Origin of the sequence: Micromonospora sp. CPCC 205539, from assembly GCF_036906815.1 — a bacterium.
Taxonomy (GTDB): domain Bacteria; phylum Actinomycetota; class Actinomycetes; order Mycobacteriales; family Micromonosporaceae; genus Micromonospora.
Window position 1 is genome coordinate 1 of record NZ_JBAKHW010000010.1, and the last position, 112,972, is coordinate 112,972.

Here is a 112,972-nt window from a genome sequence, read left to right on the forward strand (position 1 = left end):
CGGGCCGGCCCCCCACCCGCCGGGGGCGGCGGGCGAAGAACCCCCCACCCCCCCCGCCGGCTGCCGTCCACCCGTCTGCCGTTCAGCCCCAGGCGCTGTCGTCGTGGTTGTCGCGCCAGCGTCCACCCACCGGCGGGGTGTCCAGCCGCATCCCGTCGTCAGCGTTGCCGGCGAGGTCGTTCGACTCGACCCGGCAGTCCACGCAGCTGCCCCGCTCGGTGATCCACAGCCCGTGGGTCTGGGTCGGGGTGTCGTGGTTGTCCCAGATCCGGTTGCCCCGGATGGTGGCCGAGTCGAACGCCGCGGCGATGGCGATCCCGGCCCGTCGTTCAGGGGCGGCCGACAGCTCGTACCGGTAGCCCGGCGGCGGGACATGCCCGCTCCACGCGGTCAGCGCGTCGGGACGGACGGGGGCGAGGGTGAGTTCGTCGCCGCTGTTCGAGGCGACCATGGCGACCGCCTTGCCCACCCGCAGGACCTTGCCCCGGTGCCCGTCGTGTGCCCAGTTCGCCCCCCGGTCCACCAGGGACCGCTCGTTGTAGCGGACGGTCTCGCCGACACCGCCGGCGGCCTGCGCGTACTGCCGGCCGTTGTTGCGGATCCGGTTGTTCAGCACCACGGCGTCGATCATCGGATGGTCGATGCGGATGGCGTCCAGCCCGTTGCCCCAGAACTCGTTGCTCTCGATCACGATGTCCCGGATCGGGCCCTGGTAGCCGCGCCCGAGGTCGTGCGAGTGGTAGCCGTGCTGACCGTTCCCGCTGATCCGGTTGCCTCGGACGGTGTACGGGCCCGCGGTGTTGCCCAGGCTGACGCCGTCGCGGATGTTGTCGTCGATCACGCAGTCGGTGAGCAGCCCACCGGTGCCGGCCACGCCGGAGGTGCCGCGCGCGGAGACGTCGAAGCCGGTCTCCAGGTTGCCGGTCATGGTGCAGGCGGAGACGATCAACCCGTCCGCGCCCCAGTCCGAGATGCCGAACCGGTTCCCCTGGCTGTGGCAGCCGATGATCCGGTAGCCGCGCGGCGGAGCCCAGTAGTCCTTCTGCAGCTCGAGGAAGATCCCGTTGGTGCCGTTGGCCAGGGTGGTGCAGTTGGCGATGGTCAACCGCTCCACCGCGCCCCAGCCGCCGATACCCACGCCGATCCCGGCGCCGCCGATCTGCTCGCCGTTGTCCAGGCGACCGCAGCCGACCACCACCACGCCGTCGATCAGGCTGTCCTGGAGGAAGTCGCAGCCCAGCCCGGTGGCCGCGGTGTGGTGGATGTAGAGGTTGCGGAACACGCCCCGGACCACGTACTGGAGGCCGAGGCCCTTGGCCAGGTAGTTGTACTCGGCCATCGCCACACCGGAGCCGTCGATCTCGAAGTCGGCGAAGGTGCAGTCGGCGATGTGCCGGGCGCGGTCGGCGCCGTGCTGGAGCGTGGTCCAGAACGCCAGCGGGGTCGGAGCGGAGCGGTCGCCCTCGTTGCTGAGCAGGAAGCGGGTCGCGGCCGACCCGGCCCCGATCAGTGAGACGCCGCTGCGCCACACCGTGCCGGCGTCGCGGATCGAGTAGATGCCCGGTGGGCAGTAGATGACCCGGGCCCGGCCGTCCGCGAGGTAGGCGGCACCGAGCCGGTCCACCAGGGCGGCCAGCGCCGGCTGGTCGTTGGTCGCGCCGTCGCCGGTCAGGCCGTACTCCAGCGCGTTGCAGTAGAACGGCGCGCCGGCCAGGGCTGGTCGTCGCTCGCGGACGTGGTTGGGAAGCACCTCGTACAACACGGGGGCGACTTCCCGCGTACCGGTCCGGGAAACCCCGGGTGCGCGCGCCGGCCCCGGCGCCGCACGGGGCAGCGCCGGGGCCGGGGGTACGCCGCGTCAGACGGCGGCGATCAGCAGCGCCGGCCGTTCCACGCAGTCGGCGACGTGCCGCAGGAAGCCACCGGCCACCCCGCCGTCGCAGACCCGGTGGTCGAAGGTGAGGCTGAGCTGGGTCACCTTGCGGACGGCGAGCTGGCCGTCGACCACCCACGGCTTGTCCACGATCCGGCCCACCCCGAGCAGCGCCGCCTCCGGGTGGTTGATGATCGGCGTGGAGCCGTCCACGCCGAACACCCCGTAGTTGTTCAGGGTGAAGGTGCCCCCGGTCAGCCGGGCCGGTGGCAGGGTGCCCGCCCGTGCCGCAGCGGTGGTGGTCGCCAGTTCGGCGGCCAGCTCGGCGGTGGTGAGCCGCTGGGCGTCGCGCAGCACCGGCACCAGCAGGCCCCGGTCGGTCTGCGCGGCGATGCCCAGGTGCACCCCGGCGGACTGGACGATCCGCTGCCCCTCGGTGTCGACCCGGGCGTTGAGCTGGGGGAACCTGCGCAACCCGGAGAGGCAGATCCGGGCCAGCAGGGCCAGGATGCTCACCGGCGCGTCCGGCGTCGCCGCGTTGATCGCCGCACGGGTGTCCAGCAGACCGGTGGCGTCCACGTCGACCCAGATGGTCACCTCGGGGATCTCCCGCCGGCTGCGGGAGAGCTTGTCCGCGATCGCCTTGCGGACACCGGTGAGCGGGATGATCGTGTCGCCGTCTTCGTCGGGACCCGACGCGACCTGCGGGACCGGCACGGCGGCGAGCCGAGTGGCGGGTACCGCCAGGGCCGCCTCCACGTCGGCGCGGCGGATGACGCCGCCGGGGCCGGTGCCGCGTAGCGAGGTCAGGTCCAGCCCACGCTCCCGGGCCAGCCGCCGAACGATCGGCGAGATGACCAGGGCGGCCGCCGCCGACGTCGGACGAGCCGACGCGGCGACCGGAGCACCGCCGCCGGCCGGGCCGGAGACGCCGACCGGGGTGGTCCCGCCGGTCGGGGTGGAGACGCCGGTCGGGGTGACGTCGGTCGGCTCGGGGGCCAGCGCGAGACGGGGGCGGCGCCGACGGCGGGTGGCGCCGCCGTGCCCGGTGCCGTACCCGATCAGCACGTTGCCGGAGCCGGCCCGCTCCTCCTCGCGGTAGGTGGCGTGCCCGGCCGGCTCGTCGCCGCCGTCCAACGGCGCGATGGTGATCAACGGCTGGCCGACCGGGCGGACCTCGCCGGCCGCGCCGTGCAGGGTGACCACCCGGCCGGCGTACGGGCAGGGCACGTCGACGACGGCCTTGGCGGTCTCCACCTCGACCACGCTCTGGTCGACCGTCACCACATCGCCCACGGCGACCCGCCACTCGACGATCTCGGCCTCGCTCAGCCCCTCGCCCAGGTCCGGCAGGAGGAAGACCTGCGTCCGCTCGACGGTGGTCATGCCGCGCTGCCCTGCGCCAGCCAGCGCTGGTCCGGCTGGTCGTCCCACTGGAGCCGGGCCACCGCGTCGAGCACCCGGTCAACCCCGGGCAGATGGGTGTGCTCCAGCATCGGCGCCGGGTACGGGATGTCCAGCCCGGCCACCCGCAGCACCGGGGCGTGCAGGGCGTGGAAGCAGCGCTCCTGCACGCGGGCGGCGATCTCCGCGCCGACACCCGCGAAACCGGGCGCCTCCTGGATCACCACGCACCGGCCGGTACGACGGACCGAGGCGGTGATGGTGGCATCGTCGAACGGCACGATGGTGCGGACGTCCACCACCTCCAGGTCCCAGCCCTCCTCGCGGGCGGCCTCGGCGGCCTCGAGCGCGACCGGCACCGCGGGCCCGTACGCCACCAGCGTGGCGTCGGTGCCGGGCCGACGCACGACGGCCCGGCCGAACGGCTCGGTACGCGTCGGCAGCTCCGCGTCGGCGCTGCCGAAGTAGAGCTTCTTGGGCTCCATGAAGACCACCGGGTCGGGGTCGTCGATCGCCTCCCGCAGCAGCGAGTACGCGTCCTCGACGGTCGCCGGGGTGACCACCTTCAGGCCGGGGGTGTGCGCGTAGTACGCCTCGGAGGAGTCGCAGTGGTGCTCCACCCCGCCGATCCCACCGGCGTACGGCACCCGGATGACGATCGGCACGCTCAGCGCGCCCCGGGTCCGGTTGCGCAGCTTGGCGACGTGTGAGGCGATCTGCTCGAACGCCGGGTACGCGAACGCGTCGAACTGCATCTCGACCACCGGCCGCAGCCCGGACATGGCCAGACCCACGGCGAACCCGACGATGCCGGCCTCGGCGAGCGGGGTGTCGAAGCACCGCTTGTCACCGAAGCGGGCCTGCAGGCCGTCGGTGATCCGGAAGACGCCGCCGAGCTGACCGACGTCCTCACCGAAGACGACCACCCGGTCGTCGGCGGCCAGGGCGTCGGCGAGCGCGGCGTTGAGCGCCTTCGCCATGGTGGTGGCCATCAGTGCCCACCTTCCTCGTCGGCGGCGGCCAGCTCGGCGCGGACCTGCTCGCGCTGCTCGACCAACTGCGGGGTGGGTTCGGCGTACACGTGCTCGAAGAGGCTCAGCGGATCGACCGTCGGCTGGTCGTTCATCCGGGTCCGCAGCTCCGCCGCGGACGCCTCGGCCTCGGCGGCGATCGCGGCGATCTTGGCATCGTCGAGCACGCCCCGGGCCCGCAAATAGGTCTCCAGCCGGGCGACCGGGTCCCGGTCACGCCACGCGTCGACCTCGGCGCCGTCGCGGTAGCGGCTGGCGTCGTCGGCGTTGGTGTGCGGCTCCATCCGGTAGGTGTGCGCCTCGACCAGGTACGGCCCCTTGCCGGCCCGGGCGTGCGCGACCGCGCGGGTCAGCACGGCGAGCACCGCCACCGGGTCGTTGCCGTCGACCTGCTCGCTGGGCACCCCGTAGCCGACGCCCTTGTACGCGAGCGACGGCGCGGCGGTCTGCCGGGACAGCGGGACGCTGATCGCGTACTTGTTGTTCTGCACGAAGTAGACCACCGGCGCCTTGAACACGGCGGCGAAGTTGATCCCCTCGTGGAAGTCACCCTCGCTGGTCGCGCCGTCGCCGATGAAGGCCAGCGCCACGGTGTCGCGACCCTGGTACGCCTCGCCGTAAGCCAGCCCGGCGGCGTGCACGCACTGGGTGGCGAGCGGGGTGCACTGGGGTGCGGTGTGCACGGCGGTCGGGTCGTAGCCACAGTGCCAGTCGCCGCGCAGCAGGGTGAGCACCTCGACCGGGTCGATGCCTCGGGCAACCAGCGCCATCGATTCGCGGTAGGTGGGGAAGACCCAGTCGGTGTCCCGGACCGCGAGCACCGCGCCGACCTGGCACGCCTCCTGGCCTCGGGAGGACGGATAGACGGCCAGTCGACCCTGCTTGGTCAGTGCCGTCGCCTGGGTGTCGAACCGGCGGCCGAGCACCATCCGGCGGTACATCTCGTGCAACGCCTCGAGGGGCGGCTCCGGATAGTCGGTACGGGCGGCCAGCAGCGTGCCGCTCTCATCGAGCAGGCGGACCGGCGCGGAGTCCGGCAGCAGCGGGCGCGCCGGGTCGGGCGGGGTGGCCGCCCGGCGGGTGCGCGGGGATGCCCTGCGGACCGCCTGGGGTGTCGTGGTCACGGCGGAACCTCCTGGGACGTGTGGTGGGCCTATGCTTCTCCTGTCGGATGATTGACTCAAGATTCACGCGCAAGGCGGGACGGTTGGCATGCGGAGGACGCGTCGGTGAGCCAGGAGGCCGCAGACGGGCCAGGTCGGGCGACCGGGACGGGACGATCGGCCCGCGCCCTGGACGAGGTGGACCGACGGATCCTCGACGAGCTGGTCCGCGACGGGCGGACGTCGGTACGCACCCTGGCGGAGCGGATCCACATCTCCCGCACCAACGCGTACGCCCGGGTGGAGCGGTTGCTGCGCGACGGCGTGGTCACCGGCTTCCGGGCCCAGGTGGCGCCGGAGGCGGCCGGGCTGGGCACCTCGGCGTACGTCGCCCTGACCATCGAGCAGAACACCTGGCGGGAGGTCTCCGCCGAGCTGGCCCGGGTGCGCTACATCGAGCACGCCGCGCTGCTGGGCGGTGACCACGACGTGCTCGCGCTGGTCCGGGCACCGGACAACGCCGCGCTGCGGGATGTGGTGCTGGGCCGGGTGCAGAGCATTCCGGGGGTGCTGTCCACCCGCACCTGGCTGGTCTTCGAGGAGTTCGACGGGGCTGGCAGCCCCTGGGCGTGACGGGCGGGGCCGCTCAGCGCTCGGGCGGAGCCTCCAGCGCCTCCCGATCGGCCAGCTCCAACAGCGGCTCCAGCGAGTGCCGGTCGCCGTCCAGGCCGGCGTGCGGGTCGCCCCGCTCGGCGAACCGGGCCGGCAGGGACAGCACGTCGAAGTCCTCCGGCCGGGCGTCGTCCAGCTCGGCCCAGTCGAGCGGCGCCGACACCAGTGCCCGCGGCGTCGGGCGGATCGAGTACGCCGAGGCCATCGTGTGGTCGCGGGACATCTGGTTGTAGTCGACGAAGACCGGCCGGTCCCGCTGCTCGCGCCACCAGGTGGTGGTGACCAGCTCCGGCAGACGGCGCTGCATCTCCCGGCCCAGCGCGAGCACCGCCCGGCGGCAGTCGCCGAAGCTCCACCGCGGCTCGATCGACACGTACACGTGCAGGCCCCGACCGCCGGTCGTCTTCGGATAGCCGGTCATGCCCAGCTCGGCGAGGAACGCCCGCACCTCCCGGGCCACCGGCACCACCTGCTCGAAACCGACGCCCGGCATCGGGTCGAGGTCGATGCGCAGCTGGTCGGGGCGCTCCACGTCGGCGGAGCTGACCGGCCACGGGTGGAAGCGCAGGGTGCCCAGGTTGGCCGCCCAGATCACCACGGCCAGCTCGCTCGGCGCGACCTCGTCGGCGGTACGACCGCTCGGGAAGGTGATGTGCGCGGTGCGCACCCAGTCGGGCGCGCCCGCCGGCAGTCGCTTCTGGTAGAAGGCATCGCCCCGGTTGGTCTGCCGGGTGGCGATCGTCGCGCCCTCGAACACACCGCGCGGCCAGCGCTCCAGCATCGTCGGCCGATCCCGCAGCGCGCGCAGGATCCCGTCACCGACCGACAGGAAGTAGTTGACCACGTCGAGCTTGGTCAGCCCGCGCTCCGGAAAGTAGGGCTTGTCGGGGCTGGAGACGCGGACCAGCCGCTCCCCCACCTGGATCTCCTCCGCCGCCGTGGCCACGCCCCGAGGGTACGCGGCGGTCAGGTGATCAGCAGGGCACCGACCACGATCAGTGGCAGCCCGACGAAGAGGAAGATCCCGACACCGGTGAGCACCCGTCCGCCGCCGGCCTCCTCGCGTTCCGGAGCGACCCCGAAGGTGGCGCGGGGGCCCATCATGCCGATCCGGCTCAGCGTCAGGTCGCCGGTCACCCCGAGCAGCGCGCCCACCACCATCAGCGCCATCCCCAGTCGGACGACGTAGTCGCCGCCGGCCACCGCGACCCAGACCCCGGCCGCGACCGCGACCACCACCGCGGCGATCACGAACAACATCAGCGCTTCCCGCAGACCTCGGACGACCGTCACCCTCGACCACACCCCTTGTCTCGGGGGCCCGGCCGCCCCGGACGGACATTGTTCCCCATCGAGGTGTCCTGGCGCTGTCCCGAAACCGACGACGTTCACCACGTCGGCGGGGGCCCGATTACCGGATGCTCGGGCCCGGTAAGGGTGGCGCCAGGCCCAACTGGCAACCTTGTGGATCATTCGACACGGCGAGAGCACGGCGAACGTGGCGGCGACGCAGGCCGAGTCGTCGGGCGTGGACCTGATCGGAGTCACCCACCGGGACGCGGACGTACCACTCTCCCCGACCGGCGAGGAGCAGGCCCGGGCCACCGGCCGCTGGCTGGCCGAACTGCCCGCGGGCCGGCGCCCGGACGTGGCGGTGGTCTCGCCGTACCTGCGGGCGGTGCGCACCGCCGAGCTGGCGCTGCACGGCAACGGAGTTCCGGTGAGCCGGGACGAGCGCCTGCGCGACCGGGAGCTGGGCATCCTCGACGGCCTGACCGGCCACGGCGTCCGTCGGCGGTTCCCGGACGAGGCCGAACGCCGGGCCCGGCTGGGCAAGTTCTACTACCGGCCACCGGGCGGGGAGTCCTGGACCGACGTGGCGCTGCGGCTGCGGACGCTCCTCGGCGACCTGCGCCGCGACCACGCCGGTGAGCGGGTACTGCTGTTCGGCCACGACGCGCTGGTCTTCCTGCTGCGCTATCTCGTGGAGGGGCTGACAGAGCAGGAGCTGATGGCACTCACCCAGGAGCACGTGATCGCCAACTGCTCGGTCACCGACTGGTCCGCCGACGCGCGGGGCCGGCTGACACTGGGTGGGTTCAACGAGGTCGGCCACCTGCACCGGCAGGGCGCCCAGCCGACGAAGGAGGACGAGATTCATGCCGAACCGGTCTGAGGTGCGAGTGATCACGCCGGGGCTGTTGCGCGACTGGGCGCTGCCCGTGCCGGTCGGCGGCAAGGAGAGCCGGGGCACCGTACTCGTGGTCGGCGGTTCCCGTTTCACACCCGGCGCGGTGCTGCTCGCCGGGGTGGCCGCGCTGCGCGCCGGCGCGGGGGTGCTCCAGCTCGCTGCCGCCGAGTCCACCGCGGCCGCACTGAGCATCCAGGTGCCCGAGGCGCTGGTGATCGGGTTGCCGGAGACGTCGGCCGGCACGGTCGCCGCCGACCGGGCTGGCCAGCTCGGCGAGTTGGCTGGGCAGGCCGACGTGGTGACCCTCGGTCCCGGGTTGACCGGTATCGACGAGACCCGCGATCTGCTGCACCTCGTGCTGGACGCGGCGGGGCCACGCACCCCGGTGGTGCTCGACGCGTACGCCCTCGGCGCGCTCAGCCACGAGCCGGGGCTGCTGGCCGGCACGGGTCGGCCGGTGGTGCTGACCCCCAACATCACCGAGGCCGGTCACCTGCTCGGCCGGGACCCGGGCGACGACCTGGACGCCGAGGCCGCCGAGCTGGCTGGCCGGTACGAGGCGGTCGTCTCGCTCTACGGCCACGTGGCCGCACCGGACGGGCGGGGGTGGCGGGAGGAGAGCGGTGATGCCGGGCTGGGCACCTCCGGCAGCGGGGACGTGCTCGCCGGCTTGCTGGCCGGGCTGCTCTCCCGGGGCGCGGAGCCGGTGCAGGCCGCCTGCTGGGCGGCGTTCGCCCATGCGGTGAGCGGCCAGCGGCTGATCCCCCGCTACGGCCGGATCGGTTTCCTGGCCCGGGAACTGCTCGACGAGATCCCCCGCACCCTGGCCACCGTCTAAATTCATCCCGTTTGCGCAGTTCGGAGCCGGGGTACCGGATCGACACCAGACGAGATCCAGGGAGGTCATGCCGGTGTCCACCGATGCCATCGTCCTGCTCAAAGAGGACCACAAAGAGATGCGCCGCCTGTTCAAGGCCTTCCAGGACGCCGAGGAGGGGCCGGCGAGCCAGCGCCAGAAGCTGGTGGGACAGATCCTGGAGGCCCTGACCGTGCACACCTACCTCGAGAACGAGGTGATGTACCCGGAGGTCCGCCGGCTACTGCCCGACCTGGAGGACGACATCCTCGAGTCGTACGAGGAGCACCACGTGGCTGACATGCTCTGTTTCGAGCTGGCCAGCATGGACGCCCACGACGAGCGCTTCACCGCCAAGACCACGGTGCTGATCGAGAACGTCACGCACCACGTCGAGGAGGAGGAGCAGGAGTGGTTCCCCAAGGTGCGCGAGGCGCTGGGCCGCAAGCAGCTCCAGGAGATCGGGGAGAAGATGATCGCGCTGCGCCCGGACGCGCCGCGTACCCCCACCGAACCCAAAGCGATCAAGAAAGCGGTCGATGCGGTGACCGCCTGAACGCGCGTACAACGAGGGGCCCGGCACCACGCCGGGCCCCTTCGGCATGCCCGGTCACGGACCGCCAGACCACCTCGGCGGGTCGTGTCCCGAGGTCGGGCCGGGCACGGCCGGGTCGGCCCGGTAGGATCAGCGCGGGCCGTTACTGGCGCATGGAGATGGAGAACCATCGGGGAGCGGTCCCGTCACGAGGACGTTGTTGCCGAGCGCCTGGGCCTTCCGCACGTCTGTAGGAGGTCGCATGTCGCGAAACGCCGAGTCCACCGCCTTCCGGAGCGCCCTTGAGGTGATCCGAGCCGTCGAGCCGCGGGTGGCCGACGCCATCGGCGCCGAGCTGACCGACCAGCGTGAGTCGCTCAAGCTCATCGCCAGCGAGAACTACGCCTCCCCGGCGACCCTGCTGGCCATGGGCAACTGGTTCAGCGACAAGTACGCCGAAGGCACGGTCGGGCGCCGCTTCTACGCCGGCTGCCAGAACGTCGACACCGTCGAGGCGCTCGCCGCCGAGCACGCCCGGGAGCTGTTCGGCGCCGCGCACGCGTACGTGCAGCCGCACTCCGGCATCGACGCCAACCTGGTCGCGTTCTGGGCGGTCCTGGCCGACCGGGTGGAATCCCCCGCGCTGAAGAAGGCGCAGGTCCGTCAGGTCAACGATCTCACCGAGGCGGACTGGTTCGCGCTGCGCCGCGAGCTGGGCAACCAGCGGATGCTCGGCATGTCGTTGGACGCCGGCGGTCACCTGACCCACGGCTTCCGGCCGAACATCTCCGGCAAGATGTTCGACCAGCGCAGCTACGGCACCGACCCGGCGACCGGCCTGATCGACTACGACCGGCTGGCCGAGGCCGCCCGCGAGTTCAAGCCGCTGATCCTGGTGGGCGGCTACTCGGCGTACCCCCGGAAGGTGAACTTCCGGATCCTGCGCGAGATCGCCGACTCGGTCGGCGCCACCTTCATGGTCGACATGGCGCACTTCGCCGGCCTGGTGGCCGGCAAGGTGTTCACCGGCGACTTCGACCCGGTGCCGCACGCGCACATCGTCACCACCACGACCCACAAGTCGCTGCGCGGGCCACGTGGTGGCATGGTGCTCTGCCAGCCGGAGCTCGCCGACCAGGTCGACCGGGGTTGCCCGATGGTGCTCGGCGGCCCGCTGCCGCACGTGATGGCCGCCAAGGCGGTCGCGCTCGCCGAGGCCCGCAGACCCGACTTCGCCGACTACGCGCAGCGGATCGTGACCAACGCGCAGGCCCTCGCGGAGGGGCTGCTGCGCCGGGGCGCGAAGCTGGTCACCGGCGGCACCGACAACCACCTGGTGCTGATCGACGTGTCCGGCTACGGGCTCACCGGGCGGCAGGCCGAGCAGGCTCTGCTCGACTCGGGCATCGTCACCAACCGCAACTCGGTCCCGCAGGACCCGAACGGGGCCTGGTACACGTCCGGCATCCGGATCGGCACCCCGGCGCTGACCACCCGGGGGCTGGGCACCGCCGAGATGGACCAGACCGCCGAGCTGATCCACGCCGTGCTCACGCAGACCACCGCCGGCGCCAACGCCGACGGCACTCCCTCCAAGGCCAAGTACGTCCTGGACCCGGCCCAGGCCGACAAGATCTCCCGCCAGGCCGCCGACATCCTGGCCCCGCACCCCCTCTACCCCACGGTAGACCTGACCTGACCTGACCTGACCTGACCTGACCTGACCTGACCTGACCTGACCTGACCTGACCTGACCTGACCTGACCTGACCTGACCTGCCCCAACCCGCCCTGCCCCGCCCGTCGCCCCCGCCGCCCGCCCATCGCCCCCGCCCGTCGCCCTCCGCCCGTCGCCCCCGCCCGTCGATCTAGGGCGGATCGCTGTCGTTGAAGATCGATCAGCGAGGATTTCCCCTAGATCGACGGGGTGGGGGGCGGGCCGGGACGGGGGCGGGCCGGGACGGGGACGGGCGGGGGCGGGGGCGGGGCGGGGCGGGGCGGGGGCGGGGCGGGGGTTAGACCAGGGGGCGCTTCAGGTGGTAGCGGTGGACTTCGGTGCTGCCCTGGACGTTGTTCACGTCTTCGGCGGCGGACACCAACTCCCAGCCTTCCCGGCCGGCGCGGTTCAGGTGCGCGATGGCCGTATCGCCGAAGGCGGTGATGTCCGTGCGCGACCCGTCCGGGGCGTACCAGTGGAACGAGACGTGAAAATTGCGGCCCTGTCCCTGATAGCGGCGGACGAGCAAGGCGTACTCCCAGGCAACCATGCGGACATTATGACCGTCCACGCAGGACGACGTAACGCAGCTGTCGCGCTTTGCCATCCGGTGAATGCGGTGTGTCAGGCCAGCGAGCTGATCAGCTCGTCGCTGATCAGGTGCGCCAGCCGGTCCAGCCCGAGGTCGATCTGCTCCGGCGTCACCGCACTGACCGACAGGCGCAGCGCGCACACCGGGGCGTTGTCGTCGTAGAAGTGCGCCATCGGCGTCCAGAGCACCCCGTAGTCGCGCGCCGACCGGTCCAGCAGCGCGTCGTCGACTCCGAACGGCACGGTCACCACCACGAAGAAGCCACCGGCCGGCACCGTCCATCGAACCGCCGACGGCCGGTCCGGTCGGTCGGGGAACCGCCGGGCCAGCCCGGCCACCAGGTGGCGGAGATTCCGGGCGTACGTGGCCCGCTCCCGAGTGTTGGCCGGCACAAGGCTGCACCCGTGCTCCAGCAGCCGGCCGCCGATCACCGCCTGCGCGATGGGTGAGGTGTTCAACGTGACCATGCTCTTGATCATGGCGAGCTGGTCCGCGAGCGGGCCGACCCGACCGTCCGAGCCGGCCACCCGCTGGTCGGCGATCACGTAGCCGACCCGTGCTCCGGGCAGGACGGTCTTGGCGAACGAGCCCAGGTAGACCACCCGCCGCTCGGTGTCCAGGGCCTTCAGGGTGGGCGGGCGCGGCCCCTCCTCGACGTGGAACAGCCCGTACGGGTTGTCCTCCAGCAGCAGCAGGTCCTCCTCGGCGGCCAGCGCCAGCAGCCTCCGACGGTCGGCCGGCGCGATGCTGACCCCGGAGGGGTTGGCGAAGTCCGGCATCAGGTAGCAGGCGCGGGGCCGCAGCCCCGCGGCCCGGGCCCGGCGGGCCTGCGTGCGCAGGTCGGCGAGGTCCACTCCGGACGCACTGCCGGCCACCGGCCACACCGGCAGATCGACCAGCCGGGCCGCGCCGGTCAGCCCGACATACGTCGGCGCGACCGCGAGCAGCACATCCGCCGGCCCGGCGCGCAGCGCCCGCAGCACCAGGAACATCGCCTCCTGGCACCCGACGGTCACCACGACGGACTCCGGGTCGACGGTGATCCCCTCGTCGACCGCGAGGTTGCGGGCGATCAGGTGGTGCACGATGCCCTTGGTCCGGCCGTATTGCAGCAGCAGCCGCCGGGCCTGCTCGGGCGAGTGGCCCAGCTCGTCGACCAGGTGCCGGTGGAACGTCTCCAGGTGCCGGTGCACCGCCGCCAGGTCGAAGAACTCCTCGTTCGGCCGGCCGGCGGCCAGGGACACCGCCGCGGGGTAGCGCTCGGACACCTCGTTGAGAAAGTTCATCGAGGTCAGCGCCGGATCGCCCAGCGCGGGGTGCAGGTCGGTGACGTTCAGGTCGACCGGTTCGAGGGCGCTCACCGATCAGCCCGCCCCGACCGTACGCAGCTCGCGGGCGGCCGCCGGGTCGGCGCAGCCGGCGAGGGTGAGCGCGTCGCGCAGCTCCGCGGCGAGCAGCCCCAGCGCGTCCTGCGCGGCGGGTCGACCGCCAGCGGCCAGCGCCCAGAGCAGCGGCCGACCGACCAGCACGCCGGCCGCGCCCAGGGCGAGCGCGCGCAGCACGTCGGTGCCGCCGCGGATGCCGCTGTCCAGCAGCACCTGGCAGCGGTCGCCGACCGCGTTCACCACCTCCGGCACCATGGTGACGCTGGCCGGAGCCCCGTCCAACTGTCGGCCACCATGGTTGGAGACGACCACCGCGTCCGCGCCGACGCGCGCCGCCTCGACCGCGTCCCGCGGGTCCAGCACCCCCTTCACCACGAGCGGCAGGTCGACGTACTCGCGCAGCCAGGCCAGGTCCGCCCAGCGCAGCGCCGGCGCGAACGCCTCCTCGGTGTGCGCGGCGATCGCGGACACCCCGGGAGCGCCGGCGTGCGCCAGGGCGTCCCGGCCGTCGGGCAGGTTCGCGGCGACCACGTCGGCGGGCAGCCGGAACGCGTTGCGCAGGTCCCGGGGACGCCGGCCGAGCACCGGGACGTCCACGGTGACCACCAGGGCTCGGCACCCCGCCGCCACGACCCGGTCCAGCAGGTCGCGCACGAGGGCCCGCTCGCGCAGCCAGTAGAGCTGGAACCACACCTCGGCGCCCGCGCCGGTGACCTGCTCGATGGGCGTACTGCCCAGCGTGCTGGCCAGGTAGGGCACCCCGGCCGCGCCGGCCGCCGCCGCGAGGCCCAGTTCGCCGTCGGGATGCACCAGGCGCTGGTACGCCATCGGCGCCACCCCGACCGGCATCGCGTACGGGCGGCCGACCAGCCGTGCGCTCAGGTCGACCCGGTCCACCCCGCGCAGCACGCGGGGCAGCACCGCGACCCGGTCCAGCGCCGCCCGGTTGGCGGCCAGCGTCACCTCCGCCGCGCTGCCTCCGTCGACGTAGTCCCACACGTCCGGCGCCAGCACCGCCCGGGCCCGCTCGGCGTAGTCGTCGAGCGACACCGCCGGCACGTCCGTCAGCAGATGCTCAGTCACCGCGCACCCCCGTACCCGGCGACCCGAACCGCTCCCGCAGGAACGCCGCCGCCCGGTCCTGCGCCCGTCGGCCGTCGGCGAACGCGCCGGGCATCGCGAAGAAGCCGTGGATCATCCCCGGGTAGTGCGCGAGTTCGGTGGGCACACCAGCGGCACCCAACCGCTCGGCGTAGCGCTGCCCCTCGGCGCACAACGGGTCCAACTCGGCGGTGACCACCAGCGCCGGCGGCAGGCCGGACAGGTCGTCGGCGAGCAGCGGCGAGGCCAGCGGATCGCGGGCCTGCGCCGGGTCGGCCAGGTAGTGCTTGCGGTACCAGGCCACCGAGTGACGGTTGAACAGCGTCGGGTCGTCGCCGTCGGTCGGAGTGGCCGGCTCCCCGCTCTGGTCGGTGTTGGGGTAGACCAGCACCTGCCCGGCGAGCCGAGGCGACTCGTCGCGGCAGAGCAGGGCGACCGCGGCGGCCAGGTTACCGCCGGCGCTGTCGCCGCCCACCGCGAGCCGATCCGGGTCCACGTCCAGTCGGTCGGGGTGCTCGGCGATCCACCTCGTGGCCGCATGGCAGTCCTGCACCGCGGCCGGAAAGGGGTGCTCCGGGGCGAGCCGGTAGCCGACGGTGACCACCTGGCAGGGCACCGCGTTGGCCAGCCTCCGGCAGATGCCGTCGGCGGTGTCCACGCTGCCGAGCGTCCACCCGCCGCCAAAGAAGTACACCAGGGTGGGCAGCGGTCCCGGGCCGGCCGGGCGGTACACCCGCACCGGCAGTTCACCGGCGGGACCGGGGATCCGCTCGTCGCGTACCCCGAAGACCGGCTCGACCGCGCCGCCGCCGGCGCGGATCGCGGCCAGGTCCGCGGCGCGCGCCTCGGCCAGGGTCTGCGCGTACAGCGGCGGGGTGCCGGCCGCGGCGCGGGCCGCCCGGTACGCCGCCACCTCCGGGTGCAGGGCCATGCGGGTCTCCTATCCGCCGGTGCTGATCAGCAGCTTGTCGATGCCGCGCAGGAAGAGGCTGCCGCTGTACGTCGGGGACTCGGTGACCGCCAACCGGGGGAACCGCGCGAACAGCCGGGGCAGGGCGAGGCAGCCCTCCAGCCGGGACACGGCCGCGCCGAGGCAGAAGTGCAGGCCCACTCCGAAGGCCAACGACGGCGGGCCGGGCCGGGTGGGGTCGAAGGTGTCCGGGGCCGGGAAACGCGCCGGATCCCGGTTGGCCGCCCCGATGATGATCAGGACGTTGTCGTCGCGAGCCACCGGTACGCCCTCCAGCACGGTGTCCACCGGCGCCGCCCGGGCCAGGAAGTGCACCGGGCTCTCGAGTCGCAGCACCTCGTCGACACAACCCCGGGTCAGCTCCTCGTCACCGGGCAGCGCGGCGACCGTCTCCGGGTGGGCCAGCAGCAGCGGCAGACCGTTGCTGAACATGTAGACGGTGGTGACGAAGCTGGCGTTGAACAGCACGATCAGGTTGCTGATCAGCTCCTCCTCGGTCAGCTCCACCCCACCCGCGTCGAGCGCCTCGACCAGGCCGGTGATCAGGTCCTCCCCGGGCGACCGGCGGCGGTGTGCCAACAGCCCTCGATAGAAGACCCGCAGCTCCTCGGCCGCGGTGTTGGCCGCGGCCAGCCGCTGCGGAGTCTTTCCGGCCACGTCCAGGAACTCGTCGATCCGCTCCACCTGCTCGCGGTACCAGGCCAGGTCCGCCGACGGGATGCCGATGAACTCGGCCATCACCAGGGCCGGAATCGGGTACGCGAAGTCGGCCACGAAGTCGACGACGCCGCCGCCGGCGTCGGCCATCCGGTCCAGCAGCTCGTCGACCACCCGCAGGATCACCGGTTTCAGCGCGCCCAGTCGGCGCGGGGTGAAGGCGTGGGAGAAGACGTGCCGCATCCGGGTGTGATCGGGTGGATTGATGAACATCATCGAGGTCTGGAAGGTGCGCAGGATCTCGTGGTCCTGCCAGCCCGGCGGCGGCTGCTTGGTCCACTCCGGATCGCGCAGCAGCCGGTCGATCAGGTCGTAGCCGACCGCCACGGCGGCCACCGTACGGTGCTCGGCGCGGGGCGGCACCGCGCTGGCCGGACCGAGCCGGTGCAGGCCGGCATACCACGGGTACGGATCCTGTCGGCCCTCCTCGCTGTACAGGGCGGTGAGTAACTCCTGAACCTCCACGACGATCTCCTCCCCAGGATGTCGGTGACCGGGGGCGGCGAGGATCACCCGCCGCCCCCGGCCGGTGTCACAGGTCGAGCAACCGCAGCGACACGGCGTCGGCCAGCGCCTGGTTGCCGGCGTCGTTCGGGTGGATGTGGTCCCCCGAGTCGTACGCGGGCAGCAGCTGACTGGGTCGTGCCGGATCGCGCAGCACCTTGTCGAAGTCGAGCAGCCCGTCGAACTCGCGGCTACCCCGCAGGTAGGCGTTCACCGCCTGCCGGGTGGCCTCCTTCTCCGGCGTCCACACGCCCGGCGCGCCGTGCCCCTCGTACGGGGTCAGCGTGGCCACCAGGCTGGTCAGCCCGCGCTGCTGAAGCTGCTGGTTGATCTGCCGCAGGGTGGCGATGATCGCGTCAGCTGAGTCGTTGGACATCCAGATGTCGTTGATGCCGAGGTGCGTGACGACGGTACGCACCCCGGTCTGGGCGAAGACGTCCTCGTTGAGCCGGGCCGCCGCGTTCGGGCCGAGCTGGTAGTAGCCGGGGTAGGCGCCGTCACCCGGCTCGGTGCCCTCGTGGTTGAGCCGGTTTCCGGCCAGGCTCAGGTTGAGCACACCCGGGGTGCGCGCGTCCGGCCGGTCCGCCCGCAGCCGGTCGGCCAGCAGGTCGGGCCAGCGGCGGTTGGCGTTGACCGTGCTGCCGTTGCCGTCGCCGATGGAGTCGCTGAGCACGACCAGCGCGCCCGGGGTTGCGCGGCGCTGCACGTCGATGCCGGACAGGAAGAACCAGCAGCAGGTGGGGCGGATGGTGAACCCGGCGCCGTCGGCAGCCCCGGTCAGGTCGCCCGCACCGATGAAGTTGGCCTGCTGCGACTGCCCGTGGAAGGTCGTCGGCCCGGTCGGGGTCGGGAAGTGCAGGGTGACCACCAGGTCGCTGTCGTCCGCGACGGGGAAGGTCAGCGGGTCGCTGAGCAGCTCGGCGCCCCGGTTCATGGTCGCCGAGGCGGCACCCGTGAAGGTCAACGCGCGCAGCGAGAACGGGTCGATGTCGGAGACGTCCTCGACGGTGGCGGTGTTCGGGCGGGCGACGGTGGCCCGGCCCACCCGGACCGCCTGCTCGCCGAACAGGTTGCTCAACCGCACCCGCAACGCCGGGCCCCCGACCGAGACGTGGACGACCATCCGGACGCTCTGGTCGTTCAGGCCGGTGTTGGTGAGCCCGACCGAGTTGCCGCGGGTGACCGCGGTGGCCCAACTGCCCGCCCAAACGGAGCGGTCGTGCCGGTTGGTGGTGGACCCGGTCGGGCCGGCGCTGGCGACGACGGCGGGTGTGCCCGTGACCAGCAGCGTGGCCGCGGCGGCGATGACATGCCATCTCTTCGGGGTCGACATGGAACCTCCATCGTGTGGCAGCCCAGGGCCGTCCGCTGACGGCGCCCGCCTGGACGATGGTTGAGAAACCTAGCCGCAGCCGTTCACGGGCGTCAATCAACCTGATCGACGTGATCAAATGTCCGGCGGGCCGCTCGGATCGCCCTTCGGCCGGGTTCCGACCAGCACCTTCCGGCCTAGGCTCGCAAGCGGCGGCGGTGCGGTCGCCGATCGGATGGGGGCTGTCACATGACTGTCGGACCCGGGCACACGACGACCTACGTGCACAGGGCGCTGGACCTCTTCGCCGAGTTCGGCGACCGGGAGGCGTTGGTCGGCGGGGGCCGCCGGCTCACGTACACGGAGGCCGCCGCGCAGGTACGCGCGATGGCCGCGACGCTGACCCGACAGGGCGTACGGCCCGGGGCGGCGGTCCTGGTGACCGTGGCCAACGCGGTCGAGGGTCCCCTGCTCCAGCTCGCCCTGCACCTGATCGGTTGCCGGACGATGTGGGTCGCCCCGGTCACCGCCCGCCGCGAGGTCGACGAGTTCATCCGGCTGGCCCGTCCCGACGCCCTGGTCTACGACGCTCGGGACCCGGCGAGCCTCGGCCCGGCCCTGGCCGCCGCGCTGCCCGGCACGCCGGTGTGCTGCCTGGGCGCGGGCGGCGCCGGCCCGGACCTCACCGCCGCCGACACCGACCTCGCCGAACTGCCGGCGGTCGTGCCGCCGCCGGAGTCGTTCCTGCAGACCAGCGGCACGACCGGCAGCCCCAAGCTGGTGCACCACCGGGAGAGCTTCTACGCCCAGATCCTCACCCTGGCCGCGGAGTTCCGGGCCGCCGGGTTCCCGCTGCTGCGGCACCTGTCGCACTCGCCGATGTGGCTGGCCAGTGGCCAGATCACCACGCTGTTCAACCTGTTCACCGGTGGGGTGCTGTTCCTGCGCGACGCCTGGGACCCGGTGGCGTTCGTGGACACCGTCCAGCGGGAGCGGATCAACTCGACGTTCGTCACTCCACCGATGCTCTACGAGGTGCTCGACCACCCGGCGCTGGAGGGTGCGGACTTCTCCGCCATGTTCATGTTCAACGTGGGGGCCGGGCCCGCCGCGCCGGCCCGGCTGCGCCAGGCCATCGCGCGCTTCGGCCCGGTGCTCCGCATCGTGTACGGCCTCAGCGAAGCCGTGATCATCACGGCGCTGCCGGGGTTGACCGACGATCCGGCGTACCCGCAGCGGTTGCGCTCCTGCGGTCGGCCCTACGGCGACGTCCGGATCGAGATCCGCGACGAGGACGGGACGGTGCTGGCGCCGGGCCGCGACGGCGAGGTGTGGGTGCGGACCCGGCTGAGCTTCGCCGGCTACCACGGCCAGCCGGAGCTGACCGCGCAGACGCTGGCCGACGGCTGGGTCCGTACCCGCGACATCGGTCACCTGGACGACGACGGCTACCTCTACCTGGTCGACCGGGCGGACGACAAGATTCTCACGCAGTTGCGGAGCTGGCCGATCTACTGCCGCCCGATCGAGGACGTGCTGGCCGGGCACCCGCAGGTACGGGCCGCCGCCGTGATCGGTGTGCCGGACGGGACGGCCGGTGAGGTCCCGTACGCGTACGTGGTGCCAGCGCCGGGCGCGACGGTGACCGCACGGGAACTGATCGACCTGGTCGCCGCCGAGCTCAACGAGATGTGGGCGCCGACCGAGGTGGAGTTCACCGACCGACTGCCGGTGAACCGGTCGATGAAGGTGGACAAGCGGGCACTGCGCGAGGAGTACGCGGCCCGCCGAGCGGCGGCGGTCGGGGCGTGACCCCCCGCCGGCAACTGATCGTCCTGGTCACCGCGGATCTGATCTCCAACCTGGGCAGCCGCATCTCGGTGGTGACCATTCCGTGGTTGGTGCTGGTCACCACCGGCAGCCCGACCAAGATGGGGTTGGTCGCGTTCGCCGAGACGTTGCCGTACCTGCTGTCCAGCGCGTTGGGCACGCCGTGGGCGGACCGGATCGGCCTGCGCCGCACCTCGATCCTGGCCGACGTGGGCAGCGCCGCCGTGATGCTGGTCGTCGCGCTGACCCCGTGGTTGGGCTTCACCACGCTGGTGGCGCTGGTGGCGGTGGCCGGCGCGCTGCGCGGCATCGGTGACCGGGTGAAGCACGTGATGTTCCGGCCGGTCGCCGAGGCGGCCGGGGTGCCGCTGATCCGGCTGACCTCGGCGTACGACGGCCTGAGCCGGGTGGTGACCCTGTTCGGGGCGGCCGTGGGTGGCCTGCTGATCGCCGGGTTCGGGGTGACCCAGGCGATCCTCATCGACGCGGCGAGCTTCGGGATCTGCGCGCTGCTGATCGGCGTCCTGGTCCGCGCACCGGCCGCACCGGCCCAGCCCGCGCAGCCCGAGAGCTACCTGCGTGCGCTGCGCGCGGGGTTCAGTTACCTGGGCCGTGACCGGCCACTGCTGACCATGCTGGTGGTCGTGTCGGCACTCAACATGGTGGCCAACGCCAGTGTCGCGGTCTACATCCCGGTCTGGGTGGCCCGGGAGTTGCACGGCCCGAGTGGGCTCGGCCTGGTGCTGGCGGCGTTCTCCGGGGGCGCGCTGCTGGGCAACGTGCTGTTCACCATGCTCGGCCCCCGGCTGCCCGGCCGGCTGACCTTCCTCGTCGGGGCGACGATCGCCGGCACGCCCCGACTGATCGCGCTGGCGATCAGCGACGAGCTACCGGTGGTGCTGGTGGTGACATTCCTGTCCGGGATCGGCATCGCGGCGGTCAATCCGCTGCTCGGTGTGGCGCTCTACGAGCGGGTGCCGCCGGAGTTGCAGACCCGGGTGATCGGCATCTCCGGTTCGCTGGCCTTCATCGGTCTGCCGGTGGGTGCGCTGCTCGGTGGCTGGTCGGTGGACGCGCTGGGCCTCACCCCGGCACTGCTGGCCATGGCGGTGGCCTGTCTGCTGGTCACCGCGTCGCCGCTGCTGGCCCGCACCGCCCGCCCGACCACTCCTGCACAACCGACACCCGCCTGACGCGGTCGCAGACCGGCTACGGCCCGCTGCCATCGTGACCGTCGGATGTGGGTGCCTCAACCTGCCGCACCGCGGGGACGATGTCAATCCGACAGTGCCGGGGCGCCGGCGGGCTGCGGGCCGACGAGGTGGTCGCCGAGCGAGCTGCGTCGGTACAACACATGCCGTCCATCCCGGACCCGGGTGATCAGGGCCGCCCCGTGGAGGACCCGAAGGTGCTGGGACACGGCACTGGGCGTCACCGTGAGCCGACGAGCGATCTCCACCGTCGCCAGCGGCTCCTCGAGCATGCCGAGCAGGCGCGCTCGTGGCACGCCGATGAGCGCCGAGAGTGCCCTCGCGTCGGGGATCGGAGCCGGGGCCCAGAGTGTCGCCACACCACGGCAGGGGTAGCTCAGCATCGGTGCGTCCGTCGCGCTGACCGGCGGAGCGGGTTTGTGGGCGAACACCGACGGCACCAACAACAGCCCTCGACCGGACGCCACGACGCGGTGCCGGCCGATCATCTTGTCGATGTGCAGCACTCCGTCGTGCCAGCGCAGGTTCGGATGCATGTCGGCGAAGAGCAGTCGCGCGCCGCCCACCGCCAGTTGCCGGGCACGGTAGGTCATGTCCGCCTCCAGCACGAGGCGGATGGGTGCCCAGGTCGGCTTGATGGCAACCTCCCAGTACCGCCGCAGAACGTCACAGATCGCATCGCGGAGCGCGAGGACGGGCGCGTCGTCGTCCGCGACGATCTCCCGGAGAATCTCCGGAGGCCGGCCACGCGGGTACACCGCCAGCACGTCGCGGCGTACCAGATCCGCCGGCGTCCGGCGTACGGCCGCCAGTTCCTCCTCGAAGGTCGGGGCCAGCTTCGTCGGTCGGGGCGTCAGAAAATCCGGGATGCTGCGGGCCGGCCCGACCAGGGACCTCAACAGGTCGACGTCGAGCGTGTCGAGTCTGCCGAGAACGGCCCGGCGCCATGGCAGGTGCAGCGCGTACAGGCCGGGCTCGCGCAACACCCGCAGGCTGAGCACGGTCTCGTGGATGGGCGAGATGGCGAACCGGGTGTCCGCGAGATCCTCGACGCCAAGCTCGATGCTGATCATTAAGCTGGAGGCTACATCGTTTGGCGGCCACCGACCCGTGCGGTGGACTTCCAGTCATGACACAAAAGATCAACATGACCGACGCGACCAATCGGCTGGGCACGGCGATCGTCACGGGTGCGGCCCGCGGCATCGGCGCCGGGGTGGCCAGGCGTCTGGCGCGCGACGGCCTCGCGGTCGCCGTGGTCGACCTCGTCGAGGAAGACTGCGCGGGCACCGTGGAGGCCATCACCCGCGACGGCGGTACAGCGCGGGCGTACGCCGCCGACGTCAACGACGAGACCGCCGTGGCCACTGTCGTCGCTCGGATCGCCGCCGACTTGGGAGCACCGACGGTGCTCGTCAACAACGCCGGCATCGGCGGCCCCAACGCCGGCGTCGAAGAGACCAGCACCCAGCAGTGGGACGCGGTCACCGGGGTCAGCCTGCGCGGAGCGTTCTTCCTGACCCGGGCCGTGACCCCATACATGATGGCGGCCGGCTGGGGACGGATCGTCAACATGTCGAGCATCTCCGCACTCGGCGATTCCGGCCGCGTTGACTACGCCGCCGCGAAGGCCGGTCTGATCGGCTTCACCAAATCGCTCGCGCTGCGGCTCGGGAAGCACGGCGTGACGGCGAACGCCATCGGGCCAGGCTTCGTGGTCAGTGACATGACCAGGGTCGGGGCCCAGCGGCGGGGCCGCAGCTTCGAGGAGCACCAGCGGATCGTGGCGCAGACCATCCCGGTGCGCCGGGTCGGCCAGCCCGAGGACATCGCGCACACCGCGTCGTACCTGGTCAGCCCCGAAGCCGGATTCGTCTCCGGCCAGGTTATCTACGTCGCTGGCGGGCCGGTGGACTGACATGGCCAACGATCTCGAAGGCGGAGGTGCGGCATGAGCCGCCGACTCATTCTGCTGCTGGCCGTCACGTGCGGCGTCGCCGTCGGCAGCATCTACTTTCCACAGACGATCAGCCCGTTGGTCGCCTCCGGCCTGGGGGTCAGCCCCGACTCGGCCGCGCTGGTGGTGACGGCGACGCAGTTCGGCTACGCGGCCGGGATCTTCCTCCTCGTGCCGCTCGGCGACCGGCTCCCGCACCGGCCGCTGATCGTCACCCTGCTCGGCCTCACCGGGGCGGGGCTGCTCGCCGCGAGCCTCGCACCCGCGCTGCCGCCACTCGTCGGTGCGGGCGCCCTCGTGGGGGTCACCGCCGTGGTCGCGCCGATCATCGGTCCGATGGCCGCCGGCCTGGTGGCTGACGACCAGGGAGGTCGGGTCAGCGGCACGCTGCTGAGCGGCTCGATCGGCGGCATGCTGCTGTCCCGGACCGCCGCCGGGACCATCGGCGACTGGCTGGGCTGGCGGGCCCCCTACCTGGTGGCCGCGACGATCGTGCTGCTCATCGCCGTGGTCATGGCCCGCGTACTACCCACGACACGCCCGCCGTCCGGGCACCGGTCCCGGTACCCGGCGCTGGTGACCGAGTCGTTGCGACTGCTGCGTACGGAACCGGAGCTGCGTCGCTCCTGCTTCTACCAGGCGACCGTGTTCGCCGGCTTCTCCGCGGTCTGGACCGGCGTCGCGCTGCTGCTGACCGGCCCGACGTACGGCCTCGGCGCACCCGCGGTAGGGGTGCTCGCGCTGGTCAACGCGGCGACGATGCTCTGCACGCCACTCGCGGGACGGCAGGTGGACCGCCGGGGGCCGGACGCGGTCAATCTGATCTGCCTGGTCACGGTCGTCGCGTCGAGCGTCGTGCTCGCGTTCGGCGGCCTCGGCGGGGCGCTGGGCCTCGCGGCCCTGGTGCTGGGCACGTTGCTCCTCGATGTCGGGATGCAGTCCAGCATGGTCGCCAACCAGGTGCGGATCTACGCCCTGCGCCCCGGGGCGCGCAGCAGACTCAACACCGCTTACATGACGTGTGGTTACCTTGGCGGCAGCATGGGCTCCTGGCTCGGCGCCACCGCCTACACCCACCTTGGCTGGCTGGGCGTGTGCACCGTGCTGGCACTGCTCGCCGTGGCCGCCCTGGCCCGCCACCTGACGCACCCGCTCGCACGCGGCCGCGAGCAGGTGTCCCCACTCCTGGCCCGCACTCTCCAACCCGAAGCCGGCACCCGTGTTCACCTGGTCGGGGAACTGCGTTGCGGGGTGCGACGGGGTCGCGGGGTGCGACGGGGTTGCGCGGGCTCGGTCGGATGAGCGCAGACCCCCCGGCGCCGGTGCCAGCCGGGCTGCCTTCCGTGACGCCATCGACGTCGACGCGGCCACGGCGTCGCCCAGCCGGACCTGACCGTCATGATCACCGAGCATGGCGGCAACCCGGTCGACTTCGTCCTGCCCCGGGCCGACACGGTGAAGATCGGCTGGCAGCTCTACCAGGGCGGCCCGACACCGGACCACTTCGACCTGTGGCTGGACGACATCGCCCTCGCCACGAACCGGGTCGGCTGCGGACGCTGACCGCTACGCCCGCCCCTCCTGTGCGCGGAGCCGCGCTCCGGGGCATGCCCGTATCACCGCGGGGTACTGCCCCAAAGTGATACGGGCATGCGACGTTCTAGCCGGCCTGGTACGTGATGGTGGGCGCCCAGATGACGGTGTCGAAGGCCGTGTCGCCGTTGGAGTTGACGTGGAAGGCCAGCACGTCCCCCTTGGCGACGGTGATGTCGACTGGCTGGAAGGCGTGCACGGTGTCCGGGGCGAGAGCCTGGTAACCGGCGGTGGGCCAGAGTGGGGTGCCTCCTCTCGCGATACGTACACCGACGCCGTTGCCGCCGGGCCCCAGCCGGATGCCGCCCATCGCGGCGTCGACGCGTACGGTTCCGTCGCGGGGAGCGGTCCAGGTCCGTACGGAGTCCCGGCCACCGTCGGCGGGGTGCTGGGTGTAGGAAGTAGCCATCAGGAACGTGGCCGATCCGTTCCACCGGTACCTATCGGCGTCCCAGCGCAGGTCGGTGTACCCGCCGGACGACGTGTACTCGGCGTAGCGCCAGCCGTTCTCGCCCTGCTTGTTGGTGAAGCCGGTACTGGCGTCGAAGGTGTTCCCGTCGAAGCCGGCGCTGTTGAGCGTCACCTTCTGCCGGTACAGCCACCGCCAGTTCGCCGGCAACTCGGCCTCGGGTAGTCCGATCGTCCTCGCCCGGTAGCTGTAGTAGACGTAGAAGGACTGGCCGACCACACCATTGTCGGTGCCGTCGACGTTGACGATCGTTTGGTAGGGCGAGAGGGTCTCCTCCCGCTCCCACCTGCCCGTCTGGATCCAGGACGGTACGTCGTAGCTGACGGCGTCGTCCGACGTCGCCAGATACACCCCCTTGCCCGCCCCGTGGTTGTACGAGCTGAGCAGATACTTCCCGAGGTACGTGCTGTACGCGGCGTCGCCGTGCGTCATGTAGAAGTGGTTCGGACTGAACGGCAGCACGGGCGTGGCTCTGCCGTGCATTCCCGGCTCGTTCCATGCCCCGTTGTGGTACTTCCACCACGGGCTGACCTCGCCGCGTTTCGCCGCCGCGAGCACCTCAGCGACGGGTGCGCGGGCCACGTGCTCCGCCCCCTCTTCGAAGTAGGCGTAGAAGTAGCCGTCCCGGACCACGTACGGCACGCCGCCGATGTTGATGTTGTGTCCGGTGTCCTTGACCTCGTGGCCAATGGTGTAGCCGAGCTTCTGGAAGGTGTTTCCGCCGTCGGTGGAGTAGGCGAGACCGAGCACCCACCAGCCGGTGGCCGCGACGTCGGCGGACTCGATGTGACAGAACGCCAGGATGTGCCCCTCCGGCGTCTCGTAGGTGTTGGCGATCCACCACTTGCCGGCCAACCCGCGCGGGTTGGTGTACCGGTTGCCGTTGTACACGGGCGTCTGCGCCGGCTGCTGGAGCGTGCCCCGGAACTTCTGGATCACGTCGCCGCTCGAGTGGTAGAAGTCAAGGTTCGTCCCGTTGGGTACGACCGACAGGCTCGCGTCTTGCGCCAGGGTTATGCCCACCCGCTGGTAGTCGGCCGGCGCCATCACCACCTCGGCCTGGTCGAGGGTGAACTTGGGCTCGAAGTCGTAGCTGATCCGGGGATCCCAGGACAGGGTGTCGTATCCCGAGTTGGCACCCTGGTTGACATGGAAGTAGAGGCGGTCGCCGGCTGCCACGTTCGTGGTGAGCACATGCTGGGTGGTGAATCCTGGCCGGATGACCTGGGCGTCGGCCGACGGCCAGATCTTGCTCAATCCCCCCGCGCTGCTCATCCGGATGAAGGTGCGTACGCCGTCGCTGTCCCGGGTGTCGAGGCCGTGGTCCATGACGCCGCGCACGGCGATCCGACCGCTGCGGGGTGCCTGCCAGACGATGACCGAGTCGTTGCTGTCCGGGTGCACCCAGTCGCGGGTGATGATGCAGAACGTGCAGTTCCCGCGCCAGCCGTCGCGTGACGCGTCCCACGTCATGTTGGAGTATGTGGATCCGTTCCACTGCTGGTAGGACCACTGGCTGTCGCCCTGCACGGAGGAAAAACCGGCCGAGAACCTGTAGTCGTTGATGATGATGGGCTCCTGGGTTGCCGGCACCGGACGGTGCACCGCGCCCGACGCCGATGGCGCACCCAAAACGGGTAGTAGAGCCAGGAGCAGGATGCTGACGGACAGCCTCGCTGCCACGGCAACCCAGTGACGGTCTCTCGTTCGACGCACGGTGGTTCCTCTTCTCGGTTCCGACATCGATCACGACGATAGGGCGCGCACACCGATTGCGTGGCCCCCACCGCTCGTATCCGTTGTGGAGCCCGATATCCATCGAACACGCCAGGGGCAAGTGAGCCGCTGCCTGTCTAGTGTGCTGCGCCGGAAATTCGCCTACACAATCGGGCGAGTGATTCCAGGACTTCTTCGGCGGTCTTGGTCCAGATGAACGGCCGCGGATGGCTGTTCCAGTCAGCGATCCAGGACCGGATATCGGCTTCCAACGCCTGCACGCTTTTGTGGGTGCCGCGGCGGATCTTCTGATCGGTGAGGAAGCCGAACCAGCGTTCGACCTGGTTGATCCAGGACGAGCCGGTTGGGGTGAAGTGCATGTGGAAGCGGGGGTGTTTCGCGAGCCAGGCTCGGACGGCGGGGGTTTTGTGGGTGCCGTAGTTGTCGCAGACCAGGTGGATGTCGAGCTCAGCCGGCACAGTCTTGTCGATCGTGATCAGGAATTTCTTGAACTCGACCGCCCGGTGCTGGCGGTGCGACTGGCTGATGACCGTGCCGTCGGCGATGTCAAACGCGGCAAACAAGCTGGTGATGCCGTTGCGGTGGTAGTCGTGAGTCCGGCGTTCGGGCATGCCGGGCGTCATCGGCAGGACCGGCTGCGAGCGGTTGAGGGCCTGGATCTGGGATTTCTCGTCCACGCAGAGCACCACGGCTCGCTCGGGTGGATGGTGATACAAGCCGACGACGTCGACGAGTTTTTCGATGAACTGCGGTTCGGTGGACAGCTTGAACGTATCGGCCCGGTGGGGTTTGAGGCCGAAGTCGCGCCAGATCCGGCCGATCGTTGACGTCGACAGCCCTGATCGTTCTGCCATCGAGGTGCGCGACCAGTGCGTGGCGTTACGCGGGGCCTGCTCGAGAGTGGCGACCACGACCTCCTCGACCTCGTCCAAGGCGATCGACGGCGGCCGACCGGGACGCTGTTCATCGATGAACCCGTCGAGACGTTCGGCCAGGAACCGCCGCCGCCATTTACCCACGGTGGACAGATGAACATCCAGAGCCGTTGCTACATCAGTGTTCGAGGCGCCTTCCGCGCACGCCAGGATGATCCGAGACCGCATAGCGAGGATCTGCGAGGACTTCGCCCGGCGCGACCACCGGGTCAACGTCACGCGTTCCTCATCGGTCAACACCAGCGGTGCGGTAGGGCGCCCGGTTCGTGCCATCAACCCACCCCGCACCGAATTATCAGGCGAATTTCCGGCGCAGCCCGCTACGTGCTCGGCGAGCTGCTCGCGGTCAGTTCGGCGCCGAGCTGACGGTGGGCTGCCCCGCGCTCGGGTCGCACACCGTCCAGCGCTTCTCGTGCTTGCGGAAGTGCAGCGTCACCGGCTCCTGGCCGACCACGGTGACCAGCGCGGTGGCGGTGTCGCCCGTGACGCTGACCCCGGTGGTGGTGACCCGCATCCGGTGCTCCGCGGGCATCTCGATCGGGTCGTTCGCCTCCGGGTGGATGTCGACCTCGTCGTCGTCGAGCGTGGCGGCTTCCTCCGGGCACAGCAGCTCGGCGAGCTTCGGTTGGTCCGCGGTGTCGATGGCGGCGGCGAACTCGCTGACCAGGCTGGTGATCGCGCGTTCGTCGCTGTTCGCGTCGCCGCGGTGGCGCAGCGCGGTGACGACGAGCACGGCGACCACGCCGAGAACCACCACCACGGCAGCAGCACCCGCGATGAGAATGACGCGGCGCCGCTGACCGCGCGGCGGCTCGGTCGCCGCCGGCGGCGCCGGCTCGGTCGGTGGCGGCGGTGGCGGCTCGGTCGGTGGCGGCTCGGTCGGCGGCACCGTCGGTGGCGGCGGCACCGTCGGTGGCGGCGGCTCGGGTGGCGTTCGCGGCTCGGGCACCGGATCGGCGGGAGTGTCCGGGTGGTCGGTCATCTCACCCCTTCGCCTATATCGGACCTTCTTCCGGGTCTGATCAGCATAGGCCGTGACTGATATCTGGCGTGAACCCGCTTATGCTCCGATGTAGATGAACGGGGATCTACGGAAGTAAGGGCGGTACGGGGGTTGCCGACCACCAGCAGATTCAAGCCGATCGCTCGCGTCGTCACCGCGCTGACGTTGTTGTTCGCCCTGGTGACGGCCGGGGCGGTGCCAGCGTCGGCAGCACCCTGGGACAAGGACGCCTGCGCCGCGCAACAAGGCGCCGTGGAACGCGTCCTGGCCCAGATCAAGGTGCACAACGCGAAGCCGCACGTGTTCACCCTGCCGCGGCAGGCCGCCGCCTACAACGCGTACAACGCCGAGGCCGCCAGCCTCGGCGCGGCGCGTACCCAAGCCACGAGTGCGCTCACCGCCTGCATCAGCGCGATCGCCGCCATGGCGGACCAGCGGCCCGGATCGCCCACCTTCACCCAGCCGACGGCGCGCGAGTTGAGCGACCTGACGGCGGCACTGAGGAAGATCCCGCCGAACTTCCCACCGCGCACCACGCCGATCGGGGGTGGAAATACGTGGAGCGTCCCGAAGACCAACCCCGAACGCGCGGTCTTCGATGTCCTTCGGAACTATTCGCCGGGAGACCCTCGCAACTGGCGTCCCTACACGCTGCAGGGTCAGCGGATGCCCACTGCCGGCGCCGCAGACCCATCCGCCCTCGGCCGGGTCGTCGGCGTCTGGCCGAGGTCGGGGGCTCCGGGCGTGTCGCCCGATCACATCGTCCCGCTCGCCCGCATGATCTACATGCAGAACTTCATGAAGCTGACCCCCCAGAACATGTTCCGGGTGGCGTCCGCGCCGGTGAATCTGCAGTGGATGTCGGGATGGGCCAACACGAGTAAGGGATCGCGGAGCGTGGGAGCGCTGACCAAGTTCGACCCTGCCTGGCAGGCCGCTCAGGTCCGGTTGGAGGCCCGGGTCTACCGGCAACTCCAGGACATCATCAACAAGCTGCTCAAGAGTCAACAGTGAGTGGCCTGCCCATCGTCACCGACGAGGCGATCCTGGACGCCGCCTTCGCCCCCGCGCTGAGCCTCGTCGCCGGCGTACCGGACGACCTGCACCCGGAGTGGCTGCCGGTGGTCACGGCGGCCACCGCCGAGGAGCGGATCGCGGCGGCCCTGGCCCGGTGGACCCTGGACTTCACCGGCCTGGTGCCGCAGTTCTTCGGTGAGTTCTGCAGCCGGCTGCTGGACGTCCGGCTCGGCCGGGCAGCCGGCGATCTGGCGCTGATCTACGTCGTCCGCGGTCGCGCTGACGAGGTGGTCGTCTGGCTGGGCTGGGACCCCCGGCAGTTCCGCGAACCACGGTTCTGGGACCGTTTCCCCGCCGCCGTGCAGACGTTCCTCCAGACCGTGCACGCCGGCTTCAGTTACCCCGATGGCGTCTCCGGAGGGCTGGCACACGTCGCCGAGATGAACACGTACGCGGAGTGGGCCGAGGAACCCGACGGCCTGGTGGGCTGGGACGAGGAGCAGGACATCGCCTCGACCCGCCTACTGGTCATCACCAGCAACGGCACCAACCTGTTGTACTGCGTCTCGCCCGACCTGCCCACCGGCACCCTGGCTCTCGTCTACGAGGGCGACATCGACCCGCAGCCGTTCGACGCGAGCATCGACGCCCTCATGCTGCGCCCCCTGGAGGAGTGAGCTCGGGTCCCCGACGGGCGCACGATGAAGCCCCGTCGACCGGGGACCGGTCGCTAGTTCGTCGCGCGTTCGCCTGTTGGCCGCGCGGGCGTCGGCGTGGGCGGCTACCGTCGGCGACCGCCACGCCCCCGCTCTGCCCGCGCCCCAGGAGGCCGCCGCGCATGACGTCGTCACCCACCCGTCGCACCACCGCCGAGGTCACCGCCGTGCACCGGATCGGCGACAGCGCGCCGCACAACGCGTTCACCGACCTGATCCGGTACGCCGGGAGGTGGTTCTGCGCCTTCCGCGAGGCGCGGACGCACCTCTCCGACGACGGGGTGATCCGGGTGTTGACCTCGACCGACGGGCGGTCGTGGGCGTCGGCGGCGACGGTGCGGCAGGACGGCGTCGACCTGCGGGACCCGCACTTCGTCCTGCGGCCCGACGGGCGGCTGCAACTGCTGGCCGCCGCCGCCACCGGCGAGACCACCAAGACGTTCCACACGGTGACCGCACTCTCCGTCAACGGGCACGCCTGGGGTGACCCGGTCCCCGTCGGCGAACCGGGCGTCTGGGTGTGGCAGGCCGCCTGGCACGACGACGTCATGTACGGCGTCGGATACGCCACCCGGGACCCGCGGTACGCCCGGCTCTACCGCAGCGATGACGGCATCAACCTGCAACCGTGGGTGTCGACGATGTTCGAGGGTGGTTACCCCAACGAGTCGGGGCTGGTCTTCGACCCGGACGGCACGGCGCACTGCCTGCTGCGCCGCGACGGGGACGACGCCACCGCGCAGCTCGGCCGGGCACTGCCGCCGTACCGGGACTGGACCTGGACCGACCTGGGCGTGCAGGTAGGCGGGCCAACCCTGCTGCGGCTGCCTGACGGGCGGCTGCTGGCCGGGGTACGCCTGCTCGACGACGCGGTGCGCACCGCGATCTGCGCCGTCGACCCCGAGCACGGCGAGCTGACCGAACTGGTCGCGCTGCCCTCCGGCGGCGACACCAGCTATCCCGGCCTGGTCTGGCACGACGAGGCGCTGTGGGTCAGCTACTACTCCTCGCACGAGGACCGGACCTGCGTCTACCTGGCCGAGGTCAGGCTGCCGAGCTGACCGGCCGCACCGGCCGGCAGGCCGGGCTCTGGTCGGCGCACCTCGGGTCGGCTAGCGTTCCGGCATGCCATCGACGCTCACCGAATCGACGGACCCGTACTGCCTTCGTCGCGGGGAGGCCGCCGAGCTGCTGCGCAGGCACCCCTGGCGGCGGTTCGTGGCGCTCGGCGACAGCGTCGTGGAGGGCATGTGCGAGCCGACGCCGGGCTATCCGGACGTGCAGTGGGCCGACCGGATCGCCGCCGAGCTGGCCGCCGTCCGCCCCGAGCTGGCGTACCGGAATCTGGGCCGGCGTGGCCTGCGGGCACACCAGGTCCGAGCCGAGCAGCTCACGCCGGCGCTGGCCTTCGAGCCGGACCTCGCGCTGGTGGTGTGCGGCGGCAACGACGCCTTCCATCCGGCGTACGACGCGGACGCGGTGGACGCCGAGCTCACCGTGATGATCGGCGCGTTGCGGGACGTCGGCGCGGACGTGGTCACGATCGGCATGTTCGACGTGTCGTACAGCCCAGCGGTGCCCGAGCCGCTGCGTGCCGGCCTTCAGGAGCGGATGCGACGGCTCTCGGCGCACACGGCGCAGCTGGCCGAGCGACTGGGCACCCTGCACGTGCACCTGACCGACCATCCCCTGACGGTCGACCCGAGCATGTACAGCACCGACGGCCGCCACGGCAGCGCCCGCAGCGACGCCGTAGCGACCGCCGAAACCCTCCGCCGCCTGTCCGCCCACCTCCCCCGCGAGCCTCGCTGATCATGAGGTTGGCGGGGCCGAAAGCGGCCCGAGGTGCCGCTAACCTCATGATCAACAGAGGAGGGCGGAGCTAGTCGTGCAGGAGGATGCCGGTCAGGAGGACGCCGTGGGCCAGGTTGAGGATGCCGTCGCAGCCTGGGTAGCCGACTCTTGCCAGGCCGCCGGAGCCGCGCCGGCCGAACAGGTACGGGGCCAGGCTGTACGGGACGTCGGCCGTCACCGTCTCCCCCGTCTCGATCTGCACGAAGTCCATCGGCACCACGTCCGCCGGCAGGTACTGCTGGAGGATCGCGCCGCCCCGGTCCACGGCGGCCCGTACCCCCTCGGCCCAGGCCGCCGGGCTCAGCTCCGGGCCGATCAGCACGCCGATCCCGGCCGAGCCGTCGGCCGGTTTCGCCACCAGCTCGCTCTGCTCGGCGATCGCCCGGTCCAGCACCGCCTCGGTCAGCGGCACCGTGTACGGCACGTGGCGGCGGATCAGGGCCTGGTCGTCGGCGGGCAGCCCGTCCACGTCCTCCCAGAGCCACGCGAACGTGACCTTGTTGCCGAGCAGCCAGGCCGCCGCCGAGACGAACATCGGTAGTGTGCCGGCGGCGAGGGCCCCGGCCACCGCGTCCAGGCCGGCGGTCGGGGTGACCCGGTTGGGCACGAACAGCCGGAACAGCGCGTCCACCGGGGCGCCGTCGACCACCAGCCGCTGGTCGGCGTCCAGGGTGGCGGTGGACACCGGGGCGATGACCAGGTCGATGCCGAAGTCCCGGGCCCGTACGGCGAGGGGGTCGAGGATCCGGATGAACGTCTCCGGGTCGTCGAGGCCCGGATAGTCCGCGTCGAAGTCCATGAGCAGCGCCACCCGGGCACCCTCGGGCAGCCGCAACTCCTCGCGGATCGCCACGAACCGCTGGTCCAGCAGGGACGGCGCGGCCCGCACCGGCAGCCCGTCCAGGATGCCCTGCTCCCGGTAGAGCTGCGCGAACCGCTGGATGACGGTGTCGGCGTCGAAGCCGCCGCCGAGGCTGCTGTCGATGTTGTACTCGACGAACCGGGGCACTCCCCCGGAGAAGAGCACATCCGGGCGGTACGCGGCGAGCAGCGCCTCGCTCAGCGGCTCGGCCTCGTCCAGCAGCCGGGTCTCCCCCTGCGGTACGCCGAGCAGCCGGCGCAGCTCACCGGCGGTGCCCACCCGACGTCGGCAGGCGTCCAGGATGAGCTGGGCCAGCCGGTCGCAGACCTCGTTGAGCTCCCGCCAGGCGTCGGCGGTGAGCACCGGGGGGCGGGCCAGCCGCCACTGCTTGTTGTAGGTGGCCCGGCCGTGGAAGACCCGCTCCCAGGCTGCCGCGCCGCTGGCCACCATGGCTCGACGGGCCGGCTCCGGCAGGTCCGTCCAGGCCTGGTCGGCCGACGGCCACGGGTAGTTCGGGTCGGTCATGTCTCGTCCTTCATCGTCAGGTGGATGGCGGTGGCGAGCTGGTCCCGGCCGGGTTGGACGGCCCGGTCCAGCGCCGGGGCGAACGGCAGCACCGCCCCGTCCGGGCGGGTGACCCGACGCGGTGGCGCGAGCAGCCGCACCCGCTCCACCACCGTCGCGATGATCTCGGCGGCCATCCCACAGGTGCGGTTGCCGTCGTCGACCACCACCAGCCGCCGGGTGCGGGCCACCGACTCGGTCAACCCGTCCCAGTCGAACGGGTAGAGCGTGCGCGGGTCGAACACCTCCACCGAGACCTGGTCGGCCAGTTCCTCGGCCACCGCGAGCGCGTCGTGCACCAGGTGCCCGATCGCGACCACCGTGACGTCGTCCCCGAAACGGTGGATCCGGCCCCGGCCCAGCGGCACCGGCTCCAGATCGGAGACGTCCTCCCGGAGGTCCATGGCGCCGGCCGGGGCGAACAGCACCACCGGGTCGTCGTGCCGGATCGCGGTGACCAGCAGCCCGTACGCGTCGGCCGGCGTGGCCGGCACGACGGTGACCACGCCGACGTGGGCGAAGAGGCTGTACGGGTGGTCGGAGTGCTGCCCGGCCCAACCGGTACGCGAGCCGGAGCCGGGCACCAGGTAGGTGACGGGGACACTGCACTGCCCGCCGGTCATCAGCGGGAACTTGTGCGCGTGGTTGACGATCTGCTCGAAGACGAGGAACAGCAGCGAGGGGATCTGGAACTCGATCACCGGCCGCAGCCCGGCCAGCGCCGCGCCGGTGGCGAAGCTGGTGAACGCCTGCTCGGACAGCGGGGTGTCGCGTACCCGCTCGTTCCCGAACCGTTTGGCCAGCCCGGTTGTCACCAGCGACGCGCCGACCTGGATGTCCTCGCCGAGCAGGAACACCGCCTCGTCGCGGGCCAACTCGTCGGCGAGCGCCCTGGTCAACGCCCGCCGGTACGACAGCCGCGGCATCAGCCACCTCCGGCGCGGGCGGTCAGGCCGCTGGCGTAGAGGTACGCCAACGCGTCGGCCGGGTCCGGCTCCGGGCTGGCCAGAGCGAACCGCACCGCCGCGTCGAGGGTCGCCTCGACCTCGGCGTCCACGGTGGTCCGCTCGTCGTCGGCGAGCCGTTCGCCCTGGATGCGCACCGGGTCCCGGGCCCGGCCGCGCGCCACCTCGTCGGGCGGGCGGTAGTCGAGGCGTACCGCGTGTTCGAAAGTGTGGTGGGCGTCGAAGCGGTAGGTCCGGGCCTCGACCAGTTCGGGGCCGCCACCGGCGCGCATCCGGTCGACGGCGGCGGCCGCGGCGACGCGGACCGCCTCGGGGTCCTGGCCGTCGACCTCGACGGCCGGGATACCGAACGCGGCGGCCCGGCCGGCAATGGTGCCGGCCACCGCGCCGACGACCGGCATGGTGGTGGCGTAGCCGTTGTTCTCGCAGACGAACAGCACCGGCACCCGCCAGAGCGCGGCCAGGTTGAACGCCTCCAGCAGCATCCCCTCGTTGACCGCGCCGTCGCCGAAGAAGCTCACCCCGACGGTGTCCTGGCCCTGGCGCCGTCGGGCCCACACCGCGCCGGTGATGATCGCCCCGGACGCGCCGACGATGGCGTTGGCGCCGAGCACACCGAGGCTGAAGTCGGCGGCGTGCATCGAGCCGCCCCGCCCGGCGTTGAGGCCGGTGACCCGGCCACACAGCTCGGCCATCATCCGCGCCGGGTCGGCGCCCCGGGCCAGGACGTGCCCGTGCCCACGGTGGGTGCCGGCGACCACGTCGTCGACACCCAGCGCGGCGCAGACGCCGGCGGCGATCCCCTCCTGACCGAGGTAGGGGTGGATGCCGCCGACGATCTGCCCGCCGTGGACCAGCTCCACCGCCCGCTGTTCGAACCGGCGGATCAGCCGGACCGCGCGGTAGAGCCGGACCGGGTCGGCGTCGGTCACGCGGGCCCCTTGACGGCGGCCAGGATGTCGTCCCAGAGGCGGGACCGGGCTGCCAGCGCGGTGTTGACGGTGTCGGCGCACTCCTGCCACTTGGTGTCGTCGTCGCCGCACAGGTCGGCGAGCATCTGCATGGCCATCGGGGTGTGCTGCTCGCCGTCGACCTCGATGTGCCGCTCCAGGTAGTCGACGAACTTGTGCAGCTTGTTGCTGCGCTCGTTGACCGCCACCACCTGCGTGAACATGTCCGGGATCAGGTCCTCCCGGCCGAACGCGAAGGCCGCCGCCTGACAGTGCACCGGGGTCGACTCGATGATCTGCCAGGTGGTGGCGGCGAACGCCGCCGACGCGGCCGGCGCCCCGGCCTCGGTGAGCGCGTCGGTGACCGGACGACCGGCACGCAGCAGATCGATCAGTGAGTTCACCGCGCTGGTGTCCGCACCGGCCTCCTGCATGCCCTGCACGTACAGCTCGAAGTGGCTGATGTAGCCCTCACCCAACTCGTCGCTCTCCTCCACCATCACGATGTCGTTGATGAGGCGGCGGCTGCCGGTCGGGCCGGTCGGGATCCACGGCACGGTCACGCAGGTGAGCTGACGCTGCAACGACTTCAGCAGCGACATGAAGTCCCAGACCGCGAAGACGTGGTGCTCCATGAAGGTGACCAGCGCCTCGTGGGTGTCCAGGTTGGCGTACAGCGGGTGCTTGACCACGGCGTCGCGCCGCTCGGTCACCGCCCGCTCCAGCCGCTCGATCCCCGGGTGGGTCCTACCCCAGTCGTACCGTGACATGTCTCAGCCTCCCTGCTGGGCGCGGTGGCGCCAGATGACCGGGCAGTAGTCGGGGTCCGCGTAATCCGGCCGCCCGTCGTGGGTGCGGCGGACCAGCACGTCGTGGTTGTACGCGGCGAGCGTGCCGTCCGAGAGCGGATACTCCCGCCAGGCGTTGTCGCCGTCCTGCAGGTGCAGCGAGATCGCCTGGCGGGGCCGACCGCTGACGTTGGGTCCGCTGCCGTGGTAGGTACGGCAGTGGTGGAAGCTCATGTGCCCCTTGGGGATCACCATCGGGATCTTGCGGATCTCGGCGCCGTTGTGTGCCGCGTTCTCGGCCAGCATCTCCTCCAGCTGGCTGCGATCCCGGTCGGCGAAGTGCCGCACGACGGTGTCGTCGGCGCCAATCTCCCGCCAGCGGTGCGAGCCGTCGACCATCGTGATGGTGCCCATCTCCTCCCCGCAGTCGTGGAAGGGGATGAACGCGGTGAGCATCTTCTCCGACGACAGGGCCGCCCAGTAGTGCTTGTCGAAGTGCCAGGGCACGATGTTGCTCGGCTCGCCGGAGATCGGCGGCTTGTAGATGAGCGTGGACTGGAACACCCGGATCTCGTCGGCCTGGGCGAGCCGGGCGGCGACCGCGCCGATCAGCGGCTTGCGCAGGATCGCGCCGAGCCCGTCGTGTTCGTGGTGGACGTAGTCGTTGTGCCGCTGCACCGGGCCCAAGGACTGCTCCCAGTAGGCCAGCTTCGGCGGCCGGACCGGCAGTCGACGGTCCCGCTCACCGTCGTAGTAGCGCTGCGTGGCGGCGGCGAGGGCATCGACCTCGTCGTCGGTGAGCAGCTTTCCCGACAGGTACCAGCCGTGCTCGGCGTAGTGCCGTACGTCGTCGTCGGAGGGCAGCAGCGCCTCCTCCTCGGCGGTCAGCACCGGTTCGAACTCTGTCGCGGTCACGCCCCCACCCCCTGTGGTGCGGCCGCCACGGCCGCCAACTCCCGCTCCTTGGCCTCGTAGAGCGCCTTGATGTTGCCGCTGCCGAAGCCCCGCGCGCCGCGCCGCTCGATCAGCTCCAGGAAGAGCGTTCGGCGGACGTGCATCGACTCGGCGAAGATCTGCAACAGTTGGCCGCCGTGGTCGGAGTCGACCAGGACGCCCAGGTCACGCAGCCGGTTCAGCGGCGCGTCCACCCGACCGACCCGAGCTTCGAGCGAGTCGTAGTAGCTGCCGGGGGTGCCGGCGAAGCGCACCCCGCGCCGCCCCAGCGTCTCGACCGCGGTGACGATGTCGTCGGTCCGCAGCCCCAGGTGCTGCACCCCGGCCCCGGCGTGCTGGTCGAGGAAGGCGTCGATCTGGCCCGGCCGGCGGGTGTGGTCCGGCTCGAGCAGCACCACGGTGACCTGCCCGGACGGGCTCTGCACCACCTTGGAGTTCATGCCCTGCCCGTCGACCTCGATGTGCTCCTCGAAGATCTCTCCGAAGTCGAACAGCCGCTGGTAGTGCCGGACCGTCGCGTCGAGCTGCCCGGGTGGCACGCAGACGGCCAGGTGGTCGATCTCGGCGAGGAGCGCCTTGTCACCGTCCGCCTGGAACGGAGTGGGCGCGATGCCGCCGGGTAGGAACTCGCTCCGGTCGCCGCGGCGCTGCACCAGGCGGTGCCGCACGTCGCCGAAGCCGTCCACCTCGGCGGTCACCACCTCGGCGTCCGCGCCGGTGCGGCTGGTCGGCGGCGTCACCCCTGTCGCGCCCCGACCGAGCAGCTCGGCGTACGCGGAGGCGACGTCGTCGACCTCGACGGCGACCACGGCGATGCCGTCGCCGTGCCGCTGCACGTACCGGGATGCCGGATGCTCGGCGCTCAGCCCGGAGGTGAGCAGCAGCCGGATGTCGCCGTGGCACAGCAGCAGCGAGCGCTGCCCGTCCAGGCCGGTCTCCGGGCCGCCCTGGCCGCAGACCTGGAAGCCGACGGCGGTACTGAAGTAGAAGGCCGCCTGCCGGGCGTCCCCCACGTAGAGTTCGATGTGGTCAATCCCACGGATGTCCATGTCCCCTGAAGCCCTTCCCACGGTTCCCCCCGTTGTGCCGTCCGGGCGCTGCGCGCCCGGGGTGCCGCGTCGATCACCTCCTCGGCTCGGGGACCCGCGCGAGCAGCAGGCTCACGTTCTGGCCACCGAACCCGAACGAGTTGGTCAGCGCGTACTCCGGATCGGCCTTGCGCGGCGTGCCACGGATGTGGTCCGCCGGGCAGGCCGGGTCCGGGTCGTCCAGGTGGTACGTCGGGGGCAGCAGCCCCCGACCGAGCGCCAGCGCGGTGGCCGCGGCCTCCAGCACCCCGGAGGCGCCCAGCAGGTGGCCGGTGAGCGCCTTGGTGGAGCTGACCGGCACGCCACCGACGCCGAAGACCTCTGCGAGGGCGGTGGTCTCGGCGATGTCGCCGAGCTTGGTGCCCGTGCCGTGCGCGTTGACGTAGCCGACCACCGCCGCGGGCACCCCGGCGCTGTCCAGCGCGCGTCGGATGCACGCCGCCGCGCCAGCGCCGTCCGGGCGGGGCGCGGTCGGGTGGTACGCGTCGGTGGTCGCGCCGTAGCCGGCCACCTCGGCGTACCCGGTGGCACCGCGCGCGGCGGCGTGCTCGGCGCTCTCCAGCACCAGCAGCGCGGCCCCCTCGGCCAACACGAAACCGCTGCGGGTCCGGTCGAACGGCCGGCTCGCCCGGCTCGGGTCGGCACCGGCACGGGCCAGCGCCCGGGCGTTGCCGAAGGTGTCGGCGAACGTGGGGAACAGCGGCGCCTCGCTGGCCCCGCAGAGCACCACGTCGGCCTCCCCGGTGCGGATCAGCCGGACACCGTCGGCGACCGCCTGCGCGCCGGACGCGCAGGCGGTGCCGACCGACGAGCTGTAGCCGCGGATGCCGTGCGCGATGGCGATCCGCGCCGCCGGCATGTTGGGCAGGATCCCGGTGAGCAGGTACGGGCTGACCGCGGCCCGACCCCGGGCGGCCCGGGCCAGCACCTGGGACTCCAGGGTGGCCATTCCACCGACGCCGCCGACGATCACCGCGACGCGGTCCGGCTCGACGTCCCGGCCGACCTCGATGCCGGCGTCGGCGAGCGCGTCCGCGGCGGCGAGCAGTGCGAGCACCACGATCCGGTCCAGCACCCGGGTCTCCGGCCCGGACGCGACCGTACGCGGGTCGATGTCGGGCAGCAGGCCGGCGACCTCCAACGACTCCCGGACGGGGTGCCCGTCGGGCGGCCGGGTCAGCCCGGACCGCCCGCTGGTCAACGCGTCGAAGGTCTCCTCGACGCCCCGGCCGGCGGGCGTGAACAGGCCCATCCCGGTGATCAGGGCGGTCATGAGGACGCCTCGGTGAGGTACTGCTCGCGCAGGGCGACCTTGCGGACCTTGCCGGTCACGGTGACCGGGATGTCGGCCGAGCGCACCGGCACGACCCGGCGCAGCGTGGCGCCGACGTCCTCGCCGAGCGCCGCCCGTACCCGCTCGGTGCGGTCCTCGGCCTCGTCGGCGCCGGCGGCCACCTCGAGCAGCACGTCGGTGACCACCCCGCCGGCCTCGGCGACGATCACCACGGTGCAGTCGGTGACGTCCGGGCAGGCCGCGAGGATCCGCTCCTCGGACAGCGCGGTGAAGAACCGCCGCCCGTCACCGGCGTCGACCGAGTCCACCGCGCGGTCCAGGTGGTAGTAGCGGCCGTCGGCGTCGGCGTAGACCAGGTCGCCGGTCAGGTACCAGCCGCGTTGCCGGAACCGGTAGGTGGTGACCGCGTCGTTCCAGTAGCCCCGGAACAGCGACGGCGAGTCGATGCCCAGGAAACCCACCTCACCGGTCGGCACCGGCTCGCCGTCGGCGTCCAGCACCGCGACCTTGGTGAACTGGTACGGCCGGCCGATGCAGCGCCCGTACCGGTCGGTGTCGGCGCGGTGGGTGATGTGGAACATCGAGTGCCCCATCTCGCTGGAGCCCAGCCCGTCGATGAAGACCGAGCCGGGCACCCGGGCCACCCCGTCGCGGGTGATGGTGTCCCGCCAGCCCACCGCGACCAGCTTGCGGATGTGCGGCTCGTGTGACGCGTCGCCGGTGTTGAACCACAGCCGCACCGAGTCCAGGTCGTACCCGGACAGGTCGAAGCGGGCCAGCTCGGCCCAGGTGACGGAGAACCCGAACACGCCGTCCGGGCGCCAGCGCTGGATCGCGTCGAGCATCTGCTCACCGCCCTGCTCGGACAGGAGGAACATCTCCGCCCGGTTGCCCAGCGCCTGGTTGACCATCAACACGGTGGCGGTGTGCGGGGCCGGCAACGCGTTGAGGATCCGCTTGGTGCCCTGCGCCTGCGGCATGGCGAGCAGGTGCCGGGTGGCGGCGAACAGGCTGGCGTGTGAGTGCAGCACCGCCTTGGGCACGCCGGTCGTCCCGGAGGTGTGGGTGATCACGATCGGGTCGTCGGGGTGGTGCCGGTAGTGCGCCGGGGCGGCGGCCGGGTCGCCCGTACCGGCCTGCGCGGGCGTGCCGAGCAGCGGTACGCCGAGGTCGTGCCCGGCCAGCAACGCGGTGTGCGCGTCGTCGGCGAGCACACCGACGCCCCGCAGCCGGCGGATGTACTCGGCGGCGATCTCCGGGCGGAGCTTGCCGTTCATCAGCGCGGGAATCGCGCCGAGCCGGGCCAGCGCCAGGAAACTGAGCACCATGTCGGCGGCGGTGGTGGCCCACACGGCGACCGGGTCGCGTGGGCGTACCCCGCGTTCGTGCAGCCAGGCGGCCCGGGAGGCGACCCGCTCGTCGAGCCGTCCCAGGGTGAACGGCGCCTCGGCCGGGTGCCCGTCGACAGCCGTGTCGAAGGTCAGCCCGGGCCCGTCCGGGTCCGCGCCGTGCGCCAGCACCCGGGCCAGCACGTTGCCCGCACCCACCTCGGTGTCGGCGGCCAACGCGCCCCGCAGTCCCCTTGTCCTCATGACCGTGCTCCTCCCCCCAGCAGCACCGCGACCGCCTCGGCGGGTGTGTCGGGTGCCTGTTCGATCAGGATCAGCAACACCTCGTCGGCGTCGCCGTCGTACAGCAGCAGGTCCGCCTCGGCGATGCCGTCGGCGCGCGGGTCCCCGGTCGGGCTCAGGCAGACCACCGGACCGCGCAGCCCCCAGCGGGCCGCGACGTGCCCGGCGACGCTGTTCGGCACGGACTGGAAGAAGAACAACGGGCCGATCCGCCCGCCGGCTTCGACGGTGGCCCGGACGTGCTCGGCGCTGACCCGGTCCCCGCTGGCACTGACCAGCACGACCCCGGTCCGCACCGCCGCAGGCACCGGTCCGACGCCGTACCGCTGCCGCAGACACCGCTCGGCGACAGCCACGACGGTGGGCGCGAACCCCGAGTGGACAAACCCGGCAACCCCCGGCGCAGCACCGTCCCCGACCTCGGACCACCGCGCCTCCGCGCGCACCCGCTCCCCCTCCTTCGGCGATCTTGCAGTTTCGGTCGCTGATTCGCGTACTTCGCCTGATTCGTCCGGGCCGAAAGTGCAAGATCGCGGGGCTGGGGTGGGGGTGGTCATGGGAGGCCGATCAGGAGAGCGGTGTTGGCACCACCGAAGGCGGCGTTCAGGGTCAGTGCGTGGGGCGTGGTGGCCGGGTGGGGAGCGGTGGTGATGACGTTGAGGGGGCAGTGCTCGTCCCGGCCCAGCCAGCCGGCGTTGACCGGCAGCTTGCCGTCGCGCAGCGCCAGCACGGTGACCACCAGTTCGAGCAGTCCGGACGCTTCCAGCGCGTGCCCGTGCAGCGCCTTGGTGGAGCTGACCGGGACCCGTGAGGCGTGCTCGCCGAGGGCCTGGCGCAGTGCCGTCGCCTCGGAGGCGTCGCTCTGCGCGGTGCCGGTGGCGTTGGCGTTGACGTACCCGACCGCCTCCGGCGGCAGCCCGGCCCGGCGCAGCGCCCCGCCGACCGCCCGCGCCAGCCCGGCTCCGGTCGGGTCCGGCTGACACGGGTGGAATGCGTCTCCGGTCCGCGCCCACCCCGCCACGCTGGCCACCGGCTCGGCGCCGCGCCGGCGGATCGCCGCGTGGGACTCCAGCACCACGGCGGCCACGCCGTCGCCGAGCAGCAGCCCTCGACGGCCGGTGCTGAACGGGCGTACCGCCCCGTCGACGGCGAGGGCCCGCCCGGCGTCGAAGAGCGCGAACTGGTCCGGCTCCACCAGATAGCCGGCCGCCACCACGGCCCGGTCGAGGTCGCCCCGGGCGATCAGCGCGGCGGCGTCGGCCACCGCCGTGCTCGCCGAGACGCACGCGCTGGTGTAGACCCGGGTGCCACCGCCCAGTCCATTGCGGGTGGCGAGCTGGCGGGCGAGCGCGGGCGCGTCCGGTGCGCCGTGCACGGCGAGCAGCAGCGCGCAGTCGCTCCGGTGGGAGCGGCCCAGGTCGGCCGCTTGGCAGGCCGCGTCGACGGCGGCGGCCAGCTCGTCGAGGAGCGGACCGACGTCGGGCAGCGTGGCCGCCACGGTGACTCGACGGGCGGCGGTGTCGAAGCGGCGCACCGGGCCGAACGCCGGCACGCCGGCCAGCACGCCGGCGAGCTGCGCGTCGGCGCCCCGACCAAGGGCACTGACCGCGTGTACGCCGGTGAGCTGGGCGGTACGCGACTCAACCATCTGCGGGAGCGGTCAACGACGCCCGGAACACCGCCAGGGCGTCGTCGACGGTACGGATACCGGCCAGCTCGTCGTCGGTGAGGTCGATCCGCCGCTCGTAGCGCTGCTCGACGAGGTGCACCAGCCAGGCGAGTTCCATCGAGCCGATCCGGTCGGGCACCTCGGCGGCCGGTTTCGCGGTGAGTTCGGCGAGCATGGTCAGCAGGTCAGCTCGCCCCAGGTCGGGCTGACCGGTCATCAGGCTTTGTCGCTCGTCGCCTCGGCGACGCGGTCGGCGACCATGGTGGTGAACTCGCCGACCGTCATCAGGGCGAGCTTCTCCGACTCGTCGTCGGCGAAGGTCAGGCCGTACCGGTCCTCGACCCGGACGGACAGGTCGGCCAGGGCGAGCGACTCCAGGTCGACGCCGGACGGGCCCAGCGTGGTGTCGTCGTCGAGCCCCTCGACGTCGTAGTTCATGTCGGCGAGCTGCTCGACGACGAAGGCACGGACCTCGGCGTTCATGGTTACCCTCTCTGGGTGGGCCAGCTGACGGTGTCCGGTCGGGACACCGTGTACGTGTGGGTCGGCCGGGACACCGGCGGTCGGCCGGATCCGGCCGGGCGGCTGCTGCGGCGGGCGGGTGCCGCGCTGCTCGGCCGCTCGGAGGTGGAGCTGGTGCTGACGCACCGGCCCGGTGGTGGCCCGGTCGTCCTGGTGGGCGGGCCCGTGGAGCAGGGCCGGCAGAGCGGGCCCGTGGAGTTGCCGGTCAGCGTCAGCCGCACCGACGGGGTCGTGGTGGTCGCCGCCCGTCCCGCCGGCCCGGTCGGGGTGGACGTGGAGCGGGTCCGCCCCCTGCCCGCGCTCGCGTTGGCCCGCCGCTGGTTCCCGCCCGCCGAGCTGTCCTGGCTGGCCGGCCGGCCCGAGGCCGGGCACGCGGTGGACTTCCTGCGGTTGTGGACCGCGAAGGAGGCGGTCGGCAAGGCGCTCGGGCTGGGGCTGCGCGATGAGGGCCTGCGTCGAAAGATGCCGCTGCCGGTCGGGCCCGCGCTGCGGGCGGTGCCCGGTCTCGCGGCCCTGCGGGTCGGCCACCCGGAGGTGGACGCGGATCTCGTCCTGGCGATCGGGGTGGTCGCGGGTGGCGAGGTCGACGTCGAGGTGGTGCAGCGGGCCGGTCATGGCGTGGCCGCCGAACGCAGCACGTCGACCGAGCGGACCAGCTTGCCGGTGGTGGTGCGAGGTAGCTGATCGAGCAGGTGCAGCACCCGGGGGCGCTTGTAGCCGGCCAACCGTTCGGCGAGCAGCTTGTCCAGCATCTCCTCGGACAGCGGCCCGTCCGGTTGGACGTACGCGGTGATGCCGTCGTCCCAGACCACCACCGCGGTGGCCACCCCGGGCAGTTCGGCGACGGTGGTCTCCACCTCGGTCAGGTCGACCTTCATCCCGCCGACGGAGACCTGCGAGTCGAGCCGGCCGCGGACGGTGACCAGGCCGGTGTCCTCGTCGACGGTGCCGGCGTCGCGGGTGTGCAGCCAGCCGTCGGACCAACGGGTCGGGTCGCTCAACCCGACGTACGGCGATGCCGGGCAGGAGACCCACAGCTCGCCGCCGGTCTCACGGACCTCGATGCCGGGCGCCGGGGCGATGGACGGCCGGTGCTGCCCGTGCAGGTCGGTGCCGATCACCCCGACCTCGGTCATCCCGTACATGTTGCCCAGCGGCACGCCGTACCGGTCGGTGAACGCCCGGGCCACCGCGGCCGGCACCAGCTCACCACCGGTGGTCATTCGCCGGAGCTGCGGCAGCGGGCCGGTCGGCCGGGTGGAGGCGAGTAGTCCGATGTGGAACGGCACGCCCAGCACGGTGGCCGGTGTCGGGCCGGCGGCGATCGCGGCCAGCACGGCGTCTCCGCTGAGGCGTTCCGGCGGGACCAGCTCGACTCCGGCGTGTAGGCCGTAGAGCAGGCCGCCGACGAGGCCGAGCACGTGCACCATCGAGGGCAGCAGGATGATCCGCTCGCCGGGCAGCGCCACCCCGTCGATCCGGGTGTAGCGGTGCACCTCGGCGACCAGGTCGGCCGCGGTCCGGCCGATCACCTTGGACGGGCCGGTGGAGCCCGAGCTGAGCTGGATCACGGCGTGGCCGCTCACCGCCGGGCGGTCGGCGTACCGGGTTACGCCCTCGACGACGTCGACGAAGATGCGCAGCGCGCCACCGCCGCTGCGCACCGGCGCGACCACCACCTGCGGGGTGAGCCGGGCCAGCGCGCGGTCCACCTCGTGGTCGGTCAGCCGGTGGTCGAGCAGGATCGCCTGTCCCCCGGCACGCCAGGTGGCGAGCAGGTTCACCACGTACGCCAGGGACGGCGGCAACCGCAGCGCAGCGGCACCGCCGGGGCGCAGTCCGGCGGCGGTCAGCCGGTCCTGCGCGGCGGTGACGAGCCGGTGCAGGGTGGACCGGTCGATCGGCTCGGGCAGTCGGAGACAAACGTCGGTTGGGCCTCCCGCGAACAGGACTTCGTCCACCCATCCGGGGTCTGTCGCCGTAGGATTTCCTGCCACCACTGCCGTTCACCGCCCAGCATCAAAGAGGGCAAATCTGCCCATCACGTACGCCTCTTGGGGTGCTGCGGGGAACCTTACGACGACCACAGGGGCATCGCTAGATGCAAATGGCTAGATCAGAAAGGGCGGCTGGCCGGATTGCCGACAGTCCGTTCGGCAGGCAGTATCGGGCGGGCAAGCCGGCATAGCGTCACCGTCGGATGACTCATCGTGCGTCCGGCGTGCGACCCCAGCCGGACGGCCGATGGCGGCGGCTGGGTCACCGGGTGAGCCCGATGAGGGTGGCCAGTCGGGCGACGCCGGCGGCCGCGGGGCCGTTGTGGGCCAATTCGGCGATGAGAGTACGGGCGGCAGGGTTGCCCAACGGCGATTATGCCGACGGGCGCCGTTTGGGTGGTCGATCGTCGCCGGCTTGGGGTTCTTCCAGCCTCCGGGCGATCTGTTCGATGGCGATGAGGTCTTCTGGGCCGAGCCGGTCGATGAAGTGGCGTCGTACCGACTCGAGGTGGGCCGGCGCGGCGTTTTCGAGCGCGTCCAGACCTTGCGCGGTGAGGACGAGGAAGCAGCCTCTGCCATCGGTCGGGTCGGGTGTGCGCCTCAAGAGACCGCGCGCCTCCATCCGGGTGGCGTGCCGGGACAGCCGACTGCGTGACCAGCCCATCTTGTCGGCCTGTTCCCCCAGGGTGCTGGTGTGGCCGGGCCGTTCCGACAGGGTACTCAGCACCTCGTAGTCGGGTTCGGAGAGCCCGATCGCGGCCAGATCGCGCGCCGTGCCGGTCTGGACGGCGACCACTACGCGCAGGAACGCCCGCCACGCCCGCTCCTCGTCAGGGTTCAACCAGCGTACGGTCCCGGTCGGCGGTTTCGTTGACATGTAATCAATCTAGCACTACGGTTCGTTTCCATGTTAACGAAACCGGTCCGTGTCCTTGCTCTGATGTGCAGCACCCGTCCAGGCGCCCTCGGCCCCCTGTTCGGAGACTGGCTGATCGAAACGATCACCCCTCGTGCCGCGGAACTCGGCGTCGAGCTTGTACCGGTGGCCCTAGGCGATCTGAACCTGCCGTTTTTGGACGAAGAGGAACATCCGTCGTCGGGTGTCTACCAGCAGGAGCACACACGTCGGTGGAGCGCGATCGTCGACGCGGCGGACGGGTTCATTGTGGTCACGCCGGAGTACAACTACGGAATGCCAGCGACCCTGAAGAACGCGCTGGACTACCTCAGCCGCGAATGGGCATGGAAGCCGATCGGCTTCGTCAGCTACGGCAACACGTCGGCGGGCACCCGCTCGGTCCAACACGCCAAGCAGGTGGTGACCACGCTGCGCCTGATCCCGTTGGGTGCCACGGTCGCGATCCGCATCGGTGACGCAATGGAGAACGGGCGACTGCGGCCCGACGCCACCCGCGACATGGCGGGCCTCGGCCTGCTGGACGAGCTGGTCCGGGTCGCCAACGCCCTACGACCATTGCGCGAACGCGCACAATCCGGGGCCCTGCCCGGCCCGCTGCCCGGGTCCTACACGAGACGGCTGACCCCCGACGACGCGCCCCAGGTCACGGTCCTGCAGCGATGCTGCTGGGTGGACGAGGCCGTCGTCAACGACACCATGGCCATACCGGCCCTGCACGAGTCGCCGGAAGAGGTACGCGAGTGGCTGGCGACCTGGCACACCACGGGCATCTGGCTGGACGGCCGACTACTGGGCATGGTGCGGACCCGTCGCACCGACACCGACTGGCACGTAGGCCGGCTCGCCGTCGTGCCCGACCTACGAGGCCAAGGGCTGGGCCGGTGGCTGCTGCGCACCGCCGAAACCGCCGCCGAACCCGATTGCCGTCGCATCCTGCTGGTCACCGGCGCCAAGAGCCTGCGGAACATCGACCTTTATCACAGCGAGGGATACCAGTCGGTGCCACTCGCCGGCCCGGACGGAACCAACTGCCTAACCAAGGACCTGTCCGTTATGCAGCGCTGACGCTGCCGGCCCATTGAGCCGACATGGTCCGGTGTGCGCTCATCATCGTGATCCGCGCGGCACGCAGCATGACGGCAGGAGCTGCCGAGATGAGGGAGGTGCTCGTATGGTGCGTCACCGCAGTGCTGCTGAAAGTTCGGTGGCGTTGTCGAACGCGGATGCCGCCCTTTCGGATTCGTCTTCCGTGAGCGTGACCGACTGGGCGCGGGTCAGCATCTCGGCCGCAGTCCTTGAATCATGTAGCACCATCGCGAGTTCGGCGCGGTAGACCAGGACCTCCACCTGCTCGACCGGGTCGTCGTCGGCTTGCGGACGGGCCAACGCGCTGTCGAGGATCCGAACGGCCTGTCCGGCGCTTCCCCTGGAATCGGCCTGGACGACAGCATTCGCTAGGGCCTTGGCCAGCCGCCCGGCAGGCGTGGCGGCCGGCATGGGCGTGGTGACGGCGTTCCGAAAGACGCGGATCCAGTTGCCGCCCGGGTCGATGACGCTGAATCCGCCCAACCCGTCGGCGTTCTTCCGCGCTCTGGGCCGGGTCATCCGCGGCGTTCCAGACACCAGTACCTTGCCGTACGCGGCGCGCATGCCGGCTGCGAACGCCCGATGTAGTCCCTCGATGTCCGCGGTGAGTACGAGTCAGGAGCCATAGGACCGCTCCGGGTCGAATCCGGCGATCTCGAAGAACTGCAGATTCAGGTCTTCCCGCTGCACCCCGACACACGCGTTGGGCTTGCGTTGCTTGTACGTGGTGCGGAAGCCGAGAACTCCGTAGAAGGTTTCGATGTCGTCAATGGATGCGCACGGCAGCAGGGGAACGGTTACCTCGTTGGCCATGCCTCCTTCCTAGACGTCGCGAGGTGTCCGTCGCACATGGATATAGCCGATCATCGCCTTACGTCGTCCGATCGGCTGATGACCCAGAACGCAACGCTGAGTGCGCCGCTCCCTGTGATCCTTCGTCAGGGATCCATGCAGAGTGACCACGCTGTCACAGGGTGACTTGCCGGCGGGCGGCCATTCTGCTGACCGTGACGTTGATGGCGATAATTCCGACCACGGCTCCGAGGAGCACGTTTCGCGGGCTCAGGTTCCAACCGTAGAGAGTCCAATTGGTTGGCTCATAGGCCAGCATAGGCAGGATCAGCGCCAGAAGGACCGCACTGGCCGCGATCGACACCCGTACATCAAACGCCGCGCCCACGAGAGCCGCCACCAGCCCGGCGGCCACGATGACCGGCAGGGTAAGCCGGTCGGCCCAGTCGTTGAGCGGATTGGGCGTCACCACCGCCATGGTCACTGTCGCGCCGAGAAGCCAGGTCCATGGTCGCGGGGCCCGTGGTTGGCGCGCTCGAAGTAGCGGCACCATCGTCAGCACGGCCAACAAGCATACCCACGTAGACAGTTGCATGATCAGATCGAGGCCTGTCCGGAGCCCCGACACAGCCTCGTACCTCGCCCATGGCCCTACCGCGTGCCCCAGGTCATTCGCTGCGGAGTACCAGATTTCCGCGCCGAAGGCACCAATGATTATGGGAAGCGCGAGGCGGTAGCGAGCCCACACCGCGGCGACCAACGCGAAAAGCAGCAATGCGGGCGTGACCGGGCTTCGCCCGTACAGAAAGCTGGCGGAATTGCCCGGCACCAGCAGCCATAAGCGCCACACGAGGGGCAGGGCCGTAAGGGCAACGCCGCACACGAGCAGGGACAGCACGGTCGATCGCAGCGCGGAGTATCGCAAGGTGTCCCGGGAGCGAAGCTGGTCTACACCGGCGCGGGCCCGCAGGCCCCCCTTCACGAGCGCCAGGGACTCCCGAAGGCTCGGGTGCCTCTGGTCCGTCTCATCCGCGGCCATCAGAGTTTCCAGCATCTCGTCGGCACGGTACTGCCGATAGGCCCGAGGGTACGCGCGCAGCAGCCACCGGTAGCGGCGCTCCAGGCCGGTCATGCCGGCACCGTCCGAACCGTCGCGGCCGTCGACCGCACGGAACGGTCTCGAACGACTCGAGCCGCAGCGGCCATCCGCGCCGCCTCCTCACGCAGCGCGGACAACCCGCGCTCGGTCAGCTCGTAGGTGCGACGGGCGCGGCCATTGACCACCGCCTCCTCGGCCACTCGCACCATCTCCTCGCCGGTGAGCCGGTCCAACGCGGCGTACAGCGTGCCGGTCGTCAACCGCACCCGCCCGCCGGACAGGTCCTGCGCGCGCTTGACGATGGCGTAGCCGTGCAACGGCTCGTCCTGCAGCGCAGCGAGGATGAAGTATGTGGGTTCACGCATCGACGCCGAGGGCTTAGTCATGCCATCAACATAAGCAGATGGCCGACGTATCCGTCAAGCACCAATCCTGCGCTCGGTACACGGGGTGTCACTGCTCGTCGGGGTCACCGTCCTGAGCCTGCGGACCTCTGAAGGAGGGGACCCGAATTACGATCAGTCCGGGATTGGTCCCTCACCCTGGGAATCTGCCGCTACGCGCGCGAATCGGGAGGTGCCTTTGAAGCTCTTGCTGACATCAGGTGGTGTCACGAACCCCAGCATCCACTCAGCGCTCGTGCAGATGCTCGGCAAGCCGATCGGCGAGTGCAACGCTCTCTGCGTTCCGACTGCACAGTGGGGTCACCCGATGTGCGGTCCGACATCGGTGCGGGACTTCGTCGCCGCCGTGCCCAAGCCCGACCGGCGGTACATGTCCGGCCTGGGGTGGGCGTCGCTCGGTGTCCTCGAGCTCACCGCGCTGCCCACCATCGGCGCGGAGCGATGGGTCCCCTGGGTCCGGGAGGCCGATGTGCTCCTTGCCGACGGCGGCGACGCGACGTACCTGTGCCACTGGATGCGCGAGTCCGGGTTGGCCGACCTGCTGCCTTCGCTGCCGGACAAGGTGTGGGTGGGCGTGAGCGCCGGAAGCATGGTGATGACACCCCGGATCGGGGACTACTTCGTCGAGTGGCCGTCCGCGCCGGACGACCGCACCCTGGGGCTCGTCGACTTCTCGATCTTCCCGCACCTCGACCTCTTCCCCACGAACACCATGGCTGACGCGGAGCGGTGGGCCGCTGGAATCGGCGTTCCGGCCTATGCCATCGACGAACAGACGGCCATCAAGGTCGTTGACGGCTCCGTCGAGGTTGTCTCCGAAGGGCAATGGAAGAAGTTCGGGTGATTGCCGCCCAGAGTGGTCATCCGGATCTGCCGCGAACTGGGCGGCGGCCCGCTGGTGGCACGACCGCAGCACGGGGCGCACGAGCCAGCCATCGTCGCGGGTCAGCGCGCGAGCAGCACGGCGCGGCAGAATGCCGGGATGCATCGAAGCGCCAGGGGCCGGGACCGCGCAGACGGAGGCAGTGTCGGCGGCGCCCCGGTGCCAGGCCCGGCGATAGGAGGGCGGAGCCTGGCCCGTCGCCTCGGCCAGGCTTCGACCGCAGTCGCTGTGGTCCTCGTCGTGGTGGGGCTGGTGATCCTGTCGCCCGTCGCACTGGGAGCTATGAGCTTGGTGGAGACGGAAGACTGGGGCCGGTTGAGCGATATCGGCCAGACCTACGGAGCCACGTCGGCGGTCCTGTCGGCACTTGCGCTCGGAGGTGTAGCGGCGTCACTGCTGCTCCAGGCCCGCCAGACCAGAGCGGAACGGATCCAGGCCATCCGCGGTTTCCACGCCGACTTGATCAAGATGCAACTCGATGATCTACCTGTCTACCTACCCTGCTGGGGTCCGCTGGACCTGCCCGACGACACCGCCAAGCGGCAGCACATCTATACGAACCTCCTGTTGCAGTACGCCTGGATGGGCTACGAGATCGGCACCATCCCGGAACCGCTACTTCGGGACATGCTGGCCGGCATGTTCCGTGGCGACGTCGCTCGGCGCTTCTGGCCGATGGCTCGGGCATCCTGGGCGGCGAGTACGGCGGGGACGAGACGAGGGCGGCGCTTTCTCCTCGTCATCGATGAGGAGCATTCCAGATGGGTGTTGACCGAACCGAGGGTGCGCGCAGCGGTGCCTGAACAAGGCCTCGGTACCGTCCGACGTTCCGTCCCATCGGCCGCCCGTCTACTCAATGGCGTCGTCATCGGCGTTGCGGCGAGTATCTCGGCAGGCCTGTTGTGGCGCCGGCTGCGATCAGCTCGTACCCCTGCACCATGACGCGGCGGTGACATGATTGCGCAGGTCAACGCCGCCGGTCAGCTCCTACCGGACCCCACCCCCGTCCAATACCTGCGCCGACGTCTCCGCCTGGATGTGGAAGCGCAGCGAGCGGGCGTCGGTGAAGCACTCCCGCATCGGGCGCACCAGGTCCCGGTGCTCGGGGCTGCGCTCCCAGGTCTCGAAGTCGGCCAGGCTCGCCCACTCGCTGGTGATCAGCCACTGCTCCGGGTCGGTCGACGAACGGCAGACCTGGTCGACCAGGTGCCCCGGCACCCCACCGGCCACCAGGTGCCGCACCTCCTCGTACGCGGCGAGGAACGCCTCGGTGCGCGCCTCAGGCACCCGTACCAGGAAGACCACCCGCGCCCGCTGGTCGGTCGGCTCGGTCATGGCGTCGCTCCCCTCATCGGCGCGGCCCCGCGCAGGACCAGCGCACTGTTGAAACCGTCGAAGCCCCGCGCGCAGACCAGCGCGAGCCGGCTGCGCGGCTGGCGGTGCTCGCGCAGGAAGTCCAGCTCACATCCGTCGGCCACCTCGTCCGGGGCGGCGGACGCGGGCAGCGTGTCGTGCGCGAAGGCGAGCAGCGCGGTGGCGACGTCCAGCGCCGACCCGCCCTGGTACGCCCGCCCGGTCAGCGGCTTCTGCGTGGTCACCGGGGGCGACCGGTCGGCGAACACGGCGCGCAGCGCCTCGGCCTCGCTGCGGTCGTAGCGGGGCACACCGAGCGCATCGGGCAGGACCACGTCGATCCCCGCCGCCGCGACGCTGGCCCGGTCCAGGGCCAGCCGCATCGCGCGGGCGTACTGGATCGGATCACCGGCACTCTCCTCGGTGGTGTGCGCGGCGTCGTGGGTGGAGCCCCACCCGGTGACCTCGCCGTAGATCCGGGCGCCCCGGGCGAGCGCGTGCGCCAGATCCTCCACCACGAACACCGCGCCACCCTCGGCCGGCAGGTAGCCGCTGGCCGCCACGTCGAACGGCCGGTAGGCCCGCTCCGGGTCGGCGACGTCGCTGAGCAGCCCGGAGCGCAGTTGGCAGGCCAACGCGTACGGGCTCAACGGGCACTCGGTGCCCCCGGCGATCACCACCGGGGTGCCTCGGCGTACCGCGCGGGCGGCGTGCGCCAGGCTGTCCAGCCCGCCGGCCGCCTCCGCGACCAACACCCCGCTCGGGCCCTTGAACTGGTGGTGGATGGAGAGCTGTCCGACGCTGGCCGCGTAGAACCAGGCGATCGACTGGTACGCCCCCACGGTGCGCGACGGACCGCCCCAGAGGCGTTGCAGCTCCCGCTGGCCGAACAGGTTGCCGCCGGACGAACTGGCCAGGGTCACCGCGTAGCCGTACGGGTCGGGTGCCCGCTCGGGCAGCCCGGCGTCGGCCAGCGCCAGCCGGGTGGCCGCGAAGCCGAGGTGCGTCCACCGGTCGGTCTGCACCAACTGTCGACTGTCGGCGTACCCGGAGGCGGTGAAGTTGGGCACCTCCCCGCCGTGCCGGGTCGGGTAGTCGGCCGGGTCGAACAGCGTGATCGGCCCGGTGCGTCGGGTGCCGGCCAGCACGGTACGCCAGTGCGCGTCGACGCCGATGCCGCTGGGCGCCACGACGCCGATGCCGGTCACCACTGCCCGGGCGGTCACGCCGCCACCGTCCCGGGCAGGCGGCGGAACACCATCGCCGACTGGAAGCCGCCGAAGCCGCTGCCCACCGACAGGGCCACGTCCACCGGGACCTCCCGCGCCTCGTTCGGCACGTAGTCCAGGTCGCACTCCGGGTCCCGGGTGGTCCAGTTGGCCGTCGGCGGCACCACGCCGAACTCGATCGCGAGAGCGCAGGCGGCCATCTCGATCGAGCCGATCGCGCCGAGCGAGTGCCCGACCATCGACTTGATCGAGCTGATCGGCACCCCGTACGCGGCCTGGCCCAACGCCCGCTTGAACGCGGCGGTCTCGTGCCGGTCGTTCTGGCGCGTGCCCGAACCGTGCGCGCTGATGTAGGAGACCTCATCAGGGTTGGTCCGCCCCTGCTTGAGCGCGTCGGTGACGGCCAGCCCCATCTCCAACCCGTCCGGGCGCAGCCCGGTCATGTGGTAGCCGTTGCTGCGGCTGGCGTAGCCGGCCACCTCGCAGTAGACGTGCGCGCCGCGCCGCCGGGCGTGCCCGGCCTCCTCCAGCACCAGCACCGCCGCGCCCTCGGCCAGCACGAAACCGTGCCGGTCGGCGTCGAACGGGCGGGAGGCGTGCGCCGGGTCGTCGTTGTCCGGGCTGGTCGCCTTGATGGCGTCGAACGAGGCGACGGTGACCGGTGAGATCGGCGAGTCCGCGGCGCCGGCCAGCACGATGTCGGCCTCGCCGTCCACGATCAACTGGTGGGCGTAGCCGATGGCGTCGATGCCAGAGGTGCAGCCGGTGGAGACCACCTGCGCCGGGCCGTGCAGCCCGTGCCGGCAGGCCACGTCGGCCGCCAGGCTGCTGGGCACCAGCGCCTGGTACAGGTAGGGGCCGCCGCGCGCGGCGTCGACCAGCCAGCGCCGGCCGTGCTCGCTGAGCGTCACGTACTCCTGCTCCAGGGCCATGGTGCCGCCCACGGCCGTGCCGAGCACCACCCCGGCCCTGTTCCGTTCGGCGTCGGTGAGCACCAGCCCGGCGTCGGCCATCGCTTCGGTCGAGCAGGCCAGCGCGAACTGCACGTACCGATCGGCCCGACGTCGCTCGGCGTCGGTGAGGCCCGCGGCGACCGGATCGAAGTCACACTCGGCGGCGATCTGCGAGCGGAACGCCGACGGGTCGAAGAAGCTGATCCGCCGAGTCGCCGTACGCCCCTCGGTGATGGCCTTCCAGAAGCGGTCCCGGCTGGCGCCGCCGGGGGCGACCACCCCAATTCCGGTCACCACCGTGCGGCGCCCGCTCATGACGCCATCTCGGTGTCGACGTGCCCCAGCTCGGGCCGGGGCGCCAGTGGACCCAGGTGGAAGACCACCTCGGCGGGTTCGACGCCGGTGTTGCGCAGCCGGTGCCGCACGTTGACCGGCACGAACAGCGCCTCACCGGCGGCCAGCAGCGTCGGCTGGTCGTCCAGGTCGACGGTGATCGCGCCGCGCATCACGTACAGGAACTCCTCGCTGTACGGGTGGTAGTGCTCGGCGATCCGCTCCCCCGGCGCGAGCGCGGCCACCCCGAGGAAGCCGGAGGTGCTGCCGACGGTGCGGGGGCCGAGCAGCACCCGCAGCTCACCACCACGCCGCCGATCGACGGGTACGTCTCCCGCGGCGATCGGTCGGGTGCTCAGGTCACTCATCGCCGACCTCCGTCGTCTCGTCCTTGGTGGCCGGACGGCTCTGCTCGTCGGCGCGCTGCCGGGCGATCCGCTCCACCCGGTCCTTGATCACCGTGAGCTGGATGCCGCTGTTGGCGTTGATCCGGTCGGTCATCGCGGCGTTGTCCACCGGCGCGGTGGGTTTCATCGAGAAGTCCTGCACCCAGTTCATCCGGGTGCCGCCACCCTCCTCGGTGTAGCTCCAGTGGATCCGCATGTACTCGAACGGCCCGGTCTCCACCCGGTGCGCCCGGACCTGCCGGCTCACCGGGTCGGCGGTGCGTTCGCTGACCCAGCTCCAGGCCACCCCGTTCTCGTCGGGGTGCATGGTGAGCCGGAACCGCACCGTGTCCCCCTCGCGGTGCAGGATCTCCACCACGGCGTACTCGGTGAACAGTTCGGTCCAGTTCGCCACGTCGTTGGTGACCTCCCAGACCAGATCCAGCGGCGCGTCGATGAGCACGCCGTTCTCGGTGTGCCCGGGTGGATCGACGCGGCGGGCGACCAGGTCGGCCACGGCCGGGATGCTCAACTGCCCGGACTGCTCGGGGATGCGGACCTGCCACCGGTCGGCGACGACGGCGGAGAGTTCCAGCAGGGCGAGCGAGTCCATGCCCAGCTCCTCCAGAGACGCTGCGGGTGCCCGGGCCGCGGCGTCGGCGTCCAGCCCGCAGTGCGCCACCAGGATGTCGGTGATCTCAGCGGTCATCGGGCGACCATGGGTGACGGTCATCGGGTCCTCCTGTGGGATACGTCGGGCTCCGCGGCGGGCGCGGGGCGTGGTGCGGGGGCGGTCGTCGGCCGCTGCGCGGGCGCCGGGTCGGGCGCGGCGAGCAGCCGGTCGACGAGGCCGGTGGTGTAGCGGCCCTTGCGGAAGGCGGCGTCGTCGAGCACCCGCCGGACGAACGGAATCGTGGTACGCACGCCCGGCCCGGCGATGTCGAACTCCTCCAGGGCGCGTTCCAGCCGGTTGAGCGCCAACTCCCGGTCGGGCGCCCAGACCACCACCTTGGCCAGCAGCGAGTCGTACCAGGGGCCGACCACGTAGCCGGTGCTGGCGTGGGTGTCCACCCGGGTGAACGGCCCGCCGGGCGGCACGAACCGGTCCAGCCGGCCGGGGGTCGGGGCGAAGCCGCGCTCGGGGTCCTCGGTGTTGACCCGGCACTCCACGGCGACGCCGTGCAGGCGGATCTCCTCCTGCCGCCAGCGCAGCGGCACGCCGGCGGCGATGTGCAGTTGCTCGTGCACCAGGTCGATCCCGGTGACCATCTCGGTGACCGGGTGCTCCACCTGGATCCGACAGTTGATTTCCAGGAAGTGGAACCGTTCCTCGGCGTCGACCAGGAACTCCAGCGTGCCGGCGCCGACGAAACCGACCTCCAGCGCGCCTCGCAGCGCCGTCTCGGCGATGGTGTCGAGGGTGGCCGCGGGCAGCGCCGGCGCGGGCGCCTCCTCGACCAACTTCTGGTGTCGGCGCTGCACCGAGCAGTCCCGGGTGCCCAGGTGCACCCCGTTGCCGTGCTTGTCGCAGAGCACCTGCACCTCGACGTGCCGGGCCTCGGTGAGGTACCGCTCGACGTACACCCGGTCGTCACCGAAGGCGGCCTGCGCGGCGGCCCGGGTGCGGGCGTACGCCCGAGGCAACTCGCCGGGGGTGTGCACCACGGTCATCCCCCGACCTCCGCCGCCGGCGGCGGCCTTCACGATCAGCGGGTAGCCGATCGCGCTCGCCACCTCGGCCGCCGCGGCGGCCGTCGGCACCGGCTCGACACTCCCGGCCGGCAGCGGCAGACCGGCCTTGCTCATCAGCGCCCGCGCCGAGGACTTGTCGGCCAGCGCGGCCATCACCGCCGGCGGCGGGCCGATGAACGTCAGCCCGTTGTCCGAACAGATCTCGGCGAAGTCGGCATCCTCGGACAGGAAGCCGTAGCCCGGGTGCACGGCCTGCGCGCCCACCTGTCGGGCCGCCTCGACGATGGCGGCGGCGTTGAGGTAACTGCGCCGGCTCGACGCCGGCCCGATCCGAACGGCCTGGTCCGCGAGGCGAACGGCCGCCGAGTCGGCATCCGCCGCGGAGTAGACCACCGCGGTCCGGATGCCGAGTTCCCGACAGGCCCGGAGCACCCGCAGCGCGATCTCGCCCCGGTTGGCGATCAGCACGGTCTCGAACATGCGTCCTCCACCCGCGCCATCAGGCCGGATCCAGCTCGACCAGTGGCTGGTCGTACTCCACTGACTGACCGTCCTCGACGAGCACCGCGACCACCCGGCCGGCCCGGTCGGTGACCACCTCGTTCATCAGTTTCATGGCCTCGACGATGGCGACCGGTTGGCCGGGGCGGACCAGGTCGCCCACCGCGACGAAGGGTGCCGCGCCGGGTTCCGCCGCCCGGTAGAAGGTGCCGACGATGGGCGCCCGGACCACGGTGCGCCCGGGCACCGCCGGCCGGATCACCGCCACCGGCACACCGTTGGCCGATGCCGCGCGGTCGTCGCCCACCGACGCGGTCGTCGTCGGCGCCGGGGGTACGGGCTGCGCCGGTGACGCGTCGGGGTGCTGCCACTCGACCTCGAGCATCGTCGTCCCGCTGCGCAGCCGGATGCGGCGCACCGGTCCGGGCAGTTCGGCGACGAGGTGCCGCATCTGCCGGCGCAACCCGGCCAACACCTCCGCGCCGTCCGCCGTGGAGCCGCCGTCCGCCGTGGAGCCGCCGGCCGCAGAGCCGCCGGAGCCAGTGTCGGAGCCGTCGGTCTGCTGCCCGACCGGCGGGTGGTCGGCGTCGAGGCGGACCCCGCCGTGCCCGTTGGACGGGTCGGTGTCGAGGCGCGCCGCGGTCATCGGGCACCCGCTCGGACGTCGGCGCGTGCCGAGCCGAACCGCCGGAACCGCTGGCGGCGGCGACGGACCAGCAGCGCGGTCGGCACGTCGAGCAGCGGCAGCAGGTTGGCCAGCAGCGCGGCGCGCAGGCGGCGGGCGGTCTCGGCCGGGTCCTCGTGTGCGGCCGTCGCCGGCTCCGGCACGATCTCATCGGCCACCCCGAGCCGGCACAGGTCGGGTGCGGTCAGCCGGAGCGCGCGGGCGGCCTGCGGCGCGGCGGACCGGTCCGGCCAGAGGATGGCGGCGCAACCCTCCGGACTGATCACGGAGTAGACGGCGTTCTGGAGCATCAGCACCCGGTCGGCGACCGCCAACGCGAGCGCGCCGCCGCTGCCGCCCTCGCCGGTGATCACCGCCACCACCGGGGTGGGCAGCACGGTGAGGGTGAGGATGTTCTCCGCGATGGCCGCCGCCTGGCCCTGCTCCTCGGCGCCCACGCCCGGGTCGGCGCCCGGCGTGTCGACCAGGGTGACCACCGGCAGGCCGAGCCGGGCGGCGAGGCGCATCAGCCGCAGCGCCTTGCGGTGCCCGGCCGGGCTGGCCATGCCGAAGTTGCGGGCGACCAGCTCGGCGGTCGTGTGCCCCTTCTGATGGCCGATCACCATGACGTGTCGGCCGTCCAGGCGGGCCACACCGCCGACCACGGCCGGGCAGTCCGCGCCGAGCCGGTCACCGTGCAGCTCCACGAACCCGTCGAAGACGGAGTCGAGGTAGTCCAGCGTGGTCGGCCGGCCGGGGTGGCGGGCGACCCGGACCGTGTCCCACGGATCGCGTACCGCCGGCTCCGGGACCTCGAGCGGCGAGGCGACCGGGTCCGGAGGCCCGTCGGCCGGCCGCGCCGTGGCCGGGCTTTCGTCGGCCCGGCACTCGCGACGGGGGGCCTGCTCCTGCCGGGGTACGGGCAGACGGGCCGGCCGGCCGGTACGGGCGGCGGCGAGCAGCGCCATCAGCCGTCCCCGCAGTGACCGGCGCTGCACCACCATGTCCACCTGACCGTGCCGGAGCAGGAAGTCGGCGGTCTGGAAGCCCTCCGGCAGCGCCCGACCGGTGACCTGGCGGATCACCCGTGGGCCAGCGAAGCCCATCCGGGCGCCGGTCTCGGCGAGCACCAGGTCGGTGTTGGTGGCGAACGAGGCCGCCACCCCGCCGTACGTCGGGTCGGTGAGCACGCTGACGGTGAGCAGGCCCGCCTCGCGCAGCCCGGCGATGGCCTGGCTGACCGTGGCCATCTGCATCAGCGACAGCGCGCCCTCCTGCATCCGCGCCCCACCGGAGGCGGTGACCAGAATGAGGGGGACGCGGTCGTCCAGCGCCCGCTCGGCGGCCTGGGTGATCAGTTCACCCACCGCACAGCCCAGGCTGCCGCCGAGGAAGCGGAAGTCCATCACCGCCAGCACGGCCGGGTGCCCGCCGATGGTGGCGGTGGCGCAGACGACCGCCTCGGTCAGGCCGGTACCGGCCCGTGCGGCGGAGAGCCGGTGCGGGTACGGCACCACGTCGACGAAGCCCAGCGGGTCCGACTCGGGCAGCCGGTCGGGCAGCGGGCACAACGTTCCCGGGTCGACGAGTTGGCGCAGGCGTTCCGGCGCACCGAGCCGGCCGTGCGCGCCGCACTCCGGGCAGACGTCCAGGTTGCGCCGCAGCCGTTTGCGGTACAGCAGGCTCGCGCAGCCGGCGCAGCGCGACCAGAGCTGCTCCTCGCGCGGGGCGGTGGCGGTCACGACCGCCGCCCCACCGACGCGGCGTCGAAGGTGTAGAAGCAGTGCGCCATCGCGTCGCGCGGCGAGCGCCACGTCGACAGGTACGGCGACACGTACGGCCGCAGCCGGTCGCTGACGCGGATGAACTCGGGGTGGCCCCGGGCGGCCTCCACGGCGCCCTGCGCCGGCTGCTCGGTCTCGAGCAGGTGTACGTAGAGGTCGTGCAGCCGGTACAGCGAACGGTGCCGGACCCCGACTAGGCCGGGCAGCTCCGTCGCGTCCGACTCGGCGAAGATCTCGGCGACCTGTTCCTCGGCGGTCGGTACCACCTTCGCGACGATCAGCGATCGCTCCATGGCTGGGCCTCCCCCTCCCACGGCGTCCGGGCCGGCGGTGGGTGACCCCCGGACACACTGGACGACTGCCGACACGATGCGGCAGTCCTCGTCACGGCGGCGTCACCGTGGCGGCCCGGTTCGCGACGCTGTTTGGTGACGCTGCGTTGACGCAACCTGTGTATCAGCTATGTGATAGATGATCTTCGCGGCAACCCCGTGACAAACGTTTTCGCAGTTCGGAACTGATCTCACGGTTGTCCGTTACTGGCAGCAAGCCCGAAAGCCGTTGACTCACCGTAAGCGCTATTGATAATCTTCACCGTGGCCAGCCCGGCGGCTCCGGCAGACGGGGCCGCGCCCCGGCAGCCACTGTCGACCCCCACCGGCGCGGGCCGGCGGTGGCGTCACGGGCGGCCGATCCGGGACACAGCAGACAGTCGGGACGAGCGTTCCGCAGGGGGTATCGCCGTGGCCGCTGATCCGTCCGTGCCGACCGCCGGAGGTCCGCCCGAGACCGGCGTCTCGCTGCACCTGCTCGGCGGCTTCCGACTGCTGCACGGCCCGGTGCCCGTGGTGGTGCCGCGCGGTCTGCAACGGGTGATCGCGCTGATCGGGCTGCGCCCCGGCGCCACCCGGAGCCAGCTGGCCGGGCTGCTGTGGCCGGACGCGCCGGAGGAGCGGGCGCTGTCATCGCTGCGCACCGCGCTGTGGCGACTGCGGCAGGACCCGTGCTGCCCGATGACCGTGGCCGGCGACTCGGTCCGGCTGGGCCCGGCGGTCCGGCTGGACGTGGACGAGCTGGTCGGCACGGCCGCTCGGGTCCGCGACGGCGACGACGCACGGACCGCCGCCGGGGCGCTCGCGGCCGGCCGACACGACCTGCTGCCCGGCTGGTACGACGACTGGGTTCTGCTGGACCGGGAACGGCTGCGCCAACTGCGTCTGCACATGCTGGAGCGGGTGGCCGGGCAGCACCTGGTCGCGGGGCGGCACGGCGAGGCCCTCGAAGCCGCGCTGGAGGCGATGGCCGCCGAACCACTGCGCGAGACGCCGCACCGCCTGGTGGTCCGCATCCACCTCGCCGAGGGCAACGCGTTCGAGGCCGTGCACGCCTTCTACGTCTACCGGGACCTGCTGCGCCGGGAGCTGCGCCTCGAGCCCAGCCCGGCGATGAGCGCCCTGCTCGACGACACGCTCGCCCCGATCCGCGCGGCCAGTCGCGAGACGAGCCGGGACGCCGTCGTCGACCGTCCGTCACCGGCCGGCCGCCGTACGTGACGGTGATGTGACAGGTGCTGCGGCACGGTGGGCGAACAGCAGCACGTGGCGACTGACCCGACGGTCGGGGACGCCACCGGCGAAAGGGGTCCCATGAGTCGTCTACTGATCGTCAGCCGGATCATCCCGGGCGCGGAAGGGCGGGTCGCGCAGATCTTCGCCGAGTCCGATGCCACCGAACTACCCGGCCTGACCGGCGTCACGCACCGGTCCCTGTACTGCCTGCACGACCTGTGCGTACACCTGATGGAGACCTCGGACGTCGACCCGGACGCGCTCGCCGCGGCCCGCAACCACCCGCTCTTCCAGCAGGTCAACGAACGGCTCTCCGCACACACCTCGCCGTACCTGCCGACCTGGCGCTCGCCGCGGGACGCGATCGCCGGCTGCTTCTACCGCTGGGACGCCGCCGACGCGCCCGCGCCACACCCGGCCGGTTGAGCGGACGCCCGACGTGTCCAACCCGCCACCGCACGTCCTGATCATCGGCGCCGGCACCGGCGGCCTGTGCCTGGCACACGGACTACGCCGTGCCGGGATCAGCGTCGCCGTCTACGAGCGTCACCGCCACCGCGCCGAGGGGCTGCTCGGCTACCGGGTGGGCATCGGCCCGACCGGTAGCCGGGCGCTGCGCGAGTGCCTGCCGCCGGAACTGTTCGCCATCTTTCTGGCCACCTGCGCCCGACCGCCGCGCTACTTCAACGTGGTCACCCAGAAGCTGAGCGAGACCGCCTCGTTTCCGCTGCGGCCGGACGCCGACCCGGGGCACACCGAGCACTCGGTGGCCCGGATGACGCTGCGACAGGTGCTGCTGACCGGCCTGAGCGACGTGGTCCACTTCGACAAGACCTTCGTCGGGTACGAGCAACGCGACGACGGCACCGTCAGCGCACACTTCGCCGACGGCACCACCGCCACCGGTGACCTGCTGGTCGCCGCCGACGGCACCCACTCGGCGGTACGCCGCCAGTACCTGCCGCACGCGGTCATCTCGGACGCCGGCACCATCAACATCGCCACCCGGATCCCCCTCACCCCGCACACCCGCGACCTCGTGCCGGAGCGGGTCCGCCAGGGCATCTCGCTGATCTTCGGCACCGGCGGGATGATGGGCGTGCTGCACGTCATGGAGTTCAAGTGGGACGCCGGGCGAGTGATCAAGCCCGGCGTCAGCGACGCCGACGCCGCGGTGCTGCGCGACTGGCCGGGCATGTCCCATGACACCACGACCGACAACATCAACCTGATCATCTGGAGCACGGCTCGCCGCTTCCCCGCCGACGTCATGCAGCTACGCGGCCCGGAGCTGATCCGACTCGCCCTGCAGCTCACCCCGAACTGGCATCCGCACCTGCGGGAGCTGCTCAGTCGTGGCGATCCCAGCAGCGCCCTACCCATCAAGGTGTCCACCTCGGAGCCGGTGCCGCCCTGGAAGAGCAGCACGGTCACCCTGCTCGGCGACGCCATCCACACCATGACTCCGGGTCGCGGGGTGGGCGCGAACACCGCGCTGCGCGACGCCCGCCTGCTCTGCCAGCAGCTCACCCGGGCCGCCGCCGGCGACAAGACACTGCTCGAGGCGGTGGCCGACTACGAGGCGGCCATGCTGCCGTACGGCTCTGCGCGGGTCGCCGAGTCGCTGCACCGCAGTGGCACCAGCGGCGACGACCGGATGTACAAGCCGGTGGTGGGACGGCTCGCGCTACTCGGTGCGCGCGGCTACTTCGGGGTGACCAGCCGCGTGCCCCGGTTGCGCCGGCGGTTCGTCGACGACTTCCACACCTACGAGGGCGATCAGGACTGATCGGGGTTCGACCGACCCGGGCCCGACGTTCCCGCCGGACCCGGGTCTCGTCGCGTAACGGCGCGACGCTGCGTCACCCGTCGGGTACCCGGTGCGGCGGCCGTCCCACCGGCAGCGCACCCGGCCGGTCCTCTCTGTCGTCGTCAAAACGCGTGTGCGAAGCTGCGGCGAGTTTTTCTCGTGACTTTTCCGACGACGTGAGAGGGAGGTTCGCCGTGGCGTGGTCTATCGGACACTCGCTGATAGTGGTAGTAGTACTGCTCCTGGGCCTGGCCGCCGGTTGGGTGCTGCGCGGCCGGCAGGGCGTACGGCAGGGTCCGTCGATCGTGGATGGTGACCCCGTCGCCGGCCTGGCTGTGATCTCCACGCCGCCGCCGGCGGCCACCACCGACCCGGCACAGGCGGAGGCGGCTGTCGACCCGAATCCGGTCGCGGTCGCCGACGAGCCGGCCCCGGTGGACACGGTCAGCGCCCCTGCGGCCGTGACCACCAGCGTTCCTCCGGTCGACGCGCCGGCCGACACCCCGAGCACCGTCGACCCGGCCGACATGGCCCTGACCGACACCCCGCCGGCCAGCCCGGTCGTCGAGCAGCCCGAGCCCGCCGCCGCACCGGACCTCGAGCCGGTCGCGACCGAGGAGCAGGCCGCGCCAGCGACGGTGGTCGCCCCCCGCCAGCCGGAGCACGACGACCTGCCCACCGACACCACGCCGGCCGAGCCGGCCGCGCTCGACACCGAACCGGTCGACACCACCCCGGGCGAGGCCACCCCGCTCGACACCACCCCGGCCGAGCCGGCCGCGCTCGACACCGCGCCGGTCGACACCACCCCGGCCGAGCCGACCGCGCTCGACACCACGCCGGCCGAGACCACTCTGATCGACACGAGCGCCGCTGACGCGACGCCGGTTGACGCCCTGCCGGTCGACGCCACGCCGGTCGAAACGACGCCGGTCGACGCGACGCCGGCCGACACCACGCCAGTCGGCACCACGCCCGCCGACACGGCGCTGGCGGACGTTGACGAGGAGCCGGCGCGACCGGCGGTGGCCACGCCGCCGGTCCGGGACGCCGACGTCGCCACGCCGAGCGCGGCGGTCGTCGACCCGGCGGCCCCCGCCGACGACTTCCGCCGGATCCAGGGAGTCGGGCCGAAGATGGCCGCCGCGTTGCAGGATGCCGGCGTGCGCACGTACGCCCAGCTCGGCGAGCTGGACGAGCCGGCGCTGCGGGACCTGATCCGGGCCGCCGGCCTCCGCGCCACGTCCGGGCTGGCCAGTTGGCCACAGCAGGCCCGGCTGCTCGCCGGCGCCGGTGACGAGGTGGTCGCGGTGCTGCCGGGCAGCACCCAGAACTGACACCTACGACCTGAGCCCTCGGCCAATCGTCCAGCGCGGACGGTCTGCCGGGGGCTCGGCCGTTCCAGGCTTCACGAATGTTGTCAGCCCCGTCCCGTCCCGGACCCGCCCCGTCCCCGCGCCGATCATGAAGTTGTGGTGGGAGACAAATCAACCGTGATAGCAGTGAACGGGCACCACTAGTCCATGATCGGTGGGGATTGAGGCCCGAGCCGCTTTGACGCGCGCGATCTTGCACTTTCTGCCTCGACATCGGGCGCATATATTGCAAATCGGCGACCGAAACTGCAAGATCGCCGGGGCGGGGCGGGGCGGGGCGGGGCGGGGCGGGGCAGGGCAGTGCGAGGCGGGGCAGGGCGGGTTTGCGTAGTTACCGCAGGGCGCGTGCGGCGAGCTGCCGGTCCAGTTGACGCGACAGCCTCGCTACCGAGACCCCGACCCGGTCGGGGGAAACGCATCCGATCCGGGATAGCCCCGTCGGCTGCTCGCTACCGTCGGTGAAGGTGGCCCGGACGGTCCGCCGAGCCGACCGGTACGCAGGAGCAACCCGTGCACTTCGCCGCGCCGGATCCTGGACCCCGGCAGGCCCGCCCTCCACTGCGCGAACCGGACTCCCCGCGCCGGGTGACCTTGCTCGAGCTCTTCTTCGACCTGGTGTACGTGGTCGCGCTCGCGCTGATCTCCCGGGGCATGGTCGAGCACCTCGACTGGCATCAGGCCGGACGGGCGCTGATCCTGCTGGCGGCCGTCTGGTGGACCTGGACGATCACCACCCTGGTCACCGACCTGTACAACCCCGCGCGAACCGAGATCAAGCTGCTGATCTGCGGGGTGATGTTCGGCGCGCTGCTGATGACCACGGCGATTCCGGGGGCGTTCGACGACAGGGGGATCGTCTTCGCCGGCGCCTATGTGGCGATCCACCTCGGGCGCGGGCTGTTCCTCATCCCGGCCGTACGCCGCCACCCGGAGACCCAGCGCCGGGCGGCACGGATCTTCACCTGGTTCGTCGTGTCGTCGATCCCCTGGATCACCGGCGCGTTCGTCAGCGGTGACGCGCGGATGGCGTGCTGGGCGCTCGCGCTCGCCATCGACTACAGCGGCTTCCGGCTCGCGTACCCCGTGCCGGGGCTCGGCGTGGTGCCGGAGCAGCAGCGCAACGTCACGGCAGAGCACCTCTCCGAGCGGTACCAGCAATTCTTCATCATCGCCCTCGGCGACGCCATCCTGACGATCGGGACGATGTTCAGCATGGGGCGCTCCGAGCGGCAGACCATCATGGCGTTCACGGTGGCGTTCCTGACCACGCTGCTGCTCTGGCGGATCTACGTCCACAAGTCCGGCGAGCTGCTGCCGGTGGCCATCAAGTCGGCCGAGTCGCCGAGCAAGTTCCTGTTCAGCGCGCCGTACACCCATCTCGTGATGATCGCGGGCGTGGTGACGACGGCCTCCGGCTTCGAGTTGGTGCTGCACCACCCGGCCGGGCGGACCCCGCCGGCCTGGGCGGCGGTGATCCTCGGCGGCCCGGCGCTGTTCCTGCTCGGCCGAAGCGCCTTCGAGTACGAGGTGTTCAGCCGGGTGTCGGCGTCCCGCCCCGGCGGCCTGCTGGCGCTGCTGACCATCGCGCCCGCGGTCTTGTACCTGCCGCCGATCGCCGCCTCCACAGGCGCCCTGCTGGTGCTGGTCGGTGTGGCCTACGCGGATCACCGGCGCAGCCACGGCCGGCCGCCCGAAGCGCCCGCCCCACCGCACTGAAGCGGTCGGTCAGCGTGGGCCCGCCCCGGCCAGCAGCCGGCCCGCGTGCGGCACGTACGGCGGGATGCCCAGGCCGGTGAGCAGTTGGTGCACGGTGGCGGTGGCCGCCGTGAGCACCGGGCGGCCGAGGCGGGCCTCGACCAGCGGCACCGCGGCCAGCGACGGCAGTTGCACGCAGGCGGAGAGGACCACCGCGTCCACGTCGGTCACGTCCAACCGGTCGGCCAACTCCACCAGCCGAGACGTCGGGATCCGACCCACCGCGACGTTGTCCGGCTCGCTGAGGCTCACCGCCTCGGTCACCTGCACACCGTGCCCGGCGAGGTAGGCGACGACGGTCGCGGTCAGCGGCGGCAGGTACGGCGCGATCAGGGCCACCCGGCGCGCGCCCAGTGCCCGCAACCCGGCCACCAGCGCACCCGCGCTGGTCACGACCGGCATGCCGTGCCCGGCGCGGTTGGCCGCGCGACCCAGTCGCCGCTCGGCCCGCTCGTGCGCGCCTGCGCCCTCGCACATCACCGCCACCAGGCAGGCGTACGCGAGCACGTCGCAGCGGGCGTCGGCCAGCTCGGCGGCGCACCGGACCGAGGAGCGGTTCATCCGGGCCAGTTCGTCGGGGGTCACGTGGTGCAGCCGTACGCGGCTGGCATGGGTCGTGAAGCTCACCGTCGGGTCGACGCTCTCGCGCCGACGCAGCATCGCCGGGACCTCGGTCTCCATGGTGGTGTTCGAGCTGGGCACCACGAGGCCGATCCGGTAGCCGCTCACACCAGCGCCCCGGCGTACCCCCGAACCTGCAACCGCTGCCTAGCGGTGCCGCCGAGGCGCACCTGGAGCCCGAGCGGCGCGGCAGCGCGGCGCACCTCGTCCAGGTGCAGCGAGCCGTGCCGGTCGACGGTGAGCACCGGCGGCTCCTCCAGCTCACCCGCGGGAGCATGGAAGGACAGCAGGGTCACCGAGGTGGTGAGGTAGGCCGGGTAGGCGGCGCGGGCCGCCGCCTCGTCCCGGTGCGCGAGCACCACCAGGTCGTCGAGGTGGGCGAAGTCGGCGGCGAGGCCACTGGCCTTCCAGTGCGCCGGCTCCTCGGCCGCGCCGGTCAGGTGCCTCGACCGGTTCGCCGAGGTGATGTAGAGGTGGTCCGAGCCGGTCTCGGCGAGCGCCCGCTCGAAGAACGCGTTGGACGGGCAGGTCAGCCCGGGCGCGATCACCTGAGTGGTGCGCAGCCCACAGTCGATCTGGGTGAGGTGGTCGGGCAGTCGTTCCGCCGCCGGGCCCCGGAACCCGAACGGCCCAGCGCCGTACAGGGAGTCCATGAGCGTTCGCACCCGGCCGACCGGTAGCCGGGGCGAGATCCGGGACCAGTCGAACATGCCCGGGATCCGGCCGACCGCGGTGGTGATGCTGCCGACCTGGGCGACCGGGCGGCCCTTGGCCAGGTTGACCCGACGCACGGTGGCCGCGTCCGGTCGGGTGACGATGACGTAGAAGTTGGCGAAGGCCGCCGCGACTACCGCGCCGCCGGCGAGCGCGCGGGCGGCAGCCGCCACGTCCTCGGGACGGTCGATGTACAGGGGCGGTGTCGGGACGTCCATGAATCCTCCTCGGCGATGGCCGTGAGGCAGTTCTACGTCCGGCGGACGGTGCGGCGGCGGGTGGGTCGCCGATCCGATAGCCGACGGCCGTTACCCGGTGCGGGCGGCCGATGGCCGGCCGTACCGACGGCGGCCGACATCATCCGGAAAGACGATCCGCCGGTCGTCGCGGCGTCCGTTAGCCGCGAGACCCAATTGGGTACAAGGCCTGCACCTCGGATCCACCACATTCCTTCAGGAGGCAGCGATGCGCGGCACCTCGATACTCGGAGTCATCGTCGTGATCTGGCTGGTGATCGGCGCGATCGCCGCCGGCCAGCGGGGCTACTACAGCGGCGACGACACCAACTGCGCCGAAGCGGGCACCATCCTGGTCACCATCGTGGCCGGGCCGCTGAACTACATCGGGGCCAACCCCAAGATCGACTGCAAGCTTCCTGAGCCGTCCAAGTAGGACGCCAACGACCACCGGCCGCCCGGGCGATCGTCGTGATCGTCCGGGCGGCCGGCTGTGCGCTCGGGTTGGGTGCGCTGGTCAGTGCTCTCAGCGGAAGCAGTGCGCGATCGGTACCGCGCTGCCCTCGCAGTTGGTCGGTTCGTTCTCGACGACCACGCTCTCGTCGTCGATCTTGACTTGGGCATGTTCGGCGAAGATGCCGCCCGGCCGTACCGTGGCCGAGTTCCGGGTGACCTTGCTGGTGTAGATCGCCAACGAGCCTGCGGTGGCGTAGAGACCGCCACCCTTCGACGTCGCACCGACCGCCGCGTTGCCGGTCACGTCGCTGCCCCGCACCAGCAGGTTCGACTTGTCGGCGTAGATGCCGCCGCCGATGCCGTGGGTGGTGTTGCCGTCGACCACGCTGTCGTCGATCGGCATGAGCCCCTTGACCGTGGAGATACCGCCGCCGTTGACGGTCGAGGTGTTGCCGCGGACGGTCATCTTGCGCAGCACCAGCACCGCGTCGGAGTTCGCTGCCCCGCCGCCGACCTGCGCGGTGTTGTTGAGCAACTTGGTGTCGTACACCTTGGTCCGGGCCGAGAAGCTGGCCAGCCCGCCGCCCTGGCCGGCGCTGTTCTCCGCGAAGGTGGTGGTGTCCACGTCCGCCGCGCCCCGGTAGTTGCCGAGCCCGCCGCCGTAGCCGTTGGCGGTGTTGTGGTGGAACTCCGAGCGCTTCAGGGTCAGCACTCCGCCGTTGAGCAGGCCCCCGCCCTTGCCCGCGGCGCCGGAGGCGCTGTTGCCGACGAAGGTGGAGTCGGTGACCACCATGTTGCCGTCGTTGAAGATCCCACCACCGCCGCCCTCGGGAGACAGCGAGGTGCTCTGGGTGACGGTGACCCGCTCCACCACGGCCGTGGCACCGTGCACGACGTGCACGCTGCCGCCCTCGATGGCCGAGCGGCCGTTGTGCAACTCCAGGTCACGCAGCGTCAGCTCGCCACCGTCGCGGACCGTGAAGAAGCGGAACGCGGCGGCCTGGGCGTCCCGGGCGATGGTGGCGCCGGCACCGTCGATGGTGATGGGCTGGTAGATCACCGGCAGGCCCGCGGTGTCGTCGGCCGGGTTGTGCGGCGGCGCGTCGGCGTCCCCGGGGGTCTCCGCGGCGTCGGCCTCCTCCCGCGCGTCCTGGATTCCGCCGTCGTACTGGTCGGTCTCGTGGAACGCCTCGTTGAGCGTGTACCGGCACTTGGGGGCGAGCCGCAGCTCAGCGCCGCCCTCGGCGTTGGCCCGTACCAGCGCGGCCACCAGCTTCGCCGCGTCGCAGGGCACCGACACCACGCCCCGCGTACCGGTGCCCTGCGTCTGCGGGCGGGCACCGTCGGCGTTCCGCTCGGGTGCCCCGGAGTTGTCGCCGCGCCGGTCGTCGTCGGCCTGGGCTGCGGCGGTCAACCTGCCCAGGCCAACGAGGGTGAGGTCGCGGTCGGCGGCCGCGGCGACACCGGCCGCGCCCACCACGAGGCTCCCGGCCAGAACCCCACCGGCTAAGAACCATCGGGACCTTCGTCTGTGCCGTACCGGGCGATCCCCTCCGCGGAACGTGGACATCAAGGTGCCTGCCTTCCTGCCTGCGTGACGTGCCGCGCCGATTCGGTCGCGGGGCGCTCGACGTGCTGTCGACCACCAGAGGCCACGATAAAGCCGTAATACGGACAGGAAGGTGTGAACGTGAATTAGTGCTGCTATTCATCTTTAAAAGCGCCTCGAGGAGCGCCGCGATCACCCGCCGACGTGGATCCCGGGCCGACGCAGCCGGTTGGGCTCGCTGCGTCGGATGATCTCGCGTACCACCGGCGGGGTGTCCCCCCGACCGAGGATCAGGTAGCGCAGCAGGTGTTTGATCGGGCTCCCCTCCGACCACTCGAAGTGCGCGTGCGGCCGGACCCCGGTGGCGTCCCGCAGAGCCAGCAGGATCGCGGCGATCGCGTTGGGCGCGGCCGGACTGCTGGCCTGCAGCACCCGGAACCCGCCCACCTCGACGCCGTGCACCCGCAGCACCTGACTGAACTCCGACGGGTCCACCACGTCGATCTCCAGGAAGAGCACGTCGGCCGCACCGGGCACCGGGTTCATCCCGCGCTGCGCCCGCTCCTTGACCGTGTACTCCTTCACCGAGCCGCTCTGCCGCTTGTTGGCGATCAGGTGCAGCTGGCCGTCGTGAGCCAGCGACTCGGTGATGAACCGGCGGGCAGGCTCGTCGAACTCGATCCGCTCGGCGCGCAGCTCGGTGGTTCGGCTGACCCGGGAGATCAGCGAGACCACGATGATGCCGAGGATGAACAACGCGGAGATCGTGAACCCGTCCGGCTGCTCGATGACGTTGTCCAGCAGCGCGTACCCCAGCACCAGGGTGAGCACCGTGAAGCCGACGGCCGAGGTGCGCTGGTGGTGCCGGGCCGCCGAGATGGTCACCGCCACCGCCCCGGAGACCATCATCGCGAGGATGCCGGTGGCGTACGCCCCGGCCTGGGCGTTGACGTCGGCCCCGAAGGCGATCGTGATGGCGACGCTGACCAGGGTGTAGACGATCACGACCGGACGTACGGCACGCCCCCACTCCGGGGCCATGCCGTACGAGGGCAGGTACCGGGGCACGATGTTGATCAGTCCGGCCATGGCCGAGGCGCCGGCGAACCAGAGGATGAGCACGCTGCTCAGGTCGTAGACGGTGCCGAACTCCTCGCCCAGTTGCTCGTGCGCCAGGAAGGCCAACGCCCGGCCGTTCGCGGCCCCGCCCGGCCGGAACTCCTCGGGCGGGATGAGCACCGTCGTCACGAACGTGGTCGAGATCAGGTACACCGACATGATCAGGGCGGCGGTGGTGAGCAGTCGACGGGTGTTGCGGATCCGGGCGGCCAGCCGGGCTTCCCGGTCGGGGCCGGGCGCCGCCACGAGCGGCATCATGCTGACCCCGGTCTCGAAGCCGGACAGCCCCAGCACCAGCAGCGGAAAGGCCAGCGCGGCGGTGGTCAGGACCTGTCCCGGCCCGCCGCTCGCGGTGAGCGCGGCCGTCCAGTTCGACACGATGCCCGGGTCGGCGGCGATCCGGGACGCCGCGACCACCACGATCACCGCGTTGAGCACCAGGAAGATCGCGACCAGCGGTATGGCCACCACCACGGCCTCGCGGAAGCCGAGCAGGAACACCCCGCCGAGGATGAGCAGCAGCGCCACGGTGAACGCGACCGCGACGAAGCGGCCGCCCAGGGCGTCCGGCAGGTACGGGTTCTCCAGCAGGTGCACGGTGGCGTCGGCCGAGGAGAGGGTGATCGTGATGATCCAGGAGGTGGCCACGAACCCGAGCAGCACCAGCACGACGATCTTGCCCCGCCAGAACGGCAACAGCCGTTCCAGCATCGCCACCGAACCCTGCCCGTGCGGGCTCTCCTGGGCCACCCGCCGATACATCGGCAGCATCCCGAACAGGGTGAGCGCGACGATCAGCAGGGTGGCCACCGGGGAGAGCGCCCCGGCCGCCACCGCCGCGATGCCGGGCAGGTACGACAGGGTGGAGAAGTAGTCGACGCCGGTCAGGCACATCACCTGCCACCAGGCGTGCGACCGGGTCTGCCCCTCGCTCGCCTCCGGGCCCGGTGGTCGTACCTGATGGCGGAAGAGCCACTGACGCAGCGCGCTGGCCGGCGGTGCCGGCCGGGCCGGGCTGTTCACCCGCTCGGGCATGACGACACCCTGCCGGCCACCCTGGTGCGGGCGGGCCGGGTCGCGGGCGGCACGCAGCGCCGGATCCGGCCCGCCCGGCGGCTGGCGGCGTGGTGTCCCGCGGCGCGGTCTCGACCGGTGCTCGTCAGGCATCGGTGGGCAGCCCGGCCGGGACGGACGGGTCGGCGTCGATCATCCCGCACCCGGCCGGGCGGCGGGTCGCGGCACCGTGCCGCCCGGCCGCAGCGGGCCGGGCCACGCGGGCCGGGGTCGTGCGGCGGGCCGGCGCCGGGCCAGGACGGTCATGGCGCGGGCGTACCCACTAAGGGCCTGGCGACACCCCGACCCGCCGGCTTCCCCGCCGATGGCACCGACCGCGCCCTGTCCCGGCGGGCTCCCCACGACCGATGGCACCGACCGCGCCCCGCCCCGCCAGCTCCCCCACCCACCGGCGGCCGACACCCCCCGGGTCGGCCGACGGTGGTACCCGACCGGCTCCCCCGCGCCGGTCGGCACCCCCGGGGCCGCCGCGGATCTCGGCGAGGCGCCTGGGGCGGTTGGAGCTGACGGGTGGGACGCGTCCCCGCGCTCCGCCGCCCCCCAAAGGGCGGAACGCGGGGACCCCCCGTCCCGGCTACTGCAGGAACGCCCCAAGGGGCGAGAGCAGCAACCGGCCGAGCGCCGCGGCGTTGTCGTCCAACCGCGTGCGCTCACACTCGTGCAGGTGCGGATCGTGCCGGCACCGCCAGATCTTCTGTGCGTTGCGCCAGGCGACATCGCGGGTGTACTCGACCAGTTCCCCCTGGTACCAGTCGTCGATGTCGCCGTTGAGCATGTCGATGAGCAGCTGCCACCGCTCCAGATAGCCCCGGCGCAGGCCGGGGATCTTGTCCGCGAAGATCCTGTTGATCTCGAGGTAGTCATGGTGCTGGTCGCTGCCGTCGACCGGCTCCGATTCCAGGTGGTCGAAGGTGGTCACCAACGCGAACGGCAGGTCGAAGTTGATGTGCGCGTTGACCCCGGCGGCCGCCGACGGCAGCGGACGCGCGTCCGGCCCGCGCATCCGCTCGAACAGGCACGACCAGGCCTTCGGGGTGCCCGGGCTGGAGTCGGTCCACAGTCGCATCGCGTCGAAATACCGCGCCGCGAACTCGACGTCCAACCGGGACAGGAAGACCGGGTCGACGAACCGGTCGTCGTACAGCCCGTCCAACACGCTGCTGGTGATGGTCAGGTAGAGCTGGTTGAAGTCGGCCAGCGGGCAGCTGTCCTCCAGCGGCGGCAGCCGCACCAGCATGTCCTGGAGTTTGGTGAGATTGTCGACCACCGCCGGCACGTCTGCGGGGTGGTCGGCGAGCAGGTCGACGATGTCCCGCTGCACGGGCCCCCAGACCGGTTCGGTCATCTCTCCTCCATGGGTGGTCCGCGGCACCCCCGTGCCGCCGTCGACGGTGCTCAGCCTTTCAGCCGACCCCCACCCGCCGAATCAGTAGAACGACGTATCCCGACGCACACAGGCGTCCGCTGACGGAGCGGTCGGTCAGTCAGCCGCGGCGGTTGCGCAGCTGGATCGCGCTGGCCTGAACGCGGGTACGGACCTGGAGCTTGTCGAAGATGTGCGACACGTGCACCCCGATGGTCCGCTCGCTGATGAACAGCCGCAGCCCGATCTCCTTGTTGGTCAACCCCTCGGCGACCAGGGCCAGCACCTCGCGTTCCCGCGCGGTGAGCACCGTCAGCTCGTCGTCGGCCGACTCGGTCGGCACCGCGCCCCGCGCGCCGCCGGTGGGCTCGCTCTCGTCCAGCGACACCCGGGCCCGCCCGGCCAGTGCCCGGATCTCCGAGGTCAACGGCACCGCGCCCAACCCCTGCGCCACCCGGTACGCCTCGCGCAGCAGCTTGCCAGCGGTGGCCACCCGGCTCCGCCGGGCCAGCAGCGCCTCCGCCTGCCGCAGCCGCGAGTACGCCGCCGGATAGGGGTGGTTACGCCGGTCCCACTCGACGACCGAGAGGGCCCACAGCTCCGGGTCGCTGCCGTCCAGGCGACTCACCTCGGCGGTGCAGAGCGCCAGGAAGCCCTCCACCACCGAGCGCACCGGGCCGGCCGCCGAGGCGCTCTTGCGGGCCACCCGATCGGCCACGTCGCGCAGGCGGCGCACCGCCGTCGGGTCCACCGCCACCGTACGGCTGGCGTGCGCCTCCGCCTCGGCCCGCAGGCCGTGCCAGACCAGCGCGGCGAGGATCGTCACGTCGTCGGAGCGGCTCTCGGTCAGGCCACGTTGCACCGCCTGCCGCGCCACGTCGTGCCGGCCCTCCCACATGGCCAGCCCGGCGCGCAGGGTGAGCAGCGGGATGACGTGCCGGGCCCCGCCGCCGGCGAGCACGGTGGCCACCGCGTCGAGATCGCGGTCGGCGGCCTGGATGTCGCCGTAGCCCACCGAGAGCCGGCATCGGGCCAGCAGCAGCTCGACGGCGTCCGCGCCGGACGGCCGGTGCCGCAGCGCGGCGGCGACCACCTTCTCGGCCTCGGCCCACTGGCCCACCCGGAACAGCCCGTTGGTGGCGATGGCCAGCAGTCGGGTCTCCCAGGTGCGGCCCAATCCCAGCTCGGCCACCCGCTCGGCGCCGCGGCGGGCCACCACCACACCCTCCTCGAGGATGTTCAGCGGGCCGGTCAGCAGCTCCGCCAGGTGCAGGTACGCGCAGGCCACGTCCTCCGGCCGACCGGCGCGCTCGGCGGTGTCGAGGGCCCGGCGCATCACCGCCAGCCCGGCGTCCGGGTCCTCCAGGTAGGCGTCGCTGAAGCCGAGCGCGGAGCTGGCAAGCACCACCGCGGTGGCGGAACCCTCCACATCGGCGGCCAGCGCCAACGCCTCCCGGGCCCGCTGGCCGGCGTCGACGTACCGGCCCAGGTGCAGGAGCAGCTCGGCCAGGTGCGCGGCGGCGGTGGCCCGGTCACGCGGTGAACAGTCCGCCGCCTCCAGCGCCCGCTGGTACTCCTCCTCGGCCAGCGCGGAACGCCCGGCGGCGGCCAGGTAGCGGGCCCGACGGATGTGCAGCGCGCAGCTCGGCGCGCCACCCTGCACCTCGGCCAACTCCTCCAACAGCGCCAGTGCCCGCGCGTGCTCGCCGCAGTGGTGGGCCGCCTCGGCGGCGTGCCCGAGCAGTTCGACCCGGTCCACCGCCGCCGAGCCGGCCGCCAGCTGCAGCGCCGCCGACCAGTGCCGGTGCGCCTCGGCGTAACCGTGCAGCCGCTCGGCCTCCTGCGCCGCGGCCACCGCCGCCGGCAGGGCCCGGGCCGGCTCACCGGCCAGCCGCCAGTGGTGCGCCAGGCGGGCCTGGTGCAGCTCGGCCGGCGCCGCGGTCAACGCCTCGGCGTACCGGCGGTGCAGCCCGGACCGCTCGGCCGGCAGCAGCTCGTGCTCCAGCACCTCGGCCACCAGCTTGTGCCGCAGCCGGTAGCCGTCGTCGGCGCCGACGAGCAGCCGGTGTGCAACGGCCGCGCGGGCCGCTTCGATGAGTTCGTCCTCCGGCAGCCGGAGCACCTCGGCGAGCAGCCAGTGCTGCACCGGCTCGACTCCGGCGGCGACCGCGTGCACCACCGCGTGGGCGTGCTGCGGCAGCGCGTCGACCCGGTCGAGGAAGATCTCGCGCAGCGTCTCGGACAGCCCGTCCCGGCCGTCGCGCAGGTCGCGGGCCAACTCCTCGATGACGAACGGGTTGCCGCCGCTGCGCTGCCACACCTGCTCGGCCGCGTCGGCGGGGAGCGCCCGACCGACCACCGCGGCGGCGAGCAGCTCGGTGTCGGCCCGGTCCAGTGGTGCCAGGTCGAGCACCCGCACCGTACGCAGCCGGCGCAGCTCGGTGAGCACGCGGCGCAGCGGGTGCGCGCCCTGCAGGGACTCGGCGCGGACCGCGGCCAGCACCGAGAGCTGGAGGTCGCCCAGCCCGGCCAGCAGGTAGAGCAGCAGCTGCCGGGTGCTGCGGTCGACCCACTGGAGGTCGTCGAGGATCAGCACCAGCGGGCGGCCCTCGGCGATCAGGTGCAGCCCCCGGGAGACCCGCTCCAGCAGCGCGCCCGCGCCGTCCGGGCCGGCGGTCTCGTCGGCGAACATCTGCAACAGCCCGCGAACCGCCGAGGACGTACGCGCGTGCGCGGCGGACAGGTCCGCGTCGAAGCGTCGCAGCGCCTGCAACAACGGATGCAGCGGTGATGCGTCGCCGATGTCCAGGCAACTGCCGTTAAGCACCAAGGCACCCTGGCCGCGCAATCGGGCACCGATCTCGCCGAGCAGCCGGGTCTTACCCACACCACTCTCACCGGTCAGGAAGACGGCGGCGGTCTGCCCCTGCGTGAGGTCGCCGAGCAACGCGGACCGAACCGTCTGCACCAGCTCGGCCCGACCCACGAGTGGTGCCGTGTCCACATCGCTGGCCATGGCACGCAGCCTAATCACACGCCCCCGTACCGTTCTACGGCCATCTGCCGCTTCTGGTACTCCTCGCGTCGACATTGCGACTAAAGGTTGCGTGTGGCCGACATACGTCGTTCTGCCGATCCCCCGTCGGCCCAGGGGTGTCAATCTCCGGAGGTCAACAGCCATAAGCGCAGGGAGAGGCCGGTGCGGTACCCATGACCACCATCGTCGTCGACACGCAACGGACCCCTTCGCCTCACTGGCCGGTACCGGAGGAGAGACGCACGGTCACCGTGCTCTTCGCCGACATCGTCGGCTCCACCGCGCTGGTCGACCGGCTGGACCCGGAGGACGTCCGGGCGCTGCAACGGGCCTACTTCGACACCGTCGCGGGGGTGCTGCACCGCTGGCACGGAGTGGTCGAGAAGTACGTCGGCGACGCGGTGATGGCGCTGTTCGGCGCGCGGCACTCGGACGGCTTCGACGCGTACCGTGCGGTCCGCGCCGGATTGGAGATCCAGGCCGCGCTCGACCGCCGGCCGCTCATCGGGGACGTCGCGCTGCGGCTGCGGGTCGGCGTGGCCACCGGCGAGGTGGTGGTCGACCTGGGCGCCGCGGTCAGCGGCGGTCACGGCGTGGCCAGCGGCGCGGTGATCACCACCGCGGCCCGCCTCCAGGAGTACGCGCCACCCGGCGCCGTGGCACTCTGCGCGGCCACCGCCCGGGCCACCGCCGGGCTGATCGCCCAGCGCCGGTTGACGCCGGTGGCGGTCGCCGGGCGGGTGCCGGCGGTGCCGGTCTGGCACGCCGTCGGCCCGCTGCGCCCGGACACCGACCGGCACGACGGCCCGCTCATCGGCCGCCGCCGCGAGCTGGCCACGGCCCGGGACCAGCTGAGCCGGGCGATCCGCGAGCACAACCCGCGCTGGGTGTCGCTGGTCGGCCCGCCCGGCAGCGGCCGCAGCCGACTGCTGCACGAGCTGACCCACGCACTGGCCACGGTGGACGGCGTGCCGGTGCGCTGGTGCGTGGCGGCCTGCCCCCCGTACCCCGATGAAGTGCTGGCGCCGGTCGCGCAGCTGCTCCGGGGGATCGCCGGGGTCCGCGATGGCGACGACCCGGCGGTGGTCCGGGACCGGCTGACCGCGACCCTGACGCCCCTGTTCCCGCCGGCCCGGGTCACGACGGCGGTGCCGGTCCTGGAGCGGCTGCTGGCCACCCCGGACGGTTCGCCGGCGGCGCTGGCCGGTGCGGCGGTCGGCCGGGACGTCCTGCTGCGCCTGGCCGCCCGCCAGCCGGTGATCGTCGCCGTGGACGACCTGGAGCGGGCCGCGCCGATGGTCAGCCGATTCCTGCACACGCTGTTCACCGCAGCCACGATCCGTGGTCTGCCGCTGGCCGTGGTGACCCTGCACCAGCCGCACTGGGTCGACACCCAGCCCGGCCCGGCGCGACGGCGGCACCGGGTGACGGTCGGTCCACTGACCGCCGTGCAGACCGGTCGGCTGCTGCGTCACCTGCTCACCCGGGCCGGGCAGCCGATGACCCTGGTCGACCGGCTACTGCCACTGGTGGGCGGTCGACCAGGGCACGCCGCGGCGTACACGGGATCCATGGTGGCCGGCGCGGACCCGGCGGCGCTGCCGCTGCCGGAGGCGGTACGCCGGACCGTCGGCGCGGAGCTGGACCGGCTCGACGGCGAGCAGCGGGCGACGCTGATGGCCGCCGGCATCCTCGGCGTGGTGATCTCCGGCGCGGCACTGGACCGGGTGCTGGGCTGGGCGCCGGGCCGGGCCGGGCCGGCCCTGCGCGGGCTCGCCGCCGCCGGACTGCTACTCCCCCGCCGTGCGGGCGGGTACGCGTTCGCCTCGCCCGCGCTTCGCCGGGTCGCCGCCGACCGGCTGCCCCGCGCGTTGCGCGCCGTCTTCAGCCGGCGAGCCGCCCAGGCCCCACCTGGTCCCCTTCGGCGGGAGACTCGCCCCCCGGGCAACCAGCCTGCAGCCGCTCGCGTCGGTGTCGTGCGTCTCGACGAGGCCCGCTCTCGGGCCCGCCGCCCCGACGCCGCCAGCTCGACGCTCACCGCGGCACGGCCGACGACCGTCCGTGCGCTGCGCGCGTCGCCTGGTGGCGGATCAGCCCCTCCGCGCGAGCACGTCCGACCACAGACAGCCCGGGAACCAGACGATCGGACCACCAGGCGGGGCCAGGCCGGGCAATCGGACCTGGTCGCGTCCTCCGGCTCGACGGAACGACCTCCCTGGCACAAGCCCTTTGCTCTGCTTAACTCCCCGCAACACCGAACGTCCGCTATCCGGACACCGGGTGTTGCGTCCGTTGAAGCAGAGCAAAGAACCGCCGATGGTCGAGCCGCCGGATGGGCGGCGTGACCCGGGTCAATCCGTCGGCCCCCGGGAGATTGGCCACGATGCCGACGGCCTAGCGTCGTGGCCGTGACGGAGACCCTGCTGCCCGCGCCCCCGCCGGTCGACGCACCGGCGGCCCGGCGCGGTGGCGTCGCCGCCGTGGGACTGGTGCTCGGCGGTGCGCTGTCGGTGCAGTTCGGCTCCGCCATGGCCGCCCTGCTGTTCCCGCGCACCGGGGTCGCCGGCGCGGTGACCCTGCGCCTGACGATCGCGGCCGTGCTGCTGCTCCTCGTGTGCCGGCCCCGGCTGCGCGGATACGACCGGGGCGCCTGGGTGGCGGTGTGCGCGTTCGGGCTGGCGCTGGCCGGCATGAACTCGCTGTTCTACCAGGCCATCGAGCGGATCCCGCTGGGCCCGGCGGTGACCCTGGAGGTGCTCGGCCCGCTGGCGCTGTCGGTGTTCACCGCCCGCCGGCTGGCCAGTTGGTGCTGGGCGGGGCTGGCGCTGGCGGGGGTGGCGCTCCTCGGGCAGGGCGGCTTCGACCGGCTGACCCCGGCCGGCGTGGCCTTCGCGTTCGGCGCGGGTGCCATGTGGGCCGCGTACATCGTGTTCAGCGCTCGGGTCGGCGGCCGGTTCCCGGGCGCGGACGGGCTCGCCCTGGCCCTGAGCCTCGCCGCGCTGGTCACCCTGCCCATCGGCATCGCCGACGCCGGCATGGTGCTGCTCGACCCGCGCGTGCTGGCGCTCGGCGCGGGCCTCGCGGTGCTCGCCTCCGGGCTGCCGTACACCCTGGAACTGCTGGCGCTGCGCCGGATGCCCACCGCCACCTTCGCGGTGCTGATGAGCCTCGGCCCGGCCATCGCCACGCTGGCCGGTTGGCTGGTGCTGCACCAGGCCCTGACCGTGCTGGAGTGCGTCGCCATCGTGCTGGTCATCGCGGCCAGCATCGGTGCGGTCCGGGTCAGAGCAGCAGCCGCAGCGCCCCCGGCACCGCGCTGATCGTCACCGGCAGGTCCAGGGAGCGTTCCCCGTCGGCGTACGTGGTGATGCCCTCGGCGCTCAACTCCACCGTCCGGGCCCGGTAGCTGTCCACGAGCGGGTGGCTGACGTGGGTGCCCTGGTAGATGCGCGGCTTCACCCGGACCAGGGTGCGCCGGTTGACCCGGCCGGCCACCACCACGTCGAGCAGCCCGTCGGTCGGGTCGGCGTCCGGGCAGATCCGCATCCCACCGCCGTAGGTCGGGCAGTTGCCCACCGCCACCAGCACCGCGTCCAACTCGTGCGGCACCCCGTCCAGCCGCAGCGTGTACCGCCGGGGCCGGAGCCGGATCAGCTCGACCAGGATCGCCAGGTCGTACCGGCGAGGGCCGCGCGGCCAACGCATCCGGTTGGCCCGCTCGTTGCAGATCGCGTCGAAACCGGCCGCGAGGACCGCGCCGTACCAGCGCTCGACGCCGTCGGCGCCGGTCATCCGGGCCAGGTCGACGGGGCGGCTCCGACCGGCGCGTAACGCGTCGACGATCACCGCCACCGCCGCGAGCGGATCGGTCGGGAAGCCCGTGTCGAGGGCGAAGTCGTTGCCGGTGCCGGCCGGCACCGCGCCGAACGGCACCTCGGTCCCGGCGGCGGCCTGCAGGGCCCGGTGCACGGTGCCGTCCCCGCCGATCGCCACCAGCGCGCCAACTCCGTCGGCGACCGCGGCGTGGCAGGCCGCCTCCGCCGAATCGGGGCTGGACGCCGACAGCAGCCGGACCGGGTGACCGGCGGCCGCGAGACCGTCCAGCAGCCGGGGCAGGAGGGCGCGGTGCCGTCCGCGGCCGGCGGTCGGGTTGGCGAGCACGGCGACCGGGCCGGGCAGGTGATCGTCTGCGGTCACGGGCAGCACCGTACCGGGCGGATGCGCGCCGTTCACCTGGGGCGGGCTACATCACGATCGGTCCCGGGCCCGGTGCGCACGGTGAACGCGGCGACGCCGCCCCCGACAGGCGGGGACGGCGTCGGCCAACCAGGCGGCGCGGGGCCGTCAGGTCATGTCGTCGTACCGGCGTTCGATCGGGGCCGGCTTGGCGATCGGCTCGGGGATGTCGACCGGCGCGGTCACGTCGATCCGCTGCCCGGCCTCGACCGGCTCGGCCTCGTACTCCAACGGCGACACCTCGTCGTCGTCGATACCGGCGTAGATCTCCTTGCCGCGCCCACGCCGCTTGTCGTTGATGAACGCCACCCCGACCGCGGCGAAGTACAGCGCGGAGAGGCAGAGCGCCAGGGCGGTCATCCCGAACGGGTCCGGGGTGGGCGTGACCACCGCCGAGAAGGCGAAGAACACGAAGATCGCCACCCGCCACCAGCTGAGCAGCTTCTTCGCGCTGGCCAGGCCGACGAAGTTGAGCATCAGCACGATCAGCGGGAACTCGAACGCCACCCCGAACAGCAGGATCAGGTTGGTGACGAACGAGATGTAGCGGGTGACTTCCAGGTTCGTCGCGATGTCGTCGCCCGACACGTTGAGCAGGAACTCGAGGCCCTTGGTGGTGACGAAGAACGCCAGCACCGCGCCAGCGGCGAAGAGCGGCGCCGCCAGGGCCGTGAAGATGTACGCGTAGCGCCGCTCGTTGCGGTGCAGCCCGGGCGCGATGAAGGCCCACAGCTGGTAGAGCCAGACCGGTGCCGCGATGATCAGGCCCACCCACAGGCCGATCTTCAGGTTCAACAGGAAGACGTCCGCAACGCCCAGCTGGACGAACAGGCACTTCCCGGTGTCCGGATCGACCGACTGCGGCAGGTCGCAGTACGGCTGCGACAGCAGCTTCCGAACCGGCTCCGCCAGCCAGAAGCCGAAACCGAAGCCGATCAGGATCGCCAGCGAGGCGCGGAACAGGCGGTTGCGCAGCTCGCGGACGTGCTCGATGAGGGTCATCGAGCCGTCGGCGGCCCGCTCGAACGTGCTCGGGCCGCGTTTACGCAGTGCGAAGGCCACTGTCTTCGGGCCTCTCGGTCAGTTGTCGCGGACGCGGTGCACCGGGTCGACGACCGGCTGCTGCGGCGGGGCCTGGTACGGCGCCTGCTGCGGCTGCCCGCCGTGCGGCGGCAGGGGCTGGTAGCCGGCCTGCGCGTCGGCCTTCTCGGCGAGGTCGCGGTCGTCGTCCTGCAGGCTCTTGGTCTCGGCCTTGATGATCCGCAGCGAACGACCCAGCGAACGGGCCGCGTCGGGGAGCCGCTTGGCACCGAAGAGCAGGATCAGCACAACCACGAGAATGGCGATGTGCCACGGCTTGAGGGCACCCATGGGAAGCTCCAGTCGCTCTGTGTGTCCGGGGGTGGTACGCAGCCCATCGTACGTGCGGATGTGCGGGATGCCACCCGCCGGGTGGTGGTGGACCGCCCCGGCCGGTGCAGTCTTGACCAACGCGGGATGAACCGTCAACCGCGCCGGGCTTTGATCACGGCGAGCCGCTGCTGGGCGGTCTCCAACTGGCGCTGGACGCCCTCGGCGGTCTCCTGCAACGACTCGGCGGTCTGCCGTAGCGACTCCGCCTCGGCGGCCCGCCGCTGCAACGCCGTTGCGGCGCGACGCAGACCGGGCAGCCGGGCCAACACCGGACGCACGGCCAGCGCGAGCACCACGAGCGGAAGCAGCACCACCGCGAGCACGATCCAGATCAGCACGGCGGTCAGCCTACTGGGTGCGCCGCCGGGTCGCCCGCCAGCTCTACCGGGTCGGGCTGAGGTGCGACGAGGGGCGTGGGCACGGCGTACGCGTCCAGCGCGGCCGCCGCCGTCGCCCGGACCTGCTCGGCCAGCTCGACCGGGGCGACCACGGTGACGTCCGGCCCGAGCCCGAGGACGAACCGGCGCGCCCAACCCAGGTCGGTCACCCGCAGCGAGACCAGCCACTGGTCGCCGTCGCCGGCCTCCACCCGCTCGCACGGGTAGTACTCGGTGATCCACCGCTCGCTGCGACCGACCCGCAGGGTGATCAGCGGTAGGTCGGCCGAGGGGCGGAAGACGCCGTCCGCGCGATCATGCACTCGCGCCTGCGGCGGGACGGTGGCCGGCTCGGCCAACTCGGTGACCGCGTCGATCCGGTCGGCCCGGAACAGCCGGACCGCCTCCGCGCGCCGACACCACGCCTCCACGTACGCCTGCCCACCGACCATCAGCACCCGCAGCGGGTCGATGACCCGGTCGGTGGTCTCGTCCCGCGCAGCCGTGTAGTAGGTGATCCGCAGCGCCCGGCCGCCCTCCACGGCGGCGCGCAGCGCCTCCACCCGGCGGGTGTCACCGGGCAGCCGGACCGCCACCGGAGCGCCCACCAGATCGCCGGCGTCCTCGATCTTGGCGAGGGCCCGCTCGACGGCGTCGCGGTTGGCCACCCCGGGCGTCTCGGCGAGCATCCGCAGCGCCACCACGAGGGCCAGTGCCTCATCGGGGGTGAGTCGCAGCGGCCGGTCGATGCCGGCGTCGTAGGTGATGGTCACCCGGTCACCGTCGAACGCCATGTCGATGAGGTCACCGGGGCCGTACCCGGGCAGCCCGCACACCCAGAGCAGCTCCAGGTCCTCGCGGAGCTGCCGCTCGGTGATGCCCAGGTCGTCGGCCGCCTCGGCGATCTCGATCCCCGGCCGGGCCAGCAGGTAGGGCACCAGGTTGAGCAGCCGGGCCAGTCGGTCGGCGGAGGCGCGGGAGCCACTCCGGGCTGCCGGCCGGGTCACCGGGCACCCCCGGTGACAATCAGCTCGTCGTGTCGGACGGCGATCTCCTTGAGTCGCTGGATGACCGCCTCGCGGACCTCCGGTGGGTCGAGCACCCGGACGTCCGGCCCGTACCGGACGAGTTGGCTGGCCACCCCGTCCGCGTCCGCGTACGGCAGGACCAGCCGGTCGCCGTCCGGCCCGGAGGTGACCTCCACGGCCCAGCGGCGCAGACCGGCGGCACGGCCCGGCGCGGCGAGCACGGTCGCCCGGCCGGTGCGCTCCACCGGCCCGGACCAGCGCGCCACGTGACTGATCAGGTCGACGCCGGCCGGCGGCTCGTAACCGCCGGACTCGCCGGTCACCCGGACCGCGCCGACCACCCGGGACAAGCGGAAGCAGCGGGTCGCCGAGCGGTCCAGGTCGTGACCGACCACATACCACCGGCCACGCCAGCAGACCACACCCCACGGCTGTAGCCGCCGACGGCTGGGCGCGTCCCGGTCCGGCACCCGGTAGTCGAAGCCGACCTCGCGGCGGTCCCGCGCGGCGGCGGTCAACGGCGCGAACGCCGGGTCGACGGTGACCATCGGCTCCAGGCCCAGGGTCGCCTGCGGGTCCACGTCCACGCCGGCGGCGCGCAGCTTGGCCAGCCCGGACGACGCGGCGGCGGCCAGCCCGGCGTGCTGCCACAGCCGGGCGGCGATGCCCACCGCGGCGGCCTCGTCCGGTTCGAGGAGGATGTCGGGCAGCGCGTACTCACGGTGGGCGATCCGGTAGCCGGGTTCGGCGTCGAAGACGCTGGCCGTCCCGGTCTCCAACGGCACGCCCAGCTCACGCAGCTCGGCCTTGTCCCGTTCGAATTTGCGCTGGAACGCCTCGTGGTCACGGGCGTCGTCCGGGTCGTGCTCGTACCCGGGCACGGTCGCGGCGATCTGCGCGGCGGTCAGGAACCGTCGCGTGGACAGCAGGCAGATCACCAGGTTGACCAGGCGTTCGGTGCGGGTCCGCGACACGGGTAGACGCTAGCAGTCGCCGCGCCCGGGACGTGCACCCGCGCGGGCGTGCCGCACATCTGTTCGGATCGGCCACTCGACCAGCACGGTCCCGGCGACGGTCATAAGGTGACCCTCATGTCGGAATCGGACGTCAACAGCGAGAGCGTCGGCACGGTGGTCATCGCCGGGGCGGCCAACCTCGCCATCGCGGTGGCCAAGCTGGTCGCCGGGCTGATCTCCGGCTCGGCGGCGATGCTCTCCGAGGCGGCGCACTCGGTCGCCGACACCGCCACCGAGGTGCTGCTCTTCCAGGCGCTGCGTCGGGGCGCCCGGCCGGCAGACAGGCGGCGTCCCTTCGGGTACGGCAAGGAGAGCTACGTCTGGGCGTTCTTCGCCGCGATGTTCACCTTCGTGGCCGGCGCCGGGTTCGCCGTGACCCACGGCGTGACCACGATCCTGGTGCACGAGCACAGCGGCGACTACCTGGTCTCGTACATCGTGTTGGGGGTGTCCTTCGTCATCGAGTCGATCTCGCTGGCCCGGGCCGTCCGCCAGGTCCGCCGCGAGTCCCGGCGCTGGCAGACCACTCCCCGACGGTTCCTGCGGCTGACCGCCGACACCGCCGTGAAGGCCGTCTTCCTGGAGGACAGCGCGGCCCTGATCGGTCTGGTCCTGGCCGGGCTCGGGGTCGGCCTGTCCCAGGCCACCGGCGACGAGGTGTGGGACGGCATCGCCTCGATCCTGATCGGGTTGCTGCTGCTGGCGGTCGCCGGGATCCTCGCCGGCAACAACCTGTCGCTGCTGGTCGGTCGCGCCGTGCCGGAGCGGCTGCGCCGCGAGATCGAGCAGGACCTGGCGGGGCTGCCCGAGGTGGAGCGGATCGACACGCTGATGACCATGCAGCTCGGCCCGGACGACATCCTGGTCGCCGCGAAGGTCGACTTCCGCGACGAGGCCACCGGCGCGGCCATCGAGGCCACGGCCGACGAGGCCGAGCGGCGGCTCACCGAGCGGTATCCGGAGATCCGGTACGTCTTCCTCGACCCCACCCGGTCGATGCCCGGCGCCAGCGGGCGGGCCCGGCACACCCAGGCCCCGCACGACCCCGACCCCGGCGGCGACCCCGAACCCCGCCCGCCAGCCTAGGAGTACGAAGCCACCCGGGCGCGGGGCACCGGGCCGGCGCGGCTAGCGTGCCCGTCATGGTGCGATGGCGGGCGGGGACGGTGGCGGCGCTGCGGCGGCAGTGGACCGGGGCGGTGGAGCTGGACGTCGACCTGCCCGACGGCACCCGCATGCGGGCGCTGGCCTACCCCGAGCTGGTCGGCACACCCGAGCCCGGCGACCGGGTGCTGCTCAACGCCGGGGCGCTGCTGATGGGGCTGGGCACCGGCGGGTACGCCCTGGTGGTGGCGCTACCGGACCGGCTGCCGCCGGACCCGCCGGCCGCCGGCGACACCCGCGACGCCGGGCACCTGGTGAAGGCCCGCTACACGCCGTTGCAACCGATCCTGCTCGGTGTCGACGAGGAGGCGTCCCCGCACCGGGACGTCCTGGCCGACGCCGACGACCTGGACGGGTTGCCGGTGGTCACCGCCGACCTGCACTCGGCCCTGCCGGCGATCCTGGCCGGCATCCGGGCCGACGCCCCGCACGCCCGGGTGGCGTACCTGCTCACCGACGGCGGGGCGCTGCCGGCCTGGTTCTCCCGCACCCTGGCCGGGTTGCGTACCGAGCTGGCCGGCACGATCACGGTCGGGCAGGCGTTCGGCGGCGACCTGGAAGCCAGCACTTTGCACGGCGGTCTGCTCGCCGCCCGGCACGTGCTGCGTGCCGATGTGGCCGTGGTCGCGCAGGGACCCGGCAACCTGGGCACCGGCACCCGGTGGGGCTTCTCCGGGGTCGCCGTCGGCGAGGCGGTCAACGCGATCGCCACGCTGGGCGGCCGGCCGGTCGGCTCACTGCGGATCTCCGCCGCCGACCCCCGACCTCGGCACCGGGGCGTGTCGCACCACAGCCTCACCGCGTACGGCCGGGTGGCGCTCGCTCCGGCGGAGCTGGTGGTGCCCGACGGCCTCGACCCGGCGCTGGCCACCGAGGTGCACGCGGCGCTGACCCCGCTGGCGGGCCGGCACCGGATCGTCCGAGTGCCCACCGACGGCCTGGACGCCACGCTGCGGGCCAGCCCCGTGCCCCTGTCCACGATGGGTCGCAACCTCGACGCCGACCACGCCTACTTCCTGGCCGCGGCCGCAGCCGGCCGCCACGCCACCTCCCTGCTCCCCTGACCGCCCGCCCCCTGACCCCAACCCCGCCCAAACCCCCAGCCCGCCCAAACCCCCAGCCCGCCCTGAACCCCCACCCCGCCCGGCGATCTTGCAGTTTCGGTCGCCGGAATGCGCGTAATGCCCCTTAGGTCGAGTCCACAAGTGCAAGATCGCGCGCCGACCCTGACCCTGGCCCCGTCGATCATGGCCTTGTGGTGGGCAGGAGGCACGGATTCACGGCTTTTGCCCCTCACGACAACCCCATGATCGACGCGAGCGGGGTGGGGCGGGCGCGGGCGGACGCGGGCGACATGGGTCGGGCGCGCGCGGACGCGGGCGACATGGGTCGGGCGCGCGCGGGCGCGGGCGGGCGGGCGGGGTGAGTCGGACGCGGGCAGGGTGGCGGGCGTGCGGGGCGGGCTCGGGTGGGGCGGGCTCGGGTGGGGCGGACTCGGGTGGGTTAGCGGATTACTGGGCGCATGTCGCGGGGTAGGGCCTCGATCAGCTCTCGGGGCAGGTTGAGGGTGTCCGCGCTGACCTGCGCCGGGGTGTTCGCCATCCACTGGGTCAGCGAGATGGACTCGAATCGGGGCTTGCGGAACATCTCCAGGAAGACCAGCGGCTCGGTGCCGAGGTTCTCGATGTAGTGGCCGTACGCGAACGGCACGTACCCGACGTCACCGGAGCGCATGTCGAAGGTGCCGGCCACACCCTGGCTGGCGAACACACCCATCCGACCGTGCCCGGAGAGGTAGTACTGCCACTCGTCGTCGGTGGGGTGCCAGTGCAGCTCCCGCATCCCGCCCGGGTCGACCTCCACCAGCGCGGCGCAGATCGTGGTGGACGCTGGGAACTGGTTGACGTCGACGATGCGCACCTGGCCACCGGGGAACCGCTCCGGCTTCTGCGCGAGCAGTCGGTAGCTCAGCGACCGGGGCACGTCGCCGGTCGGGCTGACCACCCGGTCCCGGTCCAGCGGCGGCGGCACCTCCCCGGCGAAGATGTACTTCTCCCGCTCGGGGATCGAGTCGAGCTGGTCGGGCCGCCAGCCGAAGTTCTTCGCCAGCACGTCCTTCGGGGTGTGCGCGAAGAAGTCGCTGATCAGGAACGTGCCGTTCTCGGTGAACGCCCCGTCGTCGAAGACCAGCAGAAACTCCACCCCCTCGTCGAGAGCCTGGATGTGGTGCGGCACCCCCTGCGGAAAGAACCACAGGTCACCGGCGCGTACGTCGTCGAGGAAGTTGCGACCCTCCTGGTCCACGGCGCTGATCCGGGCGCTGCCGTGCGACACGTACGCCCACTCGGACTGCTTGTGCCAGTGCATCTCCCGGTAGCCGCCCGGTTCGAGGGCCATGTCCACACCGCTGAGCTCGGTGGCGATCGGCAGCTCCCGTACGGTGACCTCGCGGGTCCAGCCGCCACGTTGGATCCGGGTGTGCGTGTCGGAGAAGGAGAACCGCAGGTTCGGCAGCGTGCCCGCGTCCGTGCTCGGTGGCGTCAACAGGTTCGGGTTCTGCCGGTCCCGGAGCACGTCGCGCGGGCCGGGATCCTTCCAGCCTCCGCCGTCCCGCTCCGGCTGCGGCACCGTCGAGTCGTCGTCCATGATTGCCTCCCGTGTCGTCGCGTCCTGGTGGCCGCCGACGCGGTTGACCTGGAGACGTTGACCGCGGCGGCGACGCCGAGCGCGTACCCGCCGGGGCGACCCGGCCGGGCCAACCTCTGGCCCACTCGGGTCACGGCCCGGACGACGCCGGAGCGTCGCGGCGCGAACGGTCAGGCGAGGAAGATCAGGGCGAGCCAGCCGCCCACGAGCAGCACCAGCGCGGCGGCCAGCACCCAGGTCGGCACGGTGTACTCGCCGCGGCGGTTGCGCTCGATCTCGTTGCGGATCTTGTCCCGCCGGCGCTCGACCCAGTTCTGCCGCTCGGAGCCGCGTCCCGAGCGGTCGGGAGATCCAGAAGTCGTCATGGCGCGCCCAGCCTACCGGGCCGGCCGGCCCCGTCGGCGGACACCACCGCCGAGGCCGGCCGACCGGGTCACATGCTGGCGATCAGCCGCTCCACGCGCTCGTCGTACGCACGGAACGGGTCCTTGCAGAGGACGGTGCGCTGGGCCTGGTCGTTGAGCTTCAGGTGCACCCAGTCGACGGTGAAGTCCCGCCGCTTCTCCTGGGCGTGCCGGATGAACTCGCCGCGCAGCCGGGCCCGGGTGGTCTGCGGCGGCGTCTCCTTGGCCTCGAAGATCTCCGGGTCGGTGGCCACCCGGTCCACGTCGCCCCGGCGCTCCAGCAGCCCGTAGAGACCACGGCCGCGCCGCACGTCGTGGTAGGCCAGGTCCATCTGCGCCACCCGGGGGTGCGACAACGGCAGGTCGTGCTTGCGCTGGTAGCGCTCGATGAGCCGCAGCTTGGTCACCCAGTCGATCTCCCGGGAGACCGGCTCCAGGTCGCCGGTCTCGACCGCGTTCAACACGCGGCCCCACAACTCCACCACCCGCTTGGCGGCCTGGTCGCCGCCCCGGCGCTCGACGAACTCGGTGGCCTTGGCCAGGTATTCCTGCTGGATGTCCAGCGCGCTGACCTCCTTACCGGAAGCCAGCCGGACCTTGCGCCGGCCGGTGATGTCGTGCGACACCTCCCGGATCGCCCGGATCGGGTTCTCCAGGGACAGGTCGCGCATCACCACCCCGGCCTCGATCATCCGCAGCACGAGGTCGGCCGTGCCGACCTTGAGCAGCGTGGTGACCTCGTTCATGTTCGAGTCGCCGACGATGACGTGCAGCCGCCGGTAGCGCTCGGCGTCGGCGTGCGGCTCGTCGCGGGTGTTGATGATCGGGCGGCTGCGGGTGGTCGCCGAGGAGACGCCCTCCCAGATGTGCTCGGCCCGCTGCGACAGGCAGTAGACCGCGCCGCGCGGGGTCTGCAGGACCTTGCCGGCCCCGCAGATCAACTGCCGGGTGACCAGGAACGGGATGAGGACGTCGGCGAGCCGGCCGAACTCCCCGTGCCGGGAGACCAGGTAGTTCTCGTGGCAGCCGTACGAGTTGCCGGCCGAGTCGGTGTTGTTCTTGAACAGGTAGATCTCACCCGCGATGCCCTCGTCGTGCAGCCGCTTCTCCGCGTCGACGAGCAGGCCCTCCAGGATCCGCTCGCCGGCCCGGTCGTGGGCGACCAGGTCGGTCACCGAGTCACATTCCGGAGTGGCGTACTCCGGGTGCGACCCGACGTCCAGGTAGAGCCGGGCCCCATTACGCAGGAACACATTGCTCGACCGACCCCAGGACACCACGCGACGGAAGAGATACCGCGCGACCTCGTCCGGGGACAGCCGCCGCTGCCCGCGATAGGTGCAGGTGACGCCGTACTCGGTCTCGAGGCCGAAGATTCGCCGCTCCATGGTGTGACATTAGCCGCCCGGAGGCCCCGTTCGTCACTGTCACACCACAGGTCGTACGCCGAGTACGGTCACATACCGGCTGAGTGCGACATTCCGTCCGGCCCGATCGACGCCACGAACCGCTGGCAGCTCTCGTACTGCGGCAGCAGGCCCCGCTCGCGAGCCTGCGCCAGCGTCGGCGCCGCGTCGTCGCGGGCGGACAACAGCGGGACGTCCGCCGGCCACTCGATGCCCAACTCCTCGTCCAACGGGTGCACCGCGTGCTCGCCGGTCGGGTTGTACGTGGCCGAGCACAGGTAGCTCAGCGTCGCGTCGTCGGTCAGCGCGCAGAAGCCGTGGCCCAGCCCTTCGCTGAGGTAGACGGCCCGCCGGTCGGTGTCGTCCAGCCGGACGCCCTCCCAGCGGCCGAAGGTGGGCGAGCCCACCCGCAGGTCCACGATCACGTCGAGCACCGCACCGCGTACGCAGGTGACGTACTTGGCCTGCCCGGGCGGCACGTCGGCGAAGTGGATGCCGCGCACCACCCCGCGCGCGGAGACCGACAGGTTGGCCTGGGCCAGCCGCAACGGGTGCCCCACCACCTCGGCGAGGTGGTCGAAGCGGTACCACTCCATGAACATGCCGCGCGGGTCGCCGTGCTGCTGCGGTGTGATCTCCCAGGCGCCCTCGATGCCCAGCTCCCGGATCTTCACCAGGCCGCCTCGGTGCCGTTCTTCTCGGCCAGCAGGCGCAGCAGGTAGTCGCCGTACCCGCTCTTGGTGAGGGGCTCGGCCAGCGCGCGCAGGTGGTCGTCGTCGATCAGGCCGGCCCGCCAGGCCACCTCCTCGACGCAACCGATCTTCATGCCCTGCCGCTCCTCGATCACCCGGACGAACTCGGCGGCCTGCATCATCGAGGTGAAGGTGCCGGTGTCCAGCCAGGCGGTGCCCCGGTCCAGCACGGTCACCGACAGCTCCCCGGTCTCCCGGTACGCCTCGTTGACCGCGGTGATCTCCAGCTCGCCCCGCGCGCTCGGGGTGAGCTTGCGGGCGATGTCGACCACCCGGTTGTCGTAGAAGTAGAGACCCGGCACCGCGAAGCGGGACTTCGGTCGGGCCGGCTTCTCCTCGATCGAGAGCACCCGACCGTCGTCGTCGAAGTCGACCACCCCGTACTCCTGGGGGTTGGCCACCGGGTAGGCGAAGACCCGACCACCGATCAGGTCACCGTGGTCGGCGAGCTGCCGACCCAGGCCGACGCCGTGGAAGATGTTGTCGCCGAGGATCAACGCCACCGACTCGTCGCCGATGAAGTCCGCCCCGAGGATGAACGCCTGGGCGATACCCTCCGGGCGCTCCTGGCTGACGTACTCCAGCCGCAGCCCGAACTGGCTGCCGTCGCCGAGTAGCCGACGGAACTGGTCCTGGTCGTCCGGCGTGGTGATCACCAGGATCTCCCGCACCCCGGACATCACCAGGGTGGAGAGGGGGTAATAGACCATCGGCTTGTCGAAGACCGGCATCAGCTGCTTGGAGACCGCCCGGGTGATCGGCCACAGCCGGGACCCGGTGCCACCGGCAAGAAGGATTCCACGCACCCGGAGAGACTACCGGCCACCAGGCGGGACGGTCGCGGGGGCCGCGTCCCACGGTCGATGCCCAGGTTCGCGTACACTTCCGGACCCGTGAGGATCCTCGTCACCGGCGGAGCCGGATTCATCGGGTCGGAGTACGTTCGTCTGCTGCTGGGCAAGCCCCTCGGCAGCGCCGCGGGCGTGCCCCCGATCGAGCCGGCGGCCGTGACCGTGCTCGACAAGCTGACCTACTCGGGCAACCTGGCCAACCTGGCCCCAGTGCGGGACGACCCGCGGCTGCGGTTCGTGCAGGGCGACATCTGTGACGCGGCCGTCGTCGACGAGGTCGTCGCCGAGCACGACGTGATCGTGCACTTCGCCGCCGAGTCGCACGTCGACCGCTCCATCGCCGGCGCCGCGCCGTTCGTCACCACCAACGTGCTGGGCACCCAGACCCTGCTGGACGCCGCCCTGCGGCACGGCACCGGTCGCTTCGTGCACGTCTCCACCGACGAGGTGTACGGCTCCATCGACGAGGGATCCTGGACCGAGACCTGGCCCCTCGCGCCCAACTCGCCGTACTCGGCGTCCAAGGCCGGCTCCGATCTGCTCGCGCTCGCCTACCACCGGACCCACGGCATGGACGTGGTGGTCACCCGCTGCTCCAACAACTACGGGCCGTACCAGTTCCCCGAGAAGGTCATCCCGCTGTTCGTCACCAACCTGCTCGACGGCGGCACCGTGCCGCTCTACGGCGACGGCGGCAACATCCGGGACTGGCTGCACGTGCACGACCACTGCCGGGGCATCGCGCTGGTCCAGCAGAAGGGCCGCGCCGGCGAGGTGTACAACATCGGCGGCGGCACCGAGCTGACCAACAAGGAGCTCACCGGCCAGCTGCTCGACGCGTGTGGCGCCGGCTGGGACCGGGTCGTCCCGGTCGCCGACCGCAAGGGCCACGACCGCCGCTACTCGCTGGACATCACCAAGATCAGTGAAGAGCTGGGGTACGCCCCGAGCATCGACCTGGACCGCGGCCTCGCCGAGACGGTGCGCTGGTACCAGGAGAACCGGGCCTGGTGGGAGCCGCTGAAGTCGGCGCCGACCGCATGAGCCGAGTGCTCGTCACCGGTGCCGGCGGGATGCTCGGTCAGGACCTCGTCGCCGTCCTGGCGACCCGGCCCGACCTCAAGGTGACCGCCGCCACCCGGGCCGACCTGGACATCACCGACCCCGCCGCGGCCAGCGGCGCGGTCGCCGGCCACGACGTCGTGATCAACGCGGCGGCGTGGACCAACGTCGACGCCGCCGAGACCGAGGAGGCCGCGGCCACCGCCATCAACGGCGACGGCACCGCCAACCTCGCGGCGGCGTGCGCGACCAGCGGCGCCCGGCTGATCCAGGTCTCCACCGACTACGTCCTCTCCGGCGACGCGCACACCCCCTACCCGGAGGACGCGCCCACCGCGCCGATCAACGCGTACGGCCGCAGCAAGCTCGCCGGCGAACAGGCCGTCGCCCGGCTGCTGCCCGACAACGGGTACGTCGTGCGCACCGCCTGGCTGTACGGCGCGCACGGGCCCAACTTCGTGGCGACCATGCTCCGGCTCGCGGCCCAGCGCGACCACCTCGACGTGGTCGACGACCAGCACGGCCAGCCCACCTGGTCGTACGCCCTCGCGGAGCGACTGGTCGCGCTCGCCGACGCGGCGGTCGCTGGCCGTGCGGCACCCGGCGTCTACCACGGCACCTGCTCCGGCCAGACCAGCTGGTACGGGCTCGCCCGGGCGGCGTTCGCCCTCGCCGGGCTCGACCCGGACCGGATTCGGCCCACCACCAGCGACCGGTATCCTCGTCCCGCTCCCCGACCGGCGTACAGTGTGCTAGGGCACGGCCGCTGGACGGCCGCTGGTCTGCGGCCGCTTCCGGACTGGCACACCACCCTGGCTGACGCGTTCGCCTCCCCCGCTCCACCCGCCCCGTGGAAGGTCGCATGAAGCTCACCCTCGTCACCGGCCTGACCGGCCTGTTGCTGCTCGCCACCATCGTCGAGTTGCTCCGCCGTCGTCAGCTGCGCGAGAAGTACGGCATGCTCTGGCTCGCCGTGCTGATCATCGTGATTCCGCTGTCCCTGTTCCCCCGACTGCTGGACAACGTGGCCGGATTCTTCGGCGTGGTCTCCGGCGTCAGCCTCGTCCTGTTCCTCGGCATCATCTTCCTGCTGCTGGTGTGCGTACACCTCAGCTGGGAGGTCAGCGCCCTGGAGGAGGAGACCCGCACCCTGGCCGAAGACTTCGCCCTGCTCCGCGCGCAGATCGACGCGGACCGGGCAGCCCGAGACGAACTGGTGTCCCACGATGGTTAACGGCAAGCGCACCTTGATCATCATCCCGGCCCTCAACGAGTCGGGCTCCATCGCCGACGTCGTCGGCGAGGTCCGCGGGGAACTGCCCGGCGTCGACGTGCTCGTCGTCGACGACGGCTCCACCGACCGCACCGCCGCCGTCGCCGCCGCCGCCGGCGCACGCGTCGCCAAGCTGCCGTACAACCTCGGCGTCGGCGGCGCCATGCGTCTCGGCTACCGCTACGCCCGCGACAACGACTACGACGTCGCCATCCAGATCGACGCCGACGGCCAGCACGACCCCCGGTACGTGCCGAAGCTCGTCGACCTCCTCGAGGACAACGACCTCGTCATCGGCGCCCGGTTCGCCGGCGAAGGCGACTACAACGTCCGCGGCCCCCGCCGCTGGGCCATGGTCATGCTCTCCGCCGTGCTCTCCCGGGTCGCGCACACCAAGCTCACCGACACCACCTCCGGCTTCCGGGCCGCCAACCGGCGGGTCATCGAGATGTTCGCCGGCTGGTACCCGGCCGAGTACCTCGGCGACACGGTGGAGACCCTCGTGCACACCGCCCGACGGGGCTTCCGCATCCGACAGGTGCCCGTCGCCATGCGCAAGCGGATGGCCGGCACACCCAGCCACTCCCCCGCCAAGGCGATGATCTACCTCGGCCGCGCGTTCGCCGTCCTCACGCTGGCGCTCATCCGCCGGTGATCCGTCGCCTCCTGCGCCTGATCCCGCCCGGCACCATCGCTGTTGGTGCCGGGCTGGGTCTTCTCGGCCTCGCCTCCTACGTCCACCTCGCGGTCGCCGGCCACAGCCTCAGCGGGGTCGACTACAACCGCCTGTCGGTGCTCTGGTCGATCGTGTTCACCCTCGGCATCGGCGTGTTCATGCCGATCGAGCAGGAGGTCGCCCGGGTCGTCGCCGCCCGGCGCAGCCAGGGGCTTCCCCCCGGGCCGGTGCTGGCCCGGGGCGTCACCGTCGCCGCCGCGATGCTCGCCGTGCTGGTGTTGGCCGTCACCGCCGGCCGTCAACTCCTCGCCGACCACCTCTTCCACGGTGACGGCACCATGGTCACCGTGCTCGTCGGCGCGCTCGCCGCGATGGCCGTCGCCTACGCCACCCGCGGCGTCCTCTCCGGCCTGCAACTCTTCCCCTGGTACGGCACCCAACTCGGCATCGACGGCGGGCTGCGCATCGTCATGGTCGTCCTGCTCGGGCTGGCCGGCGTGACGTCCCCCGTCTGGTACGGCGTCGTGCTCGTCGCCGCCCCGCTTGCCAGCGTCCTGCTCACCCTGCCGCCGGTGCTGCGTGCCATCGGCGGCGGCCCACCGGTCGCCTGGGCCACCCTCCTGCGCGGCCTCGGGCTGCTCACCGCATCCAGCCTGCTCTCCCAGGTCGTGGTGAACGTCGGCGTGATCAACCTGCAGTTGCTCGCCCCCTCCGACACCGCAGCCGCTGGCGCGTTGCTCTCCGCCCTCGTGCTGGTCCGCATCCCGCTGTTCGTCTTCGGCTCGATGCAGGCGTCACTGCTGCCGGGCCTCGCCACCACCGCCACCACCGGCGACCAGGCCGGTTTCCACAGCCTGCTGCGCCGGGCGCTCGGCATCGTCACCGCGCTCGGCCTCACCGGGGCCGTCGGCGCCGTGCTGCTCGGCCCGTGGCTGGTCGGCGTGCTCTTCGACGCCCCCGGCGTCCTCGGCCACGGCGACTTCGCCTGGCTGGCCGCCGCCACGCTCGCCTACCTCTGGGCGATGGTGCTCGGCCAGGCCCTCCTCGCCCTCGACCGGCACCGCGCCCAGGCCATCGCCTGGGTCGTCGGCGTCGCCGCCCTGATCGTCGTGACGCTGCTCCCGGCCCCGGTGATCCTCCGGGTCGAGCTGGCCTACACCATCGGCTCCGTCGTCGTCGCCGCCACCATGGCGGTGCTGCTGCGCGGCGGCACCCAGCACACCCCCACCCCCACCCGGCCCCACGACGACACCGTGGCCGCCACCGTCTCCGGAGGCATCCGATGACCCGCCCACAGGTGACCGCGGTGATGCTCGCCTACGGCGCCGAGCCGTACCTGGTCGACGCCGCCCGGGCCATCCTGGCCAGCACCGACGTCGACATCGACCTGGTCGTCGTCGACAACGGCTGCACCGGCGACGGCATCGACATCGTCAAGGGCTTCCCCCAGGTCCGAGTGGTCCGCCCCGAACAGAACACCGGCTACTCCGGCGGCTGCCGGGTCGGCGCCGCCGAGGCCACCGGCGACTGGCTCGCCTTCGTCAACTCCGACGCCATCGTCGCCCCGGACGCCCTCGCCAAGACCGTCGCGGTCGCCACCGAGCCGGGCGTCGGCGCCGCGATGGCCTCGATCCGGCTCGCCGACACCCCCGAGCTGATCAACACCTCCGGCAACCCGCTGCACTTCACCGGGCTGTCCTGGGCCGGCGGCAACGGCGAACCAGCCACCGCCCACGCCGCCCGCACCACCGTCCCCTCCCTGAGCGGCTGCTGCTTCGTGATCAGCCGCCAGCGCTGGCAGGAGCTCGACGGCTTCGCCGCCGAGTACTTCGCCTACCACGAGGACACCGAACTCAGCCTGCGGCTCTGGCAACGCGGCCTCCGCCTGGAGTACGTCCCGGACGCCGTCGTCCTGCACCACTACGAGTTCTCCCGCAACGACCTCAAGCTCTACCTGGTCGAACGCAACCGACTCGTCACCCTGCTCACCGCGTACCAGACCCGGACGCTCCTGCTGCTCGGCCCGATGCTGCTGCTCACCGAAGCCGCCATGCTCGCCGCGGCGCTCGCCGGCGGCTGGACCAAGCAGAAGACCCGCGGCTGGGGCTGGCTGTGGCGCAACCGGTCCTGGGTCGCCACCCGCCGCCGCCAGCTACAGAGCGAGCGCACCGTCCCCGACGGGGCGATCGCCCCACTGATGACCGCCCGGGTCGCCCCGTCGAACGTCGACGCGCCCCCCGGCATGGGTGTCTTCAACGCCGTCGCCGCCGGCTACTGGGCCCTCGCCCGGCCGCTGCTGCAACGCCGCTGACCACAACCAGACCGCGAAACACCGATGCCGGGGACCGCTCACGCGGGCCCCGGCATCAACGCGAACACGGTCAGCGGTCGGCCTGACCCGGCCGATCCTCCAGATCCGCGGAGCCCGCCGAACTGGTCGGCTTACCCGACTCCCCGGTCGGCTGCGCAGGCGCCTCCTGCCGGTCGGTGCCCGGCGGCGGCGTCTCGCCGTCCAGCAGGGCCGTCAACGCCGCCCCGGTGATCCGCCGGAACGTCCGCCCCACCCGCTGCCGGTCCAGCACCGCCACCTCGAGCTGGTTCGCGGCGATCGTCCGGGCCGCGCCGCCCTCACCACCGACGCTGCTCAGCGCCTGCACCGCGACCTTCACCGCCTCGGCGAGCGACATGTCCGAACGGTGGTTCGACTTCAGTACGCCGGTGATCGCCTCGGCCTGCCCACCCATCGCCATCCGCCCCGGCTCATCGTTGACCGAGCCGTCATAGGTGAGCCGGTACAACTCGTCGGCGTCGGCGGTCGCCCCGACCTCCGCCACGCAGATCTCCACCTCGAACGGCTTCGACTGCTCGGTGAAGATCGCGCCCAACGTCTGCGCGAAGGCGTTGGCCAACGCCCGACCGGTGACGTCCCGCCGGTCGTAACTCAGCCCGTTCAGATCGGCCATCCGCACGCCGGCCCGGCGCAGGTTCTCGAACTCGTTGTACCGGCCGACCGCGGCGAAACCGATCCGGTCGTAGATCTCGCTGACCTTGTGCAGGGCGCTGGACAGGTTCTCCGCGACGAAGAGCACCCCGCCGGCATAACTGAGGACCACCGCGCTGCGGCCCCGAGCGATGCCCTTACGGGCCAGCTCGGAGCGGTCGCGCATGATCTGTTCGGGCGAGGCGTAGAACTGCATGGCCACGGCGGCGGTTCTCCTTACGGCGCTGTGCTGACGACTGCTGACTGGTGGGGGTGGACGGGCTCTAACCGCCCGGGTTCTCCATCCGGCCGGAGACCACACCCTCGGCGATCGCCGCCGTCTCGGCATCGGTGAGCCGGTAGGTGCCCTCAGCGGTCGCGGTCATCACCACCGGGTAGATCCGCCGGGTCAGGTCCGGACCGCCGGTCGCGGTGTCATCGTCGGCCGCGTCGTAGAGCGCCTCGACGGCGAGCCGGGTCGCGTCCTCGACGGACACCCCAGCCCGGAAGCGCTTCTTCAACGCGGACTTGGCGAAGAGCGAGCCGGAGCCGATCGCGTCGTAGCCGGTCTCCTCGTACGGGCCACCGGTCACGTCGAAGCTGAAGATCCGGCCGGCCTTCGCGGGATCGGCGGCGGCCAGGTCGAAGCCGGCGAAGAGCGGCACCACGGCCAGCCCCTGCATGGCCGCGCCCAGGTTGCCCCGGATCATCGAGGCCAACCGGTTGGCCTTGCCGTCCAGCGAGAGCATCGCGCCCTCGATCTTCTCGTAGTGCTCCAACTCCACCTGGAACAGTCGCATCAGCTCGATCCCGATGCCCGCGGTCCCCGCGATACCGACCAACGAGTACGCGTCGGCCGGGTGCACCTTTTCTATGTCGCGCTGGGCGATCAGGTTGCCCATGGTGGCTCGACGGTCGCCGGCCATCACCACACCACCGGCGGCCGAGATGGCCACGATGGTGGTCGCGTGCGGCGCCAGGTCGGCGGCCATGCCCGGCGGCAGCGGCCGTCGGCCAGGCAGCATCTCGGGGGCCACTCGGCTCAGGAACGTGGTGAAGGAGGACGTCCCCGCGTTGGTGAACACATCTGGTAGACGCCCGGATGGATCAAAGCCCGCTGCCACGTGGTTCCTCTCAGGTACGTGATCGCCCTGGCCAGCCTCATGGGACTGTCACGAAACTGGCCAAGACCACCGTTGCAGTTGAAGCAGAGTATCCCGCGCACCCATCCGGTGCGATGATCGTGGTCCAGATGTTGAGGGTCGGCACCGCCGCAGATCGCACAGACCCCGCCCTGCTCGGCCAGGAGCTCCTGAAACTCCCTCTCGCCGATGCCGTACCGCCGCCGCAGGTGGTACTCGCGAGTCCCGCCGTACAGCCGCTGCGCGGTCTCCTTGCCCCGGGCATTATGGCAGGGTTTGCAGTAGGTATGCCGGCCAGTGGCTTTTGTCGTGGTGGTGGGGAAATCAGTCAGCGGCTTGATCTGATCGCAGTCCGGACACCACTTGAGACCCTCGCCCACGGGTACGGAGGACCTCCGCATCGGGGCCATGCCGCGCTTGCGCCGGCTCGCCCCCGAACGGAGGGCGGCACACGCCTTGCAATAGAAAGCGAGGCCATCCTTCCGCCGGCGGTCGCGGTGGAACTCCGTCGGATCCAGCACCCGCTTACACTGCGGGCACGTCTTGACCGACTGCCCGGACAAACCGGACATAAGCCCTATTCTCCGCCTTTTTGGACGTAACCTCGCACGAACTCCTCTGCGTTCTCCTCCAGGACGGAGTCGATCTCGTCGAGCAGGTCGTCGACGTCCTCGGTGATCTCGGCGTGCCGCTCGGCCACCTCGGGGTTGGCCTCGGTGACGACGTCCTCGATCTCCTCGCCCTGGCGGGACTTGCCGGACTGCGACTGACCGCCGCTGTCATGAGTGGCCATAGCTGTCTCCTCCACGATCGTCTGCGATGAACTTACCTCGCGGGGACGACGAAAAGCCCGCCGCGCGCCGGCTCGCGGCACACGACGGGCATCTGGACACGCGGTCAGCCGCCGGTCAGCGTCTCCAGCAGATCCTTGGCGCTCGCGCAGCGGTCGAACAGCGCCCCGACGTGCGCGCGGGTGCCGCGTTCCGGCTCCATCATCGGCACCCGGACCAGCGACTCCCGGCCGACGTCGAAGATCACCGAGTCCCAGCTGGCGGCGACGACCTCGGAGGCGTACTGCGCGAGGCAGCGGCCGCGGAAGTAGGCGCGGGTGTCCTCCGGCGGCTCGGTCATCGCGGTGCGGGTCTCGTCGTCGGTGAGCAGCGTCTTCATCGCCCCCCGCGAGACGAGCCGGTGGTAGAGGCCCTTCTCCGGCCGGACGTCGGAATACTGCAGGTCGACCAGTTGGAGCTTGTGTGCGCCCCAGCCGAGCTTCTCGCGCTCCCGGTAGCCCTCCAGCAGCCGCAGCTTGGCCACCCAGTCGAGCTCGTCGGCGCAGAGCATCGGGTCGCGCCCGAGCCGGTCCAGTACGTCCTCCCACCGGTCGAGCACGTCGGTGGTCTGCTCGTCGATGTCGGTGCCGTAGCGGTCGTCGACAAAGGACCGGACCCGCTCCAGGTACGCCCACTGCACGTCCAGGGCGGTGAGCCGGCGGCCGTCGCGCAGCCGCATCAGGTGCGTCAGGGACGGGTCGTGGCTGACCGCGCGCAGCTCGTTGACCGGGTCGGCGATGCCGAGGTCGGCGCCGAGCGCCTTCTCCTCGATCATCGTGAGGATCAGCGCGCTGGTGCCGACCTTGAGGTAGGTGGAGATCTCGGAGAGGTTGGCGTCGCCGATGATGACGTGCAGCCGGCGGTACTTGTCGGCGTCGGCGTGCGGCTCGTCGCGGGTGTTGATGATCGGGCGCTTGAGGGTGGTCTCGAGGCCCACCTCGACCTCGAAGAAGTCGGCACGCTGGGAGATCTGGAAGCCGCTCTGCCCGCCGTCCTGGCCGATGCCGACCCGGCCGGCGCCGCAGACGATCTGCCGGGTGACGAAGAACGGCGTCAGGTACGCCACGATGTCGGCGAACGGGGTCTGCCGACGCATCAAATAGTTCTCGTGGGCGCCGTAGCTGGCGCCCTTGTTGTCGGTGTTGTTCTTGTAGAGGTGGATCGGCTGGGTGCCGGGGATGGTGGCGGCGCGGCGGGACGCCTCGGCCATCACCCGCTCGCCGGCCTTGTCCCAGCGCACGATGTCCCGAGGGGTGGTGACCTCGGGGGTGGAGTATTCGGGGTGGGCGTGGTCGACGTAGAGGCGTGCCCCGTTGGTGAGTATCACGTTGGCGAGCCCGAGGTCCTCGTCGGCGAGGGCCTCGGCGGGGTCGTAGGCGGCTCCGGAGTAGGTGAAGCCGCGGGCGTCGCGCAGTGGCGATTCTTCTTCGTAGTCCCAGCGGGCCCGGCCGCCCCGGTTGAGTTCGGGGCGGGCCCCGTAGGCGTTGACCACCTGGGAGGAGGTGACCATCGGGTTGGCTCCGGCCTGGCCGGGCACGGAGATGCCGTACTCGACCTCGGTGCCCATGATCCGACGTACCGTCATGCGACCACTCGCTTCGCTCGCCCACGGAGCCGGCGTGCCCGCCGCTCACACCATCGAGACTAGTCCGCCCGGTGGCCTGCCGCGCAGCCCTGACCGCACGGCGCGGCGTGCTACCGCCCGGTGGTGGGTTTGAGGGGCACCACGGTCAGCCCTTCGCGCAGCGTCGGGTCTCCCTTGAGGACCCCGTCGATGGCCTTCTGAGCGGCCGGGTCGGCCACGATCAGGCGGAGGGGGCGAGGGACGCGGCGCAGGATCTCGCCGGTGCGGGCGGGCTCGTCGTAGATCGTGAAGTAGATGCCGGTCTCGGTCTGGCCGCTGGTGCCCTGCATCGCGGAGAGGAAGATCGATTCCCGGTAGCCGTGCAGGCCCACCTTGTCGATGACGAGGGTGGTGGTGCCGGGGATCGGCGGGTAGGCCCGGTAGGCGACGCTGGTGACCGACGCGGGGCGGGAGATGGTCCGTACGTTGCGGGAGGCCCAGTCGGTCGCCCAGGTGCCGTTGCCGCGGCTGCGGTGGAAGAAGCCGCCGGTCCAGCCGATCAGGCCGGTGCCGACGAGCAGGGCGACGGTGACGAGGGCGGCGGTGGCGACGGCGGGCAGGGCGCCGCTGATGGGGCGGCGTCGCGGCTCGGTGTCGGTGGCGGGAGCGGGCACCGGCAGCAGTCGGGCGAGCGCGGCGGTGCCGATGATCAGGACGACGATGCCCAGGTGGGCGGTCTTGCCGAAGTAGTACGCGGGTTGGGTGCCGTTGAGGATGTTGGCGGCGGCCATGGCGGCGGAGAACAGCAGGGCGACGGCCAGCGCGACGAGGTAGCGCCGCCAGGTGGATTCGCCGAGGTTGGTGCGGACGAGGATGGCGGCGACCACGACGGCACCGAGGCCGAGCAGGGTGTTGTAGGTCTCGACCGGTGGGGTGCCGCCGGGGGCGGCGAGCGCTTCGCTCTGGCCGGCGACGAGCACGCCGAGCAGGGCGGTGAGCGGGGCGAGGGCGGCGGTGAGCAGCGCGATGACGGCGACGCTGCCGAGGCGGGTGCGCAGCTTGCGCCGGTCGGCGATCAGCCAGCAGAGCACCATGGCGCCGGTCGGGAAGAGGAAGAGGTAGTAGCTGAACCCGACGCCGATCAGCAGTGCGCCGATCAGGAGGAGTTGTTCGCGGAGCCGGTCGAGGGGGCGGGCGATGAGGGCGACCAGGATGACGGCGAGGCTGAGCCCGAAGGTCTCGCTGGGGTAGCCGGCGACGATCAGGCGGGGCAGTTCGGTGCCGAGGACCAGCGCGGTGACGGCGACGATGAGGACCAGCCGACGCAGCGGGTGCAGGGGGCCGGCGACGTGCTGGGCGGCCCAGACCAGCGCGAGCAGGAGCATTCCGAAGCTGGCGAGGCACCAGAGCACGTAGTGGTCCATGAGCGCCGGGCCGGTCGGCGGGTTGCCGCCGGGGCCGCGCAGGAAGCCGTCGAGCAGTGCGGTGGTGAGGTGCCAGCCCTGCGGGTAGTAGACCAGGCCGGAGAAGACGTGTTCGCGGGCGGCGTCGGGGTCGACGAAGAGGTAGCCGCCGAGTCGGCCGATGGCGTCGAAGAGGGCCGGGTGACGGCCGTTGTCCTCGCCGACCATGGCGAGGTTGAGGCGCTGGCCGAAGGTGTCGGCGCGCAGGTAGGGGGTGGCCAGGTAGCCGGCGGCGAGCGCGGCGGCGGCCAGCGAGGCCACGTCGGGCCAGCCGGGGCGGGGCAGGTGGGGTGCGCGCCGGGAGAGCACGGCGGCGAGGGTCAGGAGCGTGAGCGCCAGGCCGGTGACGGGCACCGGGTGCAGGCCCCAGGGCCAGACGGCGAAGAGCAGGCCGGCGGCGCAGGTGAGGCCGGCGAGCAGGGCGAGCGCGAGGACCACCCGGTCGAGCAGGGTGCGGCCGGAGCGCAGCAGGCTGGCCGTGGCGAGCAGCACCAGTGGGGGCAGGAGCCAGGGGGCGTGCGCGGCGTACGCGGCGACCGGGACGAGCCAGCAGGCGAGGAGCACGCCCGCCAGCAGGCCGATCCCGGGGCGCTGGCGGGCCGGCGGTGTGGGGGTTTTGCCGGTCGAATCCCGGTTGTCCGTGCCACCCGGCACTGCTGGCATTTCCATGGTGGCGTCGGCACGCACGGGCGTCCTCGTTCGGTAGGGCTGCGGGGTCGCCGCAGTCTAGCCGGAACGGGTGTCGTCGTCGGCCCGCCGGTGGGCGTGGTGCGGGAGGGCGGGTGTGGGACGCACGCAGCGGCGGCACCGGGTGTTCCCGGTGCCGCCGCTGGGTGGTTACAGGTACTGGCCGGTGTTGCTGGCGGTCTCGATGGACCGGCCGGCCTCGGCGCCCTTGCCGCCGGAGACGAGCGTACGGATGTAGACGATCCGTTCGCCCTTCTTGCCGGAGATGCGGGCCCAGTCGTCGGGGTTGGTGGTGTTGGGCAGGTCCTCGTTCTCCCGGAACTCGTCGACGCAGGCGTCGAGCAGGTGCTGCAGGCGCAGCCCCTTGCGGCTGGAGGTGAGGAACTCCTTGATGGCCATCTTCTTGCTGCGGTCGACGATGTTCTGGATCATCGCGCCGGAGTTGAAGTCCTTGAAGTAGAGGACTTCCTTGTCGCCGTTGGCGTAGGTCACTTCGAGGAAGCGGTTCTCCTCGGTCTCCGAGTACATCCGGAGCACCACGGCGTCGATCATCGCCGCGACGGTGGCCTGGGGGTCCGCGCCGTGTTCGGCGAGGTCGTCGGGGTGCAGTGGCAGCCCGGCGAGGATGTACTTGGAGAAGATGTCCTTGGCCGCCTCGGCGTCCGGTCGCTCGATCTTGATCTTCACGTCGAGTCGGCCGGGGCGCAGGATCGCCGGGTCGATCATGTCTTCCCGGTTGGAGGCGCCGATGACGATGACGTTCTCCAGCCCCTCCACGCCGTCGATCTCGCTGAGCAGCTGCGGGACGATGGTGTTCTCCACGTCGGAGGAGACACCCGAGCCGCGGGTCCGGAAGATCGAGTCCATCTCGTCGAAGAACACGATCACCGGGGTGCCCTCGCCGGCCTTCTCCCGTGCCCGCTGGAAGATCAGCCGGATGTGCCGCTCGGTCTCGCCGACGTACTTGTTGAGCAGCTCGGGACCCTTGATGTTGAGGAAGAAGCTGGTGTGCTTCTCCTTGCCCTGCCGTTCGGCGATCTTCTTGGCCAGCGAGTTGGCAACCGCCTTGGCGATCAGGGTCTTGCCGCAGCCGGGTGGGCCGTAGAGCAGGATGCCCTTGGGTGGGCGGAGCTGGTGCTCGCGGAACAGGTCCGCGTGCAGGAAGGGCAGCTCGACCGCGTCGCGGATCTGCTCGATCTGCGACTGGAGGCCACCGATGTCGGTGTAGTCGACGTCGGGCACCTCCTCCAGGACCAGCTCCTCGACCTCGCTCTTCGGGATCCGCTCGTACGCGTACGCCGAGCGGGGCTCGATCATGAGCGAGTCGCCGGCCCGGATCGTCGAGCCGATGAGCGTCTCGGCGAGGTGGACGATGCGCTCCTCGTCGGAGTGGGACACCACCAGCGCCCGATCACCCGGCCCGCCGCCCGGCCCCTCCAGGATCTCCTTGAGCATCACGACCTCGCCGACCCGCTCGTAGCCGAACGCGTCGACGATGTTCAACGCGTCGTTGAGCAGGACCTCCTGGCCGCGGCGCAGCTCGGCCACGTCCAGTGAGGGCGAGATGGCGACCCGCAGCTTGCGGCCGCCGGTGAACACGTCCACCGTCCCGTCGTCATGCTTGGCCAGGAAGACGCCGTAGCCACTCGGCGGTTGCGCGAGTCGGTCGATCTCCTCCTTGAGCGTCACGATCTGCGTGCGAGCCTCCTTGAGGGTGCTCACCAGCCGGTCGTTGTTCTCGGTCAGCCGCGCCAACTGTGCCTGGGTGGCCGCCAGCCGCTCTTCGAGCTGCCGGACGTGTCGGGGGCTTTCGGTCAACTTACGCCGCACCAGAGCGAGTTCCTCCTGAAGGAACGCGACCTGCGTGGAGAGATCGTGGGCTTCCTTCTCCCACCGTGCGGCGCGCGAGTCCGCGTCGTCGCTGCGTGCTGCCACGTCCCACCTCCCCGGGGGGCTTGAACGTTCTGCCCTAACACTAGCCGCTATGAGGCCGATTCGGTCCCATGCAACACCCTCGTCACCGAACCTTGATCGCCAAGGGTGGCCTGGCGGGCCGGTACCGGGGTTCGGGTACCGTCGGGGCGTGGGACGGGAGAACATGGGGGGTGCACCGGTGGCCGAGGTCGCGACCGACCAACTGCAGGTCTGGGTGGACCAGGATCTCTGCACGGGTGACGGGCTCTGCGTGCAGTACGCCCCGGAGGTCTTCGAGTTCGACATCGACGGCCTGGCGTACGTCAAGGGCGTCGACGGGGAGCTGCGGATGGCGCCCGGCAGCCGGGTCGACGTGCCCGAGCACCTGCGGCTCGAGGTGATCGACTCCGCGAAGGAGTGCCCGGGCGACTGCATCCACGTGGTGCGCGGCGACGGCGTCGAGGTCGCTGGCCCGGCCGCCGAGGACGACTGAGCGACCCCTTCCGGCCGCGCGGTGTGCGCGGCCGGAAGGGCCCGAGGGCGTACGCCTCAGAGCATCGGGCGGCCGACCACCGAGGCGACCAGCCGGGCGAACTCCTCCAGGCGGGCGATCTGCCCGGCCCCGCCGTCGTCGAGGGTCTTGCCGAAGCGCAGCGCGTCGTGCCGTGGCGTACCGACCATCTCCTCGGTCGGCGGCGCCTCGTCCAGTGAGGTGAGCAGCAGGTAGACGTCGATGCTGTCGACCCGGATCTCGCCGGTCTCGGCGCGGGTGAGCCGACGTCGGCAACCGACCTCGGTGACCGTGGAGACCGGCACCACCCGCAGCGACGACGTCATCGACCCGGGCGGCCCCTCCGTCGGCGGCACGTCCTCACCGTGCCAGAGGATCAGCCGGCTGCCGTCGCAGACCACGACCTCCTGCCACACGCCGTTGACCTCGTTGACGAAGCGTTCCAGCGTGAAGCCCAGCACCGACGCGCCGCGCAGCACCCCACCGAGTGCCTCCAGGGCGACGTCCGGGTCCCGCAGGTAGGCCCGCGCCGCCGACTCCAGGTCCTGGTAGGGCGACCAGTCCGGAAAAACCGCGGGCAGGTCGCCGCCGCCGTAGCCCGGTCGGCTCATGCCACCGCCTCCCCCGGCTCGGTGCCGCTTCCGCTGTCGAAGACGGGGCTCGTGGCCGTACTCCGCGCGCTCATGCCGACCCGCCCACCTCGATGATCACGGCCGGTCCAACTCCCCCGCGGCGTCGGGCTGCGCCTCCGCCGCCTGGGCGGCGGCCTGCCGGGCGGCCTCCGCCTCGCGCAGCACCTGCCGGCGCTGCACGTACGCCTCGGTGCCCTTGCTGGGCTTGCGCCGCCGCGGCGGCGCGGTGACCCCGGGGGCGAGCTTGCGCGCGGAGACCAGGAACGCGGTGTGCGCGATCATCCGGTGGTCCGGTCGGACGGCGAGGCCCTCGGCGTGCCAGTCCCGCACCAGCGACTCCCAGGCGCGCGGCTCGGTCCAGCCACCGCGCTCGCGCAGCGCCTCGACCAGCTCGGAGAGCTGCGGCGTGGTGGCCACGTAGCCGATGAACACCCCGCCGGGCACCAGCGCCCGCTCGACCATGTCGAGGGTCTCCCAGGGCGTGAGCATGTCCAGGATGATCCGGTCGAAGCCGGTCTCCTGGCACTGGGCGACGTCACCGACGTGCAGCTGCCAGGCCGGGTGCGGCCCGTTGAAGAACGCCTCGACGTTGCGCCGCGCGATCTGGGCGAAGTCGTCGCGCAGCTCGAACGAGTGCAGTTCGCCCTCGGTGCCGACCGCGCGCAGCAGCGAGCAGCTCAGCGCGCCGGAGCCGGCGCCGGCCTCGAGGACCTTCGCGCCGGGGAAGATGTCGCCCATCGCGACGATCTGCGCCGAGTCCTTCGGGTAGATGACCTGTGCGCCGCGCGGCATGGAGAGCACGTAGTCCGACAGCAACGGCCGCAGCGCCAGGAACGCGGTGCCACCGCCGGTGGTGGTCACCACGCTGCCGTCGGGCAGCCCGATCAGCGCGTCGTGCGTGAGGATGCCGCGGTGCGTGTGGAACTCCTTGCCGGGCTCCAGCGTCACGGTGTGCATCCGCCCCTTCGGGTCGGTCAGCTGCACCCGGTCGCCGGGCCGGAACGGCCCGCGGTGCACGGGTGTCAGCGCCGGTGTGGCGGTGTCGGCCGGGACGGTGGAGGGAGTTGCGGTCACGATGTCATCTTCCGGTTGGGTTCAAGGAGCTGCGCCAGGTCCGCGATATGCAGGATGCCGACGACATCTTCGCCTGCGGTCACCACGTACTGCGCGCCCGGGTGGGTCTGCACGGCCTCCATGACCCGCTCCCCGTCCAGCCCCACCGCCAGCGCGGGAAGCGTGCCCAGCGACCGGGCGACGGCGTCGACCGCCAGCCAGGGGCGACGCTCGACGGGCACCGCCGCGGCGGCGGCCGGGTCGACCAGCGCGACCGGCCGCCCGGTGGAGTCGGTGACCAGCAGCGCGGCGGCGGGCTGCCCGCCCTCGGCCCGCCGGCGCTGCGCCTCGGACAGCGGCGTGCCGGTCGGCACCGGCCAGACCGGTCGGGCCAGCCGGGACAGGTCGATCAGCGGGAAGCGGCGGCTGACCCGGGCGGCCCGGATCGACTGCCCGGCCCCTCGCCAGAGGGTGACGGCGACCAGCAGCATCAAGGGCAGCGCCAGTGGGGCCAGGTAGTCGGCCAGGGTGAGCACCAGGACCAGGACGGCGGTGCCGACGGCGACCGCGCGGCCCGCCCAGCCGGCGACCTCGGTGCCGCGGTGCCGGTCCCGGGTCAGCCCCCACACGGCGGCGCGCAGCGCCCGCCCACCGTCCAGGGGCAGCCCGGGCAGGCTGTTGAACACCGCCACGATGACGTTGCTCACCGCGAGCTGGAAGGCGAGCTGGTGGGCCACGGTCCCGTCGGGCAGGGCGAGGGTGGCGGCCACCGAGAGGACGCCGAGCACCGCCGAGACCGCCGGGCCGGCCAGCGAGACCAGCAGGTCGACGCGGGGCGACGGGGCGTCGCGGTCCATCTCGGTGTAGCCGCCGAGCAGTTCCAGGGTGATCCCGCGCACACCGATGCCGTAGCGCCGGGCGGTGAGGGCGTGGCCCAGTTCGTGCAGCAGCACCGAGCCGAGCAGCGACACCACGAACCCGAAGCCGATCAGATAGCCGCTGACCTGCGGGAGGTCCAGTTGCCGGCGGGCGAACTCGGCGTACAGCACGGCGACCAGCACGGCGAGCAGGACCATCGAGGCGTTGAGGTGCAGCGGCACCCCGAACACCCGGCCCACGCTCAAGCCGGGGCGCCGGTCGGGCCGACGCGGCGGCCGGGATGACTGCTCCATCGCACCGATGCTACGGACCGGCGCCGTACGGGGCGGGCGGCGGTCCGTGTCATACCGGTGCCCTAACCTTTGCGGACATGACGGCGGAACCGGTCACCACCCCTCAGTCCCCCACCCCGGCGCAGACGCCGCCCACGGTGCGGGCCTCGCTGTCGCCGTCGCGGGCGGCCGACTTCAAGACCTGCCCGCTGCTCTACCGGTTCCGCAGCATCGACCGGCTGCCCGAGCGCACGACGATGGAGCAGGCCCGGGGCACGCTGGTGCACGCGGTGCTGGAGCGCCTGTTCGACCTGCCCGCGCAGGGCCGCACGCCGGCCGCGGCCGGCGACCTGGTGGCCCCCCAGTGGGACCGGCTGGTCACCGAGCAGCCGGAGCTGGCCGGGATCTTCGAGGGCGCCGAGCCGGCCGGCCCGGTGGAGTTCCTGCGCTCCGCCGCCGGGCTGCTCGAGGGCTACTTCGCGGTGGAGGATCCGACCCGGTTGGAGCCGGCCGAACGCGAGAGCCTGATCTCGGCGGTGGTCGACGAGGAGCTGCTGATCCGGGGTTACCTCGACCGACTCGACGTGGCACCGGACGGCGCGCTGCGGGTGGTCGACTACAAGACCGGTGGCGCTCCCCGGGAGGCGTTCGAGGCGCGGGCGCTGTTCCAGCTCAAGTTCTACGCGCTGGTGCTGTGGCGCACCCGGGGAGTGGTGCCCAAGGTGCTGCGGCTGCTCTACCTGCGCGACGCCGAGGTGTTGGATTACGCTCCGGACGCCGACGAGCTGGTCCGCTTCGAGCGCACGGTGGTGGCGTTGTGGCGGGCGATCGAGCAGGCCACCGTCCGGCAGGATTTTCGGCCCCGGCCGAGCAAGCTGTGCGACTGGTGCAGCCACCAGGCGCTGTGCCCCACCTTCGGTGGCACCCCTCCGCCGTTCCCGGTCAGGGTGGCCGGCGCCGATCCGCTGCGTGACGCCCGGTCCGCCCCGGCGACGCCCGGCGCCGACGACTGAGCCCGGGCCATGCGGCGGGCAGGGTGCGCTCGCGCGGCCCGGCGGCGAGCACCGGCACCGGCACCGGCACCGGGCGACGCTGACGACCCGACCGGATCGGTGCCGCGTCGGTGGGGCCGCGGCGGTGCGCGAGCTTCTACGGTAATCCGCGACGCACCGGCGGGCTCGCTCCCCTCGGCGGCCCGGGTGCGCGAGGATGACCGCCGCGTCAGCACGGCGGCGGCGCGGGCCTAGGGAGGCGACATGAGCGACCGGGTGGCCTCGGCACGGCCGGTGCGGATCCTGCTCGCCGACGACCAGCCGCTGCTGCGCACGGGTTTCCGGATGGTGCTGGGTGCCGAGGGTGACCTGGACGTGGTGGCGGAGGCCGGGGACGGCCTGGAGGCGGTGGAGCTGTCCCGCCGGCTGCTGCCCGACGTGGTGCTGATGGACATCCGGATGCCCCGGATGGACGGGGTGGCCGCGACCCGGGCCATCGTCGACGCCCGGCTGCCGGTTCGGGTACTGGTGCTGACCACCTTCGATCTGGACGAGTACGTGGTGGGCGCGCTGCGCGCCGGCGCCAGCGGGTTCCTGGCGAAGGACGTGCCGGCCGAGGATCTGATCGCGGCGATCCGTACGGTGGCCGGCGGGGGCGCGGTGATGGCACCGCGGATCCTGCGCCGGCTGCTGGACCGCTTCGCCGACCTGCTGCCCGATCCGGCGGCGGCGCCACCGGCGGCGCTCGACGCGCTCACCGACCGGGAGCGCGAGGTGCTGGTGCAGGTGGCGCGCGGGCTGTCGAACGCCGAGATCGCGGCGGCCCTGTCGGTCAGCGAGACCACCATCAAGACCCACGTCGGGCACGTGTTGACCAAGCTACGGTTGCGGGACCGGGTGCAGGCGGTGGTGCTGGCGTACGAGTCGGGGCTGGTCCGCCCCGGGGCGTAGCGGTCCGGGCGCGGGTACCCCGACGGGCGTACCCGAAGATCCCCCCGCGGGGTGACGGCGGCCTTGTCGTGCTCACCTACCGTGACTGGAGATGGCTCGGCGCGGTTGACCCTCACGTGGCGTCAGCTCCTAGCGTCGGCCACGGAGCGTTGCGGCGGTCGGGAAAGTCACTCGGCCGGCTGTCGGGTCAGGGGCAACCCTGAGCCGGCATGGGGGTGCACCCGCAGCGCGAAATCCGCCGCGGGTCCGCCCGTGGGCGGACGGGACGGGCGTGAGCAGCGCCGATGATGGAGACGGTCGCGCCGGACCAGCGGGGGCGGCGTGTATTCGGACAGACGGAAGAGGTAGATGACGTGACCGCGACGGTAGGCCAGCAGGCGCAGGCCGCGGCCCGGGCGAATGACGTGTGGAAGGTGTACGGCAGCGGTGAGGCACAGGTCATCGCTCTGCGGGGGGTCAGCGCGGAGTTCGAGCGCGGCCGGTTCACGGCGATCATGGGCCCGTCGGGGTCGGGCAAGTCGACGCTGATGCACTGCCTGGCGGGTTTGGACTCGGTCACCAAGGGGACGGTGGCGATCGGTGAGACCACGGTCACCGGGCTGGGCGACTCGGGGTTGACGAAGCTGCGCCGGGACAAGGTCGGCTTCATCTTCCAGCAGTTCAACCTGCTGCCGACGCTCACCGCCAAGGAGAACATCCTGCTGCCGCTGTCCATCGCCGGGCGCAAGCCGGACCCGGCCTGGTACGACACGGTGATCAACACGGTCGGTCTGCGGGACCGGCTGGACCACCGGCCGGCGCAGCTCTCCGGTGGGCAGCAGCAGCGGGTCGCGTGCGCGCGGGCGCTGGTCTCCCGCCCCGAGGTGATCTTCGCGGACGAGCCGACCGGCAACCTGGACTCCCGCTCCGGCGCGGAGGTGCTCAACTTCCTGCGCGACTCGGTCCGCCAGCACGGCCAGACCATCGTGATGGTCACCCACGACCCGACGGCCGCCGCGTACGCCGACCGGGTGGTCTTCCTCGCCGATGGGGAGATCGTCTCGGAGCTGATCGAGCCGACCGCCGAGACGGTGCTGGACACCATGAAGAAGCTGGACACTCCGGCTGAGGTGGGCAACTGATGTTCCGGGCGACAATGAAGAGTCTGCTGGCCCGCAAGGTCCGGCTGATCCTGTCCGGGTTGGCGGTGGTGCTCGGGGTGATGTTCGTCTCCGGCGCCTTCGTGCTGACCGACACGCTGGGCCGCTCGTTCGACTCGGTGTTCGCCGACGGCTTCTCCGAGATCGACGTGAACGTCGCGGCGAAGCCGAGGGTGGAGCTCAGCGAGATGGAGGGCGAGCAGACCGCCGCCCCGCTGCCCGCCGCCGTGGTGGACCGGGTCAAGCAGGTGCCGGGGGTCGCCTCGGCGACCGGCATCGTCAACGCCGACGGCGCTCGTGTGATCGGCAGCAACGGCAAGGTGATCAGCTCGTTCGGCCCGCCGCAGTTGGGCGAGAACTGGACCGGCGAGAGCGACCTGATGCAGTTGCGGGAGGGGCGCGGGCCGCAGGCCGAGGACGAGATCGTGGTCAACAAGTCGTTGGCCACCGCGGCGAAGGTGCAGGTCGGCCAGAAGGTCGGCGTGCTGACCGCGTTCGAGTCGAAGAAGCGGGACTTCACGCTCGTCGGCATCCTGGGTTACAGCGGTGACCGGGACTCGATCGGCGGGGTCAACGAGGTCTTCTTCACCACGCCGGTGGCGCAGCAGCTGATGCTCGGCACGCCGGGCTCGTTCAGCAGCATCACCGTCCGCACTGCCGACGGGGTCTCCGACGAGACGCTGCGCGACGACGTGGCCCGTGCGCTCGGCCCGGACTACGAGGTGAAGACCGGCAAGCAGGTCGCCGCGGACGCTGCGGCCGGCTTGAAGGAGGGCCTGTCCTTCTTCAACAAGATCCTGCTCGGCTTCGCGGCGGTGGCGCTGCTCGTCGGCACCTTCCTGATCCTCAACACCTTCTCGATCATCGTCGCCCAGCGCACCCGGGAGTTGGCGCTGATGCGCGCCATCGGGGCCAGCGGTCGGCAGATCATCGGTTCGGTGGTGCTGGAGGCGATCGCGGTGGGGCTGATCGCCTCGGTGCTCGGCTTGGCCGCCGGCATCGGGGTGGGGGCGCTGCTGGCGTTCCTGTTCGGCAAGCTCGCCGGTGGGCTCACCCTCGCCGGGATCGGCGTCCCGGCGGCCGCGGTCATCGGCTCGTTCGCCGTCGGCACGGTGATCACCGTGGTGGCGGCCCTGCTGCCGGCGCTGCGCGCGTCCCGGATCCCGCCGATCGCGGCCATGCAGGACGTGGCCACCCCGGACCGACCGTTGACCAAGGTCACCGTGGCCGGGTCGCTGGTCACCGCCGTCGGCGCGGTGCTGCTGTTCCTCGGGCTCAGCGGCAACGCCAGGGGTAGCACGCTGCCCACCATCCTCGGTGGGGTGCTGTTCGCCT

107 protein-coding genes, 1 pseudogene and 1 riboswitch (1 of these 109 cut by a window edge) are annotated in these 112,972 nt (G+C 72.0%); of the genes and pseudogenes, 39 read left to right on the forward strand and 69 right to left on the reverse strand.

Annotated elements, in window-relative coordinates; translation table 11 throughout:
- Positions 1-82: 82 nt before the first annotated feature.
- The 4 genes from V6V47_RS11085 to pdhA all read right to left on the reverse strand — a co-directional run bounded on the left by V6V47_RS11085 (position 83) and on the right by pdhA (position 5,432).
- Entirely contained in the window at positions 83-1,762 is a 1,680-nt protein-coding gene (locus V6V47_RS11085) for a right-handed parallel beta-helix repeat-containing protein (protein WP_334628024.1), read from the reverse strand.
- Positions 1,763-1,858: 96 nt separating this feature from the next.
- On the reverse strand, positions 1,859-3,259 hold the full coding sequence (locus V6V47_RS11090) for a dihydrolipoamide acetyltransferase family protein (protein WP_334628025.1): 1,401 nt from the start codon (positions 3,257-3,259) through the stop codon (positions 1,859-1,861).
- Entirely contained in the window at positions 3,256-4,272 is a 1,017-nt protein-coding gene (locus V6V47_RS11095; RefSeq protein ID WP_334628175.1) for an alpha-ketoacid dehydrogenase subunit beta, read from the reverse strand. Before V6V47_RS11095 ends, V6V47_RS11090 begins: the two co-directional genes overlap by 4 nt.
- Positions 4,269-5,432 carry a pyruvate dehydrogenase (acetyl-transferring) E1 component subunit alpha gene (pdhA, locus tag V6V47_RS11100; RefSeq protein ID WP_334628026.1) on the reverse strand — a complete coding sequence of 388 codons (1,164 nt, stop codon included), beginning with the start codon at positions 5,430-5,432 and terminating at the stop codon, positions 4,269-4,271. The genes V6V47_RS11095 and pdhA overlap by 4 nt, the downstream gene beginning before the upstream one ends.
- A gap of 105 nt (positions 5,433-5,537) precedes the next feature.
- On the opposite strand from pdhA, the gene V6V47_RS11105 reads away from it, so the two are divergent.
- Positions 5,538-6,044 carry an Lrp/AsnC family transcriptional regulator gene (locus tag V6V47_RS11105; protein WP_442934212.1) on the forward strand — a complete coding sequence of 169 codons (507 nt, stop codon included), beginning with the start codon at positions 5,538-5,540 and terminating at the stop codon, positions 6,042-6,044.
- 13 nt (positions 6,045-6,057) lie between these two features.
- Here the strand turns inward: V6V47_RS11105 and V6V47_RS11110 are convergent, their stop codons facing one another.
- Both V6V47_RS11110 and V6V47_RS11115 read right to left on the reverse strand, forming a co-directional pair.
- The gene (locus V6V47_RS11110; RefSeq protein WP_334628027.1) at positions 6,058-7,029 is read right to left on the reverse strand and encodes a DNA polymerase domain-containing protein; all 972 of its coding nucleotides are present in this window, start codon (positions 7,027-7,029) and stop codon (positions 6,058-6,060) included.
- Positions 7,030-7,049: 20 nt separating this feature from the next.
- Positions 7,050-7,376, reverse strand: a complete 327-nt coding sequence (locus tag V6V47_RS11115) for a hypothetical protein (protein ID WP_334628028.1) — start codon at positions 7,374-7,376, stop codon at positions 7,050-7,052.
- Between the two features lie 169 nt (positions 7,377-7,545).
- On the opposite strand from V6V47_RS11115, the gene V6V47_RS11120 reads away from it, so the two are divergent.
- From V6V47_RS11120 to V6V47_RS11135, 4 genes are all read left to right on the forward strand, one after another.
- Positions 7,546-8,259, forward strand: coding sequence for a histidine phosphatase family protein (locus tag V6V47_RS11120; protein WP_334628029.1), 714 nt, complete (start codon positions 7,546-7,548; stop codon positions 8,257-8,259).
- Positions 8,243-9,112 carry an NAD(P)H-hydrate dehydratase gene (locus V6V47_RS11125; protein WP_334628030.1) on the forward strand — a complete coding sequence of 290 codons (870 nt, stop codon included), beginning with the start codon at positions 8,243-8,245 and terminating at the stop codon, positions 9,110-9,112. Before V6V47_RS11120 ends, V6V47_RS11125 begins: the two co-directional genes overlap by 17 nt.
- 73 nt (positions 9,113-9,185) lie before the next feature.
- Complete coding sequence (locus V6V47_RS11130) at positions 9,186-9,686, forward strand: hemerythrin domain-containing protein (protein ID WP_334628031.1); 501 nt, start codon at positions 9,186-9,188, stop codon at positions 9,684-9,686.
- Between the two features lie 131 nt (positions 9,687-9,817).
- Positions 9,818-9,909, forward strand: a riboswitch (ZMP/ZTP riboswitch).
- Between the two features lie 18 nt (positions 9,910-9,927).
- Positions 9,928-11,364, forward strand: a complete 1,437-nt coding sequence (locus tag V6V47_RS11135; RefSeq protein ID WP_334628032.1) for a glycine hydroxymethyltransferase — start codon at positions 9,928-9,930, stop codon at positions 11,362-11,364.
- Positions 11,365-11,679: 315 nt separating this feature from the next.
- Here V6V47_RS11135 and V6V47_RS11140 read toward each other — a convergent pair whose 3' ends face one another.
- From V6V47_RS11140 to V6V47_RS11165, 6 genes are all read right to left on the reverse strand, one after another.
- On the reverse strand, positions 11,680-11,931 hold the full coding sequence (locus V6V47_RS11140) for a hypothetical protein (RefSeq protein ID WP_334628033.1): 252 nt from the start codon (positions 11,929-11,931) through the stop codon (positions 11,680-11,682).
- 74 nt (positions 11,932-12,005) lie between these two features.
- A complete protein-coding gene (locus V6V47_RS11145) occupies positions 12,006-13,334 on the reverse strand; it encodes an aminotransferase-like domain-containing protein (protein WP_442934213.1) in 1,329 nt (442 codons plus the stop codon).
- Between the two features lie 3 nt (positions 13,335-13,337).
- Positions 13,338-14,441, reverse strand: coding sequence for an alpha-hydroxy acid oxidase (locus V6V47_RS11150; RefSeq protein ID WP_334628034.1), 1,104 nt, complete (start codon positions 14,439-14,441; stop codon positions 13,338-13,340).
- Complete coding sequence (locus tag V6V47_RS11155; protein WP_334628035.1) at positions 14,434-15,390, reverse strand: alpha/beta hydrolase; 957 nt, start codon at positions 15,388-15,390, stop codon at positions 14,434-14,436. The genes V6V47_RS11150 and V6V47_RS11155 overlap by 8 nt, the downstream gene beginning before the upstream one ends.
- 9 nt (positions 15,391-15,399) lie before the next feature.
- On the reverse strand, positions 15,400-16,611 hold the full coding sequence (locus V6V47_RS11160; protein WP_334628036.1) for a cytochrome P450: 1,212 nt from the start codon (positions 16,609-16,611) through the stop codon (positions 15,400-15,402).
- 67 nt (positions 16,612-16,678) lie between these two features.
- Positions 16,679-17,956 (reverse strand): SGNH/GDSL hydrolase family protein, encoded by a 1,278-nt coding sequence (locus V6V47_RS11165; protein ID WP_334628177.1) that lies wholly within the window; start codon positions 17,954-17,956, stop codon positions 16,679-16,681.
- Positions 17,957-18,211: 255 nt separating this feature from the next.
- Between V6V47_RS11165 and V6V47_RS11170 the strand changes: the two genes are divergently transcribed.
- Positions 18,212-19,774, forward strand: a complete 1,563-nt coding sequence (locus V6V47_RS11170) for a class I adenylate-forming enzyme family protein (RefSeq protein ID WP_334628037.1) — start codon at positions 18,212-18,214, stop codon at positions 19,772-19,774.
- Complete coding sequence (locus tag V6V47_RS11175; RefSeq protein ID WP_334628038.1) at positions 19,771-20,985, forward strand: MFS transporter; 1,215 nt, start codon at positions 19,771-19,773, stop codon at positions 20,983-20,985. The genes V6V47_RS11170 and V6V47_RS11175 overlap by 4 nt, the downstream gene beginning before the upstream one ends.
- An 83-nt stretch (positions 20,986-21,068) precedes the next feature.
- Here the strand turns inward: V6V47_RS11175 and V6V47_RS11180 are convergent, their stop codons facing one another.
- On the reverse strand, positions 21,069-22,076 hold the full coding sequence (locus V6V47_RS11180; RefSeq protein ID WP_334628039.1) for an ArsR/SmtB family transcription factor: 1,008 nt from the start codon (positions 22,074-22,076) through the stop codon (positions 21,069-21,071).
- A gap of 56 nt (positions 22,077-22,132) precedes the next feature.
- On the opposite strand from V6V47_RS11180, the gene V6V47_RS11185 reads away from it, so the two are divergent.
- The 3 genes from V6V47_RS11185 to V6V47_RS11195 all read left to right on the forward strand — a co-directional run bounded on the left by V6V47_RS11185 (position 22,133) and on the right by V6V47_RS11195 (position 24,523).
- Entirely contained in the window at positions 22,133-22,921 is a 789-nt protein-coding gene (locus V6V47_RS11185; RefSeq protein WP_334628040.1) for an SDR family NAD(P)-dependent oxidoreductase, read from the forward strand.
- A gap of 33 nt (positions 22,922-22,954) precedes the next feature.
- A complete protein-coding gene (locus V6V47_RS11190; RefSeq protein WP_334628041.1) occupies positions 22,955-24,262 on the forward strand; it encodes an MFS transporter in 1,308 nt (435 codons plus the stop codon).
- A 96-nt stretch (positions 24,263-24,358) separates the two neighbouring features.
- Positions 24,359-24,523 carry a hypothetical protein gene (locus tag V6V47_RS11195; RefSeq protein ID WP_334628042.1) on the forward strand — a complete coding sequence of 55 codons (165 nt, stop codon included), beginning with the start codon at positions 24,359-24,361 and terminating at the stop codon, positions 24,521-24,523.
- Positions 24,524-24,620: 97 nt separating this feature from the next.
- Here the strand turns inward: V6V47_RS11195 and V6V47_RS11200 are convergent, their stop codons facing one another.
- The 3 genes from V6V47_RS11200 to V6V47_RS11210 all read right to left on the reverse strand — a co-directional run bounded on the left by V6V47_RS11200 (position 24,621) and on the right by V6V47_RS11210 (position 28,676).
- The gene (locus tag V6V47_RS11200; RefSeq protein WP_334628043.1) at positions 24,621-26,495 is read right to left on the reverse strand and encodes a hypothetical protein; all 1,875 of its coding nucleotides are present in this window, start codon (positions 26,493-26,495) and stop codon (positions 24,621-24,623) included.
- 380 nt (positions 26,496-26,875) lie between these two features.
- Positions 26,876-27,967 (reverse strand): IS630 family transposase, encoded by a 1,092-nt coding sequence (locus V6V47_RS11205; protein ID WP_334628044.1) that lies wholly within the window; start codon positions 27,965-27,967, stop codon positions 26,876-26,878.
- A gap of 73 nt (positions 27,968-28,040) precedes the next feature.
- On the reverse strand, positions 28,041-28,676 hold the full coding sequence (locus V6V47_RS11210; protein WP_334628045.1) for an Rv0361 family membrane protein: 636 nt from the start codon (positions 28,674-28,676) through the stop codon (positions 28,041-28,043).
- A gap of 132 nt (positions 28,677-28,808) precedes the next feature.
- Here V6V47_RS11210 and V6V47_RS11215 point away from each other — a divergent pair, with 132 nt between their 5' ends.
- The 4 genes from V6V47_RS11215 (at position 28,809) to V6V47_RS11230 (ending at position 32,242) form a co-directional block, all read left to right on the forward strand.
- Positions 28,809-29,711, forward strand: a complete 903-nt coding sequence (locus V6V47_RS11215) for a hypothetical protein (protein ID WP_334628046.1) — start codon at positions 28,809-28,811, stop codon at positions 29,709-29,711.
- Positions 29,708-30,391, forward strand: coding sequence for a hypothetical protein (locus tag V6V47_RS11220; RefSeq protein ID WP_334628047.1), 684 nt, complete (start codon positions 29,708-29,710; stop codon positions 30,389-30,391). The genes V6V47_RS11215 and V6V47_RS11220 overlap by 4 nt, the downstream gene beginning before the upstream one ends.
- A gap of 161 nt (positions 30,392-30,552) precedes the next feature.
- Entirely contained in the window at positions 30,553-31,491 is a 939-nt protein-coding gene (locus V6V47_RS11225; protein ID WP_334628048.1) for a sialidase family protein, read from the forward strand.
- 64 nt (positions 31,492-31,555) lie between these two features.
- The gene (locus V6V47_RS11230) at positions 31,556-32,242 is read left to right on the forward strand and encodes an SGNH/GDSL hydrolase family protein (RefSeq protein ID WP_334628049.1); all 687 of its coding nucleotides are present in this window, start codon (positions 31,556-31,558) and stop codon (positions 32,240-32,242) included.
- Between the two features lie 70 nt (positions 32,243-32,312).
- Here the strand turns inward: V6V47_RS11230 and V6V47_RS11235 are convergent, their stop codons facing one another.
- The 12 genes from V6V47_RS11235 to V6V47_RS11290 form a co-directional block, all read right to left on the reverse strand.
- A complete protein-coding gene (locus tag V6V47_RS11235; RefSeq protein ID WP_334628050.1) occupies positions 32,313-33,671 on the reverse strand; it encodes a hypothetical protein in 1,359 nt (452 codons plus the stop codon).
- Positions 33,668-34,636, reverse strand: a complete 969-nt coding sequence (locus V6V47_RS11240) for an alpha-ketoacid dehydrogenase subunit beta (protein WP_334628051.1) — start codon at positions 34,634-34,636, stop codon at positions 33,668-33,670. Before V6V47_RS11240 ends, V6V47_RS11235 begins: the two co-directional genes overlap by 4 nt.
- Complete coding sequence (locus V6V47_RS11245; protein WP_334628053.1) at positions 34,636-35,607, reverse strand: thiamine pyrophosphate-dependent dehydrogenase E1 component subunit alpha; 972 nt, start codon at positions 35,605-35,607, stop codon at positions 34,636-34,638. The genes V6V47_RS11240 and V6V47_RS11245 overlap by 1 nt, the downstream gene beginning before the upstream one ends.
- Entirely contained in the window at positions 35,604-36,395 is a 792-nt protein-coding gene (locus V6V47_RS11250) for a DUF3050 domain-containing protein (protein ID WP_334628054.1), read from the reverse strand. Before V6V47_RS11250 ends, V6V47_RS11245 begins: the two co-directional genes overlap by 4 nt.
- A gap of 3 nt (positions 36,396-36,398) precedes the next feature.
- Positions 36,399-37,328 carry a phytanoyl-CoA dioxygenase family protein gene (locus V6V47_RS11255; protein WP_334628055.1) on the reverse strand — a complete coding sequence of 310 codons (930 nt, stop codon included), beginning with the start codon at positions 37,326-37,328 and terminating at the stop codon, positions 36,399-36,401.
- Positions 37,325-38,416 (reverse strand): 4-hydroxyphenylpyruvate dioxygenase, encoded by a 1,092-nt coding sequence (gene hppD, locus V6V47_RS11260; RefSeq protein WP_334628056.1) that lies wholly within the window; start codon positions 38,414-38,416, stop codon positions 37,325-37,327. The genes V6V47_RS11255 and hppD overlap by 4 nt, the downstream gene beginning before the upstream one ends.
- 73 nt (positions 38,417-38,489) lie before the next feature.
- Complete coding sequence (locus V6V47_RS11265; protein ID WP_334628057.1) at positions 38,490-39,728, reverse strand: beta-ketoacyl-[acyl-carrier-protein] synthase family protein; 1,239 nt, start codon at positions 39,726-39,728, stop codon at positions 38,490-38,492.
- A complete protein-coding gene (locus V6V47_RS11270; protein ID WP_334628058.1) occupies positions 39,725-41,341 on the reverse strand; it encodes a class I adenylate-forming enzyme family protein in 1,617 nt (538 codons plus the stop codon). The genes V6V47_RS11265 and V6V47_RS11270 overlap by 4 nt, the downstream gene beginning before the upstream one ends.
- Complete coding sequence (locus V6V47_RS11275) at positions 41,338-41,826, reverse strand: beta-ketoacyl synthase chain length factor (protein ID WP_334628059.1); 489 nt, start codon at positions 41,824-41,826, stop codon at positions 41,338-41,340. The genes V6V47_RS11270 and V6V47_RS11275 overlap by 4 nt, the downstream gene beginning before the upstream one ends.
- A 107-nt stretch (positions 41,827-41,933) precedes the next feature.
- On the reverse strand, positions 41,934-43,028 hold the full coding sequence (locus V6V47_RS11280; RefSeq protein WP_334628060.1) for a beta-ketoacyl-[acyl-carrier-protein] synthase family protein: 1,095 nt from the start codon (positions 43,026-43,028) through the stop codon (positions 41,934-41,936).
- A complete protein-coding gene (locus V6V47_RS11285; protein ID WP_334628061.1) occupies positions 43,021-43,266 on the reverse strand; it encodes an acyl carrier protein in 246 nt (81 codons plus the stop codon). Before V6V47_RS11285 ends, V6V47_RS11280 begins: the two co-directional genes overlap by 8 nt.
- Entirely contained in the window at positions 43,266-43,532 is a 267-nt protein-coding gene (locus V6V47_RS11290) for an acyl carrier protein (RefSeq protein WP_334628062.1), read from the reverse strand. The genes V6V47_RS11285 and V6V47_RS11290 overlap by 1 nt, the downstream gene beginning before the upstream one ends.
- A 15-nt stretch (positions 43,533-43,547) precedes the next feature.
- Here V6V47_RS11290 and V6V47_RS11295 point away from each other — a divergent pair, with 15 nt between their 5' ends.
- On the forward strand, positions 43,548-44,255 hold the full coding sequence (locus V6V47_RS11295) for a 4'-phosphopantetheinyl transferase family protein (RefSeq protein WP_334628063.1): 708 nt from the start codon (positions 43,548-43,550) through the stop codon (positions 44,253-44,255).
- Here V6V47_RS11295 and V6V47_RS11300 read toward each other — a convergent pair.
- Together V6V47_RS11300 and V6V47_RS11305 are read right to left on the reverse strand one after the other, a co-directional pair.
- Positions 44,183-45,532 (reverse strand): class I adenylate-forming enzyme family protein, encoded by a 1,350-nt coding sequence (locus V6V47_RS11300; protein WP_334628065.1) that lies wholly within the window; start codon positions 45,530-45,532, stop codon positions 44,183-44,185. The two genes, V6V47_RS11295 and V6V47_RS11300, sit on opposite strands and share 73 nt — an antisense overlap.
- Before the next feature lie 409 nt (positions 45,533-45,941).
- Positions 45,942-46,445, reverse strand: a complete 504-nt coding sequence (locus V6V47_RS11305; protein WP_334628066.1) for a MarR family winged helix-turn-helix transcriptional regulator — start codon at positions 46,443-46,445, stop codon at positions 45,942-45,944.
- A gap of 30 nt (positions 46,446-46,475) precedes the next feature.
- Between V6V47_RS11305 and V6V47_RS11310 the strand changes: the two genes are divergently transcribed.
- Entirely contained in the window at positions 46,476-47,552 is a 1,077-nt protein-coding gene (locus V6V47_RS11310; RefSeq protein ID WP_334628067.1) for a bifunctional NAD(P)H-dependent oxidoreductase/GNAT family N-acetyltransferase, read from the forward strand.
- Positions 47,553-47,666: 114 nt separating this feature from the next.
- Here the strand turns inward: V6V47_RS11310 and V6V47_RS11315 are convergent.
- The 3 genes and pseudogenes from V6V47_RS11315 to V6V47_RS11325 form a co-directional block, all read right to left on the reverse strand.
- Positions 47,667-48,386 (reverse strand): annotated as a pseudogene (locus V6V47_RS11315) (VOC family protein).
- Positions 48,387-48,540: 154 nt separating this feature from the next.
- Entirely contained in the window at positions 48,541-49,497 is a 957-nt protein-coding gene (locus V6V47_RS11320) for a hypothetical protein (RefSeq protein WP_334628069.1), read from the reverse strand.
- The gene (locus V6V47_RS11325; RefSeq protein WP_334628070.1) at positions 49,494-49,850 is read right to left on the reverse strand and encodes a PadR family transcriptional regulator; all 357 of its coding nucleotides are present in this window, start codon (positions 49,848-49,850) and stop codon (positions 49,494-49,496) included. Before V6V47_RS11325 ends, V6V47_RS11320 begins: the two co-directional genes overlap by 4 nt.
- Before the next feature lie 196 nt (positions 49,851-50,046).
- On the opposite strand from V6V47_RS11325, the gene V6V47_RS11330 reads away from it, so the two are divergent.
- Both V6V47_RS11330 and V6V47_RS11335 read left to right on the forward strand, forming a co-directional pair.
- Positions 50,047-50,712: a Type 1 glutamine amidotransferase-like domain-containing protein gene (locus V6V47_RS11330; RefSeq protein WP_334628178.1), complete on the forward strand. Its 666-nt coding sequence runs from the start codon at positions 50,047-50,049 to the stop codon at positions 50,710-50,712.
- Positions 50,713-50,979: 267 nt separating this feature from the next.
- Positions 50,980-51,693 (forward strand): DUF6082 family protein, encoded by a 714-nt coding sequence (locus V6V47_RS11335; protein WP_334628072.1) that lies wholly within the window; start codon positions 50,980-50,982, stop codon positions 51,691-51,693.
- Positions 51,694-51,738: 45 nt separating this feature from the next.
- Here V6V47_RS11335 and V6V47_RS11340 read toward each other — a convergent pair whose 3' ends face one another.
- The 9 genes from V6V47_RS11340 to V6V47_RS11380 are packed head-to-tail and all read right to left on the reverse strand — an operon-like array spanning position 51,739 to position 59,939.
- Complete coding sequence (locus V6V47_RS11340) at positions 51,739-52,086, reverse strand: antibiotic biosynthesis monooxygenase family protein (protein ID WP_334628073.1); 348 nt, start codon at positions 52,084-52,086, stop codon at positions 51,739-51,741.
- Positions 52,083-53,330 carry a beta-ketoacyl synthase N-terminal-like domain-containing protein gene (locus tag V6V47_RS11345; protein WP_334628074.1) on the reverse strand — a complete coding sequence of 416 codons (1,248 nt, stop codon included), beginning with the start codon at positions 53,328-53,330 and terminating at the stop codon, positions 52,083-52,085. Before V6V47_RS11345 ends, V6V47_RS11340 begins: the two co-directional genes overlap by 4 nt.
- A complete protein-coding gene (locus V6V47_RS11350) occupies positions 53,327-54,601 on the reverse strand; it encodes a beta-ketoacyl-[acyl-carrier-protein] synthase family protein (RefSeq protein WP_334628075.1) in 1,275 nt (424 codons plus the stop codon). The genes V6V47_RS11345 and V6V47_RS11350 overlap by 4 nt, the downstream gene beginning before the upstream one ends.
- A complete protein-coding gene (locus V6V47_RS11355) occupies positions 54,598-54,987 on the reverse strand; it encodes a cupin domain-containing protein (RefSeq protein WP_334628076.1) in 390 nt (129 codons plus the stop codon). Before V6V47_RS11355 ends, V6V47_RS11350 begins: the two co-directional genes overlap by 4 nt.
- Complete coding sequence (locus V6V47_RS11360; RefSeq protein ID WP_334628077.1) at positions 54,980-55,738, reverse strand: SRPBCC family protein; 759 nt, start codon at positions 55,736-55,738, stop codon at positions 54,980-54,982. Before V6V47_RS11360 ends, V6V47_RS11355 begins: the two co-directional genes overlap by 8 nt.
- Positions 55,735-57,177 carry an acetyl-CoA carboxylase biotin carboxylase subunit gene (locus V6V47_RS11365; protein WP_334628078.1) on the reverse strand — a complete coding sequence of 481 codons (1,443 nt, stop codon included), beginning with the start codon at positions 57,175-57,177 and terminating at the stop codon, positions 55,735-55,737. Before V6V47_RS11365 ends, V6V47_RS11360 begins: the two co-directional genes overlap by 4 nt.
- Before the next feature lie 19 nt (positions 57,178-57,196).
- Complete coding sequence (locus V6V47_RS11370; RefSeq protein WP_442934214.1) at positions 57,197-57,844, reverse strand: acetyl-CoA carboxylase biotin carboxyl carrier protein; 648 nt, start codon at positions 57,842-57,844, stop codon at positions 57,197-57,199.
- Positions 57,841-59,604 carry an acetyl-CoA carboxylase carboxyltransferase subunit alpha gene (locus V6V47_RS11375; protein WP_334628079.1) on the reverse strand — a complete coding sequence of 588 codons (1,764 nt, stop codon included), beginning with the start codon at positions 59,602-59,604 and terminating at the stop codon, positions 57,841-57,843. The genes V6V47_RS11370 and V6V47_RS11375 overlap by 4 nt, the downstream gene beginning before the upstream one ends.
- On the reverse strand, positions 59,601-59,939 hold the full coding sequence (locus V6V47_RS11380; protein ID WP_334628080.1) for a TcmI family type II polyketide cyclase: 339 nt from the start codon (positions 59,937-59,939) through the stop codon (positions 59,601-59,603). The genes V6V47_RS11375 and V6V47_RS11380 overlap by 4 nt, the downstream gene beginning before the upstream one ends.
- Positions 59,940-60,389: 450 nt before the next feature.
- Between V6V47_RS11380 and V6V47_RS11385 the strand changes: the two genes are divergently transcribed.
- From V6V47_RS11385 to V6V47_RS11405, 5 genes are all read left to right on the forward strand, one after another.
- Positions 60,390-61,199, forward strand: a complete 810-nt coding sequence (locus V6V47_RS11385) for an AfsR/SARP family transcriptional regulator (protein ID WP_334628081.1) — start codon at positions 60,390-60,392, stop codon at positions 61,197-61,199.
- Positions 61,200-61,292: 93 nt separating this feature from the next.
- On the forward strand, positions 61,293-61,640 hold the full coding sequence (locus V6V47_RS11390; RefSeq protein ID WP_334628082.1) for a TcmI family type II polyketide cyclase: 348 nt from the start codon (positions 61,293-61,295) through the stop codon (positions 61,638-61,640).
- Between the two features lie 13 nt (positions 61,641-61,653).
- Complete coding sequence (locus tag V6V47_RS11395) at positions 61,654-63,003, forward strand: FAD-dependent oxidoreductase (RefSeq protein WP_334628083.1); 1,350 nt, start codon at positions 61,654-61,656, stop codon at positions 63,001-63,003.
- A 245-nt stretch (positions 63,004-63,248) separates the two neighbouring features.
- On the forward strand, positions 63,249-64,361 hold the full coding sequence (locus tag V6V47_RS32700; RefSeq protein WP_442934215.1) for a hypothetical protein: 1,113 nt from the start codon (positions 63,249-63,251) through the stop codon (positions 64,359-64,361).
- Between the two features lie 624 nt (positions 64,362-64,985).
- Positions 64,986-66,116, forward strand: a complete 1,131-nt coding sequence (locus V6V47_RS11405) for a low temperature requirement protein A (RefSeq protein ID WP_334628084.1) — start codon at positions 64,986-64,988, stop codon at positions 66,114-66,116.
- A gap of 9 nt (positions 66,117-66,125) precedes the next feature.
- Here the strand turns inward: V6V47_RS11405 and V6V47_RS11410 are convergent, their stop codons facing one another.
- The gene (locus V6V47_RS11410; RefSeq protein ID WP_334628085.1) at positions 66,126-66,884 is read right to left on the reverse strand and encodes a maleate cis-trans isomerase family protein; all 759 of its coding nucleotides are present in this window, start codon (positions 66,882-66,884) and stop codon (positions 66,126-66,128) included.
- Positions 66,881-67,708, reverse strand: a complete 828-nt coding sequence (locus tag V6V47_RS11415) for a hypothetical protein (RefSeq protein WP_334628086.1) — start codon at positions 67,706-67,708, stop codon at positions 66,881-66,883. The genes V6V47_RS11410 and V6V47_RS11415 overlap by 4 nt, the downstream gene beginning before the upstream one ends.
- 247 nt (positions 67,709-67,955) lie before the next feature.
- Between V6V47_RS11415 and V6V47_RS11420 the strand changes: the two genes are divergently transcribed.
- Positions 67,956-68,162 carry a hypothetical protein gene (locus V6V47_RS11420; RefSeq protein ID WP_334628087.1) on the forward strand — a complete coding sequence of 69 codons (207 nt, stop codon included), beginning with the start codon at positions 67,956-67,958 and terminating at the stop codon, positions 68,160-68,162.
- Between the two features lie 90 nt (positions 68,163-68,252).
- On the opposite strand, the gene V6V47_RS11425 is transcribed toward V6V47_RS11420, so the two are convergent.
- The 4 genes from V6V47_RS11425 to V6V47_RS11440 form a co-directional block, all read right to left on the reverse strand.
- Complete coding sequence (locus V6V47_RS11425; RefSeq protein WP_334628088.1) at positions 68,253-69,752, reverse strand: hypothetical protein; 1,500 nt, start codon at positions 69,750-69,752, stop codon at positions 68,253-68,255.
- A 171-nt stretch (positions 69,753-69,923) separates the two neighbouring features.
- Positions 69,924-71,885 carry an amino acid transporter gene (locus tag V6V47_RS11430; RefSeq protein ID WP_334628089.1) on the reverse strand — a complete coding sequence of 654 codons (1,962 nt, stop codon included), beginning with the start codon at positions 71,883-71,885 and terminating at the stop codon, positions 69,924-69,926.
- A gap of 613 nt (positions 71,886-72,498) precedes the next feature.
- Entirely contained in the window at positions 72,499-73,269 is a 771-nt protein-coding gene (locus V6V47_RS11435) for a DUF5995 family protein (protein ID WP_334628090.1), read from the reverse strand.
- Between the two features lie 139 nt (positions 73,270-73,408).
- Entirely contained in the window at positions 73,409-76,303 is a 2,895-nt protein-coding gene (locus V6V47_RS11440) for a helix-turn-helix transcriptional regulator (protein ID WP_334628091.1), read from the reverse strand.
- Positions 76,304-76,497: 194 nt separating this feature from the next.
- On the opposite strand from V6V47_RS11440, the gene V6V47_RS11445 reads away from it, so the two are divergent.
- Together V6V47_RS11445 and V6V47_RS11450 are read left to right on the forward strand one after the other, a co-directional pair.
- Complete coding sequence (locus tag V6V47_RS11445) at positions 76,498-78,669, forward strand: AAA family ATPase (RefSeq protein ID WP_334628092.1); 2,172 nt, start codon at positions 76,498-76,500, stop codon at positions 78,667-78,669.
- Between the two features lie 57 nt (positions 78,670-78,726).
- The gene (locus V6V47_RS11450; RefSeq protein ID WP_442934216.1) at positions 78,727-79,644 is read left to right on the forward strand and encodes an EamA family transporter; all 918 of its coding nucleotides are present in this window, start codon (positions 78,727-78,729) and stop codon (positions 79,642-79,644) included.
- Here V6V47_RS11450 and V6V47_RS11455 read toward each other — a convergent pair.
- From V6V47_RS11455 to V6V47_RS11480, 6 genes are all read right to left on the reverse strand, one after another.
- Positions 79,607-80,530 (reverse strand): diacylglycerol kinase, encoded by a 924-nt coding sequence (locus V6V47_RS11455; protein ID WP_334628180.1) that lies wholly within the window; start codon positions 80,528-80,530, stop codon positions 79,607-79,609. The two genes, V6V47_RS11450 and V6V47_RS11455, sit on opposite strands and share 38 nt — an antisense overlap.
- Positions 80,531-80,668: 138 nt before the next feature.
- Entirely contained in the window at positions 80,669-81,622 is a 954-nt protein-coding gene (gene tatC, locus V6V47_RS11460; protein WP_334628094.1) for a twin-arginine translocase subunit TatC, read from the reverse strand.
- An 18-nt stretch (positions 81,623-81,640) separates the two neighbouring features.
- The gene (tatA, locus tag V6V47_RS11465) at positions 81,641-81,931 is read right to left on the reverse strand and encodes a Sec-independent protein translocase subunit TatA (protein WP_334628095.1); all 291 of its coding nucleotides are present in this window, start codon (positions 81,929-81,931) and stop codon (positions 81,641-81,643) included.
- A 134-nt stretch (positions 81,932-82,065) separates the two neighbouring features.
- Positions 82,066-82,311 carry a hypothetical protein gene (locus V6V47_RS11470; protein WP_334628096.1) on the reverse strand — a complete coding sequence of 82 codons (246 nt, stop codon included), beginning with the start codon at positions 82,309-82,311 and terminating at the stop codon, positions 82,066-82,068.
- Positions 82,312-82,316: 5 nt separating this feature from the next.
- On the reverse strand, positions 82,317-83,357 hold the full coding sequence (locus tag V6V47_RS11475) for a helix-turn-helix transcriptional regulator (RefSeq protein WP_334628097.1): 1,041 nt from the start codon (positions 83,355-83,357) through the stop codon (positions 82,317-82,319).
- Positions 83,354-84,352 (reverse strand): helix-turn-helix transcriptional regulator, encoded by a 999-nt coding sequence (locus V6V47_RS11480; protein WP_334628098.1) that lies wholly within the window; start codon positions 84,350-84,352, stop codon positions 83,354-83,356. The genes V6V47_RS11475 and V6V47_RS11480 overlap by 4 nt, the downstream gene beginning before the upstream one ends.
- Before the next feature lie 117 nt (positions 84,353-84,469).
- On the opposite strand from V6V47_RS11480, the gene V6V47_RS11485 reads away from it, so the two are divergent.
- Both V6V47_RS11485 and V6V47_RS11490 read left to right on the forward strand, forming a co-directional pair.
- Complete coding sequence (locus V6V47_RS11485) at positions 84,470-85,480, forward strand: cation diffusion facilitator family transporter (RefSeq protein ID WP_334628099.1); 1,011 nt, start codon at positions 84,470-84,472, stop codon at positions 85,478-85,480.
- 56 nt (positions 85,481-85,536) lie between these two features.
- A complete protein-coding gene (locus V6V47_RS11490) occupies positions 85,537-86,622 on the forward strand; it encodes a DUF3866 family protein (RefSeq protein ID WP_334628100.1) in 1,086 nt (361 codons plus the stop codon).
- Between the two features lie 439 nt (positions 86,623-87,061).
- Here the strand turns inward: V6V47_RS11490 and V6V47_RS11495 are convergent, their stop codons facing one another.
- The 5 genes from V6V47_RS11495 to rfbA form a co-directional block, all read right to left on the reverse strand.
- Complete coding sequence (locus V6V47_RS11495; RefSeq protein ID WP_334628102.1) at positions 87,062-88,204, reverse strand: oxalate decarboxylase family bicupin; 1,143 nt, start codon at positions 88,202-88,204, stop codon at positions 87,062-87,064.
- Between the two features lie 170 nt (positions 88,205-88,374).
- A complete protein-coding gene (locus tag V6V47_RS11500) occupies positions 88,375-88,569 on the reverse strand; it encodes a hypothetical protein (RefSeq protein WP_334628104.1) in 195 nt (64 codons plus the stop codon).
- Positions 88,570-88,637: 68 nt separating this feature from the next.
- Positions 88,638-89,996, reverse strand: a complete 1,359-nt coding sequence (gene pafA / locus V6V47_RS11505) for a Pup--protein ligase (RefSeq protein WP_334628105.1) — start codon at positions 89,994-89,996, stop codon at positions 88,638-88,640.
- A gap of 68 nt (positions 89,997-90,064) precedes the next feature.
- On the reverse strand, positions 90,065-90,688 hold the full coding sequence (gene rfbC, locus V6V47_RS11510; protein ID WP_334628106.1) for a dTDP-4-dehydrorhamnose 3,5-epimerase: 624 nt from the start codon (positions 90,686-90,688) through the stop codon (positions 90,065-90,067).
- On the reverse strand, positions 90,685-91,572 hold the full coding sequence (gene rfbA, locus V6V47_RS11515; RefSeq protein WP_334628107.1) for a glucose-1-phosphate thymidylyltransferase RfbA: 888 nt from the start codon (positions 91,570-91,572) through the stop codon (positions 90,685-90,687). Before rfbA ends, rfbC begins: the two co-directional genes overlap by 4 nt.
- Before the next feature lie 87 nt (positions 91,573-91,659).
- On the opposite strand from rfbA, the gene rfbB reads away from it, so the two are divergent.
- From rfbB to V6V47_RS11545, 6 genes are read left to right on the forward strand one after another with little or no spacing between them, the layout of a single operon-like run.
- A complete protein-coding gene (rfbB, locus tag V6V47_RS11520) occupies positions 91,660-92,661 on the forward strand; it encodes a dTDP-glucose 4,6-dehydratase (RefSeq protein ID WP_334628108.1) in 1,002 nt (333 codons plus the stop codon).
- Positions 92,658-93,545: a dTDP-4-dehydrorhamnose reductase gene (rfbD, locus tag V6V47_RS11525; protein WP_334628182.1), complete on the forward strand. Its 888-nt coding sequence runs from the start codon at positions 92,658-92,660 to the stop codon at positions 93,543-93,545. Before rfbB ends, rfbD begins: the two co-directional genes overlap by 4 nt.
- Positions 93,542-93,913, forward strand: coding sequence for a DUF2304 domain-containing protein (locus V6V47_RS11530; RefSeq protein WP_334628109.1), 372 nt, complete (start codon positions 93,542-93,544; stop codon positions 93,911-93,913). The genes rfbD and V6V47_RS11530 overlap by 4 nt, the downstream gene beginning before the upstream one ends.
- On the forward strand, positions 93,906-94,607 hold the full coding sequence (locus V6V47_RS11535) for a glycosyltransferase family 2 protein (protein WP_334628110.1): 702 nt from the start codon (positions 93,906-93,908) through the stop codon (positions 94,605-94,607). The genes V6V47_RS11530 and V6V47_RS11535 overlap by 8 nt, the downstream gene beginning before the upstream one ends.
- A complete protein-coding gene (locus tag V6V47_RS11540; protein ID WP_334628112.1) occupies positions 94,604-95,914 on the forward strand; it encodes a lipopolysaccharide biosynthesis protein in 1,311 nt (436 codons plus the stop codon). The genes V6V47_RS11535 and V6V47_RS11540 overlap by 4 nt, the downstream gene beginning before the upstream one ends.
- The gene (locus V6V47_RS11545) at positions 95,911-96,939 is read left to right on the forward strand and encodes a glycosyltransferase family 2 protein (RefSeq protein WP_334628113.1); all 1,029 of its coding nucleotides are present in this window, start codon (positions 95,911-95,913) and stop codon (positions 96,937-96,939) included. The genes V6V47_RS11540 and V6V47_RS11545 overlap by 4 nt, the downstream gene beginning before the upstream one ends.
- Positions 96,940-97,009: 70 nt before the next feature.
- On the opposite strand, the gene prcA is transcribed toward V6V47_RS11545, so the two are convergent.
- The 7 genes from prcA to arc form a co-directional block, all read right to left on the reverse strand.
- The gene (gene prcA, locus V6V47_RS11550; protein ID WP_334628115.1) at positions 97,010-97,831 is read right to left on the reverse strand and encodes a proteasome subunit alpha; all 822 of its coding nucleotides are present in this window, start codon (positions 97,829-97,831) and stop codon (positions 97,010-97,012) included.
- 61 nt (positions 97,832-97,892) lie between these two features.
- Entirely contained in the window at positions 97,893-98,732 is an 840-nt protein-coding gene (prcB, locus tag V6V47_RS11555) for a proteasome subunit beta (protein WP_334628117.1), read from the reverse strand.
- Complete coding sequence (locus V6V47_RS11560) at positions 98,651-99,130, reverse strand: endonuclease VII domain-containing protein (protein WP_334628118.1); 480 nt, start codon at positions 99,128-99,130, stop codon at positions 98,651-98,653. Before V6V47_RS11560 ends, prcB begins: the two co-directional genes overlap by 82 nt.
- A 197-nt stretch (positions 99,131-99,327) precedes the next feature.
- Positions 99,328-99,543: a ubiquitin-like protein Pup gene (locus V6V47_RS11565; protein ID WP_334628119.1), complete on the reverse strand. Its 216-nt coding sequence runs from the start codon at positions 99,541-99,543 to the stop codon at positions 99,328-99,330.
- A gap of 104 nt (positions 99,544-99,647) precedes the next feature.
- Positions 99,648-101,165, reverse strand: coding sequence for a depupylase/deamidase Dop (dop, locus tag V6V47_RS11570; protein WP_442934217.1), 1,518 nt, complete (start codon positions 101,163-101,165; stop codon positions 99,648-99,650).
- Positions 101,166-101,275: 110 nt separating this feature from the next.
- A complete protein-coding gene (locus V6V47_RS11575; RefSeq protein ID WP_334628120.1) occupies positions 101,276-103,294 on the reverse strand; it encodes a hypothetical protein in 2,019 nt (672 codons plus the stop codon).
- Between the two features lie 150 nt (positions 103,295-103,444).
- Positions 103,445-105,229, reverse strand: coding sequence for a proteasome ATPase (arc, locus tag V6V47_RS11580; protein ID WP_334628121.1), 1,785 nt, complete (start codon positions 105,227-105,229; stop codon positions 103,445-103,447).
- Positions 105,230-105,407: 178 nt separating this feature from the next.
- On the opposite strand from arc, the gene V6V47_RS11585 reads away from it, so the two are divergent.
- The gene (locus V6V47_RS11585; protein ID WP_334628185.1) at positions 105,408-105,701 is read left to right on the forward strand and encodes a ferredoxin; all 294 of its coding nucleotides are present in this window, start codon (positions 105,408-105,410) and stop codon (positions 105,699-105,701) included.
- A gap of 56 nt (positions 105,702-105,757) precedes the next feature.
- Here V6V47_RS11585 and V6V47_RS11590 read toward each other — a convergent pair whose 3' ends face one another.
- The 3 genes from V6V47_RS11590 to V6V47_RS11600 form a co-directional block, all read right to left on the reverse strand.
- Complete coding sequence (locus tag V6V47_RS11590; protein ID WP_334628122.1) at positions 105,758-106,330, reverse strand: hypothetical protein; 573 nt, start codon at positions 106,328-106,330, stop codon at positions 105,758-105,760.
- 96 nt (positions 106,331-106,426) lie between these two features.
- The gene (locus tag V6V47_RS11595; protein WP_442934218.1) at positions 106,427-107,425 is read right to left on the reverse strand and encodes a tRNA (adenine-N1)-methyltransferase; all 999 of its coding nucleotides are present in this window, start codon (positions 107,423-107,425) and stop codon (positions 106,427-106,429) included.
- Positions 107,422-108,513: a site-2 protease family protein gene (locus V6V47_RS11600; protein WP_442934219.1), complete on the reverse strand. Its 1,092-nt coding sequence runs from the start codon at positions 108,511-108,513 to the stop codon at positions 107,422-107,424. Before V6V47_RS11600 ends, V6V47_RS11595 begins: the two co-directional genes overlap by 4 nt.
- A gap of 140 nt (positions 108,514-108,653) precedes the next feature.
- Between V6V47_RS11600 and V6V47_RS11605 the strand changes: the two genes are divergently transcribed.
- The 4 genes from V6V47_RS11605 to V6V47_RS11620 form a co-directional block, all read left to right on the forward strand.
- Positions 108,654-109,568 (forward strand): RecB family exonuclease, encoded by a 915-nt coding sequence (locus V6V47_RS11605; RefSeq protein ID WP_334628124.1) that lies wholly within the window; start codon positions 108,654-108,656, stop codon positions 109,566-109,568.
- A 243-nt stretch (positions 109,569-109,811) separates the two neighbouring features.
- On the forward strand, positions 109,812-110,498 hold the full coding sequence (locus V6V47_RS11610; RefSeq protein WP_334628125.1) for a response regulator transcription factor: 687 nt from the start codon (positions 109,812-109,814) through the stop codon (positions 110,496-110,498).
- A gap of 353 nt (positions 110,499-110,851) precedes the next feature.
- Positions 110,852-111,619 (forward strand): ABC transporter ATP-binding protein, encoded by a 768-nt coding sequence (locus tag V6V47_RS11615; RefSeq protein WP_334628126.1) that lies wholly within the window; start codon positions 110,852-110,854, stop codon positions 111,617-111,619.
- A protein-coding gene (locus V6V47_RS11620) for an ABC transporter permease (RefSeq protein WP_334628127.1) crosses the window boundary here: on the forward strand, positions 111,619-112,972 show its 5' portion. It continues 1,202 nt past the right edge of the window; the window shows 1,354 of its 2,556 coding nt (coding positions 1-1,354); it begins with the start codon at positions 111,619-111,621; its stop codon lies off the right edge, out of view. The genes V6V47_RS11615 and V6V47_RS11620 overlap by 1 nt, the downstream gene beginning before the upstream one ends.

What these genes read in the sequence shown, in the direction of transcription:
- V6V47_RS11210 (WP_334628045.1), bottom strand. Translation starts at nt 28,676, where the DNA reads ATGACCGACCACCCGGACACTCCCGCCGATCCGGTGCCCGAGCCGCGA.
- V6V47_RS11180 (WP_334628039.1), bottom strand. Translation starts at nt 22,076, where the DNA reads ATGATCAGCATCGAGCTTGGCGTCGAGGATCTCGCGGACACCCGGTTC.
- V6V47_RS11360 (WP_334628077.1), bottom strand. Translation starts at nt 55,738, where the DNA reads ATGACCGTCACCCATGGTCGCCCGATGACCGCTGAGATCACCGACATC.
- V6V47_RS11390 (WP_334628082.1), top strand. Translation starts at nt 61,293, where the DNA reads ATGAGTCGTCTACTGATCGTCAGCCGGATCATCCCGGGCGCGGAAGGG.
- V6V47_RS11190 (WP_334628041.1), top strand. Translation starts at nt 22,955, where the DNA reads ATGAGCCGCCGACTCATTCTGCTGCTGGCCGTCACGTGCGGCGTCGCC.
- hppD (WP_334628056.1), bottom strand. Translation starts at nt 38,416, where the DNA reads ATGGACATCCGTGGGATTGACCACATCGAACTCTACGTGGGGGACGCC.
- pafA (WP_334628105.1), bottom strand. Translation starts at nt 89,996, where the DNA reads ATGGAGCGGCGAATCTTCGGCCTCGAGACCGAGTACGGCGTCACCTGC.
- V6V47_RS11125 (WP_334628030.1), top strand. Translation starts at nt 8,243, where the DNA reads ATGCCGAACCGGTCTGAGGTGCGAGTGATCACGCCGGGGCTGTTGCGC.
- V6V47_RS11610 (WP_334628125.1), top strand. Translation starts at nt 109,812, where the DNA reads ATGAGCGACCGGGTGGCCTCGGCACGGCCGGTGCGGATCCTGCTCGCC.
- V6V47_RS11425 (WP_334628088.1), bottom strand. Translation starts at nt 69,752, where the DNA reads ATGTCCACGTTCCGCGGAGGGGATCGCCCGGTACGGCACAGACGAAGG.
- V6V47_RS11135 (WP_334628032.1), top strand. Translation starts at nt 9,928, where the DNA reads ATGTCGCGAAACGCCGAGTCCACCGCCTTCCGGAGCGCCCTTGAGGTG.
- V6V47_RS11355 (WP_334628076.1), bottom strand. Translation starts at nt 54,987, where the DNA reads ATGAGTGACCTGAGCACCCGACCGATCGCCGCGGGAGACGTACCCGTC.
- V6V47_RS11440 (WP_334628091.1), bottom strand. Translation starts at nt 76,303, where the DNA reads ATGGCCAGCGATGTGGACACGGCACCACTCGTGGGTCGGGCCGAGCTG.
- V6V47_RS11590 (WP_334628122.1), bottom strand. Translation starts at nt 106,330, where the DNA reads ATGAGCCGACCGGGCTACGGCGGCGGCGACCTGCCCGCGGTTTTTCCG.
- V6V47_RS11365 (WP_334628078.1), bottom strand. Translation starts at nt 57,177, where the DNA reads ATGTTCGAGACCGTGCTGATCGCCAACCGGGGCGAGATCGCGCTGCGG.
- V6V47_RS11285 (WP_334628061.1), bottom strand. Translation starts at nt 43,266, where the DNA reads ATGACCGGTCAGCCCGACCTGGGGCGAGCTGACCTGCTGACCATGCTC.
- V6V47_RS11250 (WP_334628054.1), bottom strand. Translation starts at nt 36,395, where the DNA reads ATGTCACGGTACGACTGGGGTAGGACCCACCCGGGGATCGAGCGGCTG.
- V6V47_RS11445 (WP_334628092.1), top strand. Translation starts at nt 76,498, where the DNA reads ATGACCACCATCGTCGTCGACACGCAACGGACCCCTTCGCCTCACTGG.
- V6V47_RS11325 (WP_334628070.1), bottom strand. Translation starts at nt 49,850, where the DNA reads ATGACTAAGCCCTCGGCGTCGATGCGTGAACCCACATACTTCATCCTC.
- V6V47_RS11320 (WP_334628069.1), bottom strand. Translation starts at nt 49,497, where the DNA reads ATGACCGGCCTGGAGCGCCGCTACCGGTGGCTGCTGCGCGCGTACCCT.
- V6V47_RS11305 (WP_334628066.1), bottom strand. Translation starts at nt 46,445, where the DNA reads ATGTCAACGAAACCGCCGACCGGGACCGTACGCTGGTTGAACCCTGAC.
- V6V47_RS11340 (WP_334628073.1), bottom strand. Translation starts at nt 52,086, where the DNA reads ATGACCGAGCCGACCGACCAGCGGGCGCGGGTGGTCTTCCTGGTACGG.
- V6V47_RS11195 (WP_334628042.1), top strand. Translation starts at nt 24,359, where the DNA reads ATGATCACCGAGCATGGCGGCAACCCGGTCGACTTCGTCCTGCCCCGG.
- V6V47_RS11240 (WP_334628051.1), bottom strand. Translation starts at nt 34,636, where the DNA reads ATGCCGCGGCTGTCGTACCGGCGGGCGTTGACCAGGGCGCTCGCCGAC.
- V6V47_RS11565 (WP_334628119.1), bottom strand. Translation starts at nt 99,543, where the DNA reads ATGGCCACTCATGACAGCGGCGGTCAGTCGCAGTCCGGCAAGTCCCGC.
- V6V47_RS11230 (WP_334628049.1), top strand. Translation starts at nt 31,556, where the DNA reads ATGCCATCGACGCTCACCGAATCGACGGACCCGTACTGCCTTCGTCGC.
- V6V47_RS11140 (WP_334628033.1), bottom strand. Translation starts at nt 11,931, where the DNA reads ATGGTTGCCTGGGAGTACGCCTTGCTCGTCCGCCGCTATCAGGGACAG.
- V6V47_RS11290 (WP_334628062.1), bottom strand. Translation starts at nt 43,532, where the DNA reads ATGAACGCCGAGGTCCGTGCCTTCGTCGTCGAGCAGCTCGCCGACATG.
- V6V47_RS11435 (WP_334628090.1), bottom strand. Translation starts at nt 73,269, where the DNA reads ATGACCGAACCGGTCTGGGGGCCCGTGCAGCGGGACATCGTCGACCTG.
- V6V47_RS11225 (WP_334628048.1), top strand. Translation starts at nt 30,553, where the DNA reads ATGACGTCGTCACCCACCCGTCGCACCACCGCCGAGGTCACCGCCGTG.
- V6V47_RS11205 (WP_334628044.1), bottom strand. Translation starts at nt 27,967, where the DNA reads ATGGCACGAACCGGGCGCCCTACCGCACCGCTGGTGTTGACCGATGAG.
- V6V47_RS11420 (WP_334628087.1), top strand. Translation starts at nt 67,956, where the DNA reads ATGCGCGGCACCTCGATACTCGGAGTCATCGTCGTGATCTGGCTGGTG.
- V6V47_RS11090 (WP_334628025.1), bottom strand. Translation starts at nt 3,259, where the DNA reads ATGACCACCGTCGAGCGGACGCAGGTCTTCCTCCTGCCGGACCTGGGC.
- V6V47_RS11265 (WP_334628057.1), bottom strand. Translation starts at nt 39,728, where the DNA reads ATGACCGCCCTGATCACCGGGATGGGCCTGTTCACGCCCGCCGGCCGG.
- V6V47_RS11350 (WP_334628075.1), bottom strand. Translation starts at nt 54,601, where the DNA reads ATGAGCGGGCGCCGCACGGTGGTGACCGGAATTGGGGTGGTCGCCCCC.
- V6V47_RS11380 (WP_334628080.1), bottom strand. Translation starts at nt 59,939, where the DNA reads ATGGAGCGATCGCTGATCGTCGCGAAGGTGGTACCGACCGCCGAGGAA.
- V6V47_RS11490 (WP_334628100.1), top strand. Translation starts at nt 85,537, where the DNA reads ATGGTGCGATGGCGGGCGGGGACGGTGGCGGCGCTGCGGCGGCAGTGG.
- V6V47_RS11500 (WP_334628104.1), bottom strand. Translation starts at nt 88,569, where the DNA reads ATGACGACTTCTGGATCTCCCGACCGCTCGGGACGCGGCTCCGAGCGG.
- V6V47_RS11280 (WP_334628060.1), bottom strand. Translation starts at nt 43,028, where the DNA reads ATGGTTGAGTCGCGTACCGCCCAGCTCACCGGCGTACACGCGGTCAGT.
- V6V47_RS11430 (WP_334628089.1), bottom strand. Translation starts at nt 71,885, where the DNA reads ATGCCCGAGCGGGTGAACAGCCCGGCCCGGCCGGCACCGCCGGCCAGC.
- V6V47_RS11200 (WP_334628043.1), bottom strand. Translation starts at nt 26,495, where the DNA reads ATGACGTGGGACGCGTCACGCGACGGCTGGCGCGGGAACTGCACGTTC.
- V6V47_RS11185 (WP_334628040.1), top strand. Translation starts at nt 22,133, where the DNA reads ATGACACAAAAGATCAACATGACCGACGCGACCAATCGGCTGGGCACG.
- V6V47_RS11270 (WP_334628058.1), bottom strand. Translation starts at nt 41,341, where the DNA reads ATGAGGACAAGGGGACTGCGGGGCGCGTTGGCCGCCGACACCGAGGTG.
- V6V47_RS11415 (WP_334628086.1), bottom strand. Translation starts at nt 67,708, where the DNA reads ATGGACGTCCCGACACCGCCCCTGTACATCGACCGTCCCGAGGACGTG.
- V6V47_RS11530 (WP_334628109.1), top strand. Translation starts at nt 93,542, where the DNA reads ATGAAGCTCACCCTCGTCACCGGCCTGACCGGCCTGTTGCTGCTCGCC.
- V6V47_RS11495 (WP_334628102.1), bottom strand. Translation starts at nt 88,204, where the DNA reads ATGGACGACGACTCGACGGTGCCGCAGCCGGAGCGGGACGGCGGAGGC.
- V6V47_RS11370 (WP_442934214.1), bottom strand. Translation starts at nt 57,844, where the DNA reads ATGACCGCGGCGCGCCTCGACACCGACCCGTCCAACGGGCACGGCGGG.
- V6V47_RS11235 (WP_334628050.1), bottom strand. Translation starts at nt 33,671, where the DNA reads ATGACCGACCCGAACTACCCGTGGCCGTCGGCCGACCAGGCCTGGACG.
- rfbD (WP_334628182.1), top strand. Translation starts at nt 92,658, where the DNA reads ATGAGCCGAGTGCTCGTCACCGGTGCCGGCGGGATGCTCGGTCAGGAC.
- V6V47_RS11170 (WP_334628037.1), top strand. Translation starts at nt 18,212, where the DNA reads ATGACTGTCGGACCCGGGCACACGACGACCTACGTGCACAGGGCGCTG.
- V6V47_RS11310 (WP_334628067.1), top strand. Translation starts at nt 46,476, where the DNA reads ATGTTAACGAAACCGGTCCGTGTCCTTGCTCTGATGTGCAGCACCCGT.
- V6V47_RS11545 (WP_334628113.1), top strand. Translation starts at nt 95,911, where the DNA reads ATGACCCGCCCACAGGTGACCGCGGTGATGCTCGCCTACGGCGCCGAG.
- tatA (WP_334628095.1), bottom strand. Translation starts at nt 81,931, where the DNA reads ATGGGTGCCCTCAAGCCGTGGCACATCGCCATTCTCGTGGTTGTGCTG.
- V6V47_RS11485 (WP_334628099.1), top strand. Translation starts at nt 84,470, where the DNA reads ATGTCGGAATCGGACGTCAACAGCGAGAGCGTCGGCACGGTGGTCATC.
- V6V47_RS11535 (WP_334628110.1), top strand. Translation starts at nt 93,906, where the DNA reads ATGGTTAACGGCAAGCGCACCTTGATCATCATCCCGGCCCTCAACGAG.
- V6V47_RS11155 (WP_334628035.1), bottom strand. Translation starts at nt 15,390, where the DNA reads ATGGCCCTGCACCCGGAGGTGGCGGCGTACCGGGCGGCCCGCGCCGCG.
- dop (WP_442934217.1), bottom strand. Translation starts at nt 101,165, where the DNA reads ATGACGGTACGTCGGATCATGGGCACCGAGGTCGAGTACGGCATCTCC.
- V6V47_RS11605 (WP_334628124.1), top strand. Translation starts at nt 108,654, where the DNA reads ATGACGGCGGAACCGGTCACCACCCCTCAGTCCCCCACCCCGGCGCAG.